At 52.1% G+C, this 115,343-nt stretch carries 105 protein-coding genes, 2 tRNA genes and 1 other RNA gene (1 of these 108 running past the window's edge); 52 read left to right on the top strand and 56 right to left on the bottom strand.

Going from position 1 to position 115,343, the window contains the following annotated elements; all coding sequences use genetic code 11:
* Together sfsB and ispB are read right to left on the bottom strand one after the other, a co-directional pair.
* Window positions 1-280 carry the 5' portion of a DNA-binding transcriptional regulator SfsB gene (gene sfsB / locus BZK40_RS16120; RefSeq protein ID WP_003025035.1) on the bottom strand. It extends 5 nt beyond the left edge of the window, so only the first 280 of its 285 coding nucleotides appear in the window; the start codon lies at window positions 278-280; its stop codon lies beyond the left edge, outside the window.
* A 219-nt stretch (window positions 281-499) separates the two neighbouring features.
* On the bottom strand, window positions 500-1,471 hold the full coding sequence (gene ispB / locus BZK40_RS16115) for an octaprenyl diphosphate synthase (RefSeq protein WP_003839953.1): 972 nt from the start codon (window positions 1,469-1,471) through the stop codon (window positions 500-502).
* Window positions 1,472-1,729: 258 nt separating this feature from the next.
* Between ispB and rplU the strand changes: the two genes are divergently transcribed.
* The 4 genes from rplU to cgtA all read left to right on the top strand — a co-directional run bounded on the left by rplU (window position 1,730) and on the right by cgtA (window position 4,599).
* On the top strand, window positions 1,730-2,041 hold the full coding sequence (gene rplU, locus BZK40_RS16110; protein ID WP_003025032.1) for a 50S ribosomal protein L21: 312 nt from the start codon (window positions 1,730-1,732) through the stop codon (window positions 2,039-2,041).
* 19 nt (window positions 2,042-2,060) lie between these two features.
* Window positions 2,061-2,318 (top strand): 50S ribosomal protein L27, encoded by a 258-nt coding sequence (gene rpmA / locus BZK40_RS16105; RefSeq protein ID WP_003025030.1) that lies wholly within the window; start codon window positions 2,061-2,063, stop codon window positions 2,316-2,318.
* Between the two features lie 127 nt (window positions 2,319-2,445).
* On the top strand, window positions 2,446-3,411 hold the full coding sequence (locus tag BZK40_RS16100; protein ID WP_008785922.1) for a DMT family transporter: 966 nt from the start codon (window positions 2,446-2,448) through the stop codon (window positions 3,409-3,411).
* 15 nt (window positions 3,412-3,426) lie between these two features.
* Window positions 3,427-4,599, top strand: a complete 1,173-nt coding sequence (cgtA, locus tag BZK40_RS16095) for an Obg family GTPase CgtA (protein WP_003828732.1) — start codon at window positions 3,427-3,429, stop codon at window positions 4,597-4,599.
* A 100-nt stretch (window positions 4,600-4,699) separates the two neighbouring features.
* Here the strand turns inward: cgtA and dacB are convergent, their stop codons facing one another.
* Complete coding sequence (dacB, locus tag BZK40_RS16090; protein WP_079934954.1) at window positions 4,700-6,133, bottom strand: serine-type D-Ala-D-Ala carboxypeptidase; 1,434 nt, start codon at window positions 6,131-6,133, stop codon at window positions 4,700-4,702.
* Window positions 6,134-6,381: 248 nt separating this feature from the next.
* Here dacB and greA point away from each other — a divergent pair, with 248 nt between their 5' ends.
* Window positions 6,382-6,858: a transcription elongation factor GreA gene (gene greA / locus BZK40_RS16080; protein ID WP_003025019.1), complete on the top strand. Its 477-nt coding sequence runs from the start codon at window positions 6,382-6,384 to the stop codon at window positions 6,856-6,858.
* 153 nt (window positions 6,859-7,011) lie between these two features.
* Here the strand turns inward: greA and yhbY are convergent, their stop codons facing one another.
* Entirely contained in the window at window positions 7,012-7,305 is a 294-nt protein-coding gene (gene yhbY, locus BZK40_RS16070) for a ribosome assembly RNA-binding protein YhbY (protein ID WP_003025016.1), read from the bottom strand.
* A 125-nt stretch (window positions 7,306-7,430) separates the two neighbouring features.
* Here yhbY and rlmE point away from each other — a divergent pair, with 125 nt between their 5' ends.
* From rlmE to glmM, 4 genes are all read left to right on the top strand, one after another.
* Complete coding sequence (rlmE, locus tag BZK40_RS16065) at window positions 7,431-8,060, top strand: 23S rRNA (uridine(2552)-2'-O)-methyltransferase RlmE (protein ID WP_003025015.1); 630 nt, start codon at window positions 7,431-7,433, stop codon at window positions 8,058-8,060.
* A gap of 99 nt (window positions 8,061-8,159) precedes the next feature.
* Window positions 8,160-10,094 (top strand): ATP-dependent zinc metalloprotease FtsH, encoded by a 1,935-nt coding sequence (ftsH, locus tag BZK40_RS16060; RefSeq protein ID WP_003025013.1) that lies wholly within the window; start codon window positions 8,160-8,162, stop codon window positions 10,092-10,094.
* A 98-nt stretch (window positions 10,095-10,192) separates the two neighbouring features.
* Window positions 10,193-11,041, top strand: a complete 849-nt coding sequence (gene folP / locus BZK40_RS16055) for a dihydropteroate synthase (protein WP_048225717.1) — start codon at window positions 10,193-10,195, stop codon at window positions 11,039-11,041.
* Window positions 11,034-12,371: a phosphoglucosamine mutase gene (glmM, locus tag BZK40_RS16050; RefSeq protein ID WP_008785919.1), complete on the top strand. Its 1,338-nt coding sequence runs from the start codon at window positions 11,034-11,036 to the stop codon at window positions 12,369-12,371. The genes folP and glmM overlap by 8 nt, the downstream gene beginning before the upstream one ends.
* A 44-nt stretch (window positions 12,372-12,415) precedes the next feature.
* Here the strand turns inward: glmM and dcuC are convergent, their stop codons facing one another.
* Both dcuC and iadA read right to left on the bottom strand, forming a co-directional pair.
* On the bottom strand, window positions 12,416-13,882 hold the full coding sequence (dcuC, locus tag BZK40_RS16045; RefSeq protein ID WP_003025006.1) for a C4-dicarboxylate transporter DcuC: 1,467 nt from the start codon (window positions 13,880-13,882) through the stop codon (window positions 12,416-12,418).
* A gap of 10 nt (window positions 13,883-13,892) precedes the next feature.
* Entirely contained in the window at window positions 13,893-15,026 is a 1,134-nt protein-coding gene (iadA, locus tag BZK40_RS16040) for a beta-aspartyl-peptidase (protein ID WP_063941608.1), read from the bottom strand.
* Between the two features lie 148 nt (window positions 15,027-15,174).
* Here iadA and BZK40_RS16035 point away from each other — a divergent pair, with 148 nt between their 5' ends.
* The 3 genes from BZK40_RS16035 to BZK40_RS16025 all read left to right on the top strand — a co-directional run bounded on the left by BZK40_RS16035 (window position 15,175) and on the right by BZK40_RS16025 (window position 16,664).
* Window positions 15,175-16,068, top strand: a complete 894-nt coding sequence (locus tag BZK40_RS16035; protein WP_079934953.1) for a LysR family transcriptional regulator — start codon at window positions 15,175-15,177, stop codon at window positions 16,066-16,068.
* Window positions 16,069-16,235: 167 nt separating this feature from the next.
* Window positions 16,236-16,568: a preprotein translocase subunit SecG gene (gene secG, locus BZK40_RS16030; RefSeq protein WP_003025000.1), complete on the top strand. Its 333-nt coding sequence runs from the start codon at window positions 16,236-16,238 to the stop codon at window positions 16,566-16,568.
* 9 nt (window positions 16,569-16,577) lie between these two features.
* A tRNA-Leu gene (locus tag BZK40_RS16025) sits at window positions 16,578-16,664 on the top strand.
* A gap of 197 nt (window positions 16,665-16,861) precedes the next feature.
* Here BZK40_RS16025 and argG read toward each other — a convergent pair.
* Complete coding sequence (gene argG, locus BZK40_RS16020; protein WP_079934952.1) at window positions 16,862-18,205, bottom strand: argininosuccinate synthase; 1,344 nt, start codon at window positions 18,203-18,205, stop codon at window positions 16,862-16,864.
* 333 nt (window positions 18,206-18,538) lie between these two features.
* Here argG and BZK40_RS16015 point away from each other — a divergent pair.
* From BZK40_RS16015 to mtr, 12 genes are all read left to right on the top strand, one after another.
* Window positions 18,539-18,615 (top strand) — tRNA-Met (locus tag BZK40_RS16015).
* A 207-nt stretch (window positions 18,616-18,822) separates the two neighbouring features.
* The gene (gene rimP, locus BZK40_RS16010) at window positions 18,823-19,275 is read left to right on the top strand and encodes a ribosome maturation factor RimP (protein WP_003024996.1); all 453 of its coding nucleotides are present in this window, start codon (window positions 18,823-18,825) and stop codon (window positions 19,273-19,275) included.
* A 28-nt stretch (window positions 19,276-19,303) separates the two neighbouring features.
* Entirely contained in the window at window positions 19,304-20,791 is a 1,488-nt protein-coding gene (nusA, locus tag BZK40_RS16005; protein WP_003024992.1) for a transcription termination factor NusA, read from the top strand.
* Between the two features lie 24 nt (window positions 20,792-20,815).
* Window positions 20,816-23,506, top strand: coding sequence for a translation initiation factor IF-2 (gene infB, locus BZK40_RS16000; protein ID WP_032945099.1), 2,691 nt, complete (start codon window positions 20,816-20,818; stop codon window positions 23,504-23,506).
* A 149-nt stretch (window positions 23,507-23,655) separates the two neighbouring features.
* Complete coding sequence (gene rbfA, locus BZK40_RS15995) at window positions 23,656-24,060, top strand: 30S ribosome-binding factor RbfA (protein ID WP_003024988.1); 405 nt, start codon at window positions 23,656-23,658, stop codon at window positions 24,058-24,060.
* Window positions 24,060-25,004 carry a tRNA pseudouridine(55) synthase TruB gene (gene truB / locus BZK40_RS15990; RefSeq protein WP_003828704.1) on the top strand — a complete coding sequence of 315 codons (945 nt, stop codon included), beginning with the start codon at window positions 24,060-24,062 and terminating at the stop codon, window positions 25,002-25,004. The genes rbfA and truB overlap by 1 nt, the downstream gene beginning before the upstream one ends.
* A gap of 273 nt (window positions 25,005-25,277) precedes the next feature.
* Window positions 25,278-25,547 (top strand): 30S ribosomal protein S15, encoded by a 270-nt coding sequence (rpsO, locus tag BZK40_RS15985; protein WP_000059465.1) that lies wholly within the window; start codon window positions 25,278-25,280, stop codon window positions 25,545-25,547.
* 246 nt (window positions 25,548-25,793) lie between these two features.
* A complete protein-coding gene (gene pnp, locus BZK40_RS15980) occupies window positions 25,794-27,926 on the top strand; it encodes a polyribonucleotide nucleotidyltransferase (RefSeq protein WP_008785911.1) in 2,133 nt (710 codons plus the stop codon).
* A 109-nt stretch (window positions 27,927-28,035) separates the two neighbouring features.
* Window positions 28,036-28,920, top strand: a complete 885-nt coding sequence (gene nlpI, locus BZK40_RS15975; RefSeq protein WP_003024982.1) for a lipoprotein NlpI — start codon at window positions 28,036-28,038, stop codon at window positions 28,918-28,920.
* Between the two features lie 106 nt (window positions 28,921-29,026).
* Entirely contained in the window at window positions 29,027-29,107 is an 81-nt protein-coding gene (gene yrbN, locus BZK40_RS24450) for a protein YrbN (protein WP_010723222.1), read from the top strand.
* Complete coding sequence (locus BZK40_RS15970) at window positions 29,100-31,028, top strand: DEAD/DEAH family ATP-dependent RNA helicase (RefSeq protein ID WP_003828643.1); 1,929 nt, start codon at window positions 29,100-29,102, stop codon at window positions 31,026-31,028. The genes yrbN and BZK40_RS15970 overlap by 8 nt, the downstream gene beginning before the upstream one ends.
* 146 nt (window positions 31,029-31,174) lie before the next feature.
* Window positions 31,175-32,419, top strand: a complete 1,245-nt coding sequence (gene mtr, locus BZK40_RS15965) for a tryptophan permease (protein WP_003828642.1) — start codon at window positions 31,175-31,177, stop codon at window positions 32,417-32,419.
* A gap of 88 nt (window positions 32,420-32,507) precedes the next feature.
* On the opposite strand, the gene BZK40_RS15960 is transcribed toward mtr, so the two are convergent.
* From BZK40_RS15960 to ubiU, 3 genes are all read right to left on the bottom strand, one after another.
* Window positions 32,508-33,515: a luciferase-like monooxygenase gene (locus BZK40_RS15960; protein ID WP_003828640.1), complete on the bottom strand. Its 1,008-nt coding sequence runs from the start codon at window positions 33,513-33,515 to the stop codon at window positions 32,508-32,510.
* A gap of 178 nt (window positions 33,516-33,693) precedes the next feature.
* Complete coding sequence (locus BZK40_RS15955; protein WP_020996351.1) at window positions 33,694-34,572, bottom strand: U32 family peptidase; 879 nt, start codon at window positions 34,570-34,572, stop codon at window positions 33,694-33,696.
* Window positions 34,573-34,580: 8 nt separating this feature from the next.
* Window positions 34,581-35,576, bottom strand: coding sequence for a ubiquinone anaerobic biosynthesis protein UbiU (ubiU, locus tag BZK40_RS15950; RefSeq protein WP_003024971.1), 996 nt, complete (start codon window positions 35,574-35,576; stop codon window positions 34,581-34,583).
* A gap of 220 nt (window positions 35,577-35,796) precedes the next feature.
* Here ubiU and ubiT point away from each other — a divergent pair, with 220 nt between their 5' ends.
* Complete coding sequence (gene ubiT, locus BZK40_RS15945; protein ID WP_003828637.1) at window positions 35,797-36,321, top strand: ubiquinone anaerobic biosynthesis accessory factor UbiT; 525 nt, start codon at window positions 35,797-35,799, stop codon at window positions 36,319-36,321.
* Window positions 36,315-36,818 carry a GNAT family N-acetyltransferase gene (locus BZK40_RS15940; RefSeq protein WP_079934951.1) on the top strand — a complete coding sequence of 168 codons (504 nt, stop codon included), beginning with the start codon at window positions 36,315-36,317 and terminating at the stop codon, window positions 36,816-36,818. Before ubiT ends, BZK40_RS15940 begins: the two co-directional genes overlap by 7 nt.
* Here the strand turns inward: BZK40_RS15940 and BZK40_RS15935 are convergent.
* Window positions 36,815-37,105: a GIY-YIG nuclease family protein gene (locus tag BZK40_RS15935; protein WP_032945094.1), complete on the bottom strand. Its 291-nt coding sequence runs from the start codon at window positions 37,103-37,105 to the stop codon at window positions 36,815-36,817. The two genes, BZK40_RS15940 and BZK40_RS15935, sit on opposite strands and share 4 nt — an antisense overlap.
* Before the next feature lie 52 nt (window positions 37,106-37,157).
* On the opposite strand from BZK40_RS15935, the gene BZK40_RS15930 reads away from it, so the two are divergent.
* A complete protein-coding gene (locus BZK40_RS15930) occupies window positions 37,158-37,586 on the top strand; it encodes a YhbP family protein (protein ID WP_008785905.1) in 429 nt (142 codons plus the stop codon).
* Between the two features lie 36 nt (window positions 37,587-37,622).
* Window positions 37,623-38,258 (top strand): NAD(P)H-binding protein, encoded by a 636-nt coding sequence (locus BZK40_RS15925; RefSeq protein ID WP_003828632.1) that lies wholly within the window; start codon window positions 37,623-37,625, stop codon window positions 38,256-38,258.
* A gap of 84 nt (window positions 38,259-38,342) precedes the next feature.
* Here BZK40_RS15925 and dolP read toward each other — a convergent pair whose 3' ends face one another.
* Genes dolP through BZK40_RS15905 form a run of 4 tightly spaced genes read right to left on the bottom strand, consistent with a single transcriptional unit; the run spans window position 38,343 to window position 41,957 of the window.
* Window positions 38,343-38,918 (bottom strand): division/outer membrane stress-associated lipid-binding lipoprotein, encoded by a 576-nt coding sequence (gene dolP / locus BZK40_RS15920; protein WP_008785904.1) that lies wholly within the window; start codon window positions 38,916-38,918, stop codon window positions 38,343-38,345.
* 9 nt (window positions 38,919-38,927) lie between these two features.
* Entirely contained in the window at window positions 38,928-39,518 is a 591-nt protein-coding gene (gene diaA / locus BZK40_RS15915; RefSeq protein WP_003024948.1) for a DnaA initiator-associating protein DiaA, read from the bottom strand.
* 34 nt (window positions 39,519-39,552) lie between these two features.
* Window positions 39,553-39,948: a YraN family protein gene (locus BZK40_RS15910; protein ID WP_079934950.1), complete on the bottom strand. Its 396-nt coding sequence runs from the start codon at window positions 39,946-39,948 to the stop codon at window positions 39,553-39,555.
* On the bottom strand, window positions 39,906-41,957 hold the full coding sequence (locus BZK40_RS15905; RefSeq protein ID WP_079934949.1) for a penicillin-binding protein activator: 2,052 nt from the start codon (window positions 41,955-41,957) through the stop codon (window positions 39,906-39,908). The genes BZK40_RS15910 and BZK40_RS15905 overlap by 43 nt, the downstream gene beginning before the upstream one ends.
* Window positions 41,958-42,020: 63 nt before the next feature.
* On the opposite strand from BZK40_RS15905, the gene rsmI reads away from it, so the two are divergent.
* Window positions 42,021-42,884 (top strand): 16S rRNA (cytidine(1402)-2'-O)-methyltransferase, encoded by an 864-nt coding sequence (rsmI, locus tag BZK40_RS15900; protein ID WP_016154652.1) that lies wholly within the window; start codon window positions 42,021-42,023, stop codon window positions 42,882-42,884.
* A 55-nt stretch (window positions 42,885-42,939) separates the two neighbouring features.
* Here rsmI and kbaY read toward each other — a convergent pair whose 3' ends face one another.
* The 8 genes from kbaY to kbaZ form a co-directional block, all read right to left on the bottom strand.
* Window positions 42,940-43,821, bottom strand: a complete 882-nt coding sequence (kbaY, locus tag BZK40_RS15895) for a tagatose-bisphosphate aldolase subunit KbaY (protein ID WP_016151042.1) — start codon at window positions 43,819-43,821, stop codon at window positions 42,940-42,942.
* Between the two features lie 12 nt (window positions 43,822-43,833).
* A complete protein-coding gene (locus BZK40_RS15890) occupies window positions 43,834-44,988 on the bottom strand; it encodes an AgaS family sugar isomerase (protein ID WP_008785901.1) in 1,155 nt (384 codons plus the stop codon).
* 301 nt (window positions 44,989-45,289) lie between these two features.
* Window positions 45,290-46,423: an N-acetylglucosamine-6-phosphate deacetylase gene (gene nagA, locus BZK40_RS15885; RefSeq protein WP_079934948.1), complete on the bottom strand. Its 1,134-nt coding sequence runs from the start codon at window positions 46,421-46,423 to the stop codon at window positions 45,290-45,292.
* Complete coding sequence (agaF, locus tag BZK40_RS15880; RefSeq protein ID WP_008785899.1) at window positions 46,420-46,854, bottom strand: PTS galactosamine/N-acetylgalactosamine transporter subunit IIA; 435 nt, start codon at window positions 46,852-46,854, stop codon at window positions 46,420-46,422. The genes nagA and agaF overlap by 4 nt, the downstream gene beginning before the upstream one ends.
* Before the next feature lie 16 nt (window positions 46,855-46,870).
* The gene (gene agaE / locus BZK40_RS15875; RefSeq protein WP_003024929.1) at window positions 46,871-47,749 is read right to left on the bottom strand and encodes a PTS N-acetylgalactosamine transporter subunit IID; all 879 of its coding nucleotides are present in this window, start codon (window positions 47,747-47,749) and stop codon (window positions 46,871-46,873) included.
* On the bottom strand, window positions 47,739-48,518 hold the full coding sequence (agaW, locus tag BZK40_RS15870) for a PTS N-acetylgalactosamine transporter subunit IIC (protein WP_003839998.1): 780 nt from the start codon (window positions 48,516-48,518) through the stop codon (window positions 47,739-47,741). The genes agaE and agaW overlap by 11 nt, the downstream gene beginning before the upstream one ends.
* 10 nt (window positions 48,519-48,528) lie before the next feature.
* Window positions 48,529-49,002 (bottom strand): PTS N-acetylgalactosamine transporter subunit IIB, encoded by a 474-nt coding sequence (agaV, locus tag BZK40_RS15865; protein ID WP_003024925.1) that lies wholly within the window; start codon window positions 49,000-49,002, stop codon window positions 48,529-48,531.
* 19 nt (window positions 49,003-49,021) lie between these two features.
* Complete coding sequence (gene kbaZ / locus BZK40_RS15860; RefSeq protein WP_020996349.1) at window positions 49,022-50,317, bottom strand: tagatose-bisphosphate aldolase subunit KbaZ; 1,296 nt, start codon at window positions 50,315-50,317, stop codon at window positions 49,022-49,024.
* Between the two features lie 249 nt (window positions 50,318-50,566).
* Here kbaZ and BZK40_RS15850 point away from each other — a divergent pair, with 249 nt between their 5' ends.
* Window positions 50,567-51,373, top strand: coding sequence for a DeoR family transcriptional regulator (locus tag BZK40_RS15850; protein ID WP_003024922.1), 807 nt, complete (start codon window positions 50,567-50,569; stop codon window positions 51,371-51,373).
* A gap of 324 nt (window positions 51,374-51,697) precedes the next feature.
* Complete coding sequence (gene agaR, locus BZK40_RS15845; RefSeq protein ID WP_003024920.1) at window positions 51,698-52,468, top strand: transcriptional repressor AgaR; 771 nt, start codon at window positions 51,698-51,700, stop codon at window positions 52,466-52,468.
* Window positions 52,469-52,505: 37 nt separating this feature from the next.
* Here the strand turns inward: agaR and BZK40_RS15840 are convergent, their stop codons facing one another.
* The 7 genes from BZK40_RS15840 to garD all read right to left on the bottom strand — a co-directional run bounded on the left by BZK40_RS15840 (window position 52,506) and on the right by garD (window position 60,899).
* A complete protein-coding gene (locus BZK40_RS15840) occupies window positions 52,506-53,426 on the bottom strand; it encodes an ROK family protein (protein ID WP_079934947.1) in 921 nt (306 codons plus the stop codon).
* An 18-nt stretch (window positions 53,427-53,444) separates the two neighbouring features.
* A complete protein-coding gene (locus BZK40_RS15835) occupies window positions 53,445-54,701 on the bottom strand; it encodes a Gfo/Idh/MocA family protein (protein ID WP_079934946.1) in 1,257 nt (418 codons plus the stop codon).
* A gap of 36 nt (window positions 54,702-54,737) precedes the next feature.
* A complete protein-coding gene (locus BZK40_RS15830; RefSeq protein ID WP_008785894.1) occupies window positions 54,738-55,844 on the bottom strand; it encodes an ABC transporter ATP-binding protein in 1,107 nt (368 codons plus the stop codon).
* 11 nt (window positions 55,845-55,855) lie between these two features.
* The gene (locus BZK40_RS15825) at window positions 55,856-56,680 is read right to left on the bottom strand and encodes a carbohydrate ABC transporter permease (protein WP_079934945.1); all 825 of its coding nucleotides are present in this window, start codon (window positions 56,678-56,680) and stop codon (window positions 55,856-55,858) included.
* Window positions 56,681-56,689: 9 nt separating this feature from the next.
* Complete coding sequence (locus BZK40_RS15820) at window positions 56,690-57,634, bottom strand: carbohydrate ABC transporter permease (RefSeq protein WP_079934944.1); 945 nt, start codon at window positions 57,632-57,634, stop codon at window positions 56,690-56,692.
* A gap of 78 nt (window positions 57,635-57,712) precedes the next feature.
* A complete protein-coding gene (locus BZK40_RS15815) occupies window positions 57,713-58,972 on the bottom strand; it encodes an ABC transporter substrate-binding protein (protein WP_071445996.1) in 1,260 nt (419 codons plus the stop codon).
* Window positions 58,973-59,327: 355 nt separating this feature from the next.
* The gene (gene garD, locus BZK40_RS15810) at window positions 59,328-60,899 is read right to left on the bottom strand and encodes a galactarate dehydratase (RefSeq protein WP_079934943.1); all 1,572 of its coding nucleotides are present in this window, start codon (window positions 60,897-60,899) and stop codon (window positions 59,328-59,330) included.
* A 405-nt stretch (window positions 60,900-61,304) separates the two neighbouring features.
* On the opposite strand from garD, the gene garP reads away from it, so the two are divergent.
* The 14 genes from garP to BZK40_RS15730 all read left to right on the top strand — a co-directional run bounded on the left by garP (window position 61,305) and on the right by BZK40_RS15730 (window position 79,148).
* Window positions 61,305-62,639, top strand: a complete 1,335-nt coding sequence (gene garP / locus BZK40_RS15800) for a galactarate/glucarate/glycerate transporter GarP (RefSeq protein ID WP_008785890.1) — start codon at window positions 61,305-61,307, stop codon at window positions 62,637-62,639.
* A gap of 15 nt (window positions 62,640-62,654) precedes the next feature.
* On the top strand, window positions 62,655-63,425 hold the full coding sequence (gene garL / locus BZK40_RS15795) for a 2-dehydro-3-deoxyglucarate aldolase (protein WP_008785889.1): 771 nt from the start codon (window positions 62,655-62,657) through the stop codon (window positions 63,423-63,425).
* A gap of 30 nt (window positions 63,426-63,455) precedes the next feature.
* Window positions 63,456-64,346 carry a 2-hydroxy-3-oxopropionate reductase gene (gene garR / locus BZK40_RS15790; protein ID WP_003828600.1) on the top strand — a complete coding sequence of 297 codons (891 nt, stop codon included), beginning with the start codon at window positions 63,456-63,458 and terminating at the stop codon, window positions 64,344-64,346.
* A gap of 65 nt (window positions 64,347-64,411) precedes the next feature.
* Window positions 64,412-65,557 carry a glycerate 2-kinase gene (gene garK / locus BZK40_RS15785; protein ID WP_032934186.1) on the top strand — a complete coding sequence of 382 codons (1,146 nt, stop codon included), beginning with the start codon at window positions 64,412-64,414 and terminating at the stop codon, window positions 65,555-65,557.
* A gap of 32 nt (window positions 65,558-65,589) precedes the next feature.
* An RNA gene (gene rnpB / locus BZK40_RS15780) (RNase P RNA component class A) lies at window positions 65,590-65,966 on the top strand.
* Window positions 65,967-66,933: 967 nt separating this feature from the next.
* Window positions 66,934-67,872, top strand: coding sequence for a transcriptional regulator TdcA (gene tdcA / locus BZK40_RS15775; RefSeq protein WP_003828596.1), 939 nt, complete (start codon window positions 66,934-66,936; stop codon window positions 67,870-67,872).
* 98 nt (window positions 67,873-67,970) lie between these two features.
* Entirely contained in the window at window positions 67,971-68,960 is a 990-nt protein-coding gene (tdcB, locus tag BZK40_RS15770; RefSeq protein ID WP_003828594.1) for a bifunctional threonine ammonia-lyase/L-serine ammonia-lyase TdcB, read from the top strand.
* 22 nt (window positions 68,961-68,982) lie between these two features.
* The gene (tdcC, locus tag BZK40_RS15765) at window positions 68,983-70,314 is read left to right on the top strand and encodes a threonine/serine transporter TdcC (RefSeq protein ID WP_008785886.1); all 1,332 of its coding nucleotides are present in this window, start codon (window positions 68,983-68,985) and stop codon (window positions 70,312-70,314) included.
* Window positions 70,315-70,345: 31 nt separating this feature from the next.
* Window positions 70,346-71,554 carry a propionate kinase gene (tdcD, locus tag BZK40_RS15760; RefSeq protein ID WP_079934942.1) on the top strand — a complete coding sequence of 403 codons (1,209 nt, stop codon included), beginning with the start codon at window positions 70,346-70,348 and terminating at the stop codon, window positions 71,552-71,554.
* Window positions 71,555-71,582: 28 nt separating this feature from the next.
* Complete coding sequence (pflB, locus tag BZK40_RS15755) at window positions 71,583-73,877, top strand: formate C-acetyltransferase (protein ID WP_043017750.1); 2,295 nt, start codon at window positions 71,583-71,585, stop codon at window positions 73,875-73,877.
* A 13-nt stretch (window positions 73,878-73,890) separates the two neighbouring features.
* Window positions 73,891-74,286: an enamine/imine deaminase gene (locus BZK40_RS15750; protein WP_003828585.1), complete on the top strand. Its 396-nt coding sequence runs from the start codon at window positions 73,891-73,893 to the stop codon at window positions 74,284-74,286.
* An 87-nt stretch (window positions 74,287-74,373) separates the two neighbouring features.
* A complete protein-coding gene (gene tdcG / locus BZK40_RS15745; protein WP_008785882.1) occupies window positions 74,374-75,738 on the top strand; it encodes an L-serine ammonia-lyase in 1,365 nt (454 codons plus the stop codon).
* Window positions 75,739-76,481: 743 nt separating this feature from the next.
* Window positions 76,482-77,813, top strand: a complete 1,332-nt coding sequence (locus tag BZK40_RS15735) for an SLC5/6 family protein (protein WP_020996346.1) — start codon at window positions 76,482-76,484, stop codon at window positions 77,811-77,813.
* Window positions 77,814-77,837: 24 nt separating this feature from the next.
* Window positions 77,838-79,148, top strand: coding sequence for an L-cysteine desulfidase family protein (locus BZK40_RS15730; protein WP_057067548.1), 1,311 nt, complete (start codon window positions 77,838-77,840; stop codon window positions 79,146-79,148).
* Window positions 79,149-79,202: 54 nt separating this feature from the next.
* Here the strand turns inward: BZK40_RS15730 and BZK40_RS24240 are convergent, their stop codons facing one another.
* Together BZK40_RS24240 and BZK40_RS15725 are read right to left on the bottom strand one after the other, a co-directional pair.
* Window positions 79,203-79,352: a protein YhaL gene (locus BZK40_RS24240; RefSeq protein WP_003828578.1), complete on the bottom strand. Its 150-nt coding sequence runs from the start codon at window positions 79,350-79,352 to the stop codon at window positions 79,203-79,205.
* A gap of 26 nt (window positions 79,353-79,378) precedes the next feature.
* Window positions 79,379-80,080, bottom strand: a complete 702-nt coding sequence (locus BZK40_RS15725) for a pirin family protein (RefSeq protein WP_003024860.1) — start codon at window positions 80,078-80,080, stop codon at window positions 79,379-79,381.
* Window positions 80,081-80,184: 104 nt separating this feature from the next.
* Between BZK40_RS15725 and yhaJ the strand changes: the two genes are divergently transcribed.
* Complete coding sequence (gene yhaJ / locus BZK40_RS15720; protein ID WP_003024855.1) at window positions 80,185-81,081, top strand: DNA-binding transcriptional regulator YhaJ; 897 nt, start codon at window positions 80,185-80,187, stop codon at window positions 81,079-81,081.
* A 108-nt stretch (window positions 81,082-81,189) separates the two neighbouring features.
* Here the strand turns inward: yhaJ and BZK40_RS15715 are convergent, their stop codons facing one another.
* The 11 genes from BZK40_RS15715 to BZK40_RS15665 form a co-directional block, all read right to left on the bottom strand.
* Entirely contained in the window at window positions 81,190-81,555 is a 366-nt protein-coding gene (locus BZK40_RS15715) for a DUF805 domain-containing protein (protein ID WP_008785879.1), read from the bottom strand.
* 459 nt (window positions 81,556-82,014) lie between these two features.
* Entirely contained in the window at window positions 82,015-83,001 is a 987-nt protein-coding gene (gene yqjG, locus BZK40_RS15710; RefSeq protein WP_008785878.1) for a glutathionyl-hydroquinone reductase YqjG, read from the bottom strand.
* 72 nt (window positions 83,002-83,073) lie between these two features.
* Window positions 83,074-83,466 carry a DoxX family protein gene (locus tag BZK40_RS15705; RefSeq protein ID WP_003024847.1) on the bottom strand — a complete coding sequence of 131 codons (393 nt, stop codon included), beginning with the start codon at window positions 83,464-83,466 and terminating at the stop codon, window positions 83,074-83,076.
* 173 nt (window positions 83,467-83,639) lie between these two features.
* Window positions 83,640-83,939 carry a YqjK-like family protein gene (locus BZK40_RS15700; RefSeq protein ID WP_003828569.1) on the bottom strand — a complete coding sequence of 100 codons (300 nt, stop codon included), beginning with the start codon at window positions 83,937-83,939 and terminating at the stop codon, window positions 83,640-83,642.
* Entirely contained in the window at window positions 83,939-84,334 is a 396-nt protein-coding gene (locus BZK40_RS15695; RefSeq protein WP_003828567.1) for a phage holin family protein, read from the bottom strand. The genes BZK40_RS15700 and BZK40_RS15695 overlap by 1 nt, the downstream gene beginning before the upstream one ends.
* Before the next feature lie 2 nt (window positions 84,335-84,336).
* Entirely contained in the window at window positions 84,337-84,642 is a 306-nt protein-coding gene (locus tag BZK40_RS15690; RefSeq protein ID WP_003024832.1) for an ElaB/YgaM/YqjD family protein, read from the bottom strand.
* A 33-nt stretch (window positions 84,643-84,675) separates the two neighbouring features.
* Entirely contained in the window at window positions 84,676-85,044 is a 369-nt protein-coding gene (locus BZK40_RS15685; RefSeq protein WP_032941739.1) for a DUF1090 domain-containing protein, read from the bottom strand.
* Between the two features lie 148 nt (window positions 85,045-85,192).
* Window positions 85,193-85,561: an EnvZ/OmpR regulon moderator MzrA gene (gene mzrA, locus BZK40_RS15680; RefSeq protein WP_172111181.1), complete on the bottom strand. Its 369-nt coding sequence runs from the start codon at window positions 85,559-85,561 to the stop codon at window positions 85,193-85,195.
* Window positions 85,562-85,579: 18 nt separating this feature from the next.
* Window positions 85,580-86,242 (bottom strand): DedA family general envelope maintenance protein YqjA, encoded by a 663-nt coding sequence (gene yqjA / locus BZK40_RS15675; RefSeq protein ID WP_003828561.1) that lies wholly within the window; start codon window positions 86,240-86,242, stop codon window positions 85,580-85,582.
* Between the two features lie 348 nt (window positions 86,243-86,590).
* Window positions 86,591-87,367 carry a transcriptional regulator ExuR gene (gene exuR, locus BZK40_RS15670; protein ID WP_003828559.1) on the bottom strand — a complete coding sequence of 259 codons (777 nt, stop codon included), beginning with the start codon at window positions 87,365-87,367 and terminating at the stop codon, window positions 86,591-86,593.
* Between the two features lie 134 nt (window positions 87,368-87,501).
* A complete protein-coding gene (locus tag BZK40_RS15665; protein WP_003828557.1) occupies window positions 87,502-88,803 on the bottom strand; it encodes an MFS transporter in 1,302 nt (433 codons plus the stop codon).
* Between the two features lie 471 nt (window positions 88,804-89,274).
* Between BZK40_RS15665 and uxaC the strand changes: the two genes are divergently transcribed.
* The 3 genes from uxaC (at window position 89,275) to BZK40_RS15650 (ending at window position 92,883) form a co-directional block, all read left to right on the top strand.
* On the top strand, window positions 89,275-90,687 hold the full coding sequence (uxaC, locus tag BZK40_RS15660) for a glucuronate isomerase (RefSeq protein WP_032945079.1): 1,413 nt from the start codon (window positions 89,275-89,277) through the stop codon (window positions 90,685-90,687).
* A 15-nt stretch (window positions 90,688-90,702) separates the two neighbouring features.
* Window positions 90,703-92,190 (top strand): UxaA family hydrolase, encoded by a 1,488-nt coding sequence (locus BZK40_RS15655; RefSeq protein ID WP_008785871.1) that lies wholly within the window; start codon window positions 90,703-90,705, stop codon window positions 92,188-92,190.
* Window positions 92,191-92,328: 138 nt separating this feature from the next.
* The gene (locus BZK40_RS15650) at window positions 92,329-92,883 is read left to right on the top strand and encodes a YgjV family protein (RefSeq protein ID WP_079934940.1); all 555 of its coding nucleotides are present in this window, start codon (window positions 92,329-92,331) and stop codon (window positions 92,881-92,883) included.
* Window positions 92,884-92,899: 16 nt separating this feature from the next.
* On the opposite strand, the gene sstT is transcribed toward BZK40_RS15650, so the two are convergent.
* The 4 genes from sstT to BZK40_RS15630 form a co-directional block, all read right to left on the bottom strand.
* Window positions 92,900-94,144, bottom strand: a complete 1,245-nt coding sequence (gene sstT / locus BZK40_RS15645; protein WP_071445961.1) for a serine/threonine transporter SstT — start codon at window positions 94,142-94,144, stop codon at window positions 92,900-92,902.
* Between the two features lie 242 nt (window positions 94,145-94,386).
* Window positions 94,387-95,355, bottom strand: coding sequence for a TerC family protein (locus tag BZK40_RS15640; RefSeq protein WP_048216385.1), 969 nt, complete (start codon window positions 95,353-95,355; stop codon window positions 94,387-94,389).
* A gap of 271 nt (window positions 95,356-95,626) precedes the next feature.
* Window positions 95,627-96,625, bottom strand: a complete 999-nt coding sequence (locus BZK40_RS15635; protein WP_079934939.1) for a Gfo/Idh/MocA family protein — start codon at window positions 96,623-96,625, stop codon at window positions 95,627-95,629.
* Window positions 96,626-96,697: 72 nt separating this feature from the next.
* Entirely contained in the window at window positions 96,698-97,198 is a 501-nt protein-coding gene (locus BZK40_RS15630; RefSeq protein ID WP_008785867.1) for a M48 metallopeptidase family protein, read from the bottom strand.
* Window positions 97,199-97,280: 82 nt separating this feature from the next.
* On the opposite strand from BZK40_RS15630, the gene rlmG reads away from it, so the two are divergent.
* Entirely contained in the window at window positions 97,281-98,417 is a 1,137-nt protein-coding gene (gene rlmG, locus BZK40_RS15625) for a 23S rRNA (guanine(1835)-N(2))-methyltransferase RlmG (RefSeq protein ID WP_008785866.1), read from the top strand.
* A 53-nt stretch (window positions 98,418-98,470) separates the two neighbouring features.
* Here the strand turns inward: rlmG and BZK40_RS15620 are convergent, their stop codons facing one another.
* The 7 genes from BZK40_RS15620 to ebgR all read right to left on the bottom strand — a co-directional run bounded on the left by BZK40_RS15620 (window position 98,471) and on the right by ebgR (window position 110,584).
* Window positions 98,471-100,489, bottom strand: coding sequence for an NADPH-dependent 2,4-dienoyl-CoA reductase (locus tag BZK40_RS15620; protein ID WP_079934938.1), 2,019 nt, complete (start codon window positions 100,487-100,489; stop codon window positions 98,471-98,473).
* 229 nt (window positions 100,490-100,718) lie between these two features.
* A complete protein-coding gene (gene ygjK / locus BZK40_RS15615; RefSeq protein WP_071445955.1) occupies window positions 100,719-103,070 on the bottom strand; it encodes an alpha-glucosidase in 2,352 nt (783 codons plus the stop codon).
* 16 nt (window positions 103,071-103,086) lie between these two features.
* The gene (ygjJ, locus tag BZK40_RS15610; RefSeq protein ID WP_079934937.1) at window positions 103,087-104,148 is read right to left on the bottom strand and encodes a protein YgjJ; all 1,062 of its coding nucleotides are present in this window, start codon (window positions 104,146-104,148) and stop codon (window positions 103,087-103,089) included.
* Between the two features lie 207 nt (window positions 104,149-104,355).
* Entirely contained in the window at window positions 104,356-105,789 is a 1,434-nt protein-coding gene (locus tag BZK40_RS15600; protein WP_057067542.1) for an amino acid permease, read from the bottom strand.
* 65 nt (window positions 105,790-105,854) lie between these two features.
* On the bottom strand, window positions 105,855-106,304 hold the full coding sequence (locus tag BZK40_RS15595; RefSeq protein WP_003828536.1) for a beta-galactosidase subunit beta: 450 nt from the start codon (window positions 106,302-106,304) through the stop codon (window positions 105,855-105,857).
* Window positions 106,301-109,393 (bottom strand): beta-galactosidase subunit alpha, encoded by a 3,093-nt coding sequence (gene ebgA / locus BZK40_RS15590; RefSeq protein ID WP_079934936.1) that lies wholly within the window; start codon window positions 109,391-109,393, stop codon window positions 106,301-106,303. Before ebgA ends, BZK40_RS15595 begins: the two co-directional genes overlap by 4 nt.
* Before the next feature lie 207 nt (window positions 109,394-109,600).
* Window positions 109,601-110,584: a transcriptional regulator EbgR gene (gene ebgR / locus BZK40_RS15585; RefSeq protein WP_079934935.1), complete on the bottom strand. Its 984-nt coding sequence runs from the start codon at window positions 110,582-110,584 to the stop codon at window positions 109,601-109,603.
* Between the two features lie 209 nt (window positions 110,585-110,793).
* Between ebgR and BZK40_RS15580 the strand changes: the two genes are divergently transcribed.
* On the top strand, window positions 110,794-111,126 hold the full coding sequence (locus tag BZK40_RS15580; RefSeq protein ID WP_016157522.1) for a tRNA-binding protein: 333 nt from the start codon (window positions 110,794-110,796) through the stop codon (window positions 111,124-111,126).
* Between the two features lie 77 nt (window positions 111,127-111,203).
* On the opposite strand, the gene ygjG is transcribed toward BZK40_RS15580, so the two are convergent.
* Window positions 111,204-112,583 (bottom strand): putrescine aminotransferase, encoded by a 1,380-nt coding sequence (gene ygjG, locus BZK40_RS15575; protein ID WP_167371260.1) that lies wholly within the window; start codon window positions 112,581-112,583, stop codon window positions 111,204-111,206.
* Window positions 112,584-113,013: 430 nt separating this feature from the next.
* On the opposite strand from ygjG, the gene BZK40_RS15570 reads away from it, so the two are divergent.
* Window positions 113,014-114,534, top strand: a complete 1,521-nt coding sequence (locus BZK40_RS15570) for a methyl-accepting chemotaxis protein (RefSeq protein WP_079934933.1) — start codon at window positions 113,014-113,016, stop codon at window positions 114,532-114,534.
* Between the two features lie 53 nt (window positions 114,535-114,587).
* Here BZK40_RS15570 and BZK40_RS15565 read toward each other — a convergent pair whose 3' ends face one another.
* Entirely contained in the window at window positions 114,588-115,268 is a 681-nt protein-coding gene (locus BZK40_RS15565; protein WP_165612482.1) for a PadR family transcriptional regulator, read from the bottom strand.
* Window positions 115,269-115,343: the final 75 nt, after the last annotated feature.

Below are 115,343 nucleotides of genomic sequence, written 5' to 3'. Positions count from 1 at the left end.
CCGGATTCTTTTTCTCTCTGCGACTCCTCATCATCCGCGTTCTGTCGATGAACTCATGCGTTTTGGCATCGTGATAGCGTGACGGCCAAATCACCCAGGGGTCAGTTCCCAGTGCCCGGGCGATAATCAACTCACCTTTTGGCCATGGTCTCGTTAACGCATTGGCCAGCGTTGATGAACTCAATCCATTTTTACGTGATTCAGCGGCCATTGAGGTCCCTTTCTTGCGCAGTCCGGCGATGATGTCGGCCGGATGCCAGTCAATCAGCTTGCTTTCCATCAATTCATCTCTCCTTTGGTTAACGGCTTACGGTTTCACGATCGGTTGTGCCGACACTATAACGCCCGAAGAACGATTGTTCTAAAATGTTCATGTAAAGTGTGCGTATATTCAGAATATGCCAAGATTCTGCGTGATTTTCTGGAGAGGGAAAGGCTTACTGGAACTTATAAGAAAATCCCGTGCAGTGCACGGGATGAGGGAGGATGCTGTAGGGAATTAACGGTCGCGCTGCACGGCGATATGTGCCAGACCAATCAGCGCTTCTCTCCACGGTGTATCGGGCAGCACCTGCAGCGCAGCGATGGCTTTATCAGCCTCTTCTTCTGCCCGCTGACGGGTCCATTCCAGAGAACCACAGGCGTTCATCGCTTCCAGAACCGGTTCCAGAAGGTGACGACCATTACCTTGCTCAATGGCCTGGCGGATCATTAGCGCTTGTTCTGGGGTGCCGTGGCGCATGGCATGCAGCAGTGGTAGCGTTGGTTTACCCTCGTTGAGGTCATCACCGACGTTTTTACCCAGCTGCTCGCCATCTGCGCTGTAATCCAGCAAATCGTCAATTAACTGGAAAGCGGTACCGAGATAACGGCCATAATCCTGCAACCCTTTTTCTTGTTCTTCGCTACAGCCAGCCAGAATACCTGAACATTGGGCTGCCGCTTCAAACAAACGCGCGGTCTTACTGTAGATGACGCGCATATAGTTTTCTTCGGTGATGTCCGGGTCGTTGACGTTCATCAACTGCAAGACTTCACCTTCGGCAATGACGTTGACTGCTTTCGACATGACTTCCAGCACTTTCAACGAGCCAAGGCTGGTCATCATCTGAAATGCACGGGTATAGATAAAATCGCCAACCAGCACGCTGGCCGCATTACCAAACGCCGCATTTGCCGTAGCTTTCCCACGGCGCATGTCTGACTCATCCACAACATCGTCGTGCAGTAGGGTCGCTGTGTGGATAAACTCGATGAGGGCCGCAATCGTAACGTGCGCATTTTCCTGGTAGCCAACGGCCCGCGCGGCGAGGACGGCGATCATTGGGCGAATGCGTTTTCCGCCGCCGCTAACGATGTAGTACCCCAGTTGATTGATCAACTGAACGTCGGAATTGAGCTGTTCAAGGATTGTCGCATTGACCCCCGCCATATCTTGCGCGGTTAACTCATTGATTTTTTCTAAATTCATCGCAAAAGCCGGGCTTCTCGCCCCGATTACCTTACTGTGTGGGAAGGTAACGTCGGGTTTAGGGTTATAAATATATGCTGATTGTACTGAAAAAACGCCGTAGATAAACGTTACCGTACGTGTTGTGTTTTTTTTCTTCATGTATTGACGGTAGCACTTGTCAAAGGCTCGCGTTTTGCGTAATATTCGCGCCCTATTGTGAATATTTATAGCGCACTCTGAATCATCAAAAAGGTGTGCGCGGAAGCGGAGTTTTTTATGTACGCGGTTTTCCAAAGTGGTGGTAAACAACACCGAGTAAGCGAAGGTCAGACCGTTCGCCTGGAAAAGCTGGACATCGCAACTGGCGAATCTGTTGAATTCGCAGAAGTTCTGATGATCGCAAACGGTGAAGAAGTCAAAATCGGCGTTCCTTTCGTTGATGGCGGCGTTATCAAAGCTGAAGTCGTTGCTCACGGTCGTGGCGAGAAAGTTAAAATTGTTAAGTTTCGTCGTCGTAAACACTACCGTAAGCAGCAGGGCCATCGTCAGTGGTTCACTGATGTGAAAATCACTGGCATCAGCGCTTAAGTTAAGGGGAGCAGATTAAATGGCACATAAAAAGGCTGGCGGCTCGACTCGTAACGGTCGCGATTCAGAAGCTAAACGTCTGGGCGTAAAACGCTTCGGCGGTGAAACAGTTCTGGCTGGTAGCATCATCGTTCGTCAACGTGGTACTAAATTCCACGCTGGCTCCAACGTTGGTTGCGGCAAAGACCACACTCTGTTTGCTAAAGCAGACGGTAAAGTGAAATTTGAAGTGAAAGGCCCGAAAAACCGTAAATTCATCAGCATCGTTGCTGAATAAGTTTTTCGCGTCCCGGTAACGGATAAAAGCCCCGCAACACGTTGCGGGGCTTTTTACATTCGACGGCTGGTAAATACGCTCGTCGCGCCGTGACAACCCGGAAACGAGCCCTTGCAGGGAATACGGCATGAAGCAGCAGGCAGGCATTGGTATTCTGTTAGCACTCACAACGGCGGTATGTTGGGGCGCTTTGCCAATAGCAATGAAGCAAGTGCTGGAGGTGATGGAGCCTCCTACCGTGGTGTTCTACCGTTTTTTAATGGCAAGCGTTGGCCTTGGCGCTATTCTTGCGGTTAAAAAAAAGCTCCCTCCGTTGCGTATTTTTCGCAAAGCGCGTTGGCTGGTGTTGCTGGCTATCGCAACCGGTGGGTTGTTCGGTAACTTCATTCTGTTTAGTTCATCCTTGCAGTATTTGAGCCCAACGGCTTCGCAGGTTATCGGTCAGCTGTCACCGGTTGGTATGATGATCGCCAGCGTCTTTATCCTGAAAGAAAAGATGCGCGGCACGCAGGTGATTGGCGCCATTATGCTTCTGAGCGGTCTGGTCCTGTTTTTTAATACCAGTCTGATCGAAATTTTTACCCGACTCACCGATTACACCTGGGGCGTTATCTTTGGTGTCGGTGCGGCGATGGTCTGGGTGAGCTATGGGGTCGCGCAAAAGGTGTTATTGCGCCGCCTGGCATCACCGCAGATCCTGTTTTTACTGTACACTTTATGTACGATCGCGTTGTTGCCGCTGGCTAAACCCGGTGTCATCACGCAGCTCAGCGACTGGCAGCTGGCATGCCTGATATTCTGCGGCCTGAATACGCTGGTAGGATATGGCGCTCTCGCGGAAGCGATGGCGCGTTGGCAGGCGGCGCAGGTGAGCGCTCTTATCACGCTCACACCGCTGTTTACGTTGTTATTTTCAGATTTATTATCACTGGCCTGGCCCGATTTCTTCGCCAGACCGATGCTAAACCTATTAGGTTATCTCGGTGCGTTTATCGTGGTTGCGGGCGCGATGTATTCCGCCATTGGTCATCGAATTTGGGGCGGTTTACGTAAGCATGAAACGGTGGTTTCGCAACCCCGCTCAGGCGAATGATTTACGGAGAGTAAAATGAAGTTTGTTGATGAAGCATCGATTCTGGTCGTTGCAGGTGATGGCGGTAATGGTTGCGTCAGCTTCCGCCGCGAAAAGTACATCCCAAAAGGCGGTCCGGACGGTGGTGATGGTGGTGACGGTGGTGACGTTTGGCTGGAAGCCGACGAAAACCTGAACACACTGATCGATTACCGTTTTGAAAAATCATTCCGTGCGGAACGTGGTCAGAATGGCGCGAGCCGTGATTGCACCGGTAAGCGTGGCAAAGACGTTACCATTAAAGTACCTGTTGGTACGCGTGTTATCGATCAGGGCACGGGCGAAACCATGGGCGACATGACCAAACACGGTCAGCGTCTGATGGTCGCTAAAGGTGGCTGGCACGGTCTGGGCAACACCCGTTTCAAATCCTCGGTTAACCGTACTCCGCGTCAGAAAACAATGGGTACGCCGGGTGATAAGCGCGATCTGATGCTGGAGCTGATGCTGCTGGCGGACGTGGGTATGCTGGGCATGCCAAACGCTGGGAAATCGACGTTTATCCGTGCGGTGTCCGCGGCGAAGCCGAAAGTCGCTGATTATCCGTTTACCACCCTGGTGCCGAGCCTGGGCGTGGTGCGTATGGACAACGAAAAGAGCTTCGTGGTTGCCGACATTCCGGGACTGATTGAAGGCGCGGCTGAAGGCGCAGGCCTGGGCATCCGCTTCCTGAAACACCTGGAACGTTGCCGTGTACTGCTTCACCTCATCGATATCGATCCGATTGATGGCTCTGATCCAGTTGAAAACGCCCGTATCATTATTGGCGAACTGGAAAAATACAGTCAGGATCTGGCATCTAAACCGCGCTGGTTAGTGTTCAACAAAATTGATTTGATGGACAAGGCTGAAGCGGAAGAGAAAGCGAAAGCTATCGCCGAAGCGTTGGGTTGGGAAGGTAAATATTACCTGATCTCTGCCGCCAGCCAGCTGGGCGTGAAAGATCTCTGCTGGGATGTGATGACCTTTATCATCGAGAACCCGATTGTTCAGGCTGAAGAAGCGAAACAGCCAGAGAAAGTTGAGTTCATGTGGGATGATTATCACCGCCAGCAGCTCGCTGAAGTCGAAGACGAAGCGGAAGATGACTGGGATGACGATTGGGACGAAGACGACGAAGAAGGCGTTGAGTTCATCTACAAGCGTTAATCTCGTCGCCGGATGGCGCTAGCGCTTATCCGGCCTACGGACGGCATCATATCGTAGGCCGGATAAGACGCGTTAGCGTCGACATCCGGCAATAATGCACTCAGTTATTCTGATAAATATCCTTGTACAACCGGCTCTCGAAGCGCACCAACGGAATACGGCGATTACGCTGGTCAGCTGGCTCTACCGCATAACCAGATAAATACTGCACGAATGCCATGCGTTGGCCGCTTGCCGTGGTGATGAAACCTGCGAGGTTATAAACCCCCTGCAGCGAGCCTGTCTTCGCCGATACTTTGCCATCCACACCAGCCTGATGCAGACCCGCACGGTATTGCAGAGAGCCGTCGTGACCCGCCAGCGGCAGCATAGTGATAAAGTTCAGCTCGTTATCGTGTTGAGCGATATATTGCAGCACCTGCATCATGGTCGCTGGGGCAATCAGGTTATGGCGGGAGAGGCCAGAACCGTCGGCAATAATGGTGTTGCCGATATCAACGCCTGCCTGCTGACGTAAAATCTGGCGCACGGCATCAGAACCCGCCCGCCAGGTGCCCGGCACGTTAAATCGGGCATGACCAATCATACGGAAAACGGTATCGGCAATCATGTTGTCCGATTTTTTCAGCATAATCTTAAGCAGGTCATGTAGCGGCGCAGACTGTTTACTGGCGACCACCGTTCCTGGTTCGTTGACCAACGTCTGGCGCAGCAGCGTACCGCTGTAGGTGATACCTGCTTGTTTTAGCTCATCTTTGATAATTGCCCCTGCATAGCTGGCACCGTCCTGAATGGCGAACGCCAGCGGCAGCGGATCGGCTCGTTGTGGCAGGCATCCGGTCAGCGTATAGCGGTTGAGATCGCCGGGAACTACATCCAGTTCACAATATTGCGCTTCCGCAGAACCTCGGGCGAGAGTTCGCACCTGACTGAACATGGTGACCGGGTAATAAGATGCCACGCGAATAAAGGCGAGATCGTTGGGTTTTTGCGCGCTGTAGAGTGAAACCGAGAAACAGTTTCTATCGACAATAGCCGCTGCGGGCGGTGCACTAAAACACTGCGTCATGTCGTTCCAGGGCCAGCCGGGCGCTTTATCATGACTGGCAAAAATAGAGGTGTCGATCAGGATATTCCCGGCAATTTGCGTCACACCTGATTTTTTCAGGGTTGCCACCATATTGCGAATATCCTGGCGTTTTAGCGTCGGATCGGCACCAAATCGTGCCACTAAGTCACCTTTCAATACGCCGCCTTCCACGCTGCCTTTGGTCTCGAGCGTGGTGGTAAAACGAAAGTCAGGCCCGAGCTGAATCAATGCCGCCAGCGCGGTGATTACTTTCTGGGTACTGGCGGGCAGCGCCATCTGCTGGCTATGAAAATCAATAGCGGGTGCAGGTGCGCCAACCTTCTGTACCATAAGGGCGAGGTTGGCCCCGGCAGGGAGCTGATTGATATACTCGTCGACGTTCGCAGCCTGAACGCTGAACGCTATACTGGCAGTCAATCCGATGGTAAATCTGGAAAATCGCATAATCTCGCGCTAACAACCTGGAAACAGGCCGTCATACTACGGCGCAACGCCCCAAAAAGTAAACGATGACCCATAAGGAACTCCAGGGTAAAATGATCATCAAATAGAGAATTGTAGCTGACCTGGGACCTTGAGCCCCGGGTCGGTATTTTTTTGCTTCTGACTCTGGCATGACACACGCCAGGGTGGGCTTAGCAGCCGGGGTGAGAGCAACTACCCCCTACAGGAATGTTCAAGAGGTATAACAAATGCAAGCTATCCCGATGACCTTACGTGGTGCTGAAAAACTGCGCGAAGAGCTGGATTTTCTGAAATCTGTGCGCCGTCCTGAAATTATTGCCGCTATCGCTGAAGCGCGTGAGCACGGTGACCTGAAAGAGAACGCGGAGTATCACGCGGCGCGCGAACAGCAGGGTTTCTGCGAAGGACGCATTAAAGATATCGAAGCTAAACTGTCCAACGCGCAGGTAATCGACGTTACTAAAATGCCGAACAATGGCCGCGTTGTTTTCGGTGCGACGGTTACCGTTCTGAATCTCGATAACGATGAAGAGCAGACCTGGCGTATTGTCGGCGATGATGAAGCCGATTTTAAACAGAACCTGATTTCAGTGAACTCGCCTATCGCTCGTGGCCTGATCGGTAAAGAGCAGGATGACGTCGTAGTTATCAAAACGCCGGGCGGCGAAGTGGAATATGAAGTGACGAAGGTAGAATACCTGTAATTCGCATCTTGGTTAAGATGTTGATACATTGTAAAGAAAGGAAAAAGGCCGCATAGCGGCCTTTTATCAACGAAGAGAGCGTGGCATTTTGCTCTCCTGCTAGCGGAAAACCCCGCGTTTTACACAAACTTCGTGTGCAACTTTGGGATATTCTTAGCGTGGCAGCGAGATTTTACGTTCTTTAGTCGGGCGATACAGTACCAGCGTTTTGCCGATGACCTGTACATTGCAGGCGCCGGTTTCGCGTACGATAGCTTCCACGATCAAGGTTTTAGTATCGCGATCTTCCGAGGCGATTTTCACCTTGATAAGTTCATGGTGCTCTAACGCTTGTTCAATCTCGGCCAGTACCCCTTCGGTCAAACCATTATTGCCAAGCATAACTACAGGCTTGAGCGGATGTGCCAGACCTTTCAGGTGCTGTTTTTGTTTAGTACTCAGATTCATCGTATATTTTTGCTTACGTTGGGATTGAAAACGGGTCATTCTACCGCCATCTCCCATATATCACCAAATAGCTGTGTAGAAATTTACACCATTGGTTACGATGAACTGCCCTTTGGGAATGTGAAATGACAGGTAAAAAGCGTTCTGCCAGCTCGAGTCGCTGGCTTCAGGAACACTTTAGCGATAAATATGTTCAACAGGCGCAGAAAAAGGGGTTACGTTCCCGTGCCTGGTTTAAACTTGATGAAATACAGCAAAGTGACAAAATTTTTAAACCGGGGATGACGATAGTTGATCTCGGTGCTGCACCCGGTGGCTGGTCGCAATATGCAGTTACGCAGATCGGCAACACCGGCCGCATTATCGCTTGCGATCTTTTACCTATGGATCCAATCGTTGGTGTGGACTTCCTTCAGGGCGACTTTCGTGATGAATTAGTCCTGAAAGCGTTACTTGAACGCGTAGGTGACAGTAAAGTACAAGTTGTCATGTCTGATATGGCGCCAAATATGTGTGGAACACCGGCGGTGGATATTCCCCGGGCCATGTATCTGGTAGAGCTGGCGCTTGGAATGGCTCGTGATGTATTAGCGCCAGGTGGTAGTTTTGTAGTGAAGGTGTTCCAGGGCGAAGGCTTCGATGAGTATCTAAGAGAGATTCGCTCCCTGTTTACGAAGGTCAAAGTTCGTAAGCCGGACTCTTCTCGCGCCCGTTCGCGTGAAGTGTATATTGTAGCGACCGGGCGTAAACCATAACCGGCAGATTTCAAACGAAAGTTTGAAAGAAACTGGATATAGAGTATCCTGACGCTGTTTTTAACACAGTTGTAATATGAGGTTAATCCCTTGAGTGACATGGCGAAAAACCTAATTCTCTGGCTGGTCATTGCCGTTGTGCTGATGTCAGTATTCCAGAGCTTTGGGCCCAGCGAGTCTAATGGCCGTAAGGTTGATTACTCTACCTTCCTGCAAGAGGTCAATCAGGACCAGGTTCGTGAAGCGAAGATCAACGGACGTGAGATTAACGTTACCAAGAAAGATAGTAACCGTTACACGACCTACATCCCGGTTAACGATCCGAAGCTGCTTGATAACCTGCTGACCAAAAACGTCAAGGTTGTTGGCGAACCACCTGAAGAGCCGAGCCTGCTGGCTTCTATCTTCATTTCCTGGTTCCCAATGCTGCTGCTGATTGGTGTCTGGATCTTCTTCATGCGTCAGATGCAGGGCGGTGGTGGCAAAGGTGCCATGTCGTTCGGCAAGAGCAAAGCGCGCATGCTAACGGAAGATCAGATCAAAACGACTTTTGCTGACGTTGCGGGTTGTGACGAAGCAAAAGAAGAAGTCGCTGAGCTGGTTGAGTATCTGCGCGAACCGAGCCGTTTCCAGAAACTGGGCGGTAAAATCCCGAAAGGCGTCCTGATGGTTGGTCCTCCGGGTACGGGTAAAACCCTGCTGGCGAAAGCTATCGCAGGTGAAGCGAAGGTTCCATTCTTCACAATTTCCGGTTCTGATTTCGTGGAAATGTTCGTGGGTGTCGGTGCATCTCGTGTGCGTGACATGTTCGAACAAGCCAAGAAAGCGGCACCGTGCATCATCTTCATCGATGAAATCGACGCCGTAGGTCGCCAGCGTGGCGCAGGTCTGGGCGGTGGTCACGATGAACGTGAACAGACGCTGAACCAGATGCTGGTTGAGATGGACGGCTTCGAAGGTAACGAAGGTATTATCGTTATCGCAGCAACTAACCGTCCGGACGTTCTTGACCCTGCGCTGCTGCGTCCAGGCCGTTTCGACCGTCAGGTTGTGGTTGGTTTGCCAGACGTTCGCGGTCGTGAACAGATCCTGAAAGTGCATATGCGTCGCGTACCGCTGTCTCCGGATATCGATGCGGCAATCATTGCACGTGGCACGCCTGGCTTCTCCGGTGCGGACCTCGCGAACCTGGTGAACGAAGCGGCGCTGTTTGCTGCTCGTGGCAACAAGCGCGTAGTGTCGATGGTTGAGTTCGAAAAAGCGAAAGACAAAATCATGATGGGTGCGGAACGTCGCTCCATGGTGATGACGGAAGCGCAGAAAGAATCTACCGCGTATCACGAAGCTGGCCACGCGATTATCGGTCGCCTGGTACCGGAACACGATCCGGTGCACAAAGTAACGATTATCCCGCGCGGTCGTGCGCTGGGTGTGACCTTCTTCCTGCCTGAAGGCGACGCAATCAGCGCCAGCCGTCAGAAACTGGAAAGTCAGATCTCCACACTGTACGGTGGCCGTCTGGCGGAAGAGATCATCTACGGTGCTGAACATGTTTCTACCGGTGCGTCGAACGACATTAAAGTCGCGACTAACCTGGCGCGTAACATGGTTACTCAGTGGGGCTTCTCCGATAAACTCGGTCCGTTGCTGTACGCTGAAGAAGAAGGCGAAGTGTTCCTGGGACGTTCTGTGGCGAAAGCGAAACACATGTCCGATGAAACCGCTCGCATTATCGATCAGGAAGTTAAGCTGCTGATTGAACGTAACTATGACCGTGCACGTCGTTTGCTGAACGAAAACATGGACATTCTGCACTCGATGAAAGATGCGCTCATGAAATATGAGACCATCGATGCGCCGCAGATTGACGATCTGATGGCTCGCCGCGACGTGCGTCCGCCAGCGGGTTGGGAAGAACCGGGTTCTTCTAACAATAACTCTGGCAGCACCGGCAAACCGAGTGCACCGCGTCCGGTTGATGAACCGCGTGCGCCGGACTCTGGCACTATGTCAGAGCAACTGGGCGACAAATAAGTTATCGTTGATGATGACCGTGTTTTAATTGAAAACCCTGGGGCTTGCTCCGGGGTTTTTCTTATCTGCATATTCAAGATTTTACCAGGGATAAAACTATGAAACTCTTTGCTCAGGGTTCTTCACTGGATCTCAGCCATCCGCACGTCATGGGGATTTTGAACGTCACGCCAGACTCATTTTCCGATGGTGGAGCGCACAACTCTCTGGTTGAGGCGGTAAAACACGCAAACCTGATGATTAACGCCGGGGCGACTATCATTGATGTGGGCGGTGAGTCCACGCGTCCGGGCGCGGCTGATGTGAGTGTGGAAGAAGAGTTGCAGCGAGTGATCCCAGTGGTCGAGGCGATTGCTCAGCGTTTTGAAGTGTGGATTTCGGTCGATACCTCAAAACCCGAAGTGATTCGCGAATGCGCCAGAGTTGGCGCGCATATCATCAATGATATTCGCTCGCTCTCGGAGCCTGGAGCGCTGGAAGCCGCAGCGGAGACCGGATTACCGGTTTGCCTGATGCATATGCAGGGGCAGCCGAAAACCATGCAGGAAGCACCAAAGTATGAGGATGTTTTTGCTGAGGTAAACCGTTACTTTGTTGAGCAAATAGCACGTTGCGAGCGGGCTGGAATCACAAAAGATAAATTGTTGCTCGACCCCGGATTCGGATTCGGTAAAAATCTCACTCACAACTACACATTACTGGCACGTTTGTCTGAGTTTCATCATTTTAATCTGCCATTGCTGGTTGGGATGTCACGAAAATCAATGGTTGGCCAGTTACTGAATGTGGGGCCATCTGAACGCCTGAGCGGTAGCCTTGCGTGCGCGGTGATTGCCGCAATGCAGGGGGCGCAGATCGTTCGTGTCCATGACGTCAAAGAAACCGTAGAAGCGATGCGTGTGGTGGAAGCCACATTGTCTGCAAAGGAAAAAAAACGCTATGAGTAATCGTAAATATTTTGGCACTGATGGGATCCGCGGTCGCGTAGGCGATGCCCCAATTACTCCTGACTTTGTGCTCAAGCTGGGCTGGGCTGCAGGGAAAGTGCTTGCTCGTCATGGTTCACGTAAAATTATTATCGGTAAAGATACGCGTATTTCCGGCTATATGCTGGAGTCTGCGCTGGAAGCGGGCCTGGCTGCCGCCGGACTCTCAGCCTCATTCACAGGGCCAATGCCAACACCCGCCGTTGCGTATCTGACGCGCGCCTTCCGTGCTGAGGCCGGGATTGTTATTTCCGCTTCGCACAACCCGTACTATGACAACGGGATTAAATTCTTCTCTACCGACGGGACTAAACTGCCGGATGCAGTGGAAGAAGCCATTGAAGCCGAGATGGAAAAAGCGATCACCTGCGTGGATTCCGCTGAACTGGGTAAAGCCACGCGTATCGTTGATGCTGCCGGTCGCTATATCGAGTTTTGCAAAGGCACCTTCCCGAACGAACTGAGTCTGAATGAGCTTAAAATTGTGGTGGATTGCGCTAACGGTGCGACGTACCACATTGCGCCAAATGTACTGCGTGAACTGGGTGCAAACGTGATTGCCATTGGCTGTGAGCCAAACGGTGTGAATATCAATGAAGAAGTCGGCGCCACCGACGTCCGTGCCCTGCAGGCGCGCGTGATTGCGGAAAAAGCCGATCTGGGTATTGCGCTGGATGGCGATGGCGACCGCGTCATTATGGTTGATCACGAAGGTAATAAGGTCGATGGCGATCAGATCATGTATATCATCGCCCGTGAAGCCCTGCGTCAGGGTCAGCTGCGCGGTGGCGCGGTAGGTACGCTGATGAGCAACATGGGCCTCGAGCTGGCGCTGAAACAGCTGGGTATTCCGTTTGCCCGTGCAAAAGTTGGCGACCGCTATGTGCTGGAAAAAATGCAGGAAAAAGGCTGGCGTATCGGTGCCGAAAACTCAGGTCATGTGATCCTGCTGGACAAAACCACCACTGGTGACGGTATCGTGGCGGGTCTGCAGGTGCTGGCGGCGATGGTACGCAACCATATGAGCCTGCACGACCTGTGCAGCGGCATGAAAATGTTCCCACAACTGCTGGTTAACGTACGATACACAGCAGGTAGCGGCGATCCACTGGAACATGAAAACGTGAAAGCGGTGATGGCGGAAGTGGAAGCGGCGCTGGGTAACCGTGGACGCGTCCTGCTGCGTAAGTCTGGTACCGAACCGTTAATTCGTGTGATGGTTGAAGGTGAAGACGAAGCGCAGGTGACTGAATTCGCCCACCGTATTGCCGATGCTGTGAAAGCGGCGTAATTCCGAAGAAAGTGAAAGCCGGAGTCTGAGACTCCGGCTTTTTTTTACTGTACGGCAAGCGGCTGTTTACGTCGGCGCTGCCAGAAGTAACCACCGACCATCAGTAGCACAAGGACTGCCAGCCACGGCAGAACCGCCAGCAGATGCCCAGACCGGGCAAAGGTTAACGCAATCATCAGTAGCCAACCGCCCAGCATCGGAATCGCGGTACGCTTAACAATATCCACAGGCGAGACACCTGCAATCCCTGCGATAGCAATGATTACGCCGGCGATGGGCGATAGCGTACGACCAATACCCGCCGAGATCTGGATAGGCAACATCATGACAGCGATATCGCTACCGATATGACGGCTGATGTCCGGCACCATGGGTGCGAAGGAGAAAAATGCCGCATTCCCGGAGCCCATCAGCGCTGAAATTGCGAAGGTGATCAGGGTCATCAGCAGGATAATAGAGGCGGCGCTGAGGCCAAATTCACCGGAAAGTGACAACAGTGCGTCAACGGCACCAATGGCTTTCAGTCCGGCGGAAAAGACTTCACCGGCGATAATCAGCGTCACGACGGTGGCAAAAACGCTGCCCATGCTGTCAAAAACCTTTTGTACGCCAGCCATCACCTCACGCGCCTTGCGATGACGGCAGTACTCACAAACCAGCGTAATAGCGAGGCTTATCAGTACAGCGGTATCCAGCGTGATCTTGAGAGAGCTGAATACTAAATCGCTGCACACCAGCATCAATACCAGCGGCAGCATGGGCAGAAACAGCCAGGCGATAGGTGCGTCGGCTTCATCAGTCGCCGTTAATGTCTGCATTTGCTGAGCGGCATTGTCGCCACTTTCCCGACGGTCAAAAAAGCGTTGCACAACAATATGCAGTAGGGCGATGAAAAGAATGACGGGCACAACGATTGGCAACTGATCCTGCACGAAATAGTTCACGACCTCGATGCCTGCAGTTTTGGCGGCGAGAACAGAGTTGCCGGAGCCGGGGCCAAACTCAACCGCACAGGTACTGGCGATAACGGCGGCAACCGCGGCGCGGCTACAGCCAAGACGGGTAAGCAGCGGGTAAAGCGTCGCCATCAACAGCAGACCCAATCCGGTGGCGCTGCTGATAAACAGCGACAGGAATTGACCCAATAGCAGTGCCAGCCCCAGCAGCAGATAAGGCGAGTTCAGACGCTGCAACGGACGAGAAGTCACCCGAACCAGCACCTGGCTTGCGCCAATGGCCGACATATAAGTGGCAAAACCACCAATCAGCATAATTTGCAGACCGAGGCCGCCGAGACGCACGCTCAGGGTATCGCGAATAAACTCAAAGGCGTCAAAGGGGCCAAATCCGGTGCTCTTTTTCACCAGGCCACTGAGTGAGGTCATTCCGCTAAAATGCGCGATAAGCAACAGCACAATCCCGGTCAATAACAGTACCGACTGGGGGTGATATTTTTTGAGGATCAGACGTCCGGCAAAAATGATGGCGATTAGCGCCAGTAGCAATGACATTCTTGCCCCCTTACTCGAAGTTGCCGGTAACCAGGCACTCGCCATCCCGCAGCAACGGTTTACCCGCGGCAAACAGATGGGCCAGCGAGAGGTCATCATTGAGTACACAGATATCAGCACGTTCTCCGGCGCAGAGCACGCCCCCGGAAATACCCAGCGAGCGCGCAACGTTTGCCGTCAGCATCGCGATGGCCTGTGGCACCGGAATCCCGACATCAATCAGGCGAGGAAGCAGGTTAAGATTGCCTGCGACCGGTGCTGCGCTTAAACCTTCAACGATACCCTGAGCGTTAAAGCGCGGAACGCTGCCATTGCCGTCAGAACTGATCGTGATGCGCTCCGCCGGAACCTGTGCTTCGAGTGCGTGGAGAATCGCTTGCTCCTGAGGCATAAAACGACTGCCACCGGACGTAACATCGATATGGCCGCCGCGATGGGCGAAAGCAATCGCCTGTTCGAACAAGGGCTCAGTTCTCGCAACATGCGTCGGTGAAATATGGTGAATCGGAATACCCGCATCACACAGCTCAATAAGTTGCGACATCCCTTCCGGCAGATTCCCCAGGTGCACATGCAGCAAGCCTTTTTTCCCAGCCAGCAGGGAAGCGACGCGAATATCGCTCACTATCCTCAGCAACTCCTGGAAAGAGGGGTAAGAACCGCGGTGATCGGCGAGGGCGATTTTTACACCAAGAATTGCCGGAATGAAGGCCATATCATCGCGGATGGATCGCGTAATAGTTGGGCTGGGAACGGCGTAGGCTCCCGTGTGCATAAACGCACGTAATCCCTCAAGGTTGAGAGACTGCATTTTTGCGTAGAGGTCTTTGGGTGAACGAGAAATGGCATCGGTGCCTAACACGCCAACCACCGTGGTAATACCTGCCTGAATCAGGTCGCGCAGCTTGACGGCGGGCGTCCGACTGGCAAATCCGGCTTCACCACCGCCACCGGTAAGATGAACATGCTGATCGATGATACCAGGGATAACCCATTTACCCCGACAATCGATGACCTCGTTGATGCCATCAAACAATGAAATATCTTTTTCTACCGCCACAATTCGGTCGGCATGAATGAGCAGGGAGCAGAGGCCTAAATCCTCAGGAGAAAAAACACGGGCATTGGTCAATAAAGTAAACATAGCGGTCCTGTCAAACGTCGAGGGTGAGAGTCGGCAGGTGAAACGAAATATTGTTGTTATGATGCCCACCATAAAGCCATTACTATAACTATGACTATTACCGATTTGTTATTGGAGGATGCGGTTATGGCATGGCGGAGAGCACAACGTGGATTGTAAGTGGCTGGAAGATTTTCTGGCCTTGAGCCAGCATGGAAACTACTCTCAGGCCGCGGCGCAGCGGCATATTACTCAACCTGCGTTGAGTCGGCGTATAAAGGCGCTGGAAGAGGTGCTGGGCGTGCCTTTGTTTGACCGGACAACGACCCCTGTCACGCTGACGCGCTATGGTGAACGCTTTGAACCTTATGCCCGGCACGTTCTCAGCACGTTAACAGAGGCACGCCATGAGCTGTCGGCGATGACGCCAGCAACGGATAACACGCTGGTGATGGTCAGCCTGCATACGCTGTCGGTGAATATCCTGCCGGATATGATCAACTACCTGCGACAGAGTGAGCCGCAGTTAAACTTTACGGTACACGCCAGTATCCAGGGGATAGACAACCACTTCAATGCCCTGATGAACCGGCAAATTGATTTACTGGTAACCTACGATTTACCGTCTGCCCAGCCGGGGCTGGAGATCGCCGGAGGGTTAAAACGTTCCCTATGGCGGTATGAGCGATTTATACCGGTTATTTCAGCCCAGTTGGCTGATGCGCTTAATGATCCGCATGCTCCGATTCCGTGGCTATGCTACAGCGACTACACCTTTGTCAGACGTATTATTGAGTCGGCAGAACAACGCGTCCGCCCACGGCTAAAAAAAGTATTTGAGAGTGGTTTAAGCGAAACGATACGAGAAATGGTACTGCGCCATATGGGAATGGCCTGGTTACCTGAATCGATGGTTGCGGAAGAGTTGGTGAATCAGCAAATTATTCACTGCTGGCCAGAAAATACAGACCTGATTTGTGAAATCCCCGTTGTGGTATGGGCGAATCTTGAAGATCAACGTGCCGTTATGCAGAGATGCTGGGAGAAGTTGCTGCGTTTTTGATTGATATGGCGATTTTTTCCGCAGTTGATACAATGCTAACAAATTGCCCTTGCGAAGGTTATTCGCTTTGGTTAGTATTCACACCCGCTTCAGTGGGAAACAGTAAATATTCCCGCTTTAATGGTCGAAGCATTGTACGCGGCAACTCCGCAAGGAACAGGTTGATTATGCACGAAGCTCTTTTAGTAGTTTTCCTTATTGTGGCAATTGGTCTGGTAGGCTTGATCATGCTGCAGCAAGGCAAAGGCGCTGATATGGGAGCCTCTTTTGGCGCAGGCGCTTCTGGTACTCTGTTTGGTTCAAGTGGTTCTGGTAACTTCATGACCCGTATGACAGCTGTATTGGGAACCTTGTTCTTCATCATCAGTCTGGTGCTGGGTAACATGAACAGCAACAAGACCAATAAAGGAAGTGAGTGGGAAAATCTGAGCGCACCGGCGAAAACCGAGCAAACTCAGCCAGCTGCTCCGGCTCAGCCGACCAGCGATATCCCACGCTAAGTATTCTGTACCGAGGTGGTGGAATTGGTAGACACGCTACCTTGAGGTGGTAGTGCCCTAACGGGCTTGTGGGTTCGAGTCCCATCCTCGGTACCAAATTCCAAAAAAAAGACGCTGCAAAGCGTCTTTTTTTTCGTCTGTTATTTGTGGCTATCCTGTAGGTCGGATAAGGCGTTAACGCCGCCATCCGACATTATTACAACGCCTGATGGCGCTACGCTTATCAGGCCTACAGACACCTTATATTCCGCGCATAAAAAAGGCCGCTTACGCGGCCTTAAGATAGTGAATCTTTACTTCGCCTTATTTTCCAGATTCTCAACCTGCGGCAGGCCGGTTGCGGAAGAGGCGGTCAGCAGGCCAGACTGCGCATAGCCGAACAGCTTCTCGCGGGTATCGGTGATATCCAGATTACGCATGGTCAACTGACCGATACGGTCGTCCGGAGAGAATACGGAGTCGCCTTTTTCCATCGTCAGACGTTCTGGTTTGTACGTCAGATTGTCAGACACGGTGTTGAGGATTGAGTAGTCATTACCGCGACGCAGTTCCAGCGTCACTTCACCGGTAATCTGGCTGGCAACCCAACGCTGCAGACCGTCACGCAGCATCAATGCCTGCGAGTCGAACCAACGGCCCTGATACAGCAGTTTGCCCAACTGACGACCATGAGAGTGATATTGCTCAATGGTGTCTTCGTTATGGATACCGGTCAGCAGACGCTCGTAAGCGATGTGCAGCAATGCCATCCCCGGGGCTTCGTAGATGCCACGGCTCTTCGCTTCAATGATACGGTTTTCAATCTGATCGCTCATACCCAGACCGTGACGGCCGCCGATACGGTTGGCTTCCAGCATCATCTCAACGTCGTCGCTGAAGGTTTTACCGTTAAGAGCAACCGGATGACCCTGTTCAAAACGCACGGTCACTTCTTCTGCCGGGATCTTCACGCTCTCATCCCAGAACTTCACGCCCATAATCGGGTTGACGATTTTGACACTGGAGTTCAGGAATTCCAGATCTTTTGCTTCGTGAGTCGCACCGAGCATATTGGAGTCTGTTGAGTACGCTTTCTCAACGGACATTTTGTAGTCGAAACCACAGGCAATCATAAATTCGGACATCTCATGGCGACCACCGAGTTCATCGATAAAATCGGTATCCAGCCATGGTTTGTAAATCTGCAGTTCGGCGTTGGTCAGCAGACCGTAACGATAGAAACGTTCAATATCGTTACCTTTATAGGTGCTACCGTCGCCCCAGATATTTACGCCATCTTCTTTCATGGCGGCAACCAGCATGGTGCCGGTCACGGCACGGCCCAGCGGGGTGGTATTGAAATAGGTCAGTCCGCCGGTGGTGTTGTGGAATGCACCGCACTGAATGGCAGCGATCCCTTCGGCAACCAGCTGCTTACGGCAATCTACCAGGCGAGCATTCTCAGCACCATATTCCATTGCACGGCGAGGAATGGCGTCATAGTCATCCTCATCCGGCTGGCCCAAATTCGCAGTATATGCATATGGGACAGCCCCTTTTTGTCGCATCCACAGCAGTGCTGCACTGGTGTCCAGGCCGCCGGAAAAAGCGATACCAATACGTTGACCTACCGGGAGATGCTTGAGAATCGTCGTCATAAAATAAAACCCTGCTTGATAGACTGGTGAAGAGGTCGGCTTATTATACTAATTGCATTTTTATGCAAAATAAATGAGTTTTCATTTAATCATCTTTTCTGGATGACAGGAAGAGTTTAGTGATAATTTCGTTAAATAACGGCGTGGGCGGCATATTTATCTTGCTGGGCTAGCGCTGGGCAGCATTCATTGATTTGCATAGTCGTAACAAGGTTGACATAACGCATAGTGAATCAATATACTGTGCGCAGATTTTACGTCCCGTCTCGGTACCAAATCCCAGCAGTATTTGCATTTTTTACCCAAAACGAGTAAAATTTGCCACGTTTCAGGCGCGGGGTGGAGCAGCCTGGTAGCTCGTCGGGCTCATAACCCGAAGGTCGTCGGTTCAAATCCGGCCCCCGCAACCACTTTCCCTTAGAGTTCTTTTTCAAATATACTGTGAAGACTTAGGCCTTCGTAGCTGGATTTGAAAAAAATTCTTTCGGAAGGTTCTCCGAACCGCAGGTGCGGTTATAGGGTTCAGTTATCTAAAGCCCCGATTTATCGGGGTTTTTTGTTATCTGACTACAGAATAACTGGGCTTTAGGCCCTTTTTTTATGTCTTGGGGGTGGGCTTGTCCACATTAGAGCAAAAATTAACAGAGATGATTACAGCGCCAGTTGAAGCCCTGGGCTACGAACTGGTCGGCATCGAATTTATTCGTGGTCGCACATCCACACTGCGCATCTATATTGATAGTGAAGATGGCATCAATGTTGATGATTGTGCTGATGTGAGCCATCAGGTAAGCGCCGTGATGGATGTCGAAGACCCAATCACCGTTGCCTATAACCTGGAAGTCTCCTCTCCGGGTCTCGACCGTCCTCTGTTCACAGCTGAACACTACGTGCGTTTCCTGGGTGAAGAAGTCACGCTGGTTCTTCGTATGGCGGTACAAAACCGTCGTAAATGGCAGGGCGTTATCAAAGCGGTGGACGGTGAGATGATCACGGTCACAGTCGAAGGCAAAGATGAAGTGTTCGCGCTGAGTAATATCCAGAAGGCGAACCTGGTTCCCCACTTTTAACAGTCTGGATTGAGGTGAAAAGCCCGCGATGAACAAAGAAATTTTGGCTGTTGTTGAAGCCGTATCCAACGAAAAAGCGCTGCCACGCGAGAAAATTTTTGAAGCGCTGGAAAGTGCGCTGGCTACAGCAACAAAGAAAAAATATGAGCAAGAGATCGACGTTCGCGTAGAAATCGATCGTAAAAGCGGTGATTTCGATACTTTCCGTCGTTGGGTAATCGTAGAAGAAGTTACTCAGCCGACCAAAGAAATTACGCTGGAAGCGGCACGCTTCGAAGACGAAAGTCTGAACGTGGGCGAATATGTTGAAGATCAGATTGAATCTGTCACCTTTGACCGTATCACCACCCAGACCGCGAAGCAGGTTATCGTACAGAAAGTACGTGAAGCTGAACGCGCAATGGTTGTTGATCAGTTCCGCGAACACGAAGGCGAAATCGTCACCGGTGTGGTGAAGAAAGTAAACCGCGACAACATTTCTCTGGATCTGGGCAGCAATGCTGAAGCTGTGATCCTGCGTGAAGACATGCTGCCGCGTGAAAACTTCCGCCCTGGTGACCGTATTCGTGGTGTTCTGTACTCAGTTCGCCCGGAAGCGCGCGGTGCACAGCTGTTCGTAACCCGTTCCAAGCCGGAAATGCTGATTGAGCTGTTCCGCATTGAAGTGCCGGAAATCGGCGAAGAAGTTATCGAAATTAAAGCGGCTGCTCGCGATCCGGGATCGCGTGCGAAAATCGCCGTTAAGACCAACGACAAGCGTATTGATCCGGTCGGCGCCTGTGTTGGTATGCGCGGTGCGCGCGTTCAGGCGGTTTCTACCGAACTGGGCGGCGAGCGTATCGATATCGTCCTGTGGGATGATAACCCGGCGCAGTTCGTGATTAACGCAATGGCGCCAGCAGACGTCGCTTCTATCGTGGTGGATGAAGACAAACACACCATGGATATCGCGGTTGAAGCCGGTAACCTGGCTCAGGCGATTGGACGTAATGGTCAGAACGTCCGCCTGGCTTCACAACTGAGCGGTTGGGAACTCAACGTGATGACCGTTGATGACCTGCAAGCGAAGCATCAGGCTGAAGCACATGCTGCCATCGATACCTTCACCAAATATCTCGATATCGATGAAGATTTCGCGACTGTTCTGGTGGAAGAAGGTTTTGCGACGCTGGAAGAACTGGCCTACGTGCCAATGAAAGAACTGCTGGAAATTGACGGCCTGGATGAACAGACCGTTGAAGCGCTGCGCGAGCGTGCTAAAAACGCACTGACCACTCTGGCACTGGCCCAGGAAGAAAGCCTCGGTGATAACAAACCGGCTGACGATCTGCTGAATCTGGAAGGATTGGATCGTGAGATGGCCTTCAAACTGGCGGCCCGTGGTGTTTGTACGCTGGAAGATCTCGCTGAACAGGGCATTGATGATCTGGCTGATATCGAAGGGTTGACCGACGAAAAAGCCGGTGAGCTGATTATGGCTGCCCGTAATATTTGCTGGTTCGGCGACGAAGCGTAATAAACTGTAGCAGGAAGGAACAGTATGACAGATGTAACCGTAAAAACGCTGGCTGCAGAGATACAGACTTCCGTAGATCGCCTGGTACAGCAATTTGCTGATGCCGGTATCCCGAAGTCTGCTGACGACTCTGTGTCCGCACAAGAGAAACAAACCTTACTGGCGCATTTGAACCGTGAAAACGGCTCAGCGCCGGATAAGTTGACATTGCAGCGTAAAACGCGCAGTACTCTCAATATTCCAGGTACCGGTGGAAAAAGCAAATCGGTACAAATCGAAGTCCGCAAGACACGCACCTTTGTGAAACGCGATCCGCAAGAGGCTGAACGCCTTGCCGCGGAAGAGCAGGCGCAGCGTGAAGCGGAAGAGCAAGCCCGTCGTGAGGCAGAAGAAGCTGCCAAACGCGAGGCGCAACAAAAAGCCGAACGTGAGGCCGCAGAACAAGCTAAGCGTGAAGCCGCTGATAAAGCGAAACGTGAAGCTGCGGAAAAAGACAAAGTGAGCAATCAACAGACCGACGATATGACTAAAACCGCCCAGGCCGAAAAAGCCCGCCGTGAAAATGAAGCCGCAGAACTGAAGCGTAAAGCGGAAGAAGAAGCACGTCGCAAGCTTGAAGAAGAAGCGCGCCGCGTAGCGGAAGAAGCTCGCCGTATGGCGGAAGAAAACGAGAAAAATGGTGTGAATAACGCTGAACCTGTCGAAGACACCAGTGATTATCACGTCACCACCTCTCAGCATGCTCGCCAGGCTGAAGACGAGAACGATCGTGAAGTTGAAGGCGGTCGTGGTCGTACTCGCAGCACTAAAGCCGCGCGTCCGGCGAAGAAAGGCAATAAACACGCTGAATCTAAAGCTGACCGTGAAGAAGCACGTGCAGCGGTTCGCGGTGGTAAAGGCGGCAAGCAGCGTAAAGGTTCCGCTCTGCAGCAGGGCTTCCAGAAGCCAGCTCAGGCTGTTAACCGTGACGTTGTGATCGGCGAAACCATCACCGTTGGAGATCTGGCGAACAAGATGGCGGTTAAAGGCTCTCAGGTCATCAAAGCAATGATGAAACTGGGCGCAATGGCGACCATCAACCAGGTCATCGACCAGGAAACCGCACAGCTGGTTGCCGAAGAGATGGGCCACAAAGTTATCCTGCGTCGTGAAAACGAGCTGGAAGAAGCAGTAATGAGCGACCGTGACACCGGCGCTGCGGCAGAACCGCGCGCACCGGTAGTGACCATCATGGGTCACGTTGACCACGGTAAAACGTCTCTGCTGGACTACATTCGTTCAACGAAAGTGGCCTCTGGCGAAGCGGGCGGCATTACTCAGCACATCGGTGCGTACCACGTTGAAACTGACAACGGTATGATCACCTTCCTGGACACCCCGGGTCACGCCGCGTTTACCTCCATGCGTGCTCGTGGTGCTCAGGCAACGGATATCGTTGTTCTGGTTGTTGCAGCAGACGACGGCGTGATGCCGCAGACTATCGAAGCTATCCAGCACGCGAAAGCGGCAGGTGTGCCGGTAGTTGTTGCAGTCAACAAAATCGATAAACCGGAAGCGGATCCAGATCGCGTTAAAAACGAACTGTCCCAGTACGGCATCATGCCGGAAGAGTGGGGCGGCGAGAGCCAGTTCGTTCACGTTTCTGCGAAAGCGGGTACCGGTATCGACGAACTGCTGGATGCTATCCTGCTGCAGGCCGAAGTACTGGAACTGAAAGCTATCCGTAAAGGTATGGCGAGCGGTGCGGTTATCGAATCCTTCCTGGATAAAGGTCGTGGCCCGGTCGCTACCGTCCTGGTTCGCGAAGGTACCCTGAACAAGGGCGATATCGTTCTGTGTGGCTTCGAATATGGCCGCGTTCGTGCGATGCGTAACGAACTGGGTCAGGAAGTACTGGAAGCCGGTCCGTCCATTCCGGTGGAAATCCTCGGTCTGTCCGGTGTTCCGGCTGCCGGTGATGAAGTGACCGTCGTTCGTGACGAGAAGAAAGCGCGTGAAGTTGCACTGTACCGTCAGGGCAAATTCCGTGAAGTTAAACTGGCTCGTCAGCAGAAATCTAAACTTGAGAACATGTTCGCCAACATGACCGAAGGCGAAGTTCACGAAGTGAACATCGTGCTGAAGGCTGACGTACAGGGTTCTGTAGAAGCGATTTCCGACTCTTTACTGAAACTGTCTACCGACGAAGTAAAAGTGAAGATCATCGGTTCTGGCGTAGGTGGTATCACCGAAACCGACGCAACCCTGGCTGCGGCATCCAACGCGATTCTGGTTGGCTTCAACGTACGTGCTGATGCCTCTGCACGTAAAGTTATCGAATCAGAAAGTCTGGATCTGCGTTACTACTCCGTCATCTATCATCTGATCGACGAAGTGAAAGCAGCGATGAGCGGCATGCTGTCTCCGGAACTGAAACAGCAGATCATTGGTCTGGCTGAGGTTCGTGATGTGTTCAAATCACCGAAATTCGGCGCTATCGCAGGCTGTATGGTTACCGAAGGCACGATTAAACGTCACAACCCAATCCGCGTACTGCGCGACAACGTGGTTATCTATGAAGGCGAGCTGGAGTCCCTGCGCCGCTTCAAAGATGACGTTAACGAAGTCCGTAACGGTATGGAATGTGGTATCGGCGTTAAGAACTACAACGACGTTCGCGTTGGCGATATGATCGAAGTGTTCGAGATCATCGAGATCAAACGTACAATTGCTTAAGGTTGTTCGGGTGTAGGCCGGATAAGGCGTTTACGCCGACATCCGGCAATGTAATGCCTGATGGCGCTACGCTTATCAGGCCTACAGCCTAATCACCGAATTATTTTCAAAAGGGGCTGAATGCCCCTTTTTTGTCTGGAGAATTTATTATGGCGAAAGAATTTGGTCGCCCGCAGCGTGTCGCGCAGGAGATGCAGAAAGAAATCGCACTCATCCTGCAACGCGAAATCAAAGACCCGCGTGTTGGCATGATGACCACCGTATCGGGTGTTGAGATGTCTCGTGATCTGGCATATGCCAAAGTATTCGTGACTTTCCTCAACGATCAGGACGAAGCTGCCGTGAAAAACGGCATTAAGGCACTGCAGGAAGCCTCTGGTTTTATCCGCTCTCTGCTGGGTAAAGCAATGCGTCTGCGTATCGTGCCTGAGCTGACCTTCTTCTACGACAACTCGTTGGTTGAAGGGATGCGCATGTCCAACCTGGTGACCAGCGTGGTGAAACATGACGATGAGCGTCGTGTGAACCCAGCGGACGACAGCAAGGAGGACTGATGAGTCGTCCTCGTCGTCGTGGTCGCGATATTCATGGTGTCCTGCTGCTGGATAAGCCGCAGGGCATGTCCAGCAATGACGTGCTGCAAAAAGTAAAGCGCATCTACAATGCCAACCGCGCGGGACATACCGGCGCGTTGGATCCGCTGGCGACAGGCATGCTGCCTATCTGCCTTGGTGAAGCGACAAAGTTTTCACAGTATTTGCTGGATTCTGACAAACGCTATCGCGTGGTTGCCCGTCTGGGCCAGCGTACTGACACTTCCGATGCCGATGGGCAGATCGTGCAGGAGCGTCCGGTAACCTTCACCGCAGAACAACTGGCGAGCGCGCTGGAGACTTTCCGCGGCGATATCGAGCAGATTCCGTCGATGTATTCGGCGCTGAAGTATCAGGGTAAGAAGCTGTACGAATATGCGCGTCAGGGCATTGAAGTGCCGCGTGAAGCGCGCCCGATTACCGTCTATGAGCTGCTGTTTATCCGTCATGAAGGTAACGAACTGGAGCTGGAAGTTCACTGCTCCAAAGGCACCTATATTCGTACCATCGTTGACGATCTCGGTGAGAAGCTGGGCTGCGGCGCGCACGTAACGTATCTGCGTCGTTTGACGGTCAGCAAGTATCCGGTGGATCGTATGGTCACGCTGGAACACCTGCGTGAGCTGGTCGAACAGGCAGAACAGCAGAACATTCCGGCGGCTCAGTTGCTTGATCCTTTGCTGATGCCAATGGACAGTCCGGCATCGGACTATCCTGTTGTTAATTTGCCTTTAACATCGTCGGTTTACTTTAAAAATGGTAATCCGGTACGGACGACAGGCGCCCCGCTGGAAGGGCTGGTACGCGTGACGGAAGGCGATGACGGCAAGTTTATTGGCATGGGGGAGATGGACGATGAAGGTCGTGTCGCCCCCCGCCGCCTGGTGGTTGAGTATCCTGCATAGCGCTCTCTGTCTTGCGATAAAAGGGCGCTGCGAGTAGAATACTGCCGCTTAACGTCGCGTGAATTGTTTAACAATCTGCGTGGCGTATACACAAAATCATTCGAGCTGCATCAAGGCGGCAAGTCTGAGGATTCTCAGGAGCTTACTTAGGTAAGTGACTGAGGTGAGCGGACGCAGCCAACGCAGAGTCAGTTTGAAGGATAAAGTGTATACACTGGGATAGCTGAATTAGAGATCGGCATCCTTTCATTCTTATCACTTTGGAGTTTTAAAATGTCTCTAAGTACTGAAGCTACCGCTAAAATCGTTTCTGAGTTTGGTCGTGATGCAAATGACACCGGTTCTACCGATGTTCAGGTTGCTCTGTTGACTGCACAGATTAACCACCTGCAGGGCCACTTTGCAGAGCACAAAAAAGATCACCACAGCCGTCGTGGTCTGCTGCGCATGGTTTCTCAGCGTCGTAAACTGCTCGACTACCTGAAACGTAAAGATGTTGCACGTTACACCGCGCTGATCGAGCGTCTGGGCCTGCGTCGCTAATTCTTTCGAGTTTCAGAAAGAGGGGGCCTTCATGGCCCCTTTTTTCCAGCAGATGGCAGCAATTCGCTGGAAACTAATGTATTGTTGCTATGAATGATCTTCCGTTGCAGAGGTTCGCGCGGCTAATGAGAGGCTTTACTCATGCTTATGGGTTAGGGTTGTCATTAGTCGCGAGGATGCGCAGAAGATCGGGTATTAACGATGGCGCAAAAATGTGCCGTCAAAAAATAGAGAAAGGATATTATTTTGCTTAATCCGATCGTTCGTAAATTCCAGTACGGTCAGCATACCGTTACGCTGGAAACCGGCATGATGGCGCGTCAGGCGACTGCCGCTGTTATGGTTAGCATGGATGACACCGCGGTATTCGTTACCGTTGTTGGTCAGAAAAAAGCGAAACCAGGCCAGGACTTTTTCCCGCTGACCGTTAACTATCAGGAGCGTACCTACGCTGCTGGCCGTATCCCGGGTAGCTTCTTCCGTCGTGAAGGCCGTCCGAGCGAAGGCGAAACCCTGATCGCGCGTCTGATTGACCGCCCGGTTCGCCCGCTGTTCCCGGAAGGCTTCGTTAACGAAGTTCAGGTTATCGCGACCGTTGTTTCCGTTAACCCGCAGGTTAACCCGGACATCGTGGCAATGATTGGTGCATCTGCTGCGCTGACTCTGTCTGGTATCCCATTCAACGGCCCGATCGGTGCTGCACGTGTTGGTTACATCAATGACCAGTACGTACTGAACCCGACTCAGGACGAACTGAAAGAAAGCAAGCTGGACCTGGTTGTTGCAGGTACTGAAGCAGCCGTACTGATGGTTGAATCCGAAGCTGAACTGCTGAGCGAAGATCAGATGCTGGGCGCTGTTGTGTTCGGTCACGAACAGCAGCAGGTTGTGATTCAGGCGATCAACGAGCTGGCGAAAGAAGCTGGCAAACCGCGTTGGGACTGGCAGCCAGAAGCCGTCAACGAAGCGCTGAACGCACGCGTTGCCGCACTGGCAGAAGCTCGCCTGAGCGATGCTTACCGTATCACTGACAAACAAGAGCGTTATGCTCAGGTTGACGTGATCAAGTCTGAAACCATCGCGACTCTGGTGGCTGAAGACGAAACCCTGGACGCTAACGAACTGGGTGAAATCCTGCACGCTATCGAGAAAAACGTTGTTCGTAGCCGCGTACTGGCAGGCGAGCCGCGCATCGATGGCCGTGAAAAAGACATGATCCGTGGCCTGGACGTGCGTACTGGCGTTCTGCCGCGTACCCACGGTTCCGCACTGTTCACCCGTGGCGAAACTCAGGCGCTGGTTACTGCGACCCTGGGCACCACGCGTGATGCGCAGAACCTCGACGAACTGATGGGCGAGCGTACTGACAACTTCCTGTTCCACTACAACTTCCCTCCGTACTGCGTAGGTGAAACCGGTATGGTCGGTTCTCCGAAGCGTCGTGAGATTGGTCACGGCCGTCTGGCGAAGCGTGGCGTACTGGCAGTAATGCCGGAACTGGATAAATTCCCGTACACCGTACGTGTGGTTTCTGAAATCACCGAATCTAACGGTTCTTCTTCCATGGCTTCCGTATGTGGTGCTTCCCTGGCGCTGATGGACGCAGGCGTGCCGATCAAAGCAGCCGTTGCGGGTATCGCGATGGGTCTGGTGAAAGAAGGCGACAACTTTGTTGTTCTGTCTGACATTCTGGGCGACGAAGACCACCTGGGCGATATGGACTTCAAAGTGGCGGGTTCCCGCGACGGTATCTCTGCACTGCAGATGGATATCAAAATTGAAGGTATCACCAAAGAAATCATGCAGGTTGCTCTGAACCAGGCTAAAGGTGCGCGTCTGCACATCCTGGGTGTTATGGAACAAGCGATCAACGCTCCGCGTGGCGATATTTCTCAGTTCGCTCCGCGTATCCACACTATCAAGATCAGCCCGGACAAGATCAAAGACGTTATCGGTAAAGGCGGCTCTGTTATCCGTGCTCTGACCGAAGAAACCGGCACCACCATTGAAATCGAAGATGATGGTACCGTGAAGATTGCTGCGACCGACGGTGAGAAAGCGAAATATGCTATCCGTCGTATCGAAGAGATCACCGCAGAGATCGAAGTAGGCCGTATCTACAATGGTAAAGTGACCCGTATCGTTGACTTTGGCGCATTCGTTGCCATCGGTGGCGGTAAAGAAGGTCTGGTACACATATCTCAGATCGCTGACAAGCGCGTTGAGAAAGTGACCGACTACCTGCAGATGGGCCAGGAAGTACCGGTCAAAGTTCTGGAAGTTGATCGCCAGGGCCGTGTACGTCTGAGCATTAAAGAAGCAACTGAGCAGTCTCAGCCTGCAGGCGAACCGGAAGCTCCGGCAAGCCAGGGCGAGTAAGGTTGCCATTGCCCTCCGTGAAAGCGGAGGGCCTTTAACCCGGCAGGATGCCTTGTTAGCAACCGGGGAACCTGGACGTTCATTCAATCGTTGTCTTCGGGAGTGGGAAATGAAGCCTTTTTTGCGCTGGTGTTTCGTTGCGACAGCACTCACGCTGGCTGGATGCAGTAATTCCGCCTGGCGAAAGAGTGAAGTCCTCGCAGTACCATTGCAACCGACTTTGCAGCAGGAAGTGATTCTGGCACGTATGGAACAAATTCTTGCCAGTCGGGCTTTAACCGATGACGAACGCGCACAGCTTTTATATGAGCGCGGAGTGTTGTATGATAGTCTCGGTCTGAGGGCACTGGCGCGAAATGATTTTTCACAAGCGCTGGCAATCCGACCAGATATGCCTGAAGTATTCAATTACTTAGGTATATATTTAACGCAGGCAGGCAATTTTGATGCTGCCTATGAAGCGTTTGATTCTGTACTTGAGCTTGATCCAACTTACAACTACGCGCACTTAAATCGCGGTATCGCATTGTATTACGGCGGTCGCGACAAGTTAGCGCAAGATGATCTGCTAGCGTTTTATCAAGACGATCCCAATGATCCTTTCCGTAGTCTGTGGCTTTATCTTGCCGAGCAGAAGCTCGATGAGAAGCAGGCTAAAGAAGCGTTGAAGCAACGCTTTGAGAAATCGGATAAAGAGCAATGGGGATGGAACATTGTCGAGTTCTACCTGGGCAACATTAGCGAAGCAACGCTGATGGAACGCCTGAAGGCGGACGCAACGGATAACACCTCGCTCGCTGAGCATCTCAGTGAAACCAACTTCTATTTAGGTAAGTACTACCTAAGTCTGGGGGATTTGGACAACGCTACGGCATTGTTCAAACTGGCGGTGGCTAACAACGTTCATAACTTTGTTGAGCACCGATACGCATTGTTGGAATTATCGCTCCTGGGCCAGGACCAAGATGACCTGGCAGAATCGGACCAGCAATAGCTGACGTACACATCAGCCCGTAATCTTTTTTGATTGCCATCACCTTCACGGGTGAGGGCGTTGTTGTTCGTTAATACACCTACTTTGAGCCGGTTCACACTTTTCAATGAAAATTGCAGATCAATTTCATGATGAGTTATGTAGACTGGCCGCCATTAATTTTGAGGCACACGTACTACATGGCTGAATTCGAAACCACTTTTGCAGATCTGGGCCTGAAGGCTCCTATCCTTGAAGCCCTTAACGATCTGGGTTACGAAAAACCATCTCCAATCCAGGCAGAGTGCATTCCGCATCTGCTGGGCGGCCGCGATGTTCTGGGTATGGCCCAGACAGGTAGCGGCAAAACTGCAGCGTTCTCTTTACCGCTGCTCAACAATCTTGATCCTGAGCTGAAGGCACCTCAGATTCTGGTGCTGGCACCGACCCGCGAACTGGCGGTTCAGGTAGCAGAAGCCATGACGGATTTCTCTAAACACATGCGCGGCGTGAACGTGGTTGCCCTGTACGGCGGTCAGCGTTATGACGTGCAATTACGTGCCCTGCGTCAGGGGCCACAGATCGTCGTCGGTACGCCGGGTCGTCTGCTGGATCACCTGAAGCGCGGTACTCTGGACCTCTCCAAACTGAGCGGTCTGGTACTGGACGAAGCTGACGAAATGCTGCGTATGGGCTTCATCGAAGACGTTGAAACCATCATGGCACAGATCCCGGAAGGTCATCAGACCGCTCTGTTCTCTGCAACCATGCCGGAAGCGATTCGTCGTATTACCCGCCGCTTTATGAAAGAGCCGCAGGAAGTACGTATTCAGTCCAGCGTTACTACCCGTCCTGACATCAGCCAGAGCTACTGGACTGTGTGGGGCATGCGTAAAAATGAAGCGCTGGTGCGTTTCCTGGAAGCAGAAGACTTTGATGCGGCGATTATCTTCGTTCGTACCAAAAATGCGACCCTGGAAGTAGCAGAAGCGCTGGAGCGTAGCGGTTATAGCAGCGCTGCACTGAACGGCGACATGAACCAGTCCCTGCGTGAGCAGACTCTGGAGCGTCTGAAAGATGGCCGTCTGGATATTCTGATTGCAACCGACGTTGCGGCCCGTGGCCTGGACGTTGAGCGTATCAGCCTGGTTGTCAACTACGACATCCCGATGGATTCCGAGTCTTACGTTCACCGTATCGGCCGTACCGGTCGTGCGGGTCGTGCGGGTCGTGCGCTGCTGTTCGTTGAGAACCGCGAGCGTCGTCTGCTGCGTAACATCGAACGCACCATGAAGCTGACTATTCCGGAAGTAGAACTGCCGAACGCAGATCTGCTGGGCAAACGCCGTCTGGAAAAATTCGCTGCTAAAGTACAGCAGCAGCTGGAAAGCAGCGATCTGGATCAATACCGTGCTCTGCTGGCGAAAATGCAGCCGGAAGAAGAGCTGGATATCGAAACGCTGGCAGCTGCACTGCTGAAAATGGCTCAGGGCGAACGTCCTCTGATCCTGCCGCCAGATGCGCCGATGCGTCCGAAACGCGAATTCCGCGACCGTGATGATCGTGGTCCGCGTGACCGCAACGATCGTGGCCCTCGTGACCGTAATGACCGTGGTGGTGAAGACCGTCCGCGTCGTGAACGTCGTGACGTTGGTGACATGCAGCTGTACCGCATTGAAGTGGGCCGTGATGACGGTGTTGAAGTTCGTCATATCGTTGGTGCGATTGCTAACGAAGGTGATATCAGCAGCCGTTACATCGGTAACATCAAGCTGTTTGCTTCCCACTCCACCATCGAACTGCCGAAAGGTATGCCGGGCGACGTGCTGCAGCACTTTACCCGTACTCGCATCCTGAACAAGCCGATGAACATGCAGCTGGTTGGCGATGCAGTTCCGCACACCGGTGGTGAGCGTCGTGGCGGTGGTCGTTTCAGCGGTGAGCGTCGTGAAGGCGGTCGCGGTGAAGGTCGTAACTTTAGCGGCGAACGTCGTGAAGGCGGTCGTGGCGATGGTCGTCGTTTCAGCGGCGAACGTCGTGAAGGCAACCGCGGTCCGCGTCGTGACGATTCTTCTGCTCCGCGTCGTGATGACTCTGCTGGTCGTCGTCGTTTCGGCGGTGATGCATAAACCTTTTAGCTTTATAGCTGTAAAGTAAAATATACGGCCCCGATCTCAACAATCGGGGCTTTTTTTATTTCAATTGTACTCGTGTACTGGTACAGTGCAGCGCATTGAGATGTAGTCACAATATAAATGACTGGAGAGATGGCTAAATGGCAACACTAACCACCACCCAAACATCACCTTCGCTGCTCGGCGGCGTGGTGATCATCGGCGGCACCATTATTGGCGCGGGGATGTTTTCTCTGCCAGTGGTCATGTCCGGGGCGTGGTTCTTCTGGTCAATGGCGGCGCTGATCTTTACCTGGTTCTGCATGCTGCACTCCGGGCTGATGATCCTTGAAGCTAACCTCAATTACCGCATTGGCTCCAGTTTCGACACCATTACCAAAGATCTGCTGGGCAAAGGCTGGAACGTGGTGAACGGCATCTCGATTGCTTTCGTTCTCTATATTCTGACCTACGCGTATATCTCGGCGAGCGGGTCGATCCTGCATCACACCTTCTCCGAGATGTCGTTGAACGTTCCGGCGCGTGCGGCAGGTCTTGGCTTTGCGTTACTGGTGGCGTTTGTGGTGTGGTTAAGTACCAAAGCGGTGAGCCGCATGACGGCAATTGTGCTGGGCGCGAAGGTGATTACCTTTTTCCTGACCTTCGGCAGCTTATTGGGACACGTTCAGCCCACAACGTTGTTTAACGTGGCGGAAAGCAATGCTTCGTATACGCCGTACCTGCTGATGACGCTGCCGTTCTGTCTGGCCTCATTCGGCTATCACGGCAACGTCCCGAGCCTGATGAAGTACTACGGTAAAGATCCGAAGACCATCGTTAAGTGTCTGGTGTACGGCACGCTGCTGGCGCTGGTGCTGTATACCGTATGGTTGCTGGGGACGATGGGTAACATTCCGCGTCCGGAGTTTATCGGTATTGCGCAGCAGGGCGGTAACATAGATGTGCTGGTACAGGCGCTGAGCGGTGTACTAAACAGCCGCAGTCTGGATCTGCTGCTGGTGGTGTTCTCCAACTTTGCGGTGGCGAGTTCATTCCTCGGCGTTACGCTCGGTCTGTTTGACTATCTGGCGGATCTGTTTGGCTTTGATGACTCGGCAATGGGACGTTTCAAAACGGCATTGCTGACGTTTGTCCCGCCAATTATCGGTGGCTTGCTATGGCCGAACGGTTTCCTGTACGCCATTGGCTATGCAGGACTCGCGGCAACCATCTGGGCCGCCATTGTTCCGGCGCTGCTGGCACGTAAATCCCGCGAGCGTTTCGGTAGCCCGAAATTCCGTGTCTGGGGCGGCAAGCCGATGATTGCGCTGATCCTGGTATTCGGTATCGGCAACGCGGTTATCCATATTCTGTCGAGCGTGAATCTGTTGCCTGTATACCAGTAGAACAATTGCCCGGTGGCGCTACGCTTACCGGGCCCACAGAGATTGAGTAGGCCGGATAAGGCGCAGCCGCCATCCGGCACAAATAGTACTACCCCAATAATTCCTGCTTCACATCCATCGCCAAATCAAACGAATGTAGGCGTGCCTGATGATCAAAAATCTGGCCGTTAACCATAATCTCATCAGCCTGGGTTTCACGCAAAATGGCGTCGAGACCATGCCGCACTTTTGCCTTATCACCGACCAGCGACATGCTCAGCGCCTGTTGTACGCCGTACTGCTCAGAAGCGGACCACAGCTGATGCATATTCTCTACCGGCGGCGGTAGCTGGCCGGTTTCGCCACGACGCAGCTTCACAAAGGCCTGCTGCATGGAGGTGAAAAGAAACTCGGCGTCGCGATTGCTGTCGGCGGCAATAATGTTGATGCACACCATCGCATACGGTTTTGCCAGACGCGCTGAGGGCTTGAATTGGCTGCGATACAGATGCAGTGCCTGGTGCAGCATATCCGGAGCAAAGTGCGAGGCGAAGGCAAACGGCAGACCAAGCTGGGCCGCCAGTTGTGCGCTGTACAGGCTGGAGCCTAATAACCAGACGGGGATCTGCTCGCCGTAGCCGGGAACCGGACGTACATGGGGGTTAGGATCGCGGGCGTCGAACCAGTCCACCAGTTCAGCGACGTCGCGTGGGAAGTTATCGATATCACCGCTCATATGGCGGCGCAGTGCGCGCATGGTTGGCTGATCGCTGCCCGGTGCGCGACCAAGCCCGAGATCGATTCGTCCCGGATATAGCGTGTTCAGGGTACCGAACTGCTCGGCGATCACCAGCGGCGAATGGTTAGGCAACATCACGCCGCCAGACCCGAGATGCAGCGTGGTGGTATTGGCAGCCAGATAACCAATCAGCACTGAGGTTGCTGCGCTGGCGATGCCGGTCATGTTGTGATGTTCCGCCAGCCAGTAGCGGTGGTAGCCGCGTTTTTCGGCCAGTTGAGCGAGATCAAGCGAGTGTGTGAAGGCCTCTTTTGCCGAGGATCCTTCAGGGATCGGCGCCAGATCCAGCACCGAGAACGGAATAGTTTTGTCAGTCATAACGGCTCACTTTGTTACCGGTTAATCTTTTAATACTGCATTAAAGATTAGCGAATGTTGTTAACAAAGTGAGCTTTATACGGCGGGCACCGAATATAACATGCCCGATGGCGCTGCGCTTATCGGGCCTACGGGATCGCTATTTGTAGGCCCGATAAGGCATTTATGCCGCATCCGGCTAGGCCTGCAGCTCCAGTCCAGCCAGTCGCTTCCAGTAGCCGTTACAGTCACTGTGGGCGGCAAGCGGTAATGGAGCACTGCCATTTTCATTGGCGCGGAAGGCGTCGAGCATGGCGAATGTTTCAGTGCCTGAAGGGGACAGACGCACAATATCAACTAGCCCCTGCATCGATGTCAGTTCGTTGCCGAGGTTGTAAACATAGCCGCTCATGGTCTGGATCCCGTTGAGGACAAAGACCTGCTGATTCTCCTGCGACAGCACATCGCGCCCGTTCGGATATTTGATGCAGCAGGTTTCACACTCGTCTTTTGGACGGTCTTCAGAGCGCGCGGTAAAGCAGCGGGCAGAGTACGCCAGCGGCAGATGCCCGTAGCTCAGCACCTCAACTTCAAACTGATTGCGAATACCCAGCTCATCACACTGGTTGAGCAGGTTTGCCAGCCAGTCGCGGGAAAGCTCTACCGGCATACACCAGCGCACCATGCCTTGTTTGAGCAGGATACGCAGGGTAACCGCGTTGTAGCAGTTGAGCGCATGCCCGGCGACAAACGGCAGCTTACGCTCGGCGCACATGTTTACTACGCCGAGATCGCTGGCTTCCAGCAGAAAGTCACCGTTTTCGACATAGCGCTTCAGCTCTCCCAGTTCAGAAGAGGCCTGCACCAGCGCCAGTGTTGACAGCACAACCTGTTTACCGCTGCCAGCGAGCGATTTCGCCATATCGAGCCAGTCGCCCACTTTGGTGGCGCGGCGTTTACTGCATACCGCTTCGCCAAGATAGATAACGTCGGCCTGGCTTACGGCAGCCTGCTGATAAAAATCTTCCAGCGTTTCTTTCGGCCAGTACCACAGCACCGGCCCTAAGGAATATTTCATTGCTTCTCTCACTGCCATTTACGGTGATACGCGCCAAGCGTGGTCTGCGTGCCTTCGGACATAGAACCGAGCGTTTCCATCCACGCGGCCTGCGGGACGTAGTTTTGCGGGTCGGCCATACAGCGGTCGATCGCCTGACGCCACACTTTCGCCACCTGACTGACATAGGCCGGGCTGCGCTGACGTCCTTCGATTTTCACCGAGGCAATATTGGCAGCCAGCAGTTCTGGCAGCAGCTCCAGCGTGTTCAGGCTGGTGGGTTCTTCCAGCGCATGATAACGCTCGCCGTCAACCAGATAGCGGCCTTTGCATAGCGTCGGATAACCGGCGTTTTCCCCGTCCTGATAGCGGTCGATCAGCACTTCATTAAGACGGGATTCCAGCCCTTGTTGGGTCTGTTGCCAGCGGACAAAACGGGCAGGCGAGCAGGCACCAACCGTGTTAGGAGACTCACCCGTCAGATAGGACGAAAGATAGCAACGGCCTTCCGCCATAATGCACAGGCTACCGAAGGCGAACACTTCCAGGGGAACTGGCGTGACGCGAGCGAGCTGCTTCACCTGATGAATAGACAGCACGCGCGGCAGCACCACGCGGGCGACGTCAAAGTTGCGATGATAGAAATTAATTGCCTCTTCATTGGTTGCAGATGCCTGAACAGAGACATGGCGCTCAATATGCGGGTAGCGCTCTGCGGCATACTCAAGCATGGCGAGGTCGGCAAGGATCAGCGCGTCTGCACCCAGTTGCGCTGCCATATCAACGGCACGTTGCCAGCGCGCGTAACCATCCGGGTGCGCAAAGGTGTTAATCGCAATGTGCAGCTTACGGCGGTGCTGATGGACAAAACTCACCGCTTCCTGCAATTTTTTCTCGGTAAAATTAAGGCCGGCGAAATGACGGGCGTTGGTATCATCTTTCAGCCCGATGTAGACAGCATCAGCGCCGTTCTCGATGGCCGCCTTAAGCGCCGGTAGGTTTCCGGCAGGGCAGAGCAGCTCCATAATTTATCCTGAACGTTGCGCCGTGATGGGCGCAGAAATGTTAACGAATGGGGATTTTAGTTAACCTTGCTGAGACAATTTTTGATTTGAGGCAGTTAAAGTCGTATTGGTGACACCAATAAAGAGGTAACAATTTCGCATCGAATTGTTGATTTATGCCGCTATGTCGTTTATTTGATATGGCAAAATAGCAGGACTATTGAAACAGGGAGTAAAGCTCGTGTTGGATAAACTGCGTTCACGCTTAGTACAATTTGGTCCTTCTCTGATGAGTGTACCAGTTAAACTGACGCCCTTTGCGCTGAAGCGCCAGGTTCTGGAGCAGGTCCTGAGCTGGCAGTTTAGTCAGGCGCTGGCCGATGGGGAGCTGGAGTTTCTCGAAGGTCGCTGGCTGAGCATTCATGTGCGTGACATTGACCTCAAATGGTATACCTCTGTTGAGAACGATAAACTTATCGTCAGCCAGAATGCAGATGCGGATGTGAGTTTTAGCGCCGATGCCAGCGATCTGCTGATGATCGTGGCCCGCAAGCAGGATCCGGATACGCTTTTCTTCCAGCGTCGTCTGGTGATTGAAGGTGATACAGAATTAGGGCTATACGTAAAAAATCTGATGGATGCCATCGAACTGGAGCAGATGCCTAAAGCGTTGCGCGTCATGCTGATGCAGTTGGCGGATTTTGTTGAGGCGGGGATGAAAACGTCGCCAGAAACCAAACAGACCTCGGTAGGTGAGCCATGCTGATTCGAGTTGAAATTCCCATTGATGCCCCTGGTATTGATGCGCTGCTGCGCCGTTCATTTGAGAGCGATGCGGAAGCGAAATTAGTGCACGACCTGCGTGAAGATGGTTTATTAACGCTGGGTCTGGTTGCTACCGATGACGAAGGTCAGGTAGTGGGTTACGTCGCGTTCAGCCCAGTTGATGTTCAGGGTGAAGATCTGCAATGGGTCGGCATGGCGCCGCTCGCGGTGGATGAAAACTACCGGGGGCAGGGCCTGGCGCGTCAGCTGGTCTATGAAGGACTCGATTCACTGAATGAGTTTGGCTACGCAGCGGTGGTTACGCTGGGGGATCCGGCCCTGTACAGCCGCTTTGGCTTTGAGCTGGCGGCCCATCATGACCTGCGTTGCCGCTGGCCGGGCACCGAAAGCGCGTTCCAGGTTCATCGCCTGGCGGACGATGCGCTGGATGGCGTGACGGGACTTGTGGAATACCACGACCACTTCAATCGCTTTTAAGCTTCCGGGGTTTGCAGGCTGCTTAATAGCGCCTCAAACCCTTCGCCTTCGACAAGGCGCTCTTTCTGCCGCTTGGTGAGCTGTTTAACGCGATACTCTATGCGCAGGGCCAGCGAACGGTCGCCGACCTGCGCCGCAAATGCCAACGTGAGTTCCCCCTTTCCGCGTAGCGCCTTCGCGCCTTTCCCACTTTGATGCTGCTTATAGCGACGCTGCACATCGGTGGTTATTCCAGTGTATAAGGCGTTGTCAGCGGTACGGATCAGGTACAGATACCAGGGTGTCATTGTTACCATCGACGTGATAATTTTCAGGCCTACAGTATAAAAGAGAACAGAAATGGAAACACTGACTGCGGTGACCCGCTGGCTGGCAAAGCAGCACGTCGTGACCTGGTGCGTACATCATGAAGGTGAATTATGGTGCGCCAATGCGTTTTACCTGTTTGATGCGCAGAAGATGGTGTTCTATGTGCTGACCGAAGAGAAAACGCGGCATGCGCAGATGTCCGGACCACGCGCACCGATTGCCGGTACAGTAAACGGTCAGCCTAAAACCGTCGCTCTGATTCGTGGCGTACAGTTTAAAGGGGAAATCCGGCGTCTTGAAGGGCAGGAGAGCGAAGCTGCGCGTAAAGCCTACAACCGCCGTTTCCCCGTCGCCAGAATGCTGCCAGCGCCCGTATGGGAGATTCGACTGGATGAAGTCAAATTCACGGACAACACGCTGGGCTTTGGTAAAAAGATGCATTGGTTACGTGATCTATAGTTAGAACAGTGATTGAAGACCTGGGGAAGATAAGCGATGAGTCAGGTGTTAATAACGGGAGCCACGGGGCTGGTGGGCGGACATTTGCTGCGTATGCTGCTCAATGAACCCCGGGTCAATGCCATCACGGCACCAACGCGTCGACCGCTGGCAGATACGGTTGGTATCTATAACCCCCATGATCCGCAGCTAACCGATGCTCTGGCACAGGTCACCGATCCGGTCGATATTGTCTTTTGTTGTTTGGGGACTACCCGGCGTGAAGCGGGCAGCAAAGAGGCGTTTATCCATGCTGACTATACGCTGGTGGTAGATACAGCCCTGACGGGACGTAGGTTAGGCGCCCAGCATATGCTGGTGGTGAGTTCGATGGGCGCCAATGCGAATTCACCGTTTTTTTATAATCGGGTGAAAGGTGAAATGGAGCAGGCGCTGATCGCGCAGAATTGGCCACGGCTGACGATTGTCCGGCCTTCAATGCTACTGGGTGATAGGGACAAACAGCGGACGAATGAGATGTTTTTAGCGCCGTTGTTCAGGCTGCTGCCGGGTAACTGGAAGTCGATTGAAGCGCGCGATGTTGCTCGGGCAATGCTGGCAGAAGCGTTGGCACCTGGGCATGAAGGGGTTTCGATCCTGACCTCTTCCGAGCTACGCGAAAGGGCTAAATAAAAAAATGCCGGATGGCGCTGACGCTTATCCGGCCTACAAACGATTACGTTCTGTAGGCCGGATAAGATGCCATCTACAGGCGTGTTACTTAATAAACGTAAAGGCCGTCGTGACGCGTTTCACGCCGCTTACCCGGCTGGCGATATCCGCCGCCGCCTTCGCTTCACGCTCGGTCACCAGACCTAACAGGAACACTTCTCCGTTCTCAGTCGTTACTTTCACGTTAGAGGATTTCACCTGATCGCTGGTCAGTAACTGGGAACGTACTTTGGTGGTTATCCAGGTATCGTTGGACGCATCGCCCAGACCGATTGGCTGGCCCTGACGGATCTCATTAAAGACCTCAGTCGTACCTTCTACGCCCATCGCAATCTGTTTTGCACGTGCAGACAGTTCGCTATTCGGCGACTGGCCGACCAGCAGCACTTTACCCTGATATGCGCTCACGTTGATTCGCGCTTCTTTCTTGATCTGGGCATCTTTCGACAACGCCGTATTGACGCGTAATTCCAGGGTACTGTCATCAACCTGGGTGCCGACACTACGAGGATCCGTCGCGGCTTTAGTCCCGACAGCTGCAGTTCCAACAACGGCGGCAGCGACACAGCCTTGCAGCAGCAGTGCAGCGATAATCACAGCAAGCGGCGAAAATGCCTTCATGTGTACTCCTTAATCATCCTGGTGAGGGAAAAGCGTGTTATCGATAAGATCGCAAAGGCAGTTGACCGTCAGCATGTGCATTTCCTGAACGCGAGCGCTGTGGTGTGAGGGTATACGGATTTCAACATCCTGTGGCCCCAGTAATCCGGCCAGTTCCCCTCCGTCATACCCGGTCAGCGCGACGATTGTCATGTCGCGTGTCACGGCGGCTTCAACGGCTTTTACGATATCGCGGCTATTACCACGCGTAGAGATTGCCAGCAGAACATCACCTGCATGTCCCAGCGCACGGACTTGTTTTGCATAAACTTCGTCGTGCAGGCGATCGTTGGCAATCGCAGTTAAGACCACATTATCAGTATTTAGTGCAATCGCAGGTAAACTTGGGCGTTCTGTTTCAAAACGATTGATCATGCTGGCAGCAAAATGCTGTGCGTTGGCAGCGGACGTCCCATTACCACAACAGAGAATTTTGTTGCCATTGAGCAGGGACTGAACCAGCGTCATGGCGGCACGGGAGATTGCATCCGGAAGTGCTTCAGCCGCAGCTATCTGAGTTTGAATGCTTTCTGTAAAGCAGACTTTAATTCTATCTAACACGCTAATCCTTAAGAACCAGGCTCTGAATCTTCAACTATGAGCGGTCGTTGAACGCGTCCTTAAACCACTCAACATCATTTCCGGTGAAGGCTAACACATCGAACCGGCAATCCACAGTATCAAAACTCCCATTGTGGCGCGCAAGCCACAAGCGGGCGGTCTGTAATAATTTGTGTTGTTTGCTCCGGGTCACACTCGCCGCCGCACCACCGAACTGTGCTGAGCGTCGGTAGCGAACCTCAACAAATACGGTGGTGTTGCCTTCACGCATTATCAGGTCGATTTCGCCACCACGTTCACGCACGTTGGCGGCGATAAAATGCAGTCCCTTGCTCAGCAGCCAGTCAAGCGCGGTGGATTCCCACGCGTCACCGGTCTGTTTACTCGTTAACTGGCGGGGACGACTTGTCCTTGCTGGTATTTGAGCCATGATAACTTCCTGTTAATCACACAATCCTGCGTTGCGGTTAAGGCCCCGGTATTACCGTTAATTTCGAAACCCTGCACCTGACGCATTTGCGAGAAGTGGTTGGCAAGCGACCAGGCATCGACACCCATGGCATACATACGCGCCAGCGAGTAGTCGTTACGAACCGCGCCAAGCGCCTGCTGCATAAGAGGTGCATTAGCGCCTGCCAGCATCGGAATTTCGCTGTACTGCAAACCTTCCATCTCCAGACGGAAATCCGGGCCGGCAGTGCCCTGCGCACTACGAGAACTGGCGTACAGCGTTGCTCCGCTCTGGCTGCCGTTGCGCATGGCGATCATCGGCTTAATAAATGCAATTTCTTCCGGCGTCGCCAGAATATACACGGCATCAACACGACCGCTGCCGCCGGTGATTTGCGCATCGGTAGGTGCTGCCGGGATGGTCAGACCACCAATCGTCACGCCGGGTTGGGCTGGCACAGAGGAGGCCACCGGGCTGCCTGTCAGGGAAATCCCCGAGCCGCCGTTGACGCCCATTTTAAGTTCAGCGGTGGAGCCGAACTTCTGCTGCAATACCACGCCGCCACCCAGTTTTTGCCATTCCTGTGCAAAGGCGTTGGCAACGCGATCGCCTAATGAACTCCGTGGAATCAACAACAGCGGCGTCTGTTTTCCCTGATCGCGGATGTGGCGCGCGGCGTCGCGCGCTTCATCTTCTGGCGACAGGGCGAAGTAGCAGACGTTCGGCAGATTTTTCACCGACTCCGGCTGGTTAAGCGCCAGGACGTTCAATGGCGTGTTGCTTTTCATCAGCTCTTCAACATTGTTCTTCAACAGTGGGCCAACCACGATGCTGGCGCCATCCTGCTGAACCTGAGTCAGGATCTGGTTCAGCGGCTGTGATGAAGTGTCGTAGATTTTCAGCTCAGCGGATGGATTCGCCGGTGCGCTGGAGGTTGTTGGCTGAGCGGGTGCTGCGGGCTGCACAGCAGGTGTTTCTGGCTGAGCCGGCGTCTCGTTGGTCAGATCGCTTACTGACGCCTGAGACGGGCTGGCAACGCCGTCAGTCGTTTGCGGCTGTTCTGTGGTGGTCGCGGCAGCTGGAACTGCGGCAGGTGTGACAGCAACAGGGGCTGCGACAGGTTGAGTGCCCATGTTTTTCGCAGCTTCAAAGCCTTGCTGAATAGTACGGCCAAATACAGCGGCCTGACCGTTCAGTGGTAACAGCAGAGCGATTTTGCTGGTGGAGGCGGGCTTAAAGCTCTGCACGTTAACCAACTGTGTTGGTAACAGTTTTGCTCCTGGGTTTTGCGGATAACGTTTCTGCCAGTCCGCAATACCAGCTTTCATCATGTCCGGATCGTTACGGTTATCGAACCATACGCGCTGGAGATCCAGCCAGCCTTGCAGCACGTTTTCATCAGCATTGATGACCAGCGCTTGCGCTTGCTCCTGGGTCATGGACGACAGCGCCTGCCAGGTGGCGTCCATATTTTTCTGCTTAGCATTCGCGGCCAGCAGCGGTTCCTGCGCGATCAGGGCGCGCAGCAGCGTCAGAGATGGGCGACCCTGGTTGACGTCGATTTGCGCCTGCCAGTAGCGTGCCTGTTGGTTTTGATCGAAATCGGCGGGAGTTAACTTATCCAGCAGGGCCTGTGCGCCAGCGACATCTTTCTGCGCGAGCTTAATCTCGACGGCCAGCAGTGACTGCTCACGCTGCTGGGCATCGCTTAGCTTCTGCGGTAGCTGGTTAAACAGTTCGATAGCCTGCTGGCTCTTGCCTTCTTTCAGCAGTGCACGAATGGCGAGTAATTGCCAGTTGGTCTTGCTATCATCTGAGCTTTGCTGCATTTGTTGCAGATAAAAGCCGGAATCAGCCTGCGCAGTGCCCTGCATATGGGCTGCACTCTGGTCTGGCGCCTGGGTGCCACAGCCTGCGAAAATCAGTGCTGCCAGAATGACTGGTAGCGCGCGTGCGGCTTTCAAACGAGAAAATGTTGAGGGTACCATACTGTATCCAGTGATATTTTTTTACTCAATGCTCAATATTAAATCGGCAATACGGACGACACAATGAAACAACACGAATCGGCGGATAATTCTCAAGGCCAACTCTTTATTGTACCTACTCCTATAGGAAATTTGGCTGATATTACCCAACGAGCGCTCGAAGTTTTACAAGCCGTTGATTTGATTGCCGCTGAAGACACTCGTCATACAGGATTATTGTTACAACACTTCGCGATTAACGCGCGTCTGTTCGCGCTACATGACCACAACGAGCAGCAAAAGGCCGAAACGCTGGTCGCGAAGCTCAAAGAAGGACAAAACATTGCGCTGGTTTCCGATGCCGGAACGCCGCTGATTAACGATCCTGGCTACCATCTGGTGCGTACCTGTCGTGAAGCAGGGATCCGCGTTGTTCCCCTGCCTGGTCCTTGTGCGGCGATTGCTGCCCTGAGCGCTGCAGGCCTGCCTTCAGACCGTTTTTGCTATGAAGGATTTCTGCCTGCCAAATCGAAAGGGCGTCGTGATGCGATGAAAGCCATTGAGGCCGAACCGCGTACGCTTATTTTTTATGAATCTACCCACCGCTTGCTGGATAGCCTGGAAGACATGGTTGCCGTGTGGGGCGAATCCCGTTACGTGGTGCTGGCGCGCGAGCTGACCAAAACCTGGGAAACTATTCACGGTGCACCGGTCGGTGAATTGCTGGCGTGGGTCAAGGAAGATGAAAACCGTCGTAAAGGTGAAATGGTGCTGATTGTCGAAGGGCATAAAGCGCAGGAAGACGACCTTCCTGCCGATGCGCTGCGTACGTTGGCCTTATTGCAGGCAGAACTGCCGCTGAAAAAGGCCGCCGCGCTGGCTGCTGAAATCCATGGCGTGAAAAAGAATGCGTTGTATAAGTACGCGCTGGAACAGCAGGGAGAGTAAGCCCGATTGCTGATGGCCAAACCGACAAGGGTATGGCCATTAGCTAACACAGTGCTTAAGACTGAGCGGCAGTTTCACTGATTAATAAGCGGTTTGCTGACCCGCATACAGTGATTTTGCTACGCACCACTTCTTTCATCGCATCCATACCGACCCGCATGTAATAGCGAGGATCGTTGCCCTGCGGATTCTCCGCAAACCACGCTTTGACCGCATCGGCAAAAGCGATTTTCAGTTCGGTCGCGACGTTAACTTTGCAAACGCCAAGCTCGATCGTGCGGCGGACGTATTCGTCAGGGACATCGCTTGCGCCATGTAGCACCAGCGGAACGTCGACTACCTCACGAATTTCACCCAGCCGCTGGAAATCGATTTTGGGCGTCTTGGTGTACAAACCGTGTGCTGTGCCGATGGCAACAGCAAGGCTATCTACGCCAGTACGCTCAACAAACCGTTTAGCTTCTTGTGGATCGGTGAGGAAGGCGCTTTCTGCATCCACACTCATATCATCTTCTACGCCACCGAGGCGACCCAGCTCAGCTTCCACGCTGCAATCTTTGGCATGGCAAAAATCCACAACGGATTTCACCAGCTTCACGTTTTCTTCAAACGGAAAGTGGCTGCCGTCAATCATTGCGCTGCGCACTCCTGCATTCACTTTACGACGAATGTCGTCCAGCGACTCATGGTGATCGAGGTGCAGCGCCAGCGGTATACCGTAGCTGGTGGAATAAGCGCTGCACAGCGCGTAGATCTCTTCCAGCGCGATATGCTTAAAGGTACCCGGCGTTCCTGCCAGGATCACCGGCGATTGCATTTCATAGCACACTTCAAGGATCGCCTGGATCGTCTCGGCGTTATGAATGTTAAAGGCAGGTACGGCATAACCCTTTTTTTGGGCATCCAGCAGGAGGTATTTCGTGGAAATAATGCTCATAAAACGATCCTTTTAGGCGTTCCAGGGATGAATAACAACGCCCTGTACAACGCGGTTCACAGTGCCGCTGGCAGAAGGCGTATCCGGTGTATTGCCGATATTGATGGATTGCGTCAAAGCAAAAACCTGGGCGTAGATCAGGAAGCAGAACGCCAATTCCATATCGATGAAAGAGCGTGCTGGTGGCAGCAGAATATGTGGGCCTGCTTCAATCACCTCATGGGTTTGTGCGGCAATCGCGACAACCCGCAATGCCTGCCGATCGCGGCGTAACTCTGCCAGCAGATCGAGATCGTATTGACGTGTATACGGATGGCTGGAAACAAAGACCACTACCAGCGTTTCGTTATCAACCAGCGACTTTGGACCGTGACGAAAGCCTGTCGGGGAGTCATAGAATGCGGCCAGTTTGCCTGCAGTCAGCTCCAGGACTTTCAGTGCCGATTCCCGCGCTGCTCCCTGTAATCCACCGCTACCGAGGTAAACGATCCGTTTCCAGGGTTCATTGCCAAATACACCGTCGCTGAAATCGCCCAGCGAAGTCAGAATCGTCTGGCATCGATCGGCCACGTCACGGAAGGTCTGGCTGTTGATTTTCTCTGGGGCAAATACTGCCAGGCAGCTGGCCATCATGGTGGTAATGCTGCTGGTCATCGCGAAGCCACGATCATGTGTCTCTGCGGGCATTAACAGAGCAAAGGCATTGTCGCTTGCAACTGCGTTTTGATAGAGGCTACCTGCTTCGTTGCAGGTGATCGGCAGGTGATAACACTCAGGCACAAACTGATTAGCCAGTTCCACTGCTGCAACGCTTTCAGGGCTGTTACCTGAGCGAGCGAAAGAAATGAGCAGCAGCGGATGTGCGGGATTCAGGTAATCCATCGGATTGGTGACCAGATCGGTGGTCGGCACAGCGCTGATATTTTTTCCGGTGTAGCTTGCCAGCCAGGGAGCGATGATGTCGCCAATGAATGCTGATGTTCCAGCCCCGGTCAGTATGATCCGCAGATCGTTTTTGCGCAGTAATGGCGCGAGAAAGCTGTCAATGGCAGATCGAATGTTGTCGATATTCGTAAGGGAACGGATCCAACTGGCAGGTTGTTGACGGATCTCTTCTTCGGTCCAGGTGCCCGTTACCGCGGTAACAGGGGTATAGGTTTCTGGCATAACTTAAGTCCTTAGTCTTGTAAATTCCACATAAGACGCTGGCGAGAATGTCGCTATCTTTCGTTTCGTTTCACTTGTTCATCTTGTCGATTGATTAAAATTTATAGAAAAGAAATCGAAAGATCAATAATCCAAAATGAAATAAAACGAAATTTGTGATCGTGAGAACGAAAGGTGTAGTTATCTTATTGATCTATAAGAAGTAGGCTTGTTGTAGGATGGTTAGATATTTACTCAAGCGAAAGGAAAAGAAAGGCCTTGCGATCGAAGACCGCAGGCCAATACGAGACAAAATGAAAGGTCAAAGGGGGAGAGCCTGACCCTGAATCCAGATCTGTTGTAAATGTAGCCCGCTATTGAGCGCGATCGCGTCTGCACGTTTTCCCACTGCTAACGATCCCAGTTGGCGATCGATACCCAACAGACGTGCGGGGTGGAGAGAGGCCATATGAATTGCCTCTTCTGCCGTTATCCCGGTGAGCTCGACCATATTACGTACGGCTGCGTCAACCGAGAGCGTGCTACCAGCCAGGCCACCGGAAGCGGTACGCACAATACCACTGTGCATTTCTACTTCCTCACCGCAGAGCGTATAGCGCCCGTCTGGCATTCCTGCAGCCTGCATGGCATCGGTGATCAGCACCAGCCTGTCTTTGGCGCAACAGCAGCAGAGCTTCATGGCCGCCGGGTGGACATGGTGTCCGTCAGCGATAAGTTCCAGCCAGGCGCGAGGGTCGGTTAACCCTACGCCAACCATTCCTGGCTCCCGATGATGTAAGCCGGTCATACCGTTGTAGCAGTGAACCAGTCCGTCAGCGCCGGCGTCAAAGGCTGCGCGGGTTTGTTCCCAGGTAGCTGCGCTGTGTCCCAACATCACCCGTACGTTGCGCTGCTTCAGATGTTCGATGGCCTGCAATGCACCGGGTTTTTCTGGTGCCAGCGCAACGACGCGCAATGTTTGCTGGGAAATCGCAATCAGTTCATCCAGTTCACTGAGTTCCAGTTCTCTGAAAAGCTCAGGCGGGTGCGCCCCTTTGTTCTGCGGCGTAAAGTACGGGCCTTCAAGATAACTGCCCAGCACCTGTGCGCCTGGCCCTCCGGAATGGTAGCGATGGGCGATACGCTCAAGCGCCTTGTGAATATCCGGTAATGGAGCGGTGACGGTAGTGGGTAGCCAGTTGGCTACCCCTTCACGTGCTTTGTGCATCGCCAGTTTGTCGAGTGTATCCGGTGCTTCATCCATCACATCGGCACCCGCGCCCCCGTGTACGTGGGTATCAATGTATGCCGGACAGAGCAGTTCAGCATCGCGGACCATAACGCCGGAAGGAATTGGCTCTATTGCCGCAATGATACCGTCTTCAATATGCAATTGATGATCGTCCAGCCAACCCTGTTCGGTCAGTAGACGTCTGGCGCGCAGTAGCAGTGTCATATCCCTTCCTCAACGGGCTTTTCCTCACGGCAGCGTCCCAGCTCGTCCACCAGGCTGGTTAAACCCCGGTGCCCGCACTCCAGCGCCTGCAAACGAAACGCTTCGCTGCTCAGGTCGTCGCGCTCCAGCACCATCTCCAGTAGCAGTTGTAGATTGGTACCGGTGATCACTTCAGTACCTTGCCTTTGCATGGCTAGTGTGGAAGCGACGCGAAATGGCGTTCCGCCCAACAAATCAGTCAGAAACACGATGTCTTGCTGCGCATCCAGTTCACCCACCGCCTGTTCAAGTTGTGAGGTGAGCAAGGCAGTGGTTGAGGTTTCCGGAAAGTCGATGGCAATGAACTGAGTCTGCTCACCCAGAATCTGTTTCATCGCTTTTTCCATTCCGCTGGCAAACCCGCCATGACCCGTCAAAATAATACCTAACATCTACAACCCCTTATATTTACAGGAAATGACAGAACTTACCTACGACGCCGAGCACCACGGTAATGGCGATAAGGCGCAGAGGACTCCAGCCACGGCGGACCAGCCAGAACATGGTTAATGTGTAGACCAGCGGCAAAAAAGCAGGCATCAGCTTGTCTATCACGTCTGTTTGCAGTTTCACTACCGCATCGCCAGCAGTGATTTCCAGCGTAGTGCTCAGGCGAACATAGGTCGCTACCAGCGCACCAATCACCGTCATCCCAACGATGGATGCCGCATGTCCAACCTTTTTGGTGTTAGCTTTAATCAGCGGAATGGCAGCAACGCCCATTCGATAAGCATAGTGTGCCAGCCCAAAGCGCAGACCAAGATGAACCACGTTGAACATAACAATAAAGACAACTGCGCCAAGAATAGAGCCTTGCAGCGCCAGACTGGCCCCGATACCGCCGCAAATAGGCAGTAACGTTAACCAGAACATGGCATCGCCGATGCCGCCAAGCGGCGCACCCACGGCAATCTTGGTGCTTTGAATACTGTTCACATCCTGCTTGGAGCGTTCCATCGCCAGGATAATCCCGATAACAAACGTGACCAGGAACGGGTGCGTGTTGAAGAAGCCCATATGGCCTTTCATCGAACGCGCCAGATCGCGCTTATTGGTATGGATCTTTTTCAGAGCAGGTAACAGGCCGTACAGCCATCCTGATGCCTGCATACGTTCGTAGTTAAAAGAGGCCTGCAACAGCATTGAACGCCAGGCAACACGGTTGATATCTTTTTTCGTCAGCTCGGCACCGATATTCTGGTCTTCGTAGACGTTTTCATTGGTGCCGGACAGCAGCGTTTCTTCGGTTTCGGAAACGTTCGGCAGAGCCGTTTGATTAGATGCCATCTTCGAATTCCTCTTTTTGTGCTGCGGGAGCTGTAGGTTCAGGTGATTTACGCAGAAAATCGATCAGCGCCATTGCCAGTGCTGCGGCGGCGATCGCCAGCACAGGGAGTTTGAGCCAGGCAGCTGCTACAAAACCCAGGATGAAGTAGGGGATATAGACGTTTTTCATCATGATTTTCAGCAGTACGGCGAAGCCGATAGCTGGCATGATGCCGCCTGCCACACCCAGGCCGTCAATCAGACGCGTCGGCAGAACATCTATCGCGGTTTTGGCATGTTCCGCGCCAAAGTAAATCGGCAGGAACGCGCATAAGAAGTAGAAGGTCCCCAACGCGAGCAACGCCAGATAGTTGACCCTCTCAATCCCGGCGGTATCGGCATTCGCTGCCATGCGATCGCAGCGAGCCATCACCCCGGACATCACAGAGAACAGGAAGGTAATCCCCATCTGTACTGCTACAGCGAACGGTACCGCCACACCTACGGCAACTTCAGGTTTCACTCCGGTCGTTATGGCAAACGTGGTTCCCACGATAGTGCCGATAATAACGTTTGGCGGTTGAGCTCCCGCTAGTGGGGCAAGACCCATCCACACCAGTTCCAGCGTGCCACCTGTTAAAATACCGGTATGCAGATCGCCCAGAATCAGGCCGACCAGCGGCCCGAGAACAACCGGGCGGTGCATGTGCGTTAACCCGTTGAACATATCCAGGCCTGCAATAAAGGCGAGAATACCCAACGCAAAAGCCTGCAACAGACTGATTTCCATTGTGAATCCCTCAGAGAAGTTTATAGAGGTCCTGGGCGGGTTCTGTTGGAACGCCCTGAACGAAGCATTCCACTCCAGCGGCTTTGAGCCCGTTGAACGCCGTAATATCGGCAGCGTCTACAGAAACCGTTTTGGCGATTTGTTGCTTGCCGTTGGCGTAGTGCATATTGCCAACGTTGATACGGTTAACAGGAACACCGCCTTCGACCAGACGGAAGAAATCCGCAGGCGATTTGCAGACCAGCAGAATTTTCTGGCGATCGGCGGCACGGTGAATATTGTCGATCACTTTTTGTAGTGACCAGAAGCGTACGGCGATCCCTTCTGCCAGTACCATTTCCATCAGGTTTTGCTGCACTGGATCTTCAGCCACCTCATCATTAGCGACCAGCACCAGGTTTGCCCCCGCAAACCCGACCCATTGCACACCAACCTGACCGTGAATCAGACGTTCATCAATGCGACTTAATACAATGTTTGGCATGGTATTTTTCTCTTTTTTGTTATGCGTTACGATCTGGAGCACCCAGGCAGGCGCAGTGATATTGCTGCAGTATGTCCTGAATATGGTTAATGATGAGTTCTCGCGGCGTGGCGCTGAGATCTCCCTCGCGCACTTTTACGTACTGCAAGGGTAAATACTGGCTAATCAGCGGTAGTGGAATGGGGTCGTCCGCCAGGTTACGTACCAGACGTTCAAATGCTTCATCAATCTGGCTGTCCGGCCAGTAGTAACGAACCCGATCAGAGTAGCTGTATCCACGGGCCAGACGGCGTGCGTTGCCATCACCGTGATAATGGCTCTGCCAGTACTCTGGTCTATCAAGCATTACGCTTTCCAGCACATGTCGCAGGCCCGAGCTGGCTTTTGCAGGCAGCAATTCTTCTTCAATGGCCGCTAACGAAAACAGCGCTTCGCGCAGGGCGAAGGTAAGCGCGGGTCCCACTTTCAGAATAGCGAAGTGGTCTATCACCAGTTGGCGCAAGGACTGTGGCGTTTGGTAATCGGTAGAATGCGCTTCAAAAACCAGCGTGTCGTAGTCTTCCACCATTTTGCTGAGTGCCACGGCTTTCTGCGGTTGATAATCAATGATGTGCGTGTGGTCGAATTCAACGCCAGGTTGCACGACCAGGGCGATAATACGTGCCCATATACCTTCCAGCCCCCGCTTTTCAAAGGCGTGATAGTGGGCCTGCAGCGTTGCACGTGCGGCATCTGGCGTTGTTACCGCCAGTTCGGTTAACGCTTCGTGTGCGCCACCAGGAACCGGAACTTCTGTGCCAATCACATAGACCAGGTCAGACTCGCCAAAATGTGCCATACAGGTTTCTTCGGCGACTTTGGCCAGGCGTGCGGCGCGCTCAGCGACGATTTCATCCGTCAGTGGAACCGGGTCGTTGGCACAAGACATGCTGCAATCGAGGTGGATTTTTTTAAAGCCTGCGGCGACATAGCTCTTGATCAGATCGTCAGCATTGGCCATTGCCTGTTCCGCAGGCAGATTTTGCCAACGGTTTGGCCCGAGATGGTCTCCGCCGAGAATCAGCATATCCTGAGAAAAATCAAGCGAGTCAGCTAATCGGCAGACAAAACTGCGAAAATCGGCTGGCGTCATACCTGTATAACCGCCAAACTGGTCAACCTGATTAGAGGTTGCTTCGATCAACAGCGGTGTATGATTGGCATGGGCGTAGCGTATTGCGGCTTCCAGTACGATTGGATGCGCGGAACAAACGGCATAAATCCCGTTTGCCTTCCCCCGTTTATGCTGCTCGACCATTTTAGTTAGATGTTTCACTTTCCTCTCCAGGTCAGATTACTGCGACATCAATCTTTCGTTTTGTTTCATTTAATACTGCATCATGGTGTTATAAAAATAAAACGAAAGATAATAGTTTTCCGATCTGTTTCACAAAAGAAACGCAATGAAAGGTTTCAGCGTAAGTTCGTCCGGCTCTTCCCTGCTTGCGGGGCTTGCATTCGCGTAAAAGAAAGGCGTTAATAGACAAAACGAAATAAAACGAAAGGTTCAACTAAAGGATTTCTTATGAGTAACACCGAGTCCTCTGCAGACAAGCGCGTTATTGGCACCAGCGAAAGACGTGAGCAGATCATCCAGCGGTTACGGCAGCAGGGAAGCGTTCAGGTTAACGATCTCTCCTTATTTTTTGGCGTCTCCACGGTCACTATTCGCAACGACCTCGCTTTTCTGGAAAAGCAGGGGATTGCGGTACGTGCCTATGGCGGAGCGCTGATTTGCGAAAGCAATGCGCCTGTTGTGGAGCCTTCTGTTGAAGATAAGAGTTCACTTAATACGGCAGTAAAACGCAGTATTGCCAGAGCCGCCGCAGAGCTGATTCAACCGGGACACCGCGTGATCCTTGACTCCGGTACCACGACCTATGAAATTGCCCGCCTGATGCGCCAGCATACTAATGTCATTGCTATGACCAACGGTATGAATGTCGCCAATGCGCTACTGGAAGCCGAAGGGGTTGAGCTGCTGATGACCGGCGGTCATTTGCGTCGTCAGTCACAATCGTTTTATGGCGATCAGGCTGAGCAGTCGCTACAAAATTATCACTTCGACATGCTGTTTCTTGGCGTTGATGCTATTGATTTAGAGCGTGGTGTTAGTACGCACAACGAAGATGAAGCGCGTCTCAACCGTCGGATGTGTGAAGTGGCTGAACGTATTATTGTTGTTACCGACTCGACGAAGTTTAACCGCTCCAGCCTGCATAAGATCATTGATACCCAGAGGATCCATACCATCATTGTTGATGAAGGTATCCCAGAGGAAAGTTTGCAGGAACTACGCCGCAGCGGTGTTGAAGTGATCATTGTTGAGTAGTCCCGCTCTAAAATTCAAAAATGTGATCCCATTCAATTAAACAAAAACAAACCATAAGCGAGCTTTTTTAGTAGCTCGCTTTCGTTTTTTTGCATGCTTCCCGTCTCTTTCTCGCATCTTACCCGCTTTGAGTCTTTTCATTTTTTCGGTTTTCTTCGTTTCGGTTTGCTAAAACGAAAGAAAATAGTCAGTTTTGGTTAAATTAAACGCTGAGTCTGTGCGCACAAATTCACCTTATTGCTTCTGATGTAATATATTCAAAAGAAAACGAAAGTGCTAAAGCGCTAAAACAAAACAACATGAATATTTGATGGAGCAATAGAAATGCTGGATAACTTAAGACGTCGCGAGCAAATAATTGATCTGCTGTGCGATCAGGGTAGCGTTCGTGTCGAGCCACTGAGCGTCCATTTTGGTGTGTCATCGGTCACGATCCGCAACGACTTACGTTATCTGGAGCAGAAAGGATGCGTCATGCGCTCCTACGGCGGGGCGGTTCTCAATCAGCACTTTGCCCTTGACCGGCCTTTGCAGGATAAGGACCGGCTGAATCGCGATGTGAAAACGCGTATTGCCGAAAAAGCAGCCAGCTTTGTGAAAGATGGTGACACGTTAATCCTCGATTCCGGTTCGACCACCACGCTCATTCCTCCAATGTTAAAGAATCGCCGCGATCTGGTGGTGATGACCAATGCGCTCAACATTGCGTGGGAACTGGCGAATTTTGAGCGCGTAGACGTCATGATCCTGGGAGGGAACGTCAGGCAAAGCGTCTATTCATTGTATGGCCCTTCAGCAGAACACCAGCTCAGACAATACCGGTTTGATAAGCTTTTTTTGGGCGTTGATGGATTCTGCCTGGAAGCGGGGATTACCACGCCACATCCGGGAGAAGCACATCTGAATCAGGTAATGTGTGAGGTTGCACAGGAGGTCACGGTAGTCGCTGACTCCAGCAAGTTTGGCCGCAAAAGTTTCTGTATGATTAGCGAAATCAGCGGGATTGACCGGGTGATTACCGACAGCGGTATCCCTGAAAATTATCACCGGACGTTAATCCAGCTTGGGGTGGATGTGGTGATTGCGGATGAATAACTGAAACTGCTGGCGAGATTTTCTCGCCAGCAGTGTTTTAGTGGGTCAGCGTACCCTGTTCAACCAGCAGCAATGCGGCACCGCGAACCCCGCTGGATGCACCATGGATGGCCGGGAATACGCGGGCAGGCTCTAATCCCGGGAACAAGTAACGTGACATGGCCTGCGGCAGCAACGTATAAATTTCCTCGATGTTGGAAACTCCACCGCCGAGAACAAAAGCATCGACATCCAGAATCAACTGCAATTGCGCCAGCGTACAACCCAACATATCAATCCATGCTTCTATGGTTGTAACGGCGCTGACATTGCCATGACGATAATGCTCCAGCAGGGTCTCCATTTTGAGTTGTTCTCCACTGAAGTGTTTGTGGAGCCACAGTAAACCAGGACCGGATTGATAGCGTTCCAGACACCCTTGTAAGCCACAGCCGCACTTCAACTCCGGCAAGTGATAACGACGCATAAACGTTGCCGGAAGCGGTAAATGGCCGAACTCACTGGCCATTCGGTTGCGACCCCGATACAACTGACCGTCAATGACTAACCCTCCACCCATGCCGGTGCCAATAATGGCACCAAAAATTCGGGAGAACTGGCGAGCCTGCTGGGTATGGGCTTCCGAGAGTGCAAAACAGCAGCAGTCATTGTCCAGTTCAACCGAACGATTGAGGCGGTGGGCCAGATCGTTCATCACCTGGCGTCCTGTGAGGCAAGGCACGTTAGATGACAGTAATTTTCCGGTATGTCTGTCCATAAGACCGGGCATGCCGATGCCAATTTTTCCTTGCGTTCCAGTCGCCCAGTCGGCGGTATCAATAAGTGAAGTAAAGGTCGAAAGAAAGAGTTCATAATCCTGCACTGGCGTGGCGACGCGCTTACGCCAGCAAACCTGCATTTCCTTATCAAAAGCGACAATTTCAGTTTTGGTTCCACCAATATCAACACCGTAAAACATGCCTCATCTCCTCCGGCTTCACAGCGTAACCAGACAGTTTTCCTTGCGAGCGCGCTCTGCGGCAAAGACCATTAAGTGACTTTCCAGTGATTCATCCGGGCCAGAAAGGATCATATTTTGATCGTTGGCCATCACTGCGTGGATGAAGCGATCCATCAGGTAGTAATCGCCACCACCATGCCCCCCCATCTGGGTTTGTGTGCCAGCGGCGATCTCCTCGATCTGATGCACTGTTTCTTTGTCTGTCAGGAAATCAAACACCCGGATCTGCTCGCCATCGCCTTCCAGATAACCTCTGGTACCAAACAGGCGCGTTTTTCGATCTTCCATTTTGGTAAACGCGGTCATGGTAAAGGTCACTGTCTGCTGGTGGGCAAAACGTAAGTTAACAATCTGATGATCCACCACATCATTATCACAACGATAAACGCAACGACCATAAGGCCCATCGCGCAGCGCCTGGCGAACATTCTCTTCGCTAGGATCTGCAGTCAGCACCCGACGGAAGTGTGGAGTGCATTTGTGGTTTTCACCCAGATAAATTTTGCAGGCAGACCAGGGACAGGTTGATTCAACCTGACAATCAAGGCAGCGGTCGGCGGCACCAGCAGGCTGATTCTCTTTCACAAAGTGACTCAGGCTACCAAATGATCCTACGTCCTGGCAGTTGTCGCTCATGATGTAGCGGATCCAGTCCAAATCATGACAGGATTTCTGTAACAACATAAATGACGATTCTGCTTCATTGCGCCAGTTACCACGTACAAACGAGTGCGCCTGATGCCAGTAACCTACGGGTTCGAGATGCTGCATGCTGACAATATCGCCAATTACGCCATCATCAAGCAGTGATTTCAGCTTTTGCGTATAGCGGGTGTAACGCAGGACGTGCGCGACGGCCAGTAATACGTTGTTGCGTTTGACCGCATCAATAATGATCCGGCAATCTTCTGGCGTAGGGGCGAGCGGTTTTTCCAGCAGAATGTGATAGCCGAGATTAGCAAACGCCACGGCAGGATCTTTGTGCATACTATCCTGCGTGCAAATAAGTACCACATCGGCCATTTTGGGTTGGGCCGCAGCTTCTTGCCAGTCGCAAAACACGTTATTTGGGTCAATCTTATGCTGTGCGACAAACTGCTGGCGGTATGCCTCTCTGGGCTCGGCAACGCCTACCACCTGCATTCTGTCTGGATGTTCAAGCGCATAGCGAGAATATATTTCTCCGCGCGCACCAGCCCCTACCACTAATACGGTCACTTTATTCGCACACATATAAACCTCTCATTTTTCACTTAGCCTGAATAACGGTCAGGCCAAATTTTCTTCATGTTTTTTATCAAACAAAAAGGCGGCATCCAGATTAAATTTCACTTTGATAGATTCACCGGGAAGTGGGGTCCAGTCGGGTGAGGAGTTAATACGTAAGATCATATGTTGCTCACCAATATCAAAATGCAGAAGGTCTTCGTTGCCCATCCTTTCTACGTTGGTAATGTGCGCATCGAACGCAGAGGCATCATGCTGCGAGGCTAACTGAATGGCCTCTGAGCGGATGCCAAACCAGACGCTGGAGTGCGGATATTGCTCCAGTAGGTTACTCAAGCGCGTATTTAATGGCAGGATTAAATTATCAGCCAGGCGCAGGCCACGAGTGCTGGGGTCAATATCAAGCAGCATAATATTCATTGCCGGATTACCAATAAAACCAGCAACAAATTTGTTCCTGGGGTGATGGTAAATATTCCCTGGGGTATCCACCTGCATAATACGACCGCCATTTAGAACGCAAATCCTGTCTCCCATCGTCATTGCTTCAATCTGATCGTGCGTGACGTACACCATGGTTGCGCTCACGCCTTCGTGACGCAGTTGTCGATGCAGTTCTGTCAGCCGCACGCGCATTGAAACACGCAGTTTTGCATCCAGGTTGGACAGCGGCTCATCAAACAAAAAAACGTCTGGCTTACGCACGATGGCCCTGCCAACGGCTACTCGCTGGCATTGACCGCCTGAAAGCTGACCGGGCTTTTTGTCGAGCAATGTTTCGATTTCCAGCTTGTGTGCAGCTTCCCGGACGCGGATATCAATCTCTTCTTTGCTCATTTTCCCTAACAGACTGAATGCCATATTTTTATAAATCGTCATGTGGGGATAGAGGGCATAATTCTGGAAGACCATGGCAACGCCTCGCTCCTTTGGTAGCAGGTCGTTGACGCACTTCTCTCCGATTGCGATATGGCCATGAGTGATATCTTCCAGACCTGCAATCATGCGTAGCAGCGTTGATTTGGCGCAGCCTGATGGCCCGACAAACACCATGAATTCGCCGTCGTGGATTTCAAGATCAACGCCATGGATCGCCTGAAAGCCATTGGGATAGACTTTGCTTACTGCCTGTAATTGAATACCTGACATAACACTGCCCCTTATCCTTTAATTCCGGCACCAGCGATGCCGCGAATAAAATAGCGCTGGAAGAAGATATAAAGTAACAACATCGGGATAATCGCCAGCAATGCGCCCGCCATTAACATCGGATATTCCACGCCTGAACGGCCAGAAAGTGAGGCTAATCCTACTGGTAATGTCATTTTATCCATGGAGGTGTTGACGATCAGTGGCCACATTAAATTATTCCAGCTCCACAGTCCGTTAATAATGACGCAGGCAATCAGTCCCGGTTTAATTAATGGCAGCATAATTTTGAAGAAAATAGTCAGATGGTTATACCCATCCATAATGGCTGCCTCTTCCAGTTCTTTAGGTACTGACAGAAAAAACTGACGTAATAAAAAGGCGCTATATATGCTGAATAAACCCGGTAACACCAGTCCAGGAATTGAGTTCAGCAAACCGATTTTTTCAACGGTTAAAAACTGTGGGATTAAAAAGATCTGACCGGGCACCATCAGAATTGAAATACACAGCATAAACAGGACATCTCGTCCTTTGAAACGCAGTCGGGAGAAACCGTACGCTGCCATTGCCGCAATCAGCGTCTGCAAAATGATGATGACCAGCGTGGAGACGATCGAGTTAAAGTAAAAGCTGCCAAAAGGCATTTCATGCAAGATTTTACCGTAAGCCTGAAACCCTGGGTTGGCGGGTAGCAGTATCGGCGGAAAGGCGATGCTTTCTGCCTGGGTTTTAAAAGAGGTGATGATCATCCAGATAAACGGAACCACCGTTACCAGCGTCGCGAGGATCATCAGGCCGTAAATTAGCCATTTTTCACGTTTTGTCATGAGCATCGTGGTGCCTCACTGTGCTTTAAGTCGTTTACCAATCCATATTTGCAGCAGCGTCAGGACCATCGTGATAACGAAAATCACCACGGCGATTGCTGAGGCATACCCTTTTTCATGGTAGATAAAGGCGTATTTATAGAAGAGATAGGCGATGGTCATCGTCTGATCGTCCACCATGGATGAACTGCCAAACAGCAGATAAACCACATCGAAAATTTGCAGCGTTTCGATAAAAGAGATCACCAGTACGAAAAACAGCGTTGGGATCATTAGCGGTAAGGTAATAGACCAGAATCCACGCAATTTGCTGATTCCATCCAGCGACATCGCTTCATAAATTTGTTTGGGGATCCCCTGCAATCCAGCGAGCAGAATGATCATCTTCAACGCAATAGCCGACCAGATGATAACCAACGAGGCGCTCAGGCGGACGACATCGGGATCGGATAACCAACCGATGGACGGAAGATCGAAAAAAGCCAGGATCTGATTAATTAAGCCGAAGTTTCGGTTCATCAACCACTGCCAGACCATAGCAATGGCCGCAGGCATAGTGACAGCGGGTAGAAATAACAGCGTGCGAAACAACCACTGACCGCGAATCGCCTGATTCAGGCCAATTGCGAGCAGTAATGACAAAACGGTGATTATCGGTACGCAAATAAAAACATAGGCCAGGGTGTTATATATTGCTGAACGAAACTCATCATCGCTGAATAAATTAATATAGTTATCTAAGCTGATCGTCGTCCAGATCTGAAACTCGCCCAGGTCGGTGAAACTATAAAAAACGTTCTGGAAGAATGGAGTAAAGTAAAAAACAATTAACCCCGCCAGTAACGGCATAATCATTATCCATCCCCAGAAGCGTTCTTCTTTTTCCAGCTTGGTCAGGGATTTTTTGTGCACTTCCCTGGCTGGTAATTGTGGGGATGCAGCTTCATCTGAATAGCTCATACAGACTCCGGGATGCTCACTGTGCAACCAAAATATATTGCGTGGGCGAAAGCGAGAGGGAGCATGGCTCCCTCAGGATTATTTCTGCATTTCTCGTTCAACGCGTTTTGCAACACCAGGCATGACTTTTTCTGGGTCAGTACCCGTCCAGACTTTTTTCAAGCCATCATTCAGGATGCTATTCCACTTGGCGGTATTGGAGCCTGCGGTTGGATATTTATGTGAGAAAGCCAATGAATCGATATAGGCTGAAACATCAATACCCTTAAAGCCTTCAGCCCACTCTTTGGCCACTTTTTGGTTCGCAGGGATCACGACTTTTCCCGTAGCCAGCGTCTGCTGCGCATGCTCAGAACTCATGAACTCAATGAACTTCCACGCCGCATCTTTATGCTGACTTTTTGCTGACATGGCAAATGCCAGGCTATGGGATACACCTGCCTGCTCTGCCATTTTAGGCATTGGTACCACGCCGATGTGATCCTTAATCAGCTCATTTTGAGAGAAGGGTAATGCCCACCATGAGCCTGCGTAGACCATGGCTACCCGGTTTGACTGGAAGACATCCGAGGCTTCCATCTCGCCTGGCGGTTGGATTAGTCCCGCGTTCAGCATGCCTTGAACATCGCGATAGACGGCGATGGCTTTGTCATTGGCAACATCCGTTTTGCCCTCAGGCAGGACAATCTTATCGCCAGCCTGTAATAGCAGGTTAAAATAACTGTCCTGTCCGCTGCTGAATTCCATTGCCAGTGGATAAGACTGTTTATCCAGCCCTTTACGCAACTGCGCTGATTTTTGTTTTAAATCGTCCCATGTCCAGTTTTTATCGGGATAGCTCACGCCAGCCTGATCGAACATTTTTTTGTTGTACCAGACGGCAATTGCATCAATATCCCTTGGGATGGCATATTGCTGCGACTGGTATTGATAGGCATCGACTGAACTTTTAACAAAATCATCCAGTTTCGGCGCTGATTTCTCTTTCAGATAATTGCTCAGTGGTTCCAGCATGCCATTTTTAACATATTGCTGGAAATTAGGCATATTCATCCAGAATACATCCGGTGCTACATTTCCACCGACTGCTGAACTTAGCTTGATAAAATATTGGTCATAAGGTGTTAATTCAATTTCGACTTTGATGCCAGGGTTGTTTTTTTCGAATTCATTAACGAGCTGTTGTTCGCCAGGGAGTTGATTACGGTCCCATAACGTGTAGCGTAATTTAACAGGCTTTGCGTCCGATTGGCCTTCAGCACTCGCGACGACAGGAGTTGCCAGTAAACAGGAAATAAGACAGGCCAATGCGACATTATTTTTATTCAGGGTATACATAACTTCCCTCTTTATTCAGGTCAGAATGCTTATGAGGTAAATTACAGGAGCCTATGAATAATCTGTTTTACATCGGAGAAAGTCAAAGCGGTAAAAAATAGGGGATTATCGCATTAAAACAAGGTCGTCTTTCGGTAGGTTTCTCTTTTATCAAAACGAAAATATAACATAAAACAATGGCGATGTTATTTCGTTTAATTTCATGTTGTTAGGTTCATTTTGTGGGTTTGAATCGAAAAAAACAGATGTTTAAAAAAACCTCTTAAAATGCGAACGTTATCACTTTATTTGTTGTTACATAGACATAAAAAACGGGGATAAATCCCCGTTTTTTCGTTGGCTTTCGTTTCGATAATCAGGTCACTGGCGCCGGGTTAAACACCGCCAGCTGGTTATGCAGTCCCCACTGGTCCGAGAAGGTTTTCTTACGCCCGCTGGCGACGTCGAGAATAAATTCGAACAGTTTCAGACCCACATCTTCAATGGTTTCTTCTCCGGTGGCGATGGTGCCCGCGTTAATGTCCATCAGGTCAAACCAACGGTTGGCCAGCTCGGTGCGTGTCGCCATTTTAATCACCGGCACGGCCATCAGGCCATACGGCGTACCGCGACCGGTGGTGAACACCTGCACGGTGATCCCGGAAGCGACCTGCTGTGTACCGCAAACAAAATCACTGGCGGGGGTTGCAGCGTAAATCAGGCCACGTTTGGTTGGACGCTGACCCGGCGACAATACTTCGACAATCGCGCTCTTGCCAGACTTGGCAATCGAACCCAGCGCCTTTTCCACCACGTTTGCCAGGCCGCCTTTCTTGTTGCCCGGAGAAGGGTTGGCGCTGCGATCCGTTTTGCCCATATCAAGGTAGTTATCGTACCAGGCCATCTCTTCGAGCAGGCGTTTACCTACTTCTTCGTTAATCGCACGTGGGGTCAGAAGGTGGATGGCATCGCGCACTTCGGTTACTTCAGAGAACATTACGGTCGCGCCGCAGCGTACTAACAGGTCGGAGGCATAACCCACCGCCGGGTTGGCCGTCACGCCGGAGAACGCATCGCTACCGCCGCACTGCATGCCGACCACCAGTTCTGAAGCCGGACAGGTTTCACGTTGGCGCTGATTGAGTTTTGCCAGGTGACGTTCGGCCACCTGCAGAATATCGGTGACCATCGATTGAAAGCCGACGTGCTTTTCATCCTGCAGGCTGACGATACTGGCGCTGTCGACCGGAATACTTTTCACGTCGTACGTGCCTTCCAGCAACCGCTCTGGCTGCAGTTTTTCGCAACCGAGGCCGATGACCATCACTTCACCGCCAAAATTTGGGTTAAGCGCAATATTGTGAATGGTGCGAATCGGCACGATGGCGGCTGGAGCATTGATCGCCACGCCGCAGCCGTAGAGATGATTGAGCCCCACCACACCGTCGACGTTCGGGTATTTAGGCAGCAGATCGCGCTCAATGATTTTCACCACATAATCCACCACGCCCGCTACGCAGTGCACGCTGGTGGAGATACCGAGTAGATTTTTGGTACCAACGCTACCGTCAGCATTGCGGTAACCTTCAAAGGTATAACCCTCAAGAGGCGGCAGCGGCTCTGGCACTTTAGTTGCCAGCGGCAGCGTCTCCAGCGGCGGGGCTTTGGGCAGCTCAACCATTGATTCATCAATCCAGCTGCCGCGTGGGATATCGCGAACGGCATAGCCTATCACTTCGCCATAACGCACGATTTCGCCATGAACAGGAATATCCAATAGCGCCACTTTATGACCCTGGGGAATATGTTCAATGAGTTCCAGTCCGTCCGGAAAACGCGTTCCGGCTTTCAGACCATTGTCATTGACAATTATCGCCACATTATCTGTTTCGTGAACTTTAATATAAAACGCCGTTGGCGATTCTTGTCTGATTTCGATGTCGGCCATTGTCCAGTATTCTCCAACAAGGTGGTGATAATAGTGTGGATATTTATATTTTGAATCTAATTGTAAGTAATAAAGATTCGGTATCGTGAAATAAGAATGTCAGGAGTTTAACGTGAAGAATGTGACGATGATCACTTAAACTCAGTAAGGCCGCGTCACCAGTGGTAGCAATACGTAAATGTGTGCATTAGCGCCCATGCTTGTGTGCATATGCCCAAAACATTAATTTAATAACGTGTATTTAATGAGCACTTGCACAATGATTAACGTTGTGCTGATGATTATACTAAATCACGGTTTCATAACGTCTGATAAATTATTATCTATTTTTATTATCGGTAATTTATCACGAGAAACACCCACAAAATAATAATAAAAACCTTTTATGTGCCCGAGGTAAATAGAATGATATTGGATACAGTTGTCGAGAAAAAGAAAGGTACGCACACCCGTTATTTAATATTGCTGATAATATTTATTGTTACAGCCGTTAACTATGCGGACCGTGCGACGCTGTCTATTGCCGGAACTGAAGTGGCGAAAGAGTTACATCTCAGCGCCATCTCAATGGGTTACATTTTCTCAGCCTTCGGCTGGGCTTACCTGTTGATGCAAATCCCCGGCGGCTGGCTGCTGGATAAATTCGGCTCGAAGAAAGTCTACACCTACAGTTTGTTCTTCTGGTCACTGTTTACCTTCCTGCAGGGCTTTGTGGACATGTTCCCGCTGGCCTGGGCGGGTATTTCAATGTTCATCATGCGCTTTATGCTGGGCTTCTCGGAAGCGCCATCCTTCCCGGCTAATGCCCGTATCGTGGCAGCCTGGTTCCCAACGAAAGAGCGCGGCACGGCATCCGCGATTTTTAACTCCGCACAGTATTTCTCCCTGGCGCTGTTTTCCCCGCTGCTCGGCTGGCTGACCTTCGCCTGGGGCTGGGAGCACGTCTTTACCGTGATGGGCGTGATTGGTTTTGTGCTTACCGGACTGTGGGTAAAGTTTATTCATAACCCAACCGATCACCCGCGCATGTCGCAAGAAGAGTTGAAGTTTATCTCTGAAAACGGCGCGGTCGTGGATATGGACCATAAAAAGCCGGGCGATGTGAAGTCAGGTGGTCCTAAACTGCATTATATCAAGCAGTTGCTCACGAACCGTATGATGCTTGGTGTGTTCTTTGGCCAGTATTTTATCAACACTATTACCTGGTTTTTTCTCACCTGGTTCCCGATTTACCTGGTTCAGGAAAAAGGTATGTCGATTCTGAAAGTGGGCCTGGTGGCTTCGATTCCGGCACTGTGTGGGTTTTTCGGTGGCGTGCTCGGCGGCGTGTTCTCTGATTATCTGATTAAACGTGGTTTCAGCATTACCCTGGCGCGTAAGCTGCCGATAGTGCTCGGCATGTTGCTCGCATCGACCATTATTCTGTGTAACTACACCGATAATACCGCTCTTGTGGTGGCGCTGATGGCGCTGGCGTTCTTCGGTAAAGGTTTCGGCGCGCTGGGTTGGCCGGTGATTTCCGATACCGCGCCGAAAGAGATTGTCGGTCTGTGCGGTGGGGTATTTAACGTATTTGGCAACGTGGCTTCCATCGTCACCCCGCTGGTGATTGGGTATCTGGTGAGCGAGCTGCACTCATTTAATGCTGCGCTGATGTTTGTAGGGTGCTCGGCGCTGATGGCAATGGTTTGCTACCTGTTTATTGTCGGTGACATTAAACGTATGGAATTGCAGAAATAAACAAAGGTATAGGCGATGAATAACACGATTTTCCCGAATAAGTTTAAAGCGGCCCTCGCGGCGCAACAAATTCAGATTGGCTGCTGGTCTGCATTGGCCAGCCCAATCAGTACCGAAGTTTTAGGCCTGGCAGGTTTTGACTGGCTGGTACTGGATGGCGAACATGCGCCGAATGATATCTCGACGTTTATTCCGCAATTGATGGCGCTGAAAGGCAGCGACAGCGCGGCGGTAGTGCGTGTACCAACCAACGAGCCGGTAATTATCAAGCGTCTGCTGGATATCGGGTTTTACAACTTCCTGATCCCGTTCGTTGAGACGGAAGAAGAAGCGGTTAACGCTGTGGCGTCGACCCGCTATCCGCCGGAAGGTATTCGCGGCGTGTCCGTATCCCATCGCGCCAATATGTTTGGCACCGTACCGGACTACTTTGCGCAGTCGAATAAGAACATCACCATCATCGTGCAGATCGAAAGTCAGCAGGGCGTTGATAACGTTGACGCAATCGCGGCGACAGAAGGCGTTGACGGTGTCTTCGTCGGACCAAGCGATCTGGCCGCGGCGCTAGGTCACCTCGGCAATGCGTCACATCCTGATGTGCAGAAAGCTATCCAGCACATTTTTGCCCGCGCGAAAGCACACGGCAAACCAAGCGGCATTCTGGCCCCGGTAGAGGCGGATGCGCGTCGTTATCTGGAGTGGGGCGCGACGTTTGTTGCTGTTGGCAGCGACCTTGGCGTGTTCCGTTCAGCCACGCAGAAACTGGCTGATTCTTTTAAGAAATAACCACCATCGACAGTAGAGAGAGATAAAGACATGACAATGAAAGTTGGTTTTATTGGCCTTGGTATTATGGGTAAACCAATGAGTAAAAACCTCCTCAAGGCAGGTTACTCGCTGGTGGTTGCTGACCGTAACCCGGAATCCATTGCGGAAGTAATTGCCGCAGGCGCTGAAACTGCCGCCACGGCGAAAGATATCGCTGAGCAGTGTGATGTGATCATCACCATGCTGCCGAACTCTCCGCATGTTAAGGAAGTGGCACTGGGTGAAGGCGGCATTATTGAAGGGGCGAAACCGGGCACAGTGCTTATCGACATGAGCTCCATCGCGCCGTTAGCCAGCCGTGAAATTAGCGATGCGCTGAAAGCGAAAGGCGTGGATATGCTGGATGCGCCGGTCAGCGGCGGCGAGCCAAAAGCGATTGACGGCACGTTGTCGGTGATGGTCGGCGGCGATAAAGCGATTTTCGACAAGTACTACGATCTGCTGAAAGCGATGGCAGGCTCCGTGGTGCATACCGGTGAAATTGGCGCGGGTAACGTCACCAAGCTGGCGAATCAGGTGATTGTGGCGCTGAACATTGCCGCGATGTCTGAAGCGCTGACGCTGGCGACCAAAGCGGGTGTGAATCCGGATCTGGTGTATCAGGCGATCCGTGGCGGGCTGGCAGGCAGCACCGTGCTGGATGCAAAAGCGCCGATGGTGATGGATCGCAACTTTAAACCAGGTTTCCGTATTGACCTGCATATCAAAGACCTGGCGAACGCGCTGGATACCTCTCATGGCGTTGGCGCTCAGTTGCCGCTGACTGCAGCAGTCATGGAGATGATGCAGGCGCTACGCGCAGATGGATTGGGTACTGCCGATCACAGTGCGCTCGCATGCTACTACGAAAAACTGGCGAAAGTGGAAGTCACTCGCTAACAAGAAGGGCGCGGATGTGCGCCCTGTATTTCTTGCCTTGCGCGGCACAGTCAGGCTACATAACTATGAAAATCGTAATTGCCCCAGACTCTTATAAAGAAAGCCTTTCTGCCACCGAGGTAGCTCAGGCAATAGAAAAAGGATTTCGGGAAATTTTCCCCGATGCGCAATATGTTTCTGTTCCGGTTGCCGATGGCGGCGAAGGAACGGTTGAAGCCATGATTGCCGCGACGCAAGGGAGTGAACATTCAGCGCAAGTAACGGGGCCGCTGGGCGAAAAAGTGAATGCCTGCTGGGGCATGTCTGGAGATGGTAAAACTGCGTTTATCGAAATGGCGGCAGCCAGCGGTCTGGCGTTGGTGCCTCCTGAAAAGCGCAACCCTTTAGTCACTACGTCACGAGGTACCGGAGAGCTGATTTTGCAGGCGCTGGATAGCGGTGCGCAGAGCATCATTATTGGCATCGGCGGCAGTGCCACCAACGACGGTGGCGCGGGTATGGTGCAGGCGCTGGGGGCAAAACTTTGCGACGCCAACGGGACAGAAATTGGCTATGGTGGTGGAAGCCTGATGAGTCTGAACTCCATCGATATCTCGGGTCTGGATCCGCGCTTAAAAACCTGTTCCATTCGCGTGGCCTGTGATGTGACTAATCCACTCATCGGCGATTCTGGCGCTTCGCGCATTTTTGGCCCGCAGAAAGGGGCGACGGAAGAACGCATTCTCGAACTGGACCGTAATCTGTCTCATTATGCCGACATCATTAAAAAATCGCTGCGGGTCGATGTGAAAGATGTGCCAGGCTCCGGTGCAGCAGGCGGAATGGGCGCGGCATTAATGGCTTTTTTAGGCGCCGAGCTGCGCAGCGGTATCGAGATTGTGACCCAGGCGCTCAATCTGGAAGAGCATATTCACGACTGTACGCTGGTGGTGACCGGCGAAGGGCGGATCGACAGCCAGAGCATTCACGGCAAAGTGCCGGTAGGCGTGGCGAATGTCGCGAAGAAGTACCACAAGCCGGTTATTGGTATTGGCGGCAGCCTGACGCGCGATGTGGAGGTAGTGCATCAATATGGTATCGATGCGGTATTTAGCGTATTGACCAGCATCAGCACGCTGGAAGAGGCCTTCCGTGGGGCATTTGATAATATTTATCGCGCCTCAAGAAACATCGCTGCCACGTTAGCGATAGGAATGCGCAGTGCGGGGTGACATTGCCCCGCAAACCCTCTATACTGCGCGCCGAAGCTGACCAGACAGTCGCCGCTTCGTCGTCGTCCTCTTCGGGGGAGACGGGCGGAGGGGAGGAAAGTCCGGGCTCCATAGGGCAGGGTGCCAGGTAACGCCTGGGGGGGAAACCCACGACCAGTGCAACAGAGAGCAAACCGCCGATGGCCCACGCAAGTGGGATCAGGTAAGGGTGAAAGGGTGCGGTAAGAGCGCACCGCGCGGCTGGTAACAGTCCGTGGCACGGTAAACTCCACCCGGAGCAAGGCCAAATAGGGGTTCACAAGGTACGGCCCGTACTGAACCCGGGTAGGCTGCTTGAGCCAGTGAGCGATTGCTGGCCTAGATGAATGACTGTCCACGACAGAACCCGGCTTATCGGTCAGCTTCACTCTTTAATAAAACCCCGCTTCGGCGGGGTTTTTGCTTTCTGGGTAAGCCAGATGAATGACTGTCCACGACGCTATGCTCAAAAGAACGCGGCTTATCGGTCAGCTTCACTCTTTATAAGGCCTCGCTTCGGCGGGGTTTTTGCTTTCTGGGCAGGTTGCCATGCCTGATGGCGCTGCGCTTATCAGGCCTACTGGGGGAGAGAGTGGTTTTGTAGGCCGGATAAGGTGTTTACACCGCCATCCGGCAGAAGTTTTACAGCGAGCATTGAGATTGGTTTTCGAGGATGCAGGCGCTTATTTCCTTCTTATCTAATTTTTATATCCCTATTATTTAGGTACCGAATTTCTTTTATCTGAGGGGAATTTGTCGGTGGATATTTCTAATTTTGTGACGGCCAACACAAAACGCTGTGAGATACGTTTTTCTCGAGAATAATCGAACGCAATCGATCGCCATCACAAAATTACTTGCTAATAAATCGCACAAAATCAGTGTTAATATAATGTTGCATATGATAATTGTTTGTATTTTTTAGATTGAATTTTAATAAATGCAATGTTTCTTTACAAACAAATGTGGCGAAAAAATGTGATGCATAACGTTATTTAATCGCCATAATCATTAAAATATAATTAAATTTGATAAGTTGTTTATTAAATTTAAGCGCCATCTTGCCTGATAATTGTTCTGTAATTGATTGAAATATAGCCTTTCATGGTTTTAAAAAATAGTGGAAAAAATGGGGGTGTTATAGCCATAAAAAATCGTTATCCCCCCATCTTTTTTTGACTAAAGTCAGGATAAAGTGAGATCGATAATTCATATCTATATGATTATTAAGTGATTTAAATTTTAACGATAGTCTTACAAAATGTAAGTCAAGGGGATTTGTGAGGGGTAGCACATATCCTTGTTCGCTTAATTTGGTACACTTCCTGCCGTCAACAAAGTAATTAACGCAGGTCGATATGAATACTATTACACTCCCTAAAACACAGCACTTAGTGGTCTTTCAGGAAGTCATTAGAAGCGGTTCTATCGGCTCAGCTGCAAAAGAATTAGGTTTAACTCAACCGGCTGTCAGCAAAATCATTAATGATGTAGAGGCTTATTTCGGTATTGAGTTAGTTGTACGTAAAAATACTGGTGTGACATTGACTCAGGCAGGGCAGGTGATGCTCTCATGGTCTGAATCTATTACCCGTGAAATGAAAAACATGGTTGATGAGATGAACAGCATGACGAGCAACGCGGTCGTTGATGTGTCGTTTGGCTTTCCTTCACTGATTGCCTTCACCATCATGTCCGGCATGATTAAAAAATTCAAAGAAGTGTTCCCGAAGGCGCAGGTTTCTATGTATGAAGCTCAGCTCTCCTCCTTCTTACCGGCAATCCGTGACGGACGTCTGGATTTCGCCATCGGTACGCTGAGTGATGAGATGAAACTGCACGATCTGCATGTTGAGCCGCTCTTTGAGTCAGACTTTATCCTGGTTGCCAGCAAGTCCCGAACATGCACCGGCATCACCTCGCTGAGCGCGTTGAAAAACGAACAGTGGGTGTTGCCACAAACGAATATGGGGTACTACAGCGAACTTCTTACCACGTTACAGAATAATGGCATCAGCAGTGAAAACATCGTTAAAACAGACTCTGTCGTTACGATTTATAATCTTGTTCTCAATGCTGATTTCTTAACAGTAATTCCCTGCGATATGACCACACCGTTTGGCTCAAACCAGTTTATTACTATCCCGGTAGAAGAAACCTTACCCGTCGCGCGCTATGCCGCCGTGTGGTCGAAAAATTATCGAATTAAAAAAGCAGCATCTATTTTGGTGGAATTAGCCAAAGAATATTCATCATATAATTGTCGGAGACGAAGGCAATTAATTGAAATTGATTAAAGATTGAATTTGTTTTAACACGAAATAAACGCCATTTGTCTATATCTGACAATGGTCACGGCTATCTATTTACTTTAATACCCAGGTAAGAGGTTCTAATGCACATTACATACGATCTCCCAGTTGCAATTGAAGATATCCTCGAAGCGAAAAAAAGACTTGCGGGGAAAATTTATAAAACGGGAATGCCTCGCTCTAACTATTTTAGTGAACGTTGCAAAGGGGAAATTTTCCTCAAGTTTGAAAACATGCAGCGTACCGGTTCATTTAAAATCCGTGGTGCTTTTAACAAGCTCAGTTCATTAACCGAAGCTGAAAGATGTAAGGGCGTGGTGGCTTGCTCTGCAGGTAACCATGCGCAAGGTGTTTCTCTCTCCTGCGCTATGCTCGGAATCGACGGCAAAGTGGTGATGCCGAAAGGCGCACCGAAGTCTAAAGTAGCGGCAACCTGCGATTATTCCGCAGAAGTTGTACTGCACGGCGACAACTTCAACGACACCATCGCTAAGGTTAGCGAGATTGTGGAAACTGAAGGCCGCATCTTTATTCCACCCTATGATGACCCGAAAGTTATTGCTGGTCAGGGCACTATTGGTCTGGAAATTCTGGAAGACTTGTACGATGTCGATAACGTGATTGTGCCAATTGGCGGTGGTGGACTGATTGCTGGTATTGCGGTGGCAATTAAGTCTATTAACCCGACCATTAAAATTATTGGCGTGCAGTCTGAAAACGTTCACGGCATGGCGGCTTCTTTCCACGCTGGAGAAATAACCACGCACCGAACGACCGGCACCCTGGCGGATGGTTGTGACGTTTCCCGCCCGGGTACTTTAACGTATGAAATTGTTCGTGAGTTGGTGGATGACATTGTCCTGGTCAGCGAAGATGAAATTCGCAACAGCATGGTGGCATTAATTCAGCGAAATAAAGTTGTGACTGAAGGTGCCGGCGCGCTGGCATGCGCAGCATTATTAAGCGGGAAATTAGATAGCTATATCCAGAACAGAAAAACAGTCAGCATTATTTCTGGCGGTAATATCGACCTTTCTCGTGTATCTCAAATTACTGGTTTAGTTGACGCTTAATATACTTCGTTGAGGATAGGATATGAGTACTACTGATAGCATTGTATCCAGCCAGACAAAACAGTCGTCCTGGCGCAAATCGGACACCACCTGGACACTGGGTTTATTTGGTACAGCCATCGGCGCTGGGGTGCTGTTCTTCCCTATCCGCGCAGGTTTTGGCGGACTGATCCCCATTCTGATCATGCTGGTGTTAGCATACCCCATCGCTTTCTATTGCCACCGTGCGCTGGCACGCCTGTGTCTTTCCGGTTCTAACCCTTCCGGCAACATCACAGAAACGGTTGAAGAGCACTTTGGTAAAACGGGCGGCGTGGTTATCACGTTCCTCTACTTCTTTGCGATTTGTCCGCTGCTGTGGATTTATGGCGTCACCATTACCAACACCTTTATGACCTTCTGGGAAAACCAGCTGCAGATGCCCGCGCTGAACCGTGGCTTCGTGGCGTTGTTCCTGTTGCTGCTGATGGCATTCGTCATCTGGTTTGGTAAAGATCTGATGGTTAAAGTGATGAGCTACCTGGTATGGCCGTTCATTGCCAGCCTGGTGCTTATTTCTCTGTCCCTGATCCCTTACTGGAACTCTGCGGTTATCGATCAGGTTGATATCAGCAATATCGCCCTGACTGGCCATGACGGCATCCTGGTTACCGTATGGCTGGGTATTTCCATCATGGTGTTCTCTTTCAACTTCTCGCCAATCGTTTCTTCCTTCGTCGTCTCTAAACGTGAAGAGTATGAGAAAGATTACGGTCGTGAATTTACCGAGCAGAAGTGTTCCAAAATCATCTCCCGCGCCAGTATGCTGATGGTTGCGGTGGTAATGTTCTTCGCCTTTAGCTGCCTGTTCACGCTGTCTCCGGCAAACATGGCGGATGCGAAAGCGCAAAACATTCCTGTGCTGTCTTACCTGGCAAACCACTTCGCTTCACTGTCCGGTACGAAGTCCACCTTCGCAACTGTTCTGGAGTACGGTGCTTCAATCATCGCCCTGGTTGCTATCTTCAAATCTTTCTTCGGCCACTATCTGGGCACGCTGGAAGGTCTGAATGGTCTGGTGCTGAAGTTTGGTTATAAAGGCGATAAAACGAAAGTTTCTGCCGGCAAACTTAATACCATCAGCATGATCTTCATCATGGGATCCACCTGGGTTGTGGCTTACGCCAACCCGAACATCCTGGACCTGATTGAAGCAATGGGCGCGCCGATTATTGCCTCTCTGCTCTGCCTGCTGCCGATGTATGCCATCCGTAAAGCGCCATCACTGGCGAAATACCGTGGCCGTCTGGATAACGTGTTTGTTACCGTGATTGGTCTGCTGACCATCCTGAACATCGTCTACAAACTGTTTTAATCCTTAAGCTCAGGATGAGCGGAGTAGTGAAATGAATGAGTTTCCGGTAGTACTGGTTATTAACTGTGGTTCGTCTTCCATTAAATTCTCAGTGCTGGATGCAGCAAACTGTGAAGTTTTAATGGCGGGAATTGCAGACGGTATTAACTCTGAAAATGCGTTCATAGCAATTAATGGAGGAGAGCCAGCTAAGCTGGCTCACCACAGCTACGAAGACGCATTAAAAGCAATTGCCGTTGAACTGGAGAAACGTAATTTAATGGACAGCGTGGCCTTAATTGGCCACCGCATTGCCCACGGCGGAAATATCTTTACCGAATCAGCAATTATTACTGACGAAGTTATCGACAATATTCGCCGGGTATCGCCATTAGCACCGCTACATAATTATGCGAACCTGAGCGGGATTGAATCTGCTCAGCACCTTTTCCCAGGCGTGCAGCAGGTCGCGGTATTTGATACCAGCTTCCACCAGACGATGGCCCCTGAGGCCTATCTGTACGGTTTACCGTGGAAATATTATGAGGAGTTGGGCGTTCGTCGTTATGGCTTCCACGGCACGTCGCATCGCTATGTTTCTCAGCGAGCGCATGAGCTTCTCGAACTGCAGAGTGATGACTCCGGTCTGGTTGTAGCGCACCTGGGCAACGGCGCGTCAATCTGTGCGGTACGTAATGGACAGAGCGTTGATACCTCAATGGGCATGACGCCGCTGGAAGGGCTGATGATGGGCACACGCAGCGGCGACGTCGATTTCGGCGCGATGGCGTGGATTGCCAGCGAAACCAACCAGACGCTGAGCGACCTTGAGCGCGTAGTGAATAAAGAGTCCGGTTTACTGGGTATTTCCGGTTTGTCCTCTGACTTACGTACGTTAGAAAAAGCCTGGCACGAAGGACATGAGCGTGCGCAGCTGGCGATTAAAACGTTTGTGCATCGTATTGCACGCCATATCGCCGGACATGCCGCATCGCTGCATCGTCTTGATGGGATTATTTTCACCGGCGGAATTGGTGAGAACTCGGTATTAATTCGTCGTCTGGTTATTGAACATCTCTCCGTTTTAGGGGTGAATATCGACAGCGAAATGAATAGCCTGCCAAATTCCCATGGCGAAAGAATTATCTCTAATAAAGATGCTCGTGTTTTTTGTGCGGTTATTCCCACAAATGAAGAGAAAATGATTGCGCGTGATGCCATTGCCTTAGGCAAAATTAATACACCAGTAGAATTTGCATAATTAAATTTCAGCAGAGAGATTATTTTTCATGAAGGTAAATATCGATACCAGCGATATGCTGTATGCCGAAGCCTGGAATGGCTTTAAAGGTACGGACTGGAAAGAAGAAATTAATGTCCGTGATTTTATTCAGCACAACTATACGCCTTATGAAGGGGATGAATCTTTCCTCGCCGAAGCAACGCCTGCGACCACTGCATTGTGGGAAAAAGTCATGGCGGGCATCCGTATTGAAAACTCGACGCACGCGCCGGTTGATTTCGATACCAATATTGCTACCACGATAACCGCGCATGATGCGGGTTATATTGAACAAGAACTGGAAAAAATCGTCGGTCTGCAAACGGATAAGCCGCTCAAGCGTGCTCTGCATCCGTTTGGCGGCATCAATATGATCAAAAGCTCTTTTGATGCTTATGGTCGTGAGATGGATGCTGATTTTGAATACCAGTTTACTGAACTGCGTAAAACCCATAACCAGGGCGTATTCGACGCCTACTCTCCGGATATGCTGCGCTGCCGTAAATCCGGCGTGCTGACCGGCCTGCCGGATGGTTACGGTCGTGGTCGTATCATCGGTGATTATCGCCGCGTCGCGCTGTACGGTATCCGCTATCTGGTGCGTGAGCGTGAACTGCAGTTTGCCGATCTCCAGTCGAACCTGGAGTGGGGCCAGAATCTTGAAGCCACGATTCGTCTGCGCGAAGAGCTGTCTGAACACCGTCGCGCCCTGCTGCAAATGCAGGAAATGGCGGCGAAATACGGCTGCGATATCTCCCGTCCGGCGCGTAATGCGCAGGAAGCGGTGCAGTGGGTGTACTTTGCTTACCTGGCTGCGGTGAAATCTCAGAACGGTGGTGCTATGTCGCTGGGCCGTACCGCATCGTTCCTCGACATCTACATTGAGCGCGATTTCAAAGCGGGAATTTTAAACGAGCAGCAGGCGCAGGAGCTGATCGACCACTTCATTATGAAGATCCGTATGGTGCGCTTCCTGCGTACGCCGGAATTCGACACCCTGTTCTCAGGCGACCCAATCTGGGCGACCGAAGTTATCGGCGGTATGGGACTGGATGGCCGCACGCTGGTGACGAAAAACTCGTTCCGCTACCTGCATACGCTACACACCATGGGCCCGGCACCTGAGCCGAACCTGACGGTGCTGTGGTCTGAGCAGCTACCGATAGCCTTCAAAAAGTACGCCGCCCAGGTGTCTATCATCACTTCGTCTTTGCAGTATGAAAACGACGATTTGATGCGTGCCGACTTTGACAGCGATGACTATGCCATTGCCTGCTGTGTCAGCCCGATGGTTATCGGCAAGCAAATGCAGTTCTTCGGGGCGCGTGCCAACCTCGCCAAAACGTTGCTGTATGCAATCAACGGCGGCGTGGATGAGAAGCTGAAAATCCAGGTCGGGCCGAAAACGGCACCGCTGATGGATGACGTGTTGGACTACGACACGGTGATGGAGAGCCTGGACCACTTTATGGACTGGCTGGCCGTGCAGTACATCAGTGCGCTGAACATCATCCACTACATGCACGACAAGTACAGCTACGAAGCTTCGCTGATGGCGCTGCACGATCGTGATGTCTATCGCACGATGGCCTGTGGTATGGCGGGTCTGTCCGTGGCGGCGGATTCTCTGTCGGCTATCAAATACGCTCGCGTGAAACCGATTCGTGATGAAAATGGTCTGGCAGTTGATTTCGAAATCGAAGGCGACTATCCGCAATACGGTAACAACGACGAGCGCGTAGACAGCATTGCCTGCGACCTGGTCGAACGCTTTATGAAGAAAATTAAGGTGTTGCCAACCTACCGTAACGCGGTGCCGACGCAGTCCATTCTGACCATTACCTCCAACGTGGTGTACGGACAGAAAACCGGTAACACGCCGGACGGACGTCGCGCAGGTACGCCGTTTGCGCCAGGGGCGAACCCGATGCACGGCCGCGATCGTAAAGGTGCGGTGGCGTCGTTAACCTCGGTTGCCAAACTGCCGTTCACCTATGCCAAAGACGGTATCTCGTACACCTTCTCCATTGTGCCGGCAGCGCTGGGCAAAGAGGATGGAGTGCGTAAAACCAACCTGGTCGGTCTGCTGGACGGTTACTTCCACCATGAAGCACATGTGGAAGGTGGTCAGCATCTAAACGTTAACGTTATGAACCGTGAAATGTTGATGGATGCCATTGAGCACCCGGAAAACTATCCGAACCTGACGATCCGCGTGTCTGGCTATGCGGTGCGCTTCAACGCGCTGACCCGCGAACAGCAGCAGGATGTTATTTCACGTACTTTCACCCAGGCGCTCTGACGCCGGAGGGACTATGAGAAAAGTAATTGCAACCGAATGTGCGCCAGGGGCGATTGGGCCTTACGTACAGGGTGTGGATCTGGGCAGCATGGTGTTGACGTCAGGTCAAATCCCGGTGTGTCCACAGACCGGTGAAGTGGCTGAAAACGTGGCCGATCAGGCGCGTCAAAGCCTGGAAAACGTGAAAGCGATCGTCGAGTCCGCAGGTTTGAAAGTGAGCGATATCGTGAAGACGACCGTTTTCGTTTCTGACCTGAACGACTTCGCCACCATTAATCAGGTGTACCAGCAGTTCTTTGATGAGCATAAGGCAATCTACCCCACGCGCAGTTGCGTGCAGGTCGCCCGCTTACCAAAGGATGTGAAGCTGGAGATTGAAGCCATCGCCGTACGTGGCGACACGCTGTAATCCCTTGCGGGGCGATCTAAGGATCGCCCCGATCCTTAATGAGTGTGAAACCTGGTCTTCACTGAACGGCAATCCGAGGGTGTGGATATGATTAGCGCATTCGATATTTTTAAGATTGGCATTGGACCTTCCAGCTCCCATACCGTGGGGCCAATGAACGCAGGTAAAAGCTTTATCGATCTGTTGGTCAGCAGCGGGGAACTCCCCAAGGCTACGCATATTGTGGTCGATCTTTATGGATCACTTTCCCTGACTGGAAAAGGTCATGCGACAGATGTCGCCATCATGATGGGGCTGGCCGGTAACAGTCCGCAAAACGTTAATATAGATTCTATCGCTGGTTTTACTCAGGAAGTGGCCCGTACCGGACGTTTACCGGTTGCAGAGGGCACGCATATTGTCGATTTCTCCCCAGACAAAAATATCCTCTTTCACGCCGAAACGCTGCCGCGCCATGAAAATGGCATGCGTATCACCGCATGGAACGGTACCGAGACGCTATTAAGCAAAACCTATTACTCCGTCGGCGGTGGTTTTATCGTTGAAGAGGAACAATTTGGTCAGGCGCATGATGTTGAAGCACACGTGCCCTACAATTTTCATTCCGCCAGCGAACTGCTGAAACTGTGCGAGCGCAACGGGCTATCCGTTTCCGGTCTGATGATGCAGAACGAACTGGCGATGCGTAGCAAAGAAGAAATCGATGCTGGTTTTGCCGCCATCTGGGACGTCATGCATGCCGGAATTGAGCGCGGCATGAACACCGAAGGCGTCCTGCCTGGCCCGCTTAACGTCCCGCGCCGCGCTGTGGCATTACGCCGGTTGCTGGTTTCCAGCGATAACCTGTCCAGCGACCCGATGAACGTTATTGACTGGATCAACATGTTTGCGCTGGCCGTGAGCGAAGAAAACGCCGCCGGATGCCGGGTTGTGACGGCACCGACCAACGGCGCATGTGGAATTATCCCTGCCGTATTGGCCTATTACGACAAGTTCCGCCGTCCGGTGAATGCAAACTCCATTGCCCGTTACTTGCTGGCCGCGGGGGCGATAGGGGCGCTGTATAAGATGAACGCCTCTATTTCTGGTGCCGAAGTCGGCTGCCAGGGTGAAATTGGCGTAGCCTGTTCAATGGCGGCAGCCGGGCTGACCGAGTTGCTCGGCGGTAGCCCGTCGCAGGTTTGTATTGCGGCTGAAATCGCCATGGAGCATAACCTGGGGCTGACCTGCGATCCGGTTGCTGGACAGGTGCAAATACCTTGCATTGAGCGTAATGCGATCAACGCGGTAAAAGCCGTCAACGCCGCGCGTATGGCGCTACGTCGCACATCTGAGCCACGCGTTTCGCTCGATAAAGTGATCGAGACCATGTATGAAACGGGCAAAGATATGAACGACAAATACCGCGAAACGTCACGCGGTGGTCTGGCGATTAAAGTGGTCTGTACCTGAGATGAAAAGGTGCGTTTGTAGGCCGGATAAGGCGTAAGCGCCGCCATCCGGCAATGAATTCATCAATACGGCATGATAAAAAAGTGCACTTTGGTGTAATACCTCTCAGCTAAGTATGTATGGTGAGTATGTGATTCTTGCTCAGGGTTCCGTTCACCTCAGCGGTGTCATCTCTCTGAAACGCCGTTACCCGTGAACGTGCAAGGGAGGCTCACCGCCGCCTCCCTTGCATCCCAGGCTCCCGGCGGGAAAATCGTCGCTGCGCGAGCTATTCGTCTTATTCCGTCTGCCTGTCGGGTCGGGCCGAGCCTACATCCATGCAGGCCGTCCCCTCTGCCCGCATCCCTGCGGGCAGTCCCGGTCAGCCGTCAACGCCTCATCGATTTTCAGCCGGACCGGGGTCATCGCTTCAACCCTCTGACTTCCAGTTAAATCTGTTTTGCTGTTTTAACAAAAAACGCAGAAGGTGAGGTGTTAACTGATCAGCATTAGCACTTTGGTGTACATTTTTTGTTGTGATCTGCTTCAAAAATAGAATTTAAATCCTACATATGCATATAAAATAGAAAATATTTCTTAACTTTTAGAAATTACAGGGGTTTATTTGTGAAGTTTTTCTCTGATCCTGCGCGTATGATTTCTTCATTACTCCAATAGCTCACCTGCACCTAAGTACTGCGTATCGCATTGATGCAGTACGAAAAAAATATAAAAACCTCTACCTACATATTGAGCGGGAAATTATGGAAACGGCAACGAATAGTAGCGTAATACTCGACGCATCTGCTCCGGCACGTCGGGCGGGAATGACCGAAAGCGAATGGCGTGAAGCCATTAAATTCGACAGCACGGACACCGGCTGGGTCATTATGAGTATCGGTATGGCAATTGGCGCGGGGATTGTTTTTCTTCCTGTCCAGGTAGGATTGATGGGGCTGTGGGTGTTCTTGCTCTCCTCTATCATCGGCTACCCAGCCATGTACCTGTTCCAGCGCCTGTTTATCAACACGCTGGCTGAGTCCCCAGAGTGTAAAGACTACCCGAGCGTGATCAGCGGCTATCTGGGTAAGAACTGGGGCATCCTGTTAGGTGCGTTGTATTTTGTGATGCTGGTTATCTGGATGTTCGTTTATTCCACCGCCATCACCAATGACAGCGCCTCCTATCTGCACACGTTTGGTGTGACGGAAGGTTTACTGTCCGACAGCCCGTTCTATGGCCTGGTACTGATTTGCATCCTGGTGGCTATCTCGTCACGCGGGGAACAAATGCTGTTTAAAATCTCCACCGGCATGGTAATGACCAAGCTGCTGGTTGTGGCAGCGCTTGGCGTGTCGATGGTAGGGATGTGGCATCTGCATAACGCGGGTTCACTGCCGCCGATGGCGCTGCTGATCAAAAATGCGATCATCACTCTGCCGTTTACGCTGACCTCGATTCTGTTTATTCAGACCTTAAGCCCGATGGTTATCTCATACCGTTCACGCAACAAATCCATCGAAGTGGCGCGCCATAAAGCCCTGCGTGCCATGAACATCGCGTTCGGTATTCTGTTTGTTACCGTCTTTTTCTACGCCGTTTCCTTCACGTTGGCGATGGGCCACGACGAAGCGGTTAAAGCTTATGAGCAGAACATTTCCGCTCTGGCGATTGCCGCGCAATTTATCAATGGTGCGGGTGCTGGCTGGGTGAAAATCGTCAGCGTTATTCTGAACATTTTCGCCGTTATGACCGCTTTCTTCGGTGTCTACTTAGGTTTCCGTGAAGCGACTCAAGGGATCGTGATGAACATTCTGCGCCGCTATATGCCGGCTGAGAAAATCAACGAGACCTTTGTTCAGCGCGGCATTATGATTTTTGCCATCCTGCTGGCCTGGAGCGCAATTGTGCTCAACGCGCCGGTGCTGAGCTTCACCTCTATTTGTAGCCCTATCTTCGGCATGGTGGGTTGTCTGATCCCGGCCTGGCTGGTCTACAAAGTTCCTGCACTGCACAAATACAAAGGCGCTTCCCTGTATCTGATTATTTTCACGGGCCTGCTGTTGTGCGTTTCTCCGTTCCTGGCATTTTCCTGAGATATTTGAGCAAAGGTTGTTGTTATGTTTGAGACTACATTGAATCCATTATGGGATAGTTTTATCCGCGCGGTGCAGGAAGAAGTTAAGCCTGCGTTGGGCTGTACAGAACCTATCTCTCTGGCTCTGGCGGCGGCGGTTGCATCCTCTGAGCTGGACGGCGCGGTTGAACGCATTGACGCGTGGGTCTCACCGAACCTGATGAAAAACGGCATGGGTGTTACCGTGCCGGGTACCGGAATGGTCGGGTTACCTGTCGCGGCGGCGCTGGGTGCGCTGGGGGGAAATGCCCGTGCCGGTTTAGAGGTACTGAAAGATGCGTCGCCACAAGCGATCGCCGATGCGAAAGCGATGCTGAGCGCTGGCAAGGTTGCGGTGATGCTGCAGGAGCCTTGCGAGGACATCCTCTTTTCCCGCGCGAAGGTTTACAGCGCTGAAGGATGGGCGTGCGTGACGATTGTGGGCGGTCATACCAACATTGTGCACATCGAGACCAATAAGGGCGTAGTGTTCACCACAGAACAGAATGCTCAGGAAGAGGAACAGGAGTCGCCGCTGGCGATACTGTCTCACACCTCGCTGGAAGAGATTCTGGCGTTCGTGAATGCGGTACCGTTTGAGTCGATCCGCTTTATCCTCGATGCGGCAAAACTGAACGGTGCGCTGTCTCAGGAAGGGCTGCGCGGTAACTGGGGCTTGCACATCGGAACCACGCTTGAGAAGCAGTGTGCGCGTGGCCTGCTGGCGAACGATCTCTCCACCTCTATTCTGATCCGTACCAGTGCGGCGTCGGATGCGCGAATGGGCGGGGCGACGCTGCCGGCCATGAGTAACTCCGGCTCCGGTAATCAGGGCATTACCGCGACTGTTCCGGTGATGGTGGTGGCCGAGCACTTTGGCGCGGATGAGGAGAAACTGGCACGTGCGCTAATGTTGTCTCATCTGAGCGCTATCTACATCCATCATCAGCTTCCGCGTTTGTCTGCACTGTGTGCAGCAACCACGGCGGCGATGGGGGCAGCTGCGGGGATGGCATGGATCGTAGATGGTCGCTACAACACCATCGCGATGGCGATCAGTAGCATGATTGGCGACGTGAGCGGAATGATTTGTGATGGCGCTTCAAACAGCTGCGCGATGAAAGTCTCAACCAGTGCTTCCGCGGCGTGGAAAGCGGTACTGATGGCGCTGGATGATACTGCTGTAACCGGCAACGAAGGGATTGTGGCGCATAACGTTGAACAATCTATCGCTAACCTGTGTGCGCTGGCGTGTCGTTCAATGCAGGAAACCGACAAGCAGATTATTGAGATCATGGCCAGTAAGGCACATTAATCTATAGGCCGGGTAAGGCGTTGACGCCACCCGGCATAAGTCTAAGCCGCCTGTTCAGGCGGCTTCTTCGTCTTCCAGCCGTAGTTCGGCATCGGCCACAATCGCTTCCAGCTCTGTCAGCATTTCTTCATAGCCGAAGGTAACTGTTTCCTGTTTTTTCGGCTCAACCTGAGGCTGGCGTTTTTTTGATGATTTCTTGCTCAATAGTCGTACTCCATTGTTTTCCCTGACTATACGGGCAAATCTATCAGCAAAGCGCGCAGCGGAGTATCGGCGACTAACGTTATGTTAGTTTCGTCACGAATAAATGCCCCATCGCCACAGGTGAGCGCTTCTTTTTCGGCGCCAGACGTCACCGCATGGAATCTGCCGTGAATCGACTGTAAATAAGCACGTGGCCCATGTAACTGAAAACTCAACGATTCACCTTGCTGCAGCTCAACGTGGTGCACCCATACCTGTTGGCGCAGATGTAGGCTGCCTTGTTCACCGTCCGGCGAGGCCAGCAGCTGATGCTTACCGGTGCCCAGCGTGGCTTTCTGTACACAGGCGTTTTCACGCTGCGGGCAGGCGTCCAACCAGAGCTGCATCCGGGTTAACGGTTTGTCTTTGCTGATATTGTGTTCGCTATAGCTAATCCCGGGCTGTGTCGCGAGCAGTAAAACTTCACCTGCTTTGGCCTTGATATGGTTGCCTTCGCTGTCTCGGTACTCCGCTTCCCCTTCGAGGATCAGATTGACGATATCCACCTTCGGATAGGTCCGTGGCTGGAAAGAGGCCCCCGGTGCCAGAACTTCCTGGTTCAGAACACGCAGCGAGGCATAACCCAGCAGTTTAGGATCAAAATAGTGTCCAAAGGAGAAGGTATAACGGGCCTGCAGCCAGCCGTAGTCTGCTTGCCCGCATTGTTTGGCTGTACGGGTAGTAATCATAGTTCTTGACCTCTCTTTACTTCCTTTTATGTTAAATGGCTAGACGCTGCATTGTTAGCCAGATATTCTGCCCGGTATGTTCAAATTTCCTGAATGAGAACGAGATGGCCAAAGAAAGGGCTTTAACGCTTGAAGCGTTACGCGTCATGGACGCAATAGACAGACGCGGTAGTTTTGCTGCTGCGGCAGACGAACTGGGACGCGTGCCTTCCGCACTTAGCTATACCATGCAGAAGCTGGAGGAAGAGCTGGACGTGGTGCTGTTTGACCGTTCAGGCCACCGCACAAAATTCACTAACGTTGGGCGTATGTTGCTGGAGCGCGGGCGCGTACTGCTGGAAGCTGCGGATAAACTGACTACCGATGCCGAAGCATTGGCTCGCGGTTGGGAAACGCATCTGACTATCGTTACCGAAGCGCTGGTGCCGACGGCGGCGTTTTTCCCGCTGATCGACAGGCTTGCCGGGAAGGCCAATACCCAGCTTTCCGTTATTACCGAAGTTCTGGCCGGGGCGTGGGAGCGTCTTGAGCAGGGGCGGGCGGATATCGTGATTGCGCCGGATATGCATTTTCGCTCATCCTCAGAAATCAACTCGCGCAAGCTGTACTCGCTGATGAACGTCTATGTAGCGGCCCCGGATCATCCCATCCATCAGGAGCCGGAACCGTTATCGGAAGTCACCCGCGTTAAATACCGTGGGATCGCGGTAGCGGATACCGCCCGTGAACGTCCAGTGCTGACGGTTCAACTGCTGGATAAGCAGCCGCGTCTGACGGTGAGTACGATAGAAGATAAACGTCAGGCGCTGTTGGCAGGACTTGGCGTGGCGACGATGCCGTACCCACTGGTGGAAGAGGATATTGCGGCTGGTCGGCTGCGGGTCGTTAGTCCGGAATCGACAAGCGAGATAGATATTATTATGGCCTGGCGTCGTGACAGCATGGGCGAGGCGAAATCCTGGTGTCTGCGGGAAATCCCCAAGCTGTTTGCGGGTAAATAGCCTGACTGTTACGCCGGATGCGGTGCGAAGCACCTTATCCGGCATGGAAGACGGAGTATGTTGTAGGCCTGATAAGCGCGGCGCCATCAGGCATCTACATATGCTACGTCAGGATAACTGTTTGGGATCGGGCCCGAAGCGGTTGCTCCCTTGAGTACCGTTTTGACAGTTGAAAATGATGATCACCAGCCAGCCTACGATCGGGATCAGCAGCACCAGTAGCCACCAGGCTGAACGATCGGTGTCATGTAAACGCCGGAACTGTACCGCCCACCACGGAATAAAGACCAGAACCCCGTAAATCGTCGTTAATATGCCTTCTCCACCGGCGCGCTCCCAGCCAAACATTCTGTCCAGAATACCCAGCACGAATGTGAAGATGATGTTGACCAGCACAAACATCCAGTATTCTTTACGACGTGCGCGGCCACCAAAACCAAAGTAATTCTTTAATACGTTTAAATACCAATCCATTTTTGCCTCGTTCTGCATTCAATTACTTGTTTTTAAAGTAATCAAATTAAGAATAGCCGTGAATGGAATGATGGTAAATATTTGCGGTGTTAATTATTTGGTCCTCTGATGGGTAATAATTATCAGTGAACGCCTCAGTTTCAGAAAGTATCAACCTGTGTTGGCGGGAGTAATGAATATGCGCTCTCAGAGAAAGGGTTCCGTTCACCTTATGTTCATCGCTTCTCTTAAGCATTGGTTCATGTGAACGTGTAAAGGGCGTTCTCCGCCACGCCCTTTACAATCCCGCCGGGAGCCTGGGTTGCAAGGGAGGCGGCGGTGAGCCTCCCTTGCACGTTCACGGGTAACGGCGTTTCAGAGAAATGACACCGCTGAGGTGAACGGAACCCTGAGCAAAAATCACATGTTCGCCATACATGCTTAACTAATCGGCCTAACCCCAAAGTGGACCCGTGTATATCATGCGAAACGCTCGTCACGCCCATGAGGTTCGTTGAGGTCCTGCCACGGCCCAACAGAAATAATGCCGGTCGGGTTAATGGTTTTGTGGCTACGGAAGTAGTGATTGCGGATGTGATCGAAATTGACGGTTTCCGCAATACCCGGCATCTGGTAGATATCACGCAGGAAACCGTACAGGTTCAGATAGTCGCTAATCCGGTGTTTGTCGCACTTGAAGTGGGTGACATACACGGGATCAAAGCGTACCAGCGTGGTCCACAGGCGAATGTCGGCCTCGGTTAACTGGTCGCCGGTCAGGTAGCGATGTTGCCCAAGGATCTGCTCCAGTCGTGCCAGAGATTGAAAGACGTTATCCACGGCGTCGTCGTAGGCTTCCTGACTGGTGGCAAATCCGGCTTTATACACGCCGTTATTAACGTTGTCATAAATCCAGCCGTTCAGCTCGTCGATTTTGCTTTGCAGGGCAGGGGGATAGTAATCTCCGGCTTTCGCGCCCAGCGCATCAAACGCGGTGTTAAACATGCGGATGATTTCTGCAGATTCGTTGCTGACAATGGTGTGGTTCTTTTTATCCCACAGCACCGGAACGGTGACCCGACCACTGTAGTGCGGATCGGCGTGTAAATAGAGCTGATAAAGAAATTCGTGCTGATACAGGGTATCGCCGGTTGCCGCCGGGAAGTTATCGTCAAAGGTCCAGCCGTTTTCCAGCATCAGCGGATGCACAACAGAAACGGAAATAAACGGTTCCAGCCCTTTGAGTTTGCGCAAAATCAGCGTGCGATGCGCCCACGGACAGGCCAGAGAAACGTACAGATGATAGCGGTCTTTTTCGGCAGCAAAGCCACCTTCACCGGTAGGGCCAGGCGCGCCATCCGCGGTGAGCCAGTTACGGAAAGCCGATGCAGAACGTTGAAATTTTCCACCGGTTGATTTGGTATCGTACCAGGTGTCATGCCAGACGCCGTCAATCAGTTGTCCCATGATTTTCGCCTCCTCAGATAGCAAAAGCGAGGAGATATCTCCTCGCTTTTTGATGTGTTCAGTATAGTTTGCTTACCACTTTTTATTCAGTACGCGGTCAATACTAAATGCGCCTGGACCGGTGATAGCCAGCAGCAGGAAACCGCCTGCGATGGTCAGGTTTTTCATGAACATCAGAGAGTTCACACCTTCCGCAAAGTTGCTGTGGAAGAGGAACGCCGTCAGCAATGTGAAGCCTGCGGTGAACAGCGCGGTTGTACGGGTCAGGAAACCGAACAGAATTGCCAGACCGCCGCCAAACTCAAGCAGAATCACCAGCGGCAGCATAAATCCTGGGACGCCCATGGCTTCCATGTACTGTTGGGTACCCGCATATCCGGTGATTTTTCCCCAACCTGCGGTAATAAACAGGATTGGCATCAGAATGCGCGCTACCAGTACACCAACATCTTCTAATTTCTTCATCATACTCTCCAGGAAACCACTCAGGCGGCTTATTGTGTTTTTTTGTGCATCGACGCTGCAGAGCGCGTCGTTGCTGTCGATGGAGAGAATCATAAACGTGCTTAATGAGAATTGTTAGCAAGGAAAACTGTCAGTATTTTTCAAAAATTTTGAGGTTGGGGGTAAGGAAAGGATTAGCCGCGCAGTTGCTGCTGTCTGATGGTCGATTTCACCAGACGCCAGATACTCCAGACGCTAAAGCCGCGCTTAGCCCAGCGTACCAGCAGATTCGGGTTGCGGATGGTGCGAACCGCCATAATACTGCTCCCGACCAACACCCAGCCACGCAGGTTCAGTAGCGTCTTCCAGCCACGATCGTAGACCTCGGTGGCTTCCAGCCAGTCGCGGCGAGTCGCAGACAGATCCAGCCGTTGCTGCTGGATCTGTCCAAGCAGTTGCGCCTTACGCTTTTGACGTTCGACTTTGCTGCTCATTATGCATCATCCTCCAGGGCTTGCCTGTCATTAGCGAGTTCCTGGCGTGTATGGCGTAGCAGCGTTGTTTTACGTGCTTTACGCAGCGTCCATATCCCGCCAATCAGCGCTAACAGCAACAGCACAACGGTGGTAGCAATCATGGCGTTCAGGCGGTATTGAGGGTCAATGGCCCAGATGATAAGCACCATCAGGCTCATCAGGCCAAACGCCGCGAACAGCATAGTCAGCCCAAGCATCAGCAGGATCTGGATGAGATTGGCTTTTTCCTCTTCCAGCTCAACGACGGCCAGCCGCAGCCGTGTTTCTACGATCTCAACGAGAATCGTCAGGATCCGCTGTCCAATACCCAGTACGCCTTTGCCTGGACCTTGTGCGTGTTGAGAATCAGCCATTGTTAACGGCGCGACAGCAGTACACCAAGCACCACACCGACTGCAGCGCCAATGCCGACGCCTGTCCATGGGTTTTCGCGCACGTAGTTATCGGCTTTAGCCGCGGCCTCACGGGTCTGTTTGGCAATTACATCGCTGGTTTCACTCAGACGATGGCGGCTCTCGCGCAGCGCATGTTCGGCTTTGCTGCGAATTTTACTCATCTCTTCCTTCGACTTATCGCCAGAGGAGCTAAGTACTTCTTCAAGCGTATCCGCAAGAGATTTCAGCTCAGCGCGCAGATTTTCCGTAGCATTATCTTTCGACATAGTTTTCTCCAGTTGAGTGGCTAGTTACCGTACTTAGTAATCGCGGGTCTCGAGTTCTTTTAGCTCTTGCTGGGCTTCAGCAAGCTTGTGTTCACGCTTTGCTACCTTATCCGCATCGCCTTTTTGCTTAGCTTCGGCTAAGTCACGTTGACGCTCGGCAATCTCATTTTTCTGCTCGGCGATTTTTTTCTGATGGTTGGCGCGCAGTTTGCTGTCAGTACAGTTTGCTCTGACTTCGCTCAGTGCTTTGTTCAGCCCATTGATACGGCTCTGATTGTTGTGTTTTTCGGCATAGCTAATCTCCCGCTGAATGTCTTGTTCTTTTTCCTGACAGAGGGTGGTGGCGTAGCTGCCGGCACTGAGAGCGAAAAGGCTAATTGCCAAAGCGATGCGGTATTTCATTCTTGAACCTTCCATTGTGATTCGACCTCGTCGTTTAGGGTCGATGCTCCAGAATAATAAAGCGTTGGGTCATAAACCCAGTTTATTAATCATAGGCGCTAAACGGTGAAATCACCAAAGTGAGTGATCTAATTCAGATTCCTGGAAATTAACCAAAACGGTGTGGGGTCTCACGTAAGCGGGATAACCACTGAACCGCCTGATTATTATCATCCTGCTGAGCGATAACGAAACCGTGCGGTAACGTTCGATCCAGTACGACCTTCGCCGCTGCGCTCTGTGCACTGGAATCAAAGGTAATCAGCAGGGCGTCATTTTGCGGAGTGATGCTTTTAAAACGAATGCCGTTGGCATCCAGGTGATGCCAGATAGAGAAGCCATCAGGCATGCTGACTCCCTGGTTTACGGCACGAATGGCAAGCGTTGACTCCTGCTGGCGAATGACCGACCAGGTCAGGAGCAACGCGCCGATGAACAACATAAAAGTGGTGGACCAGGCAAGTCGTCGGAGCGTTATGCATGATTTCAGCATAATTTACCCTCGGTTCCCGTATTTCTTTTTCCAAAGAACAACCAGTGAACCTGCCAGACCAAACACCAGTAACACCACAGGAAGCAGCATCAGGCAAGACATCAGCTGATCTTCATATTTGAGAAACACCGGTGTTTTGCCCAGCAGATAGCCCAGCGATGTGAGAATAAGGACCCAAAGCAGTCCGCTCATCCAGTTGAAGAACTGAAAGCGCGCATTGTTCAGGCCGGACAATCCTGCGATGGTCGGCAGTAATGTTCTGACAAACGCGATAAAGCGGCCGACCAGCAGCGCAGACAAGCCATGCTTATGGAACAGATGATGCGCACGCTGATGATAATGTGCAGGAAGATGAGATAACCAGTTTTGCACGGTGCGGGTATTACCCAACCATCGACCTTGTATATAGCTGAGCCAGCAACCAAGGCTGGCTGCGGTGGTGAGCAGCAGTACCGTTTGCGGAAAACCCATTGCGCCTTTGGCAATAAGTACGCCGACCAGTACCAGCAAACTGTCGCCAGGTAAAAAGGCTGCTGGCAGCAGTCCGTTTTCCAGAAACAAAATGGTAAAGAGTACAAAATAGAGCATGCCAATCATGGAAGGATTGGCCAGCGTTTCAAAATCCTGAGCCCATAAAGCATTTAGTAATTGAGTCAGTAGTTCCATTCAATATTCCTGGAGAATCGGTTGTCGTCATGCCGGTTTTCTGGATTTTGTAACACCACGATTTTATTAATATTTTTTACATGACTTGTGGTCTGTTACAAACTCACGGCCTGAACTATTCCCTGTAAAGTTGTGAAGTTAGCAAGCTCTTAAACACAAAAATTCAAACAGCATCTAATTGTAACAAAGGTCAACGTAGTCCGTTATAGAAATTACGGTTGTTGAACTGTGATTTTGCTTATCGCAATGGAGGGTGGCGAGAGGATTTACACAGGCTGACATTTTATACCTAATGCTTACCAAGTGTCAGAAACAGGCGCGTGGTCGCGCCTGCATTGATAAGATTGTTTATTTTGCGCTGTTAGCCGCTGTATCGAGGTGAACGACCGGATTTTCGGTAAATAGATAACGGTCCGCATTGAACTCAAAATCATCGCTGGTTTCGTTAAACAGCATCTGCTTCGTGTTCTCAAGATGCTGCCACATCGCCAGTTTGGCGGCATGAGGATCTTTGCGAATCAGCGCCCGAAGGATCTGGTCATGGTCATCACACCAGTTATCAACCGTGCGCAGGTCGATGTGGTCGTGCAGTTTCTTCCAGTAGGGGTTATGAATGCGCTGAGTCCACATTTTTTCAACAATCGCGGCCAGAGCCGAGTTCTGCGTTGCCAGGGCAACCTGCACATGGAACTGGAGATCCCACTCGGAGTCACGAAAGCTTTTTTCGTTACGTGATTTCTCCTGAATCTCCATCAGCTTCATGATGTCCTGTTTGGTCACCTGCGTGGCGGCAAACTCGGCAATGTTGCTTTCTATGAGCTGACGCGCCTGGAGCAGCTCGAAAGGACCGTAGCTGGCAAATTCCAGGTTTTCATCTGGCGCGACATAGTGTCTGGGTTGGTTGGAAATGACGTGGATCCCCGATCCTTTGCGCACCTCAACGTAACCCTCTACCTCGAGCATGATAATTGCTTCACGAACCACGGTACGGCTGACATTTTTTTCATCGGCGATAAAGCGCTCGGCAGGGAGTTTGTCACCCACCAGATAGACGCCTTGCTCAATGCGTTCTTTCAGATCAGCTGCAAGTTGTTGGTACAAACGTCGTGGTTCGGTGATTTCCATATGCGCTCCAGGCATGATACGGCAGACTATATTTGTTATACCACTTTTGCGATTACTGCTCCACTCGCGGCGATAAAAAAGCCGCCAGATGACTGGCGGCTTTGCATTATATACCCTTGATGAAAAGCAGCGGGTTAATTTTGCGGAGCGGGATCGCCAGTCTGTGATCCCGAGTCGACCTCGCTGGCCGATTTGTTTTGCAAGACCGTCCAGATAACGAGTGCGCCGAGCAGGTCGAATACCGCCAGTACGGCGAACAGCGGGCTAAAGCCGATAGTGTCAGCCAGTGCGCCAACAACCAGTGCAAACAGCGTACTGGCAAGCCAGGCGGACATACCGGTCAGACCGTTTGCGGTTGCCACTTCATTACGACCAAATACGTCAGAAGAAAGCGTAATCAGCGCACCGGACAGCGCCTGGTGAGCAAAGCCTCCGACGCACAGCAGGGCGATAGCAATGTACGGGCTGGTGAACAGACCAATCATCCCTGGGCCAATCATCAGCAATGCGCCCATGGTGACGACCATTTTACGTGAAACGATCAGGTTAACGCCGAACCAGCGCTGGAACAGCGGCGGTAAGTAGCCCCCAACGATACAGCCCAGGTCAGCAAACAGCATCGGCATCCAGGCAAACATCGCAATCTCTTTCAGGTTAAAGCCGTAGACTTTAAACATGAACAGCGGGATCCAGGCGTTGAAGGTACCCCAGGCTGGCTCTGCCAGGAAACGCGGCAGCGCGATGCCCCAGAACTGGCGGTTACGCAGGATCTGACCGAGCGACATTTTTTTCGAGGTCGCGTTTTTATGCTGTGATTCCTGACCATTCAGAATGTAATCACGTTCTTCATCAGACAGTTTTTTCTGGTCGCGCGGGTGTTTGTAGAACACAAGCCAGCACATCGCCCAGATGAAGCTCAGCGCACCGGAAATAATGAATGCCATCTGCCAGCTGTGCATGACGATTGCCCAGACGACCAGCGGCGGAGCAATCATCGCACCGATAGAAGAGCCGACGTTAAAGTACCCCACGGCAATTGAACGTTCTTTTGCCGGGAACCATTCAGAACTGGCTTTCAAACCCGCAGGGATCATTGCGGCTTCAGCGGCACCTACCGCGCCACGCGCCAGCGCCAGTCCACCCCAACTGCCAGCCAGTGCGGTCGCGCCGCAGAAGACGGCCCACAGAACGGCGAACATCGCGTAACCAACTTTTGTGCCGAGCACATCGAGCACGTAGCCGGCAACGGGTTGCATTACGGTGTAAGCAGCAGAATACGCTGCGATGATATAGGAATACTGTTGAGTGGAGATGTGTAACTCTTCCATCAGAGTTGGCGCAGCTGCCGCCACAGTGTTACGTGTCAGGTAACCCAGCACGGTGCCAAGCGTCACCAGTGCAATCATGTACCAACGTAACCCTTTAATTTTACGCATGTAAAACCTCATCGTTTTGTTATGTCCGCGAACGAGCGGTCATCTTCCAGTTCAGGGCGGAGGATGTTCTTTTACGAGGGGGGACCGAAAAAAAGCCGGTACTCCCCGAACTTTGCCATGTCAATAATTGTGCTAATTCGGTTTCCGTACCGGTCAATCCGATGGTGATACATCGGTAATTTGCATTCCGTCGGCTTATGTATCGCGACGGCCAAAAGATAACTTGTCATACAGCTTTAAAAGGTGAGTGCCATCACAAAAGTGTGAATCTTCGTGTGGTCATTATTTCGATTCAGCAAAGCCAGCACTGGCGCGGCTTGACGCGTGATTTACCTCTTTGAGAGTAATTTTTTTGTCACCATTTGTTGATCTAACTCACGAAAATATCTTCAGTGTATGGAAATTGGTGTGATAACTTTGTCAACATCAAAACATAAGCAATCTGACGCACTCGTTGAGAGGAAGACGATAATGACCCCGTTTATGACTGAAGATTTCCTGCTGGACACCGAATTTGCCCGCCGTCTGTACCACGATTACGCCAAAGACCAGCCGATCTTCGATTACCACTGCCATTTACCACCGCAACAAATCGCTGAAAACTACCGTTTTAATAACCTGTATGACATCTGGCTGAAGGGTGATCACTACAAATGGCGTGCGATGCGTACCAATGGCGTCGCTGAGCGCTTGTGTACCGGCGATGCGTCCGATCGCGAGAAGTTTGACGCATGGGCCGCCACGGTTCCGCACACTATCGGTAACCCGCTGTACCACTGGACCCACCTCGAATTACGCCGCCCGTTTGGTATTACAGGTAAGCTGCTTTCTCCTGCGACTGCTGATGAAATCTGGAACCAGTGCAACGAGCTGCTGGCGCAGGATAAATTCTCCGCGCGCGGCATCATGCAGCAGATGAATGTGAAAATGGTCGGCACTACCGATGACCCGATCGACTCTCTGGAGCATCATGCGGCCGTTGCTAAAGACGGAAGCTTTGATGTGAAAGTGCTGCCGAGCTGGCGTCCGGATAAAGCCTTTAACATTGAGCTGGCGACCTTTAATGACTACATGGCGAAGCTCGGTGAAGTGTCTGACACGGATATCCGCCGCTTCAGCGATCTGCAAGCTGCACTGACCAAACGTCTGGATCACTTTGCGGCTCACGGCTGTAAAGTTTCTGACCACGCGCTGGACGTGGTGCTGTTTGCCGAATCTAACGAATCTGAACTGGATAGCATTCTGGCGCGTCGCCTGGCGGGTGAAACCCTGAGTGAGCATGAAATTGCCCAGTTTAAAACCGCCGTGCTGGTGTTCCTTGGTGCGGAATATGCTCGTCGCGAATGGGTACAGCAGTACCACATCGGCGCGCTGCGTAATAACAACCTGCGCCAGTTCAAACTGTTGGGCGCGGATGTTGGCTTCGACTCCATCAATGACCGTCCGATGGCTGAAGAACTGTCCAAACTGCTGAGCAAGCAGAACGAACAGAACCTGCTGCCGAAAACCATTCTCTACTGCCTGAACCCGCGTGATAACGAAGTGCTGGGCACCATGATCGGCAACTTCCAGGGCGAAGGTATGCCGGGCAAGATGCAGTTCGGTTCCGGCTGGTGGTTCAACGATCAGAAAGACGGGATGGAACGTCAGATGACGCAACTGGCCCAGCTCGGCCTGCTGAGCCGTTTCGTCGGCATGCTGACCGATAGCCGTAGCTTCCTGTCATACACGCGCCATGAATACTTCCGTCGCATTCTGTGCCAGATGATTGGCCGTTGGGTTGCTGCAGGTGAAGCACCGGCAGATATCCAGTTGCTGGGTGAAATGGTCAGAAATATTTGCTTTAACAATGCGCGTGATTACTTCGCCATTGAACTGAACTAAGGCCCGGGTGAAGGTATGCAATACATCAAGATCCATGCGCTGGATAACGTCGCGGTAGCGCTCGCTGATTTGGCTGAAGGAACCGAAGTCACCGTTGATGGGCAGGCGGTAACCCTGCGTCAGGCGGTCTCTCGTGGCCACAAATTCGCTTTACGTGATATTGCGAAAGGCGAAAACGTCATTAAATACGGTTTGCCAATTGGTCATACGCTGGTGGACGTTGCGGCGGGTGAGCATATTCATGCTCACAACACGCGCACTAATCTGAGCGACCTGGACACGTATAGCTACCACCCTGATTTTCAGGCGGAAGTTGCACAACCGGCGGATCGCGATGTGCAGATCTACCGTCGTGCCAACGGCGATGTTGGCGTGCGCAACGAACTGTGGATCCTACCGACGGTTGGCTGTGTTAACGCCATGGCGCGCCAGATGCAGAACCGTTTTCTGAAAGAGACTAACGATGCCGAAGGAATCGACGGCGTACATCTCTTCAGCCACACCTACGGCTGTTCACAGCTCGGCGACGACCACATTAACACCCGCACCATGCTGCAAAACATGGTGCGTCACCCGAATGCGGGTGCGGTGCTGGTGGTTGGCCTTGGTTGTGAAAACAACCAGGTTGATGCCTTCCGCGAAACCTTAGGCGAGTACGATCCTGAGCGCGTTCACTTCATGGTCTGCCAACATCAGGAAGACGAAGTGGAAGCGGGGATTGAACATCTTCACCAGTTGTACAACGTGATGCGTAACGATAAGCGTGAGCCGGGTAAGCTGGGCGAGCTGAAGTTTGGTCTGGAATGCGGCGGCTCTGACGGCCTGTCTGGTATTACCGCCAACCCGATGCTGGGTCGTTTCTCCGACTACGTGATTGCCAACGGCGGCACCACCGTACTGACCGAAGTACCGGAAATGTTCGGCGCCGAGCAACTGCTGATGGACCACTGCCGCGATGAAGAAACCTTTGGCAAGCTGGTCACCATGGTCAATGACTTCAAGCAGTACTTCATTGCTCACGACCAGCCGATCTACGAGAACCCATCGCCGGGCAACAAAGCGGGCGGTATCACCACGCTGGAAGATAAATCTCTCGGCTGCACGCAAAAAGCAGGCTCCAGCCAGGTGGTGGACGTACTGCGCTACGGCGAACGTCTGAAGACGCATGGTCTGAATCTACTGAGCGCACCGGGTAACGATGCGGTGGCGACCAGTGCCCTGGCGGGCGCGGGCTGTCATATGGTGCTGTTCAGTACCGGTCGCGGTACACCTTACGGTGGTTTTGTGCCGACGGTGAAAATTGCCACCAACAGCGAGCTGGCGGCGAAGAAAAAGCACTGGATCGATTTTGACGCTGGACAGTTGATCCATGGTAAAGCGATGCCGCAGTTACTGGAAGAATTTGTCGATACCATCGTCGATTTCGCCAACGGCAAGCAAACCTGCAACGAGCGGAATGATTTTAGAGAGTTAGCGATATTTAAAAGCGGCGTAACGTTGTAGTAAATACCTGATGGTACCTGCATGCAGGTCTGCGCAAACCGTAGGCCTGATAAGCGCAGCGCCATCAGGCACAAACCGTTGCCGGATGGCGGCGAACTCGCCTTATCCGGCCTACGAGATAGAATTGGGGTTGCTTGCATGACCGCGTATTGGCTGGCCCAGGGCGTAGGTGTCATCGCCTTTCTGATCGGCATTACCACCTTTTTCAATCGCGATGAGCGCCGGTTCCGGCTGCAACTCGCTGTCTATAGCGCCACCATCGGCGTGCATTTTTTCCTGATGGGCGCCTGGCCTGCAGGCATGAGCGCAGAACTCAACACCATCCGCACACTTGTCTCAATGCATACCCGCAAACTGTGGGTAATGACCGTTTTTATTATCCTCACCCTGGTTCTCGGGCTGGCGAAATTACAGCATGCGATGGAGCTGTTGCCGATAATTGGCACGCTGGCCAGCACCTGGGCGCTGTTTCGCTGCAAAGGGTTAACCGTGCGCTGCGTCATGTGGTGCGCAACCGCCTGTTGGGTTATCCATAATTTCTGGCTGGGATCGATTGGCGGGACGATGATCGAAGGGAGTTTTCTGGTAATGAACGGCCTGAACATTATTCGCTTCCGGCGGATGCAAAAACGCGGAATTGATCCGTTCAAACTTGAAAAAAGCGTACAAGAAAAGAACCCCTCCGCCCGATGACGGAGGGGCTTAGAGATTATCCGCGCAGGGCGTTATTTGCCAGACGCTCGTCTTCTGCCTGGCAGGCTGCAGCGGTAAACAGGACGTCTGTAGAAGAGTTCAACGCCGTTTCACATGAGTCCTGCAATACGCCGATGATAAAGCCAACGGCAACAACCTGCATGGCGATGTCATTCGGGATACCGAACATGTTGCACGCCAGCGGGATCAGCAGCAGAGAACCGCCCGCCACGCCCGATGCACCGCAGGCACACAGTGAAGCCACCACGCTCAGTAACAGCGCCGTTGGTAAATCAACCGGAATACCCAGCGTATTCACCGCCGCCAGCGTCAGTACGGTAATGGTGATCGCCGCGCCCGCCATATTGATGGTGGCTCCAAGCGGAATAGACACCGAATAGGTATCACGATCCAGATTCAGCTTCTCACACAGTGCCATGTTCACCGGAATATTTGCCGCCGAACTGCGGGTAAAGAAGGCATACACGCCACTTTCACGCAGACAGGCCAGCACCAGCGGATACGGGTTACGGCGAATTTTCCAGAAGACCAGCAGTGGGTTGACCACAAACGCCACCAGCAGCATACAGCCTACCAGTACGGTCAGCAGTTGGGCGTAGCCCCAAAGCGTGGCGAAACCGGTGGTTGCCAGCGTGGAGGAGACCAGACCAAAGATACCGATTGGCGCGAAACGAATCACCAGCTTCACCATAAAGGTGACGGCGTTGGACATATCATTGACCAGATTTTTGGTCGTTTCATTGCCGTGGCGCAGCGCAAAGCCCAGGCCGACAGCCCATACCAGAATACCAATATAGTTGGCGTTCAGCAGAGCATCAACTGGGTTAGAAACCATGCTCATCAGCAGGCTACGCATCACTTCCACAATCCCGGATGGCGGTACGATATCCCCCGCGCTGCTGGAAAGATGCAGTGTTGATGGGAAAGCAAAGCTGAAGACAACGGCGGTTAATGCCGCTGAAAATGTTCCGAGCAGGTAGAGGAACAGAATGGGGCGGATATTGGTTTTTTGCCCGTGCTGGTGGTTGGCGATAGAAGCCATCACCAGCATCAGAACCAGAATTGGCGCGACGGCTTTTAATGCGCCGACGAACAGCGTACCCAGCAGACCAACGGCTTCAGCCGCAGGTTTTGACACCAGTGCCAGTAAAATCCCCAGTACCAAACCGATCAAAATTTGTTTAACCAGGCTCCCTTGCGCCAAACGCGAGAGTAGCCCCGATGAACGTTGCGTAGTCATGTAGTAATCCTTTCATTGTGTTGTTGCCTTACCTTTGTGCGTTCTGTTGACGCATCTTTCAGGATCGGGCAAATGTTTGCATGGCTGAGTATAAGGAAAGAACAGGGTTCTGGAAGCGAAATATCCTGGATTCCGCGTTGAGATCATATTTTATAACTTTGACTTAACATTATTTTGACATGATAAACAAAAAGCCCGACGCACGCAGTGTGCTGTCGGGCTTTTCAGCTAGCAGATGAAACTTACTGTATTTGCTGCTTTTTATCGTGCTGGTGGTTGACCCAAGCGTTAACAACCAGCGTCACAAACAGAATGCCAAATACCACGCCTAACGAGATAGCGATCGGGATATGGTAGAAATCGACGATCAGCATCTTAATACCGATAAACACCAGAATGACCGACAAGCCGTACTTCAGCATGGAGAAACGCTCCGCCACGCCCGCCAGCAGGAAGTACATCGCACGCAGACCCAAAATAGCAAACAGGTTCGAGGTCAGCACGATGAACGGGTCGGTGGTCACGGCAAAGATAGCCGGAATACTGTCGACGGCAAAAATCACATCGCTCAGCTCAACCAGAATCAACACCAGCATCAGCGGCGTAACAAACAGCAGGCCGTTTTTACGCACGAAGAATTTTTCATCTTCGATGGTATCGGTCATGCGCAAATGACCGCGCAGCCAGCGTACTAACGGTCTGTCGCCAATACCGGAGGCATCTTCTTTCGCCAGCGCCATCTTCACGCCGGTAAACAACAGGAACGCGCCGAACACGTACAACAGCCACTCAAACTGGGTGATAAGCCAGCTGCCCGCGAAGATCATGATCGTACGCAGCACAATCGCACCCAGCACGCCATACACCAGTACCCGACGCTGCAACGCAGGCGGCACGGAGAAGTAGCTGAAGAGCATCAACCAGACAAAGACGTTATCTACTGCCAGTGATTTTTCGATCAAATAGCCGGTAAGGAACGCCAGCGCCTGTGGGTCGGCAACGGCTCGCCCCTGGGTTTCCGCCAGGTACCACCAGAAGGCAGCGTTAAACAGTAACGACAGCGTTACCCAGACGATTGACCAGGCCGCAGCCTGCTTCATTGACATCGTATGCGCGCCACGACGCCCCTGCAACAGCAGGTCGATGGCCAGCATAATTACCACTACGACAGCGAAGCCACCCCATAACAACGGTGTGCCGACAGTATTCATTGTATTTCCCCATGCATAAAAAAAACGGCCAACGCCGAATGACGTTAGCCGCTGCTTTTTATGCATAGACCTTGCCATTCGGCAAGGTCTCACTTACAACAACAAAGGAATACGGTGGCGTATTCCTTTGTTATCGCCCGGTGACCGGATGTGGTTTTTCACACATCGTAATGACGATCAACCGACAACGAAGTTACTCCCCTTTGCGGGTTACAAAATATTACAGGCCATGCTTTCAGTCAATGGCCTGCAACATTCGTTTTACACACCTTTACGCAGTCAGCGATGTTTCCGCTTCGTCTGCCGGGAAAACCACGCCGGTCTGGCGGCGAATCTCCGTTTGCAGTTTGGCGGTGATACAGCTGACAGCCAGTGCCGGGTGATCCACTTCGCCGGATTCAACCAAATGGGCAAACGCCTCTGCCTCATACAGCATAGTATTGATGTGTTGAGGCGTCGTCAGATCCTGCGTTTTCCCACCGCGTGGCACGAAGCACACCTTTTGGCATTCGGAGATATGCTCGATGACCAGCGATCCCGACTCGCCCTGAATTTCACTGGCTAATACCGAGTCGCTTACTTTTGAGTGCTGGAGAGTAACGCTGAAATCACCGTAATTCAGCACCACCACGCCGTGGGCATCCACGCCACTTTCCAGCAGGCTGGCGCTGGCCTGAACGCTCAGCGGTTCGCCCCACAGCGCAACCGCTGAGGCCAGGCAGTAAAAACCGATATCCATAATCGAGCCATTGGAGAATGCCGGATTAAACGTGTTCGGATTTTCACCGTCCAGATAGCGCTGGTAACGCGAGGAGTACTGGCAGTAATTGATAAACGCTTTCCTGATTTTTCCTACTCTGGGTAGTGATTGCTGTAACTGCAGGAAATTAGGCAGGTAGGCGGTTTTAAACGCTTCAAACAGCACGACCTGATTCTCACGCGCGCAGGCGATAGCGGCTTCGGCTTGCGCCAGATTGGAGGCCAGCGGCTTTTCGCAAATAACATGCTTTTTGTGCCGCAAAAACAGCTCAGTCTGTGGAAAGTGCAGGGAGTTCGGGCTGGCGATATAGACAGCGTCGATTGCCTCGCTTTGCGCCATCGCTTCCAGTGAGGTAAACAGATGTTCGACAGGGTAATCGTTGGCGAAGGTCTGTGCCTGCTCAAGGCTACGGGAATAGACTGCGGTTAACTTATACTTGCCGGTTTCATGGGCGGCATCGACAAACTGGCGGGTGATCCAGTTTGTGCCAATTACTGCGAAACGTATCATAAAGGCCTTCAGGCTGCGAAAAGGGATTCTTTCGTCAATTTAGCATGCCCTGAAGACAAAGCCAGTGCGCGACTACGCAGTTTGCTTTAACGATTGTTGCGTTAACCACAGGCGGGTATCGAACTCCAGTTGATGATACTGAGGCTCCATATGACAGCAAAGCTGGTAAAACGCTTTGTCGTGCTCTTTTTCCTTCAGATGCGCCAGTTCATGAACGACGATCATGCGTAAAAAGGGTTCTGGGGCGCTGCGAAACACGGTGGCGACGCGGATCTCCGCTTTGGCTTTGAGCTTACCGCCCTGCACGCGAGAGACGGCGGTATGCAGCCCCAACGCATTCTTCAGAACGTGGATCTTGCTGTCATACATGACTTTATTCAGCGGCGGGGCGTTACGCAGAAACTGATTTTTCAGATCCTGAGTATATTGCCAGAGCGCTTTGTCGGTCGCGAAGTCATGCGTACCCGGATAGCGCTTCTCCAGCACTGCGCCCAGGCGTTGCTCAGCAATCAGCGTTCTCACTTGAGAAAGCAAATGTTCCGGGTAGCCCTGGAGGTAAGTTAGTTGGTTCATTCATGTCCACGCAAATCATAAAAGTGTATACTCACGCACCCTTTTCAGGGATACGCCGAAATTTTACCATTCAGGAGGGCCGATGAGCCACATAGACAACGGTTTCCGTTCGCTGTCACTTAAACGTTTCCCGGAAACGGATGACGTTAACCCGCTGCTGGCGTGGGAAGCTGCAGATGAATATCTGCTGCAACAGCTGGACGATACCGAGATTAGCGGCCCGGTGCTGATCCTGAATGATACCTTCGGCGCGCTGGGCTGTGCGCTGGCGGAACATACGCCGTACAGCATCGGCGATTCCTATCTCAGCGAGCTTGCCACGCGCGAGAACCTGCGTCACAACGATATTGCCGAGTCGAGCGTCAAGTTCCTCGACAGTACCGCTGACTATCCGCAGGCGCCGGGCGTGGTGCTGATTAAGCTGCCAAAAACCATGGCGCTGCTGGAGCAGCAACTGCGTGCGCTGCGCGAAGTGGTAACACCAGAAACGCGCATCATCGCCGGGGCAAAAGCGCGTGATGTACATACCTCGACGCTGGAACTGTTTGAAAAAGTGCTGGGTCCAACCACCACTACGCTGGCGTGGAAAAAAGCCCGATTGATCAACTGTACGTTTAGCAAACCGGAGCTGGCCGCTGCCTCGCAAACGTTAAGCTGGAAGCTGGAAGGCACCGACTGGACTATCCATAACCACGCCAATGTCTTCTCCCGTACCGGGCTGGATATCGGCGCGCGCTTTTTTATCGAGCATCTGCCGGAAAACCTCGAAGGGGAGATTGTTGACCTTGGCTGCGGTAACGGTGTTATCGGTATGACGCTGCTGGCGAAAAACCCAGAAGCCAGTGTGGTATTTGTTGATGAATCGCCAATGGCGGTGGCTTCAAGCCGCCTGAACGTGGAAAGTAACATGCCTGAAGCACTGGATCGCTGCGAGTTTATGATTAACAACGCGCTGTCTGGCGTCGAACCGTTCCGCTTTAACGCCGTGCTGTGCAACCCACCGTTCCACCAGAAGCACGCGCTGACGGATAACATTGCCTGGGAAATGTTCCACCACGCCCGTCGCTGCCTGAAAATCAACGGTGAGCTGTATATTGTGGCTAACCGTCACCTCGACTACTTCCACAAGCTGAAGAAGATTTTCGGCAACTGCGTAACCATCGCCACCAATAATAAATTCGTGGTGCTGAAAGCGGTCAAAACCGGTCGCCGTCGGTAATAGCGGGTGCCGGATGCGGCTAACGCCTTATCCGGCCTACGAAATACATCCTGTTAAATTTCCAGTGCCAGCCTGGTGCCTTGCGCAATAGCGCGTCGGGCATCCAGTTCCATCGCCACATCGCAGCCGCCGATCAGATGCACCGTTTTACCTGCCGCGTGCAGCGGATCGACCAGTTCACGGCGCGGCTCTTGTCCGGCGCAAATCACCACGTTATCCACGTTAAAGATCACCGGTTCACCGTTCAACACAACGTGTAACCCATCATCATCAATCTTCTGATAGCTGACTGCCGGGATCATTTTCACGCCGCGTGAGAGCAGGGTGGCGCGATGGATCCAGCCCGTCGTTTTACCTAAACCTTGCCCCGGTTTGCTGGCTTTTCGCTGTAACATCACTATCTGGCGAGGGCTGCGGGATAGGTGCGGACCTTCCGGGCGTAAGCCGCCAGGTTGTTGCAGGCTGGTGTCGATCCCCCATTCCACGCAGAACTCCGCAATGTTCTGGCTGGTGGGTTCACCGGGTTGACTCAGATACATTGCGGTATCGAAACCGATCCCGCCGCAGCCCACGATCGCCACGCGTTTACCCACCGGCGTTTTATCGCGCAGCACGTCGAGATAGCTCAGCACTTTAGGATGATCGATCCCCTCGATCGGCGGCATGCGTGGCTCGATCCCACTGGCAAGGATCACTTCGTCGAAGGTGTGCAGATCGTGTGCGCTGACAAAGTGATTCAGCTTCAGGGTCACGCCAGTCACGTCGATCATTCGGCGGTAGTAGCGCAGGGTTTCATAAAATTCTTCTTTGCCGGGGATCTGTTTGGCGATATTAAACTGCCCGCCAATCTCGCCATGTGCGTCAAACAGCGTCACGTGATGCCCGCGCGCTGCGGCATTAATGGCGAAGGCGAGGCCCGCAGGCCCCGCACCGACAACCGCCAGATTTTTCGGCACAGCTGCCGCAACGATCGGCATTTTGGTTTCATGGCAGGCGCGCGGATTGACCAGGCAAGAGGTGACTTTGCCGACGAAGATCTGATCCAGACAGGCCTGGTTACAGCCGATACAGGTGTTGATCTCATCTGCGCGTCCGGTTTGCGCTTTTGACAGCAGCTCGGCATCGGCGAGGAACGGACGGGCCATCGACACCATATCGGCATCGCCTTGGGCCAGAATGTCATCGGCGACCTGGGGATCGTTAATGCGGTTGGTGGTGACCAGTGGGATTGTCACATGCCCTTTTAGCTTACGCGTCACCCAACTAAACGCGCCGCGCGGTACCGGGGTAGCGATAGTGGGAATACGCGCCTCATGCCAGCCAATACCGGTGTTAATAATGGTGGCCCCCGCGGCTTCTATAGCCTGCGCCAACTGAACGGTTTCGTCGAAGGTTCCGCCGTTTTCCACCAGATCGAGCATCGACAGGCGGAAGATAATAATAAAGTCATTCCCGGCACGCTGACGTACCGCTCGCACTACCTCAACGGCAAACCGCATGCGGTTGGCATACTCACCGCCCCATTGGTCATCGCGCTGGTTGGTACGCAGTGTCAGGAATTCGTTGATGAGATACCCTTCCGACCCCATCACTTCCACGCCATCGTAGCCCGCTTCCCGCGCCAGCTGTGCGCAGTGGGCAAAATCTTCAATCAACTGCAGCACTTCATCGTGCGTTAATTCATGTGGCGTAAAGCGGTTAATGGGTGCCTGAATAGCAGAAGGTGCCACCAGATGCGGCTGGTAGCTATAACGTCCGGTGTGCAGGATCTGCAGGGCGATTTTACCGCCTTCATCATGCACAGCATCAGTAATGACTCGATGGTGAGCAAGCTGGCTGGTGTCGTTCAGCATCGCACCGCCTTCCATTCCCACGCCGGAAAGCGCAGGCGCAATGCCTCCACTCACAATTAACGCTACGCCGTGACGGGCGCGCTCGGCGTAGAACGCGGCCAGCCGTTCTGCACCATCAGGATACTCTTCCAGCCCGGTATGCATTGAACCCATCAGCACGCGGTTTTTAAGCGTGGTGAAGCCTAAATCGAGCGGGGCGAACAGCGACGGATAGCTCATAAAGGTGTCCAGTATGTAAAATTATTGTTATGTGGTCGGATGAGTTAATAATTTAGCCGTCGCCGCGTAAAAGGGAAAAGGGGAATGCCGTGATTGTGATGGGATTCAAAAAAGGAGTGGAGCCAGAGGACGAATATGCCGGATATCGGTGCAAGCACCTAATCCGGCCTGTGAAAATGTGTCTTTGTAGGCCGGATAAGCGAAGCGCCATCCGGCGTTATGTCACAGATTACTGTTTTTTAAGAAAATCGTTATACAGCATATAGAGATGCGCCGCGCTCCAGGAGAAATTCGGTGCACCCTGCTGTGCGCCGGTCAGCGGGTTATAGTTTTCCTGAATCGGACCGTCAGCGGTGAGGCCTTTGGCGTGGCTGAAGAAGGTATCCGCCAGTTTTAACGCGTCATCGCGATAGCCGTAACGCTCCATCCCTTTTAGCCCGAACCAGAACTGATCCACCCAGACGCGCCCGCGCCAGTAGATATCCGCGCCGAAAGCCGGGTTGGTCAGCGCCGCCGTGCCAAGCGGGACAAAGGTGTTGAACTCTTTGGGGTCGAGCATCACCTTAACCACCGCGTCCGCATGGGGCTGCGTTGCTGCGCCGTTAAACAGCGGCGACCAGCCTTCCGGCCCTTTGCCACGTTCGACGATCGGTTTACCCGCACAGCCGTTTGCCAGCGGTTGCTCCTCAATACGAACGTCGTAAAAGAATTTTGTTGCCGGGTCGAACATGCAGGTGTTGATGTAATCTGCGAGGTTTTGCGCCAACTGGCGATAGCGCTGCGCCTCTTGGTGTTTGCCGAGCAGGGTCGCCATCTGCGCCAGATAATGGTTGTCGCTGTACATGTAGCTGGCCTGATCGACTGACTCCTGCAACAGCGAGTAACCCAGCAAGTTACCGTCTTTACTGCGGTTTTCGGCAAATTTCACCACCCAGTCGCTGCGTTTTCCACCGCCAGCGACGTATTTATCCAGTTGATCTTTATCGATAAAACCGAATACAGCCGCATCGTCACGACCGGACTCCCACGAGGCGGCAACCTGTGCTGGGATCTCCAGGCTGTCATACTGACCCTTATCGATCACGGTGGCGTAGTTGTTAAGCCCGGAGAGCGTTTCTTCCTTGTCGCCTTTTTTCACCGTAAACAACATTTCGCCGCGGTCAGTATTGTGGGCTTTATCGCGGGTAGCACCGTATTCCGGCACGCCGTTGCCGTTGTGATCGCGGTTACGCAACCACCAGTCGTGGTACGCCACCAGCTTCGGATACATCTCCTCCAGCCAGGCCTTGTCTTTGGTAACGTTGTAGACTTCCATCACCGACCACGCCGCCAGGCTGGGTTTGGTGTTGCGCTCGTTCCAGTTACCGCCGTCGCCGCCGCGTTCCGGGCTGAGATTCCAGGCAATCAGGTCGGGAATGAATCCGGCATCCTGCGGGCGAACCGGATCACCGGGTTTAACCTGCCATGAAAAGACGGCGCGAATATTCTCTTTGGCGATCTCCGGGTTAAAGTGCGCCATAGCGAAGGCCTGCTTCCAGGTGTCCCACGGCCAGGTTTGGTTGCCGGAGAACCAGCGGCCGGTGACCGATGGCGTCACGGTATTGTGTTTTACCGCACCGCCTGGCGAGCGCCAGTTGCCGTTTAGCGTTTCAATAGCTTTTACCGCGACCCGGGTTTGTTCCGTTGTGGCATCCGGGTTGGTTAAGCCTTTTTGCAGATAATCTGCCCAGCGCTTTTGTGATGCAGCAAGATACCAGGCCGGGCGCGCCAGAATATCGCGGATCTGCGGCTGCTCTTTCGCCACATCCTCGGCGGTAAGCAGATGAGACCAGGTGGTGTAAATGGTTGTCGAACCACTGATATGGGCCTTCCCCGTAAAGCGATGACCGTTAACCGTGGTTTTCATAGCGACAGATTTATGCACCTGATACTCCGACTCACCGGAGGTGAGCAGATCCCAGGTTGAGCGCACTTTGCCGAAGGTGACTTTCAGACCGTCGTGCGTGGCGGTGATTTTGCGCTGATAGCCAGGGAATTCGCTATCAATGGTTTTATCCGACAGCGCTTTTCCCTCTTTGGCTTCCAGTTTCTCCAGCAGCTCGCCGTCCCACACCAGATCCAGCGGCGTGTTGCTGGTGATTTTGGTTTCCAGCAGCGAGGTGCGCGGGCTGGCAAAACGCAGCGTCATCTCTATTTGCACATGCTTAGATGACAGCTTTTGCACCAGCGCGCCGGGAATGCTGTAGGCCTCAAGCGCGAAATCGACCTTTTTACCGTGCTGGTACACCGTCAGACGGTCAAAATTATTGGCCATAAAATTGATGTATTCTTCGGTCAGCAACGCCACGCCTGGAAAGCCGCCCATCGTTGCAGGGCCGTCCGGGAGCAAATGACCGTGCCAGGCGCCGAGATCGAAAAATGGATTAAAGCGCTGGTGGTCGTCGTGATCGTAGTCATGCATGTAGCCCGGCGCACCGGTGCGATTAATGATGTTTTTAAAGTCGTTAGCACTGGCGGCATGTGCGGAGAAGTTCATCAGCAGGATACAGGCCAGCGGCGTAAGAATAGGTTTCATGTTCATGGTGTTCCGGTCCTTGTTACCAATAGAAATATTGCATCAGGAAGATTTGGTCGCTCGGGTCGCCAGATGCATTCTGCATATAGAACCGACTGTCGAAGGCGGTAGCGAAACGGCCGCCGCCGTATTCATACCAGATACCGAACTGCATAAAGGAAGTGGTTTCGTCCTCGGCGCGATCCGGTTGGTGTTTGGCGTAGCTATAAGCAGTGGAGAGGTAAACGCCTTTTAGCGCTTCATACATCGCGCTGACCATGTAGCCGGTTTCGGTGCCGGGCACATCCAGCCCGTCGGCGCGGCCCGTGTGGTGCCAGGCGCGGGCGGCGAAGTTGGGCGAAAGGATGCCGGTCAGGAACAGCTGTCCGGTACCATCTGTTATCTCCAGGCCGTTCATCCAGGTTACGCCTTCAGTCAGGTCGTACTGGATATAGCCGTTCATCATGGCTGGATAGGTATATTTATCGTCGTAGCGATCGTATTTACCAAAGTGCAGCCAGGCTTTGCTCTCGTCGTGGTGTCCGGCGGGCGTTGCTGTCACGCTGTAGCGCAAAGGACCGGTCAGGTTTTGCACCTTAATGGCAGTCATGATGTCACGGGTGTTGGGAATAACGTAGCCCAGGTCTGGAGTGAAATCCCCCCACCATTGCAGGTCATCCAGCGAAGAGTCCTGGCGCAGGCTGAGCATCAGCTCCGTTCTGTCATTGGTACGATAACCGCCGTAAAAGCGGTTGATCCCGCCCTCGAATCCGCCCCAGCTATGGTCAGGAACCCAGGCATTGCCCTGATGGTCGGCCTGCACGGTCCAGCCCTCGCCGTAGATCAGACCAAACCAAGAGCCGTGTTTTATCTCCAGGCCACCTTCTATATAGGTACCATCACTGTATTTATGTTTGTCTTGTCCTTCTAAATCCATATATCCTCCCATGCCCAATTCGCCATAAAAGCGAAATGAGGGGGAAGATATTTCTGGCGTTTTCGTGTCGTCGTGTTCTGCAGGGCGAACTTCTTCTGCACCCAGAGAGGAGACGCAGAAAAAGGGCAGGGCAATAATTGCCCTGCAACAATGGCTAATGTTTTTCATGCTTCGATCCTAAGCAAATAAAATTTAATTTTTATTGTTATATACCCGTCATACTTCAAGCTGCATGTGCGTTAGCTACGTTCGTTCACCTCAGTCACATAGTTATCTATGCTCCTGGGAATTCACTCACTTGCCGCCTTCATGCAACTCGAATTATTTTGGTTATAGCCTTGGCGAGTATTATTTATTGTTATTATGTTTTAGTCATTAATTGATATCTGAAGCAGGGGCCGCCTCAACAGCTTTTTCTTCTTTGGTTAGCCCTTTGATATATTTACTGTATTTCCACCAGGCAAAACCGAGGAAAATAACAATCCCACCGACGTTATAGAAAATAATGGTTATGATATTGCCGCCGGTTGGGAAGGTAGAGGCAATAAATCCGATGGTGAAAAGAACGATCAGCATCGACACCACAACAATGCCGGTTTTTTGCGAACCCATACGGAAGTCGCGCGGTAAGTGGTCCAGTTTTGCACGCAGATTCAGGTAAGCCAGCATAATAAACAGCGGCGGCAGCATCGAGGCGGCGGCGGTCATGTTGATGATAGTGTTCATTAAATCCTGCACGGTATTGGAACCGAGCGTCGGGATAATCATCAGCGGGATAACGATCAGGAACTGGATCCATGCTGCACGGGCCGGGACGCCGTTTTCATTCAGTTCGACGGTTTTTTTACCGAAAATACCCGCCGGAATTTCAGAGAAGAAGATCTTCACCGGCGTTGCGGTCCACATCAGCAGGGAGCCGAACATCGCGGTAAAGGAGACCAGGCCGACAAAGCGGTTCACGACCAACTCCGGCAGGCCGAAATATGCCGCCAGGCCGTGGAATACCTGCACCGATCCACCGGTAAACTTCAGCTCTTTGCTGCTGACGAAGACGTTAATCAGCACCGAGGAGATGGAATAGAGTACGCCGATAAAAATTCCGGCAATGATAATGACCTTCACGAATGATTTGGAGCCGCCCTTGACGTCGTTGACGTAAACCGCCACCGACTCCGCGCCGCCTGCCGCCATAAAAATCCAGGTGGTGATACCGAGGAAGGCCCAGTTAAAATTCGGGATCATTGCGTCTACGGTGATAGGGTCAGCAGGCTGTACGCCACCAACCAGCGCCGTACCTGCCAGTAAAATATAGGACAGCGTCAGCAGCAGCATCAACGTGGAGGTGACCGAGGTAATCGGCCCTAACATTTTTGCACCATTGGTCGAAACCCAGGTGGAGAAGGCAAACAGCACCATACTTAACACGGTGGTTGCGAACGGCGTCAGAATGTATTCGTAGCCTAAAAAAGCATATGAGGCGTAGGCAATAACGCGGGGCAAAAGCGAGGTAAAAAAGAACAGGTTAACGAACCAGTAGGTGTAGGCAGTAATAAATGCCCAACGTCCACCCAGCGAACTTTTTACCCATGCGTAGACACCGGCTTCGGAGTTTTTATTCAGCGAAACAAATTCGGCGATGATTAAGCAAAACGGAATAAAGTAGAAAATCGTCGCGAGGAAAAACATCGGTGCGGATGCCAGACCAAGCTCAATATTATTGTTGATTACGTTATTAAAACTATAAACCGCGGCAAAGGTGAGTGAAAGTAAGCCGAACTTGCCGATGGTATTACGTTTGGTATCAGACATAGCACATCTCCGATTCCTGATTATTATAGGGTACTGGCGGCGCAACGTCGGCGCCGCCTGTGTTTTTATTTATTATGAAAATAACCATCTTCGATGGTGACTTTGAGTACGACTTTTTTCACTGCGTTATTACAAATAAAACGATAGGCTTCATGGTTGTCACAAATAACCATTTGTCCTTCGTGCACTTCGACGGTTTTTCCACAACCTTTCAGATATTCGCGATCGGTTTCATCGCGATAATATTCAACCACCTGGAGATCCTCTTTGGCGGCATACTCTATTTTTTGCTGCCCTTGCAGGTAGTAATGGATCTCAAAATAACGACGATGACCGGTAAACAGCGCATCGGTCGCGGAGTCTGTCTCCACGCGGTAGCTCAGGGAATCACCGATAGAGTGGGCGACGCCTGGCTGAATATTGTCAATATTTTCAATAGCCTCGACGCAGCGTTGCCATTTCCGACCTGAAGCATAGCGTTGCTGGAACTGCTCTAAGTTGTCGATGATCCTCATTTTGTATTCTCGCTGTGCATATTCGTGGAAAAGAACCCGGTGCCAAAGGCGCGGTTGGCGGTGGTTTGAGCGCCAGATTCGCTGCCGGAAACCGGCAACAACGTGAAGCCGTAGCTGAATGACGTAAACCAGACGCGCCAGGAATCGAGTACTTCACTTCCCCACGAGTTGGAACCTAAGCCCAGCAACTGGTTGTCCAGATTCAGGGTGATGTCATCGCTACGCTGTAGCGCGTTGCAGTGTTGTGCGGCAAAGATATTTTCCGGCGTATAGCGCCAGGCGCTCAGGTTGACAGGGCGCTGCGGGACCACCAGCAGGCCGTTGCCGTGGCGGTTGGTTAGCGTTGCCCAACGCACGTCCTGACGATTGCCGTTGTTTTGCGGGAAAGGATAATTTTCGAACATCTCATCCACGCTGCTGCGCCAGATGTCGATGATGTTGGCCTGCTGGCTATCGGCATAGTTTTCACCGGGACCACGTCCGTAATACGCCACCTGGCCCAAATCACCGTTGATGCCCATCGTGAAACCGATGCACGGAATAATGTCCCGGTACTCGCCGTAAGGCTGGCCAGAAAGTTCCACATTCAGCTGACCGTCCGCGGCAATGCGCCAGCGATAGGTGCAGCGCATACCGAAATCGAATACCGGCGGGGCGATAATGGTCTGGCTGGTTATCAGCAGCGCATCATCGGTTTGCTCAAGGGTAAATTCGCGCAGATGCTCCTGCATAATCTGTAAATGATTCGGCTGCCAGAGGCCTTCGAACTCTTGCTTGTGGTTATCAATGGTCGGTTTGAAGAAATTAATCTTCGGCTCGCGGGTAATCAGCTCTTCGCCATTGACGTTCCAGGCGATCGGTTTACCGGTCAGCTTTGAAAAGGTCAGATGGAAGTTATAACCGCGAACGGTGCAGCTCTGGCGGCTGTCTTCCAGCGTCAGAGGGTTGGCGTTTTGCAGGCTAAACGGTACGGCAGCCGCCGTTCTGGCCTTCAGCGGGAACTGATAAGTCGCGATGTGATGCCCGGCTTCGCTGTATGACGTGCGGGAATCTTTCGTCACGGTGACGTTAAGGAACGCTTCGCGCGCATCCAGCTCCGGCAGTGCGCATTGCAGCAGCGCGTCGCTGTTGGGAGGAACGTCGCGCAGTTTTATCTGCTGAACAGAGAGCGTATCTCCTTCGGCGCGAACCTCAATATGCAAGGTGTAGTCGTCAAGCGTGGTGAACCAGAGTTTGTTTTCTACCCGTAGCTCGCCGCGGGCCAGATCCTGTGCGCGCACTTTCACCGGCGCAATTACCTGCTTGTACTCTTTCAGTCCCGGTCCTGGGGTTTGATCGGAATAAATCAGGCCATCAAGGCAGAAGTTGTAGTTGTTCGGATAGTCGCCGTAGTCGCCGCCATATTTGTACCAGACGTTGCCGTCGTCATCTTTAGCCTGAATCCCGTGATCGCACCACTCCCAGACATAGTGCCCCTGAATGCAATCATGCTGATAGAAGACGTTCTGATATTCCGTTAGCCCGCCGGGACCGTTGCCCATGGCGTGAGCATATTCACAGATGATGCGCGGTTTAGGATGCGGATATTCACCAAACTCATTCATCAGCGGCACGCGGGTGTACATGGTGGAGATGATATCCACCACTTCAGCGTCACGATCTTCTTCGTAATGGATCAGACGCGTGTCATCCAGCGCTTTCGCAGCGTGATACATGGCGCGGATGTTACAGCCGTATCCGGATTCGTTACCGAGCGACCAGATGATGATCGAAGGGTGATTTTTCTGCGCATGGACGTGGCGCACGATGCGCTCAACGTAGACATTTTCCCACAGTGGATCGTCGGTGATCCGACTGATATCGCCGATATTGGCGAAGCCGTGAGATTCAACGTCTGTTTCGGCCATCACGAACAGGCCGTAGATATCGCACAATTCATAGAAACGCGGATCGTTCGGGTAATGGGCGGTGCGTACGGAGTTGATGTTGTGCTGCTTCATTAACAGCAGATCTTTTTCAACGCGATCCATACCGACCGCGCGGCCCTTAAGATGATCGTTATCGTGGCGGTTAACGCCATGCAGCATCACGTAGCGGTTATTGATGTAAAACAGACCGTCGCGAACTTTAATATCGCGGAATCCAACGCGCTGTGGCACGACCTCAAGGATGTTGCCGCTGGCATCTTTCAGCGTCATCACCAGATGGTAGAGATACGGCGATTCCGCAGACCACTGCTGCGGCGCGCTAACCTTGAAATGAAAAGCGGTCTGCGTTTGTTTATCCACTTTCAGGGCGTTAATCACACCGCTATGCAGTGCCTTCTCACCGTCAAACAAGGTGTATTCGAGCGACGCTATCGCTGGCGTGGAGGCCAGGTTTTCCAGCGCAATGTCGCAGGAGAGGGTGGCGTCGCGATAGTCATCATCGAACTCGGTGCGAACGGTAAAATCTTGAATGTGGGTCGCCTGTTTGCCGACCAGATAGACGTCGCGGAAAATTCCCGCCGACCACCACATATCCTGGTCTTCAACGTAGGTGGAATCAGCCCATTGCATTACGCGAACGCACAGCAGGTTATCACCGGTCTTCACCACCGCGCTGATATCAAATTCGGCCGTCAGGCGACTGCCTTTGCTGAAGCCAACGTACTGACCATTCACGTAAACTTCGAAGTAGGTTTCTACGCCATCAAACTTAATCAGCGTCTGTTTGCCCTGCCAGCCTTCGCTGAGGGTGAAAATACGCTGATAGGCCCCGGTGGGGTTATTGGTCGGAACGTAGGGGACATCAATCGGGAAAGGAAAACCTTCGTCGGTATACTGCAGCTTGCCGTGTCCTTCCATCTGCCACATGCCGGGGACGGTGATGCTGCCCCAGTCACTCATAAACTGCGACGTAAAGGCTTCCGGCACCTGCAGCGGATGCTCAAAGAACTGAAAATTCCACTGACCGCTTAGCAGCTGAAAGAGACTGCTGGTTTCGCGGGCAAACGAGCGAGCCTGCGCAACGGAGTCGTAAGAGAAAAAATATGCGCGTGGCGCCAGTCGATTTTCGTGGGTGAGCTGAATGTTTTCCCAGCGATTCATAAGGCCTCCCGGTGGAGAAAAATCGGAACCATTCATTGTAATGGTGGGTAAGTGTAATTGATGGTGATTTTAGTAAAAGTTTTACTAAAATATAGCGGGTGAGGTGATTTACTTTAACTGGATCACGAAAATAATTCGGACGCGGAAAAGAATGCATGACAATGCGCGCCCGGCATCAGAAGAAACCGGGCGGGTTAACGGGGGATTTCAGCGGGTGGTGCCGCGCAGTTTTAGCTTGCTGGGAACAAAAACCAGCAGGGGAAGCGCACGCCCGTCACGGGCTTTTTCGAACAGCAGGTTGACGCCCTGACTGCCCATCATTTCCGAATGAATGCGAATGGTGGAAAGCGGAGGAAAGGTGAAACGCGCCGTTGGGATATCATTAACGCTAATCAGCGAAATATCCTGCGGAATATTCAGACCACGCTCGTGGATGGCGCGCAGAACGCCAATGGCAATCGAGTCTGAAGCCACAAACAAGGCGCTGGGATAGTCGGGTTTCGCCAGCATTTCTTTAGCCAGTTCATAGCCTGATGAACTGGAGAAACCGCCGCGATAGATATCCTGTTCAGAAACGACCTGCTGTAGACGACCGTATTCGACAAACGCGGCTTCGCGGATATCGGCCTTGCCTGGCTGGTCTTCGCCACCGATGAAACCAATGCGGGTGACGCCCTGGGCAATGAAGAAGTCGATGCTCTCTTTGCTGATGCGGGCCAGATCGATATCGACGGCGTCATATTCGCTGCCGGATTCATGGAAATCGATAAAGCAGATGTTGTCGGTAAGCGCTGTTGCCGCCTCGCGCAGAGCGGGAGAAGGCTTGCCGACAATAAGAATGCCGGTAATGTGTTTGCCCTCCGGCAGACCACTGTGCTCATAGCAGTTGGTCAGTTCGATCCCGAGTTTCTCACACTGGGTTTCAATCCCATGGCGGATCGCGAGGTAGTAAGGATCGTTGATTTCCAAATCTTGCTGATAGCTGTAGAGCGCCAGAATATGCTGGGTGCCGAGCGCGCTGGTCTGGTTCTTTCGGGCGCTGCTGGTTTTGTACTCCAGCTTTTCCGCGATCTCCAGAATGCGATGCTTAGTCTCTTCTTTTACATTCAGCGTGGGGTCATCGTTTAAAACCCGGGACACTGTCGCCAGGGACACGCCAGCTTCGATTGCGATGTCTTTAAGTGTTGCCATGTTTGCCTTTTCCCTGAGTTACCTGCGCATTGTAAATGAAGTGCTTATCTATTCATCTGTTTTCAGTAAAAAAAGCATGATTAATTGACATGCTCGGGGTAAAACTGGGCTTTCAGAGTGTGATGAGTACGTCATTTCCCCGCTTTTGAGAACAATGCCCGGAAAATATTTTGCTAGTATTTAGTAAAATTTTACCAAAGGAGAAAACAATGGATACCGTCGCATTTGCTGATTTTGCCCGAATGGAAATACGTGTTGGAAAAATCGCACAGGTAAAGCGCCATGACAATGCCGATAAGCTGTATATCGTACAGGTAGATGTGGGAGAGCGTACGCTGCAAACCGTAACCAGCCTGGTGCCTTACTACAGTGAAGAGGAGTTGATGGGCAAAACGGTGGTGGTGCTGTGTAATCTGCAAAAGGCCAAAATGCGCGGTGAGACATCAGAGTGCATGCTGCTGTGTGCGGAAACCGACGACGGTAGTGAAAGCGTACTGTTGACGCCAGAACGCCTTATGCCTGCTGGTGTGCGGATTGTTTAAGTTAGGCTAATTGCCGGATGGCGGCTGCGCCTTATCCGGCCTACAAAAGAGTGTCTTTTATAGGCCGGGTAAGGTTGTTACATTTGCTCCACGCTCACCCGTAATGCTGCCAGGGCTTTGCGTGTCGATCGCAATACCAGATCGCATTGCTCGATCGTTAACGTCAACGGCGGTTCGATGCGGATCGTCTTTGCATTGTTAAGCGTGCCGGCAACCAACACCCGCTGGCGGAACATCTCACTGGCAAAGTTGTAGCCGATTTCATTATCGACAAACTCAATCGCCATCAGCATGCCCTTACCGCGTACATCATGCACCAGGTCCGGGTATTCCCGCGCAAGCTGGCGGAAACCATCCAGCAACATATCGCCTTTCTGCTCCGCCTGAGCCGGTAAGTTTTGCTCCAGCAGGACGTTAATGGTGGCCAGCGCAGCCGCACAAGCGAGCGGGTTGCCGCCAAACGTGGTGGTATGCAGGAAAGGATTGTCGAACAGGACGGAGAACACCTCTTCGGTGGCAATGGTCGCGCCAATTGGCATCACACCGCCGCCCAACGCTTTGGCCAGGCACATAATGTCGGGTTGCACGTTTTCGTGTTCGCAGGCGAACATCTTGCCGGTACGCCCCATGCCGGTTTGCACTTCGTCAAGGATCATCAGCGCGCCAAACTCATCGCAAAGTTTACGAACGGCGGTCAAATAACCTTGCGGCGGCAGGATCACTCCTCCTTCACCCTGGATCGGCTCGAGGATCACAGCTGCGACATCGTCACCGGTCTTTTTACACTCGCTGAGCATGGTGCGCATTGCGTTAATATCGCCAAACGGCACATGACGGAAGCCCGGCAGCAGCGGCATAAAAGGTTTACGGAAGGTGGATTTAGCCGTAGCGGACAGCGCGCCCAGTGATTTACCGTGGAATGCGCCGCTGGTGGCAATAAACGTAAATTTACCGCGCGGCGATTGATATGCTTTCGCCAGCTTCAGGGCGGCTTCAACCGACTCGGTCCCGCTGTTACAGAAAAAACTGTATTTCAGTTTACCGGGCGCCAGTGCGGCGAGGGTTTTTGCCAGCATGGCCCGCAGAGGGTCAAGTAACTCCTGGCTGTGCAGAGGTTGTTTCGCGAGTTGATTCTGTACGGCGGAAACCACGACTGGATTACGGTGCCCCACGTTGAAAATTCCAAAACCACCCAGGCAATCGACGAACTCCTGCCCCTGGGTGTCGACAAGCGTATTCAGGCTTCCCGCTTGCCACTCTACGGCTCCGTAATCCCCGCCTGCAGTTACAGATTTTCGATACTCTAAGAACCCCGGATTGACATGCTCCTTGAAGTACTCAATCACCTCTCGGTTTAACGATTTCATTTCCTCATGATCAAGCGTGCGCTTTTCGATGAGATTCAGTGCGTGTGCGCTGCAGGCCAGGGCCGATGCGCTGGAAGGTAACCTGTTCAAAATATGCTCCCGGAGCTCGCGTATCACATGATACTGATTTAAGTATTGCAGGGATTGCGCCATTCCGGCGCGCTTAGCAAAAATCGGGATAAATACCAGGAATCATCTCATTTGCGCAACATTTAATGCCATATTTTAACATTTGCTGGCATTTTGCCCAGGTCAGAAGCCTGAAAACAGATCGAGTAAACGCAAATTTGCGCTAAAAATGGGCAATATTTGCACTGTGACGGTGCGCTGGTAGAAGTGACGTTGAATAGTTACTAGATGAAAGTATTTTAAATCAATGGATTAGAATGCGTACAGATTTTGAGGTTTAATCGCAAATTGCGATCTAAATCAAATTTAACAACTAAAGATAAAAAAATTATCGCCGAAATAACATAAGCCGAAAGAGTTAACAACCAGATAACCTGCACAGGACGCAATCATGTCTTCTCATCCCTACGTTAGTCAGCAAAATACACCGCTGGATGATGATATCACCCTCATGTCTACCACCGATTTACAAAGCTATATCACCCATGCGAACGATACATTTGTCCAGGTCAGTGGCTATCAGCTGAATGAATTGCTCGATAAGCCGCACAATCAGGTTCGTCATCCGGACATGCCAAAAGCGGCGTTTGCGGATATGTGGTACACCCTGAAGCAGGGCGAGCCATGGAGCGGGATTGTGAAAAACCGGCGTAAGAATGGCGATCACTACTGGGTGAGGGCCAATGCGGTGCCGATGGTGCGGGAAGGACGCGTGACCGGGTATATGTCGATTCGTACCCGGGCAACTGACGAGGAAATTGCGGCGGTAGAGCCTTTATATAAAGCGCTGAACGAAGGACGTTGCAACCGGCGTATTCATAAAGGGCTGGTGGTACGCAAAGGCTGGCTGGGTAAACTGCCGGCGATGCCGATTCGCTGGCGGGTGCGCAGCGTGATGGCATTCCTGTTTGTCCTGCTAGCGGTCGCATTGCAGCAAATGGGCGCCGAATGGCCGTTACTGCTGATGAGCGCGTTGGTGATGGTGCTGGGAACGGCTATTTTCGAATGGCAAATTGTGCGTCCTATTGAGAATGTCACCCGTCAGGCGCTGAAAGTGGCGACCGGTGAGCGGAACAGCGTGTCGCATCTTAACCGTAGTGATGAACTAGGCCTGATGCTACGAGCAGTGGGCCAGCTTGGGTTAATGTGTCGCTGGCTCATTCACGACGTCTCCAGCCAGGTGAGTTGCGTGCGCAGCGACAGCGAAACGCTGGCGAAAGGCAGCGATGATTTAAACAAGCATACGCAGCAGACTGTCGAGAACGTGCAGGAAACGGTGACCACCATGAATCAGATGGCGGCATCGGTGAAACAAAACTCAGAGACCGCCGCCGCGGCCGATAAGCTCTCTATTGCCGCCAGTAGCGCGGCAACGCACGGCGGTGAGGCGATGGATACCGTCATCAAAACCATGGACGATATCGCCAACAGCACCCAGCGGATCGGCACCATTACGACGCTGATTAACGATATTGCCTTCCAGACCAACATTCTGGCTTTGAATGCCGCTGTTGAAGCCGCGCGGGCGGGCGAGCAAGGGAAAGGGTTCGCCGTGGTGGCGGGAGAAGTACGTCATCTTGCTAGCCGTAGCGCCAGTGCAGCCAATGATATCCGCAAGCTGATTGATGCCAGCGCTGACAAGGTGCAGTCCGGATCTGACCAGGTTCACGCCGCAGGACGCACGATGGACGATATTGTGGCGCAGGTGCAAAACGTCACTCAGCTGATCGCCCAAATCAGCCACTCCACGCTGGAACAGTCAGATGGTCTTTCCAGCCTGACCCGTGCGGTGAATGAGCTGAGCAACATTACACAGAAAAACGCCGAACTGGTTGAAGAGAGTGCGCAGATTTCCGCGATGGTGAAACATCGCGCGGGTCGTCTGGAAGATGCGGTTACGGTGCTGCATTAATACTAAAAATACAGGCGGAACGTCAGGCATATGGGTTCCGCCTGCTGTGCAGATTAATCCAGCTGAGTAATATCCAGCGCAGCGCGATCGATAATACCGATGATTTTTTTGATCTGCGCATCGCTGGTATCACCATGATTGACGCGTAGATCCAGCACGGCTTTGAAGTTTTCCAGCGCGCGTTTCATCTGTGGATTTTTGCGTAATTCAAAACCTACGCAGCGGGCTTTAATCCGTTCGTGGATATGTTCCAGATGTTCACGGTTCTCATCCAGCCACTGCTGGCCCTGAGTCGTGATCGCAATCTGTTTACGCCCACCTTCCTCGTCGCTGACGGTGATCAGTGCCTGATCCTGCAAGAAATCCAGCGTTGGATAGATAACGCCCGGGCTTGGGGTGTAATTACCCTGGGTCAGGGTTTCAATCGCTTTAATCAGCTCATAGCCGTGGCTGGCGTCGCGGGTCAAGATATCCAGAATCACCAGGCGTAATTCGCCGTGGCCAAAGAACCGCTGACGACGACCACCGCCGCCACCACGACCGTGGCGATGTCCGCAACCCTGCTCGTGGTGATGTTCTTTGTTACAACCTTCATGGCGATGTTCTTCACCTTTGCAGCAACCTGCATGGTGCTCGTTGTGGCGGCCTTCATGGTGATGTCCTTCACCCTTGCAGCAGCCTTCGTGTTGGTGCTCTGTGTGCTTACAGCAACCTTCATGATGGTTTTGCATCATCGTCTCCTGATGTTATTTAGATATATCTAATTTATATCTAAAAATTATCAGTTTGCAAGTCTACAAATTATATTC

Source organism: Citrobacter portucalensis (assembly GCF_002042885.1).
Lineage (GTDB): Bacteria > Pseudomonadota > Gammaproteobacteria > Enterobacterales > Enterobacteriaceae > Citrobacter > Citrobacter portucalensis.
The sequence above is the reverse complement of the archived record's forward strand: the minus strand, read 5'-3'. Positions and strand labels throughout refer to the sequence as shown.

What these genes read in the sequence shown, in the direction of transcription:
- ispB (WP_003839953.1), bottom strand. Translation starts at nt 1,471, where the DNA reads ATGAATTTAGAAAAAATCAATGAGTTAACCGCGCAAGATATGGCGGGG.
- rplU (WP_003025032.1), top strand. Translation starts at nt 1,730, where the DNA reads ATGTACGCGGTTTTCCAAAGTGGTGGTAAACAACACCGAGTAAGCGAA.
- rpmA (WP_003025030.1), top strand. Translation starts at nt 2,061, where the DNA reads ATGGCACATAAAAAGGCTGGCGGCTCGACTCGTAACGGTCGCGATTCA.
- BZK40_RS16100 (WP_008785922.1), top strand. Translation starts at nt 2,446, where the DNA reads ATGAAGCAGCAGGCAGGCATTGGTATTCTGTTAGCACTCACAACGGCG.
- cgtA (WP_003828732.1), top strand. Translation starts at nt 3,427, where the DNA reads ATGAAGTTTGTTGATGAAGCATCGATTCTGGTCGTTGCAGGTGATGGC.
- dacB (WP_079934954.1), bottom strand. Translation starts at nt 6,133, where the DNA reads ATGCGATTTTCCAGATTTACCATCGGATTGACTGCCAGTATAGCGTTC.
- greA (WP_003025019.1), top strand. Translation starts at nt 6,382, where the DNA reads ATGCAAGCTATCCCGATGACCTTACGTGGTGCTGAAAAACTGCGCGAA.
- yhbY (WP_003025016.1), bottom strand. Translation starts at nt 7,305, where the DNA reads ATGAATCTGAGTACTAAACAAAAACAGCACCTGAAAGGTCTGGCACAT.
- rlmE (WP_003025015.1), top strand. Translation starts at nt 7,431, where the DNA reads ATGACAGGTAAAAAGCGTTCTGCCAGCTCGAGTCGCTGGCTTCAGGAA.
- ftsH (WP_003025013.1), top strand. Translation starts at nt 8,160, where the DNA reads ATGGCGAAAAACCTAATTCTCTGGCTGGTCATTGCCGTTGTGCTGATG.
- folP (WP_048225717.1), top strand. Translation starts at nt 10,193, where the DNA reads ATGAAACTCTTTGCTCAGGGTTCTTCACTGGATCTCAGCCATCCGCAC.
- glmM (WP_008785919.1), top strand. Translation starts at nt 11,034, where the DNA reads ATGAGTAATCGTAAATATTTTGGCACTGATGGGATCCGCGGTCGCGTA.
- dcuC (WP_003025006.1), bottom strand. Translation starts at nt 13,882, where the DNA reads ATGTCATTGCTACTGGCGCTAATCGCCATCATTTTTGCCGGACGTCTG.
- iadA (WP_063941608.1), bottom strand. Translation starts at nt 15,026, where the DNA reads ATGTTTACTTTATTGACCAATGCCCGTGTTTTTTCTCCTGAGGATTTA.
- secG (WP_003025000.1), top strand. Translation starts at nt 16,236, where the DNA reads ATGCACGAAGCTCTTTTAGTAGTTTTCCTTATTGTGGCAATTGGTCTG.
- argG (WP_079934952.1), bottom strand. Translation starts at nt 18,205, where the DNA reads ATGACGACGATTCTCAAGCATCTCCCGGTAGGTCAACGTATTGGTATC.
- nusA (WP_003024992.1), top strand. Translation starts at nt 19,304, where the DNA reads ATGAACAAAGAAATTTTGGCTGTTGTTGAAGCCGTATCCAACGAAAAA.
- infB (WP_032945099.1), top strand. Translation starts at nt 20,816, where the DNA reads ATGACAGATGTAACCGTAAAAACGCTGGCTGCAGAGATACAGACTTCC.
- rbfA (WP_003024988.1), top strand. Translation starts at nt 23,656, where the DNA reads ATGGCGAAAGAATTTGGTCGCCCGCAGCGTGTCGCGCAGGAGATGCAG.
- truB (WP_003828704.1), top strand. Translation starts at nt 24,060, where the DNA reads ATGAGTCGTCCTCGTCGTCGTGGTCGCGATATTCATGGTGTCCTGCTG.
- rpsO (WP_000059465.1), top strand. Translation starts at nt 25,278, where the DNA reads ATGTCTCTAAGTACTGAAGCTACCGCTAAAATCGTTTCTGAGTTTGGT.
- nlpI (WP_003024982.1), top strand. Translation starts at nt 28,036, where the DNA reads ATGAAGCCTTTTTTGCGCTGGTGTTTCGTTGCGACAGCACTCACGCTG.
- yrbN (WP_010723222.1), top strand. Translation starts at nt 29,027, where the DNA reads ATGAAAATTGCAGATCAATTTCATGATGAGTTATGTAGACTGGCCGCC.
- BZK40_RS15970 (WP_003828643.1), top strand. Translation starts at nt 29,100, where the DNA reads ATGGCTGAATTCGAAACCACTTTTGCAGATCTGGGCCTGAAGGCTCCT.
- mtr (WP_003828642.1), top strand. Translation starts at nt 31,175, where the DNA reads ATGGCAACACTAACCACCACCCAAACATCACCTTCGCTGCTCGGCGGC.
- BZK40_RS15960 (WP_003828640.1), bottom strand. Translation starts at nt 33,515, where the DNA reads ATGACTGACAAAACTATTCCGTTCTCGGTGCTGGATCTGGCGCCGATC.
- BZK40_RS15955 (WP_020996351.1), bottom strand. Translation starts at nt 34,572, where the DNA reads ATGAAATATTCCTTAGGGCCGGTGCTGTGGTACTGGCCGAAAGAAACG.
- ubiU (WP_003024971.1), bottom strand. Translation starts at nt 35,576, where the DNA reads ATGGAGCTGCTCTGCCCTGCCGGAAACCTACCGGCGCTTAAGGCGGCC.
- BZK40_RS15940 (WP_079934951.1), top strand. Translation starts at nt 36,315, where the DNA reads ATGCTGATTCGAGTTGAAATTCCCATTGATGCCCCTGGTATTGATGCG.
- BZK40_RS15935 (WP_032945094.1), bottom strand. Translation starts at nt 37,105, where the DNA reads ATGACACCCTGGTATCTGTACCTGATCCGTACCGCTGACAACGCCTTA.
- BZK40_RS15930 (WP_008785905.1), top strand. Translation starts at nt 37,158, where the DNA reads ATGGAAACACTGACTGCGGTGACCCGCTGGCTGGCAAAGCAGCACGTC.
- BZK40_RS15925 (WP_003828632.1), top strand. Translation starts at nt 37,623, where the DNA reads ATGAGTCAGGTGTTAATAACGGGAGCCACGGGGCTGGTGGGCGGACAT.
- dolP (WP_008785904.1), bottom strand. Translation starts at nt 38,918, where the DNA reads ATGAAGGCATTTTCGCCGCTTGCTGTGATTATCGCTGCACTGCTGCTG.
- BZK40_RS15910 (WP_079934950.1), bottom strand. Translation starts at nt 39,948, where the DNA reads ATGGCTCAAATACCAGCAAGGACAAGTCGTCCCCGCCAGTTAACGAGT.
- BZK40_RS15905 (WP_079934949.1), bottom strand. Translation starts at nt 41,957, where the DNA reads ATGGTACCCTCAACATTTTCTCGTTTGAAAGCCGCACGCGCGCTACCA.
- rsmI (WP_016154652.1), top strand. Translation starts at nt 42,021, where the DNA reads ATGAAACAACACGAATCGGCGGATAATTCTCAAGGCCAACTCTTTATT.
- kbaY (WP_016151042.1), bottom strand. Translation starts at nt 43,821, where the DNA reads ATGAGCATTATTTCCACGAAATACCTCCTGCTGGATGCCCAAAAAAAG.
- BZK40_RS15890 (WP_008785901.1), bottom strand. Translation starts at nt 44,988, where the DNA reads ATGCCAGAAACCTATACCCCTGTTACCGCGGTAACGGGCACCTGGACC.
- nagA (WP_079934948.1), bottom strand. Translation starts at nt 46,423, where the DNA reads ATGACACTGCTACTGCGCGCCAGACGTCTACTGACCGAACAGGGTTGG.
- agaF (WP_008785899.1), bottom strand. Translation starts at nt 46,854, where the DNA reads ATGTTAGGTATTATTTTGACGGGTCATGGCGGGTTTGCCAGCGGAATG.
- agaE (WP_003024929.1), bottom strand. Translation starts at nt 47,749, where the DNA reads ATGGCATCTAATCAAACGGCTCTGCCGAACGTTTCCGAAACCGAAGAA.
- agaW (WP_003839998.1), bottom strand. Translation starts at nt 48,518, where the DNA reads ATGGAAATCAGTCTGTTGCAGGCTTTTGCGTTGGGTATTCTCGCCTTT.
- agaV (WP_003024925.1), bottom strand. Translation starts at nt 49,002, where the DNA reads ATGCCAAACATTGTATTAAGTCGCATTGATGAACGTCTGATTCACGGT.
- BZK40_RS15850 (WP_003024922.1), top strand. Translation starts at nt 50,567, where the DNA reads ATGAGTAACACCGAGTCCTCTGCAGACAAGCGCGTTATTGGCACCAGC.
- agaR (WP_003024920.1), top strand. Translation starts at nt 51,698, where the DNA reads ATGCTGGATAACTTAAGACGTCGCGAGCAAATAATTGATCTGCTGTGC.
- BZK40_RS15840 (WP_079934947.1), bottom strand. Translation starts at nt 53,426, where the DNA reads ATGTTTTACGGTGTTGATATTGGTGGAACCAAAACTGAAATTGTCGCT.
- BZK40_RS15835 (WP_079934946.1), bottom strand. Translation starts at nt 54,701, where the DNA reads ATGTGTGCGAATAAAGTGACCGTATTAGTGGTAGGGGCTGGTGCGCGC.
- BZK40_RS15830 (WP_008785894.1), bottom strand. Translation starts at nt 55,844, where the DNA reads ATGTCAGGTATTCAATTACAGGCAGTAAGCAAAGTCTATCCCAATGGC.
- BZK40_RS15825 (WP_079934945.1), bottom strand. Translation starts at nt 56,680, where the DNA reads ATGCTCATGACAAAACGTGAAAAATGGCTAATTTACGGCCTGATGATC.
- BZK40_RS15820 (WP_079934944.1), bottom strand. Translation starts at nt 57,634, where the DNA reads ATGAGCTATTCAGATGAAGCTGCATCCCCACAATTACCAGCCAGGGAA.
- BZK40_RS15815 (WP_071445996.1), bottom strand. Translation starts at nt 58,972, where the DNA reads ATGTATACCCTGAATAAAAATAATGTCGCATTGGCCTGTCTTATTTCC.
- garD (WP_079934943.1), bottom strand. Translation starts at nt 60,899, where the DNA reads ATGGCCGACATCGAAATCAGACAAGAATCGCCAACGGCGTTTTATATT.
- garP (WP_008785890.1), top strand. Translation starts at nt 61,305, where the DNA reads ATGATATTGGATACAGTTGTCGAGAAAAAGAAAGGTACGCACACCCGT.
- garL (WP_008785889.1), top strand. Translation starts at nt 62,655, where the DNA reads ATGAATAACACGATTTTCCCGAATAAGTTTAAAGCGGCCCTCGCGGCG.
- garR (WP_003828600.1), top strand. Translation starts at nt 63,456, where the DNA reads ATGACAATGAAAGTTGGTTTTATTGGCCTTGGTATTATGGGTAAACCA.
- garK (WP_032934186.1), top strand. Translation starts at nt 64,412, where the DNA reads ATGAAAATCGTAATTGCCCCAGACTCTTATAAAGAAAGCCTTTCTGCC.
- tdcA (WP_003828596.1), top strand. Translation starts at nt 66,934, where the DNA reads ATGAATACTATTACACTCCCTAAAACACAGCACTTAGTGGTCTTTCAG.
- tdcB (WP_003828594.1), top strand. Translation starts at nt 67,971, where the DNA reads ATGCACATTACATACGATCTCCCAGTTGCAATTGAAGATATCCTCGAA.
- tdcC (WP_008785886.1), top strand. Translation starts at nt 68,983, where the DNA reads ATGAGTACTACTGATAGCATTGTATCCAGCCAGACAAAACAGTCGTCC.
- tdcD (WP_079934942.1), top strand. Translation starts at nt 70,346, where the DNA reads ATGAATGAGTTTCCGGTAGTACTGGTTATTAACTGTGGTTCGTCTTCC.
- pflB (WP_043017750.1), top strand. Translation starts at nt 71,583, where the DNA reads ATGAAGGTAAATATCGATACCAGCGATATGCTGTATGCCGAAGCCTGG.
- BZK40_RS15750 (WP_003828585.1), top strand. Translation starts at nt 73,891, where the DNA reads ATGAGAAAAGTAATTGCAACCGAATGTGCGCCAGGGGCGATTGGGCCT.
- tdcG (WP_008785882.1), top strand. Translation starts at nt 74,374, where the DNA reads ATGATTAGCGCATTCGATATTTTTAAGATTGGCATTGGACCTTCCAGC.
- BZK40_RS15735 (WP_020996346.1), top strand. Translation starts at nt 76,482, where the DNA reads ATGGAAACGGCAACGAATAGTAGCGTAATACTCGACGCATCTGCTCCG.
- BZK40_RS15730 (WP_057067548.1), top strand. Translation starts at nt 77,838, where the DNA reads ATGTTTGAGACTACATTGAATCCATTATGGGATAGTTTTATCCGCGCG.
- BZK40_RS15725 (WP_003024860.1), bottom strand. Translation starts at nt 80,080, where the DNA reads ATGATTACTACCCGTACAGCCAAACAATGCGGGCAAGCAGACTACGGC.
- yhaJ (WP_003024855.1), top strand. Translation starts at nt 80,185, where the DNA reads ATGGCCAAAGAAAGGGCTTTAACGCTTGAAGCGTTACGCGTCATGGAC.
- BZK40_RS15715 (WP_008785879.1), bottom strand. Translation starts at nt 81,555, where the DNA reads ATGGATTGGTATTTAAACGTATTAAAGAATTACTTTGGTTTTGGTGGC.
- yqjG (WP_008785878.1), bottom strand. Translation starts at nt 83,001, where the DNA reads ATGGGACAACTGATTGACGGCGTCTGGCATGACACCTGGTACGATACC.
- BZK40_RS15705 (WP_003024847.1), bottom strand. Translation starts at nt 83,466, where the DNA reads ATGAAGAAATTAGAAGATGTTGGTGTACTGGTAGCGCGCATTCTGATG.
- BZK40_RS15700 (WP_003828569.1), bottom strand. Translation starts at nt 83,939, where the DNA reads ATGAGCAGCAAAGTCGAACGTCAAAAGCGTAAGGCGCAACTGCTTGGA.
- BZK40_RS15695 (WP_003828567.1), bottom strand. Translation starts at nt 84,334, where the DNA reads ATGGCTGATTCTCAACACGCACAAGGTCCAGGCAAAGGCGTACTGGGT.
- BZK40_RS15690 (WP_003024832.1), bottom strand. Translation starts at nt 84,642, where the DNA reads ATGTCGAAAGATAATGCTACGGAAAATCTGCGCGCTGAGCTGAAATCT.
- BZK40_RS15685 (WP_032941739.1), bottom strand. Translation starts at nt 85,044, where the DNA reads ATGAAATACCGCATCGCTTTGGCAATTAGCCTTTTCGCTCTCAGTGCC.
- yqjA (WP_003828561.1), bottom strand. Translation starts at nt 86,242, where the DNA reads ATGGAACTACTGACTCAATTACTAAATGCTTTATGGGCTCAGGATTTT.
- exuR (WP_003828559.1), bottom strand. Translation starts at nt 87,367, where the DNA reads ATGGAAATCACCGAACCACGACGTTTGTACCAACAACTTGCAGCTGAT.
- BZK40_RS15665 (WP_003828557.1), bottom strand. Translation starts at nt 88,803, where the DNA reads ATGCGTAAAATTAAAGGGTTACGTTGGTACATGATTGCACTGGTGACG.
- uxaC (WP_032945079.1), top strand. Translation starts at nt 89,275, where the DNA reads ATGACCCCGTTTATGACTGAAGATTTCCTGCTGGACACCGAATTTGCC.
- BZK40_RS15655 (WP_008785871.1), top strand. Translation starts at nt 90,703, where the DNA reads ATGCAATACATCAAGATCCATGCGCTGGATAACGTCGCGGTAGCGCTC.
- BZK40_RS15650 (WP_079934940.1), top strand. Translation starts at nt 92,329, where the DNA reads ATGACCGCGTATTGGCTGGCCCAGGGCGTAGGTGTCATCGCCTTTCTG.
- sstT (WP_071445961.1), bottom strand. Translation starts at nt 94,144, where the DNA reads ATGACTACGCAACGTTCATCGGGGCTACTCTCGCGTTTGGCGCAAGGG.
- BZK40_RS15640 (WP_048216385.1), bottom strand. Translation starts at nt 95,355, where the DNA reads ATGAATACTGTCGGCACACCGTTGTTATGGGGTGGCTTCGCTGTCGTA.
- BZK40_RS15635 (WP_079934939.1), bottom strand. Translation starts at nt 96,625, where the DNA reads ATGATACGTTTCGCAGTAATTGGCACAAACTGGATCACCCGCCAGTTT.
- BZK40_RS15630 (WP_008785867.1), bottom strand. Translation starts at nt 97,198, where the DNA reads ATGAACCAACTAACTTACCTCCAGGGCTACCCGGAACATTTGCTTTCT.
- rlmG (WP_008785866.1), top strand. Translation starts at nt 97,281, where the DNA reads ATGAGCCACATAGACAACGGTTTCCGTTCGCTGTCACTTAAACGTTTC.
- BZK40_RS15620 (WP_079934938.1), bottom strand. Translation starts at nt 100,489, where the DNA reads ATGAGCTATCCGTCGCTGTTCGCCCCGCTCGATTTAGGCTTCACCACG.
- ygjK (WP_071445955.1), bottom strand. Translation starts at nt 103,070, where the DNA reads ATGAACATGAAACCTATTCTTACGCCGCTGGCCTGTATCCTGCTGATG.
- ygjJ (WP_079934937.1), bottom strand. Translation starts at nt 104,148, where the DNA reads ATGAAAAACATTAGCCATTGTTGCAGGGCAATTATTGCCCTGCCCTTT.
- BZK40_RS15600 (WP_057067542.1), bottom strand. Translation starts at nt 105,789, where the DNA reads ATGTCTGATACCAAACGTAATACCATCGGCAAGTTCGGCTTACTTTCA.
- BZK40_RS15595 (WP_003828536.1), bottom strand. Translation starts at nt 106,304, where the DNA reads ATGAGGATCATCGACAACTTAGAGCAGTTCCAGCAACGCTATGCTTCA.
- ebgA (WP_079934936.1), bottom strand. Translation starts at nt 109,393, where the DNA reads ATGAATCGCTGGGAAAACATTCAGCTCACCCACGAAAATCGACTGGCG.
- ebgR (WP_079934935.1), bottom strand. Translation starts at nt 110,584, where the DNA reads ATGGCAACACTTAAAGACATCGCAATCGAAGCTGGCGTGTCCCTGGCG.
- BZK40_RS15580 (WP_016157522.1), top strand. Translation starts at nt 110,794, where the DNA reads ATGGATACCGTCGCATTTGCTGATTTTGCCCGAATGGAAATACGTGTT.
- BZK40_RS15570 (WP_079934933.1), top strand. Translation starts at nt 113,014, where the DNA reads ATGTCTTCTCATCCCTACGTTAGTCAGCAAAATACACCGCTGGATGAT.
- BZK40_RS15565 (WP_165612482.1), bottom strand. Translation starts at nt 115,268, where the DNA reads ATGATGCAAAACCATCATGAAGGTTGCTGTAAGCACACAGAGCACCAA.